This window comes from Streptomyces sp. NPDC126497 (assembly GCF_040302425.1).
GTDB lineage: Bacteria > Actinomycetota > Actinomycetes > Streptomycetales > Streptomycetaceae > Streptomyces.
This window is the reverse complement of the sequence record NZ_JBEORT010000013.1, coordinates 1-101172: the sequence shown is the minus strand read 5'-3', so window position 1 is coordinate 101172 and position 101172 is coordinate 1. Positions and strand designations below refer to the sequence as shown.

Genomic DNA, 101172 nt, shown 5'->3' with positions numbered 1-101172 from the left:
GGGCGCCAACGCGGAGCGTCGGCAACTGACGACAACGCGGCAGATGCGCGTGCCAAGCCCCGCGACGCCGACATGATCCAAACGAGAGGCCCTAGCAGGGCGGCCCGCTGGAACGGGCAGGCGATCGCGTCGATGGCAGGCATCAGCCGGTCGAGTTCCTGCTCGGGGATGAACCGCGGCACCTTCTGCGGGTACTTCGGTGCGTCGCCGGCGCCGATGAGGGTGTGGCCGGGCACGTCGTCGTACTGCCAGAGCGCGGTGTCCCGGAAGAGCTGCGACAGCCCTGAGATCCGTTGAATCCGCGACATGACGCCCAGTGGTTTGCCCGTGGTCGAAGTCGGTGCCTCGGCGATGTGGCCGATCCAGTCCAGGCAGTGCTGGCGTGTGACGTCGGCGAAGGTCGTGATGCCAGGATGGTGTTCGCCGAGCCACTGTCCGAAGACCCGCACCGCGAGTTCCAGCTTCTGCACCGTCGAGGGCGCGTCGGTCAGTCTGCGGGCCGCGAGCCACTTCTGCGCGACGGTCTGCATCCGGGGTGGCAGGGTCAGGGGCGGTTTCCACGACGGCATCAGCTTGCGCGGCTGGGCGGCGACCTGGCCGTGGTGGAAGAGCACCACCTCCAGCTGGTGCAGGTGCGTGATCCAGCACTTCGCGGGGCCCTCGTAGAACCGCTGGGCCGAGGAGTAGAAGGCCGTGAACTCGGGGTCTTCGGGGAAGAGCCGGATCGCTTCCAGGACCTCGGCGACGTGCTCGCCGGTGATGTCGGCGACGTCGGTCAGGCCGTTGCGGAGCACGATCCGGGCCACCGACCAGTGCATCGCCTGCTTCGCCGTCGGGCTGCTGTAGCCGAGGGCGATCGCCTCCTTGACCAGCGTCGTGGTGCCCAGGTCGATCCCGGCGAGTGCGGCCTGGTCGTGGACGCGCAGCTGGCCGACGGCGAACATCCACCGGTAGTCGAACGTCGCGTATCCGCGCAGGCCGAGGTAGGTCAGGTAGGGCCGGGCCCTGCGCGCGGCGGGGAAGGAGGGGCGGTGGAAGGACTCGCCGGGCAATCGCCCCACCCGCTCGACCAGCGGCTCGGCGAACCACGCGGCAAGGTTTGGCCACCGTTCGCGAAAGGCCCGGCAGTAGCGCAGTTTGGCGTTGAGGTAGTGGTGGTTGAAGCCGTCCTGGCCGCGGATGAACCTCACGTACTTCTGCTCGGGGCAGTGCCTGGGACGCCGCCGGCGGATGGGGTCTTGGCTGGCGGCCATGGCCGCGGTGGAGGTGGGGCCGCCCCTCATGAGGTGGCCTTGCGCGGCTTGCCCAGGGCGTCCAGGGCCTGGTGGTAGTCGGCGACGACGGCAGGGTCGGAGACCCGGGTGTAAAGACGCGTCGACTCCGGCGAGGCGTGACCGAGTCGCTTCTGCAGCGTCAGCTCCCGCATCCCGCCCTCCCACATGCGGGTCGCGTGAGTGTGGCGCAGGGCGTGCGGGGTCACCCAGGGCTCACGGATGCCGGCCCGGGCGCAGGCCCGGGAGAACATCCGCACCAGCCCGTCGTAGCCGAGCGGCTCCAACCGACGGGTGCCACGGCCGCCGATGAGGAACACCAGGCGGTTGTCGGCGTCCTGCGGCCGCTCGTTCATCACGTAGGCGCTGACCGTGGCCAGGGTGTCCGCCTCGTGCAGGTCCACGACCCGCTCCTGGCGGGACTTCGACCGGGCGCCCTTGGGGTGGTCGACACGATGCCGGACCACCACGCGCCGCCGCCCGTAGGCCAGATCGTCGAGGTGCAGGCCGAGGACCTCGCCGGGCCGCAGCCCGCCGTGGAGCATCAGCAGCATGATCGCCCGGTCGCGCAGCCCTCGAAGCTGCGCGAGCAGCAGCCGGATCTGCTCGTCGTCCAGGGGACGGGGCACCCGTTGAACGGTCTTGACGCGTACGGCCCGGCGGACGGGGCGCTGTCGGCTGGCCCGGCCCATGAACGGGCGGTGCCTCTCGGAGACGCGCTGCAACGCGGGGTCCGGGCGCTTCTCGATCGGGTTGGCCCGCTCCAGCAGCCCGGCCAGGATCGCGTACTCGTAGAACGAGGACACCGCCGCCAGGATCCGGTTCACCGTGCTCGCCGCGAGCTTGGTTGCCGGACCGTCGGCATCCATCGTCACCACCGACAGCGTCATCCGGCGGCGCGGACGACGGGACGGCACCGACCGCAGGTACTCCAGCAGCGCGATCGCGTCCGGCGGAGCGAACCGCTCCCAGCTCAGGCCCCGGCTCTCGAAGAACCGCCACAGATGCCGGAGGTCGTAGGCGTACGAGACGAGCGTGTTCGGCGAACAGTCCCGGGCACCGAGGAACCGCAGGAACCCCGCAACGACCTCGACCGGTACCCCGTCCTCGTCGAGCAGCTCGACAACGGTCGAGCCGTCTTCCAGACACCGCTGCTGCACTCGCACGGACACCCCCGCAGCCATCGCACCTGACGGCCGTGACGGCCGCCCCCAACCCTCAACGGAGGGCGAGGTGTCCAGGTGACTAAATAGCTGGCGGTGTCGGTGTCGGTCGTCTCCGGGCGGCGGCCGCCGTCGCGGTCGTAGAGAACGTCCAGCACGTACAGCGAGTCGCACGGGGTACCGGCCACGGCCTTCCCGCCGAGCCCCGGGCCACCTTCGAGCACTCCTCGGGCAGGATCTGCGTCGAATGGGAGATCCGTTCCTGAAGGCCTCCCCTTTCTCCGCAAGTCCGGGAAGGGGATCCCCGCCCACCGGAGCAGGCTCACGCCGTACTGGGCGCCGGGCGCTCAGGAACGGGCGAACAGCCTTCCGAGATCGTCGAAGGCGTCGCCGACGAACTGTCCCAGGGTGTGCTGCGGGTCGGCGGTCGCGATCCAGCTTTCGAAGGCGGTTTTGAACACGGCCAGACCGGCCTCCGCAGCGAGGCGTGCCTCCGGCTGCGCCGTTCCGCGCCGCATCAGGGCATCGGTGAGCGTCTGCGACCAGGACGCGAGCTTGGCCAGTTCGCGTTCCTGCAGTTCCGGGTGGGCGGCGATGACGGTCTGACGCCGCCGTGCCAGCTCCCTGCGGTCCTCCATCAGACCGGAGAGTTCGAGCAGGGCCGCCGTCACGGCCTCGGCCGGGGTGAGCGCCGCGGAGCTCCGGGTCACGGCTTGTTCCAGGACCTCCTGGAGCTGCCGATTCCCGGGGAAGAGCACCTCACGCTTGTCCGCGAAGTGGCGGAAGAACGTCCGTTCGGTCAGTCCGGCGCGCTGTGCGATCTCCTTCACCGTGGTCCGCTCGAAGCCCGCTTCCGTGTAGAGCTCCAAGGCCGCGTACTCCAGTCGGCCGCGCGCGTCCGGCGCCCATCTTCCCATGACGCCACCCTACTCGATGACAGCGACTGTCATCGATGAGGTACCGTAGTGATGTCAGTCAATGACATCGCTTTGATCACAGGCATCCCCCGACTCATGCGAAGGATCACTCGTGCGCGTATTCGTCACCGGAGCGTCCGGCTGGATCGGCTCCGCAGTCGTCCCCGAGCTCATCTCCCACGATCACCAGGTCGCCGCCCTCGCCAGGTCGGACGCCGCCGCCCGGGCTCTGCGCAAGGCCGGGGCCGAGGTGGTCCGAGGGTCCCTGGACGACCTCGACACCCTGCGCGGCGCGGCCGCCGACTCCGAGGGCGTCATCCATCTGGCCTTCAAGCACGATGCCGCCTTCTCCGGCGACTTCAAGAGCGCCATCGCCGCCGACCGCGGCGTCGTCACCGCGATCGGTGCCGCCCTCGCGGGCACACATCGGCCCTTCATCGCCACCGGCGGCACCCCCGCCGTCCCCGGCCGCACCGCCACCGAGCACGACGGGCGTCCCACCGCCACGGACGTCGTCGACGACAACAGCCCGGCCGCCCGCGCCGGAACCGACGAGATGGTGCTGGCGCTGTCCTCTCGCGGGATCCGTTCCGCAGTGCTGCGCCTGCCGCGTGCCGTCCACGGGGAGAACGACCCCGGCTTCATCACCTCGCTCATCGCCACCGCCCGCGACAAGGGCGTGTCCGGATACGTCGGCGACGGCTCCCAACGCTGGCCCGTCACCCACCGTCTGGACACCGCGCGCGCTTTCCGCCTCGCCTTGGAAAAGGCGCCTGCCGGCTCCCTCCTGAACGTCGTCGGGCAGGAAGGCGTCACCGTCCGGAGCATCGCCGAGTCCATCGCCCGCCACCTGGGCGTGCCGAACCTCTCCGTCCCCGCCGAGAACGCGCTCGAGCACTTCGGCTGGCTGGGCGCTCTCGTGTCGCTGGACCAGCCGGCATCCAGCGCAATCACGCGTGAGCTGCTCGGATGGCAACCGACGTATCCCACGCTCCTGGAAGACCTCGACCAGGGGCACTACTTCCGCTGAGCGGGTCGCGCCCGCCCAGGGGGTGCCCGTACGGCGCGGCCGGGGTCACACCGTGCGTTGCCCGGCGCCGCTCCTGTCGCCGCGGGCTTCTCACCCGCTGCCGGCCGCTCGACAGCGGCCATGGCGCCCCGGCGGTCCCCGCCCAGCGCAAGGCCCGCCCGGCTGCGGAAACCGGGTCAGCACCCTCGCGTCGACCGGACCATGATCAATCTCCGCGCCAACCGCGATTCGATTGATCCCTGGGGGGCCGGGACAGGCGCAGGACGTGCGGGCCGGCCCACTCCAGTCCCCGCACGCCGCCACAGGCCCGTCGAAGAGGGCGGGGTCGCCCCGGGCTGAACCGTTCCGGGTCCGGCAGGGACTCCGGAGTGTCCTGGGTGTGGCGGAGTCGTGGCACGTCCTTCCCCGTACCCGCTTGAGTTGCGCCGTCGTGCGGTGCGGATGGTCGCCGAGGTACGGCCCGACTACCACACCGAGTGGGCCGCGATGAAAGCCGTCGCGGCCCACTCGGGATCGGCACGACCGAGACGCTGCGCAAGTGGGTCCGGCAGGACCAGACCGACACCGGTACCCGTCCGGACACCGCCACCAGGGAGTCGGCCGAACGGAAGAGCCGGCCCGACACCGCGCGCAGTGAGCGCCATCCCGTTGCGCTGCCGCACGATCCGTTCACGGCGGATCCCTCCTCGGGAAGACGGGTCCGCCTCGCGGAACGGATCCGAGCCCGCCCGGACGTGTCAGGACCACCAGGTCCAGCCGAGCGCCCCGTCCGCGGTGTCGGCGAAGACCTCGGCTTGCCCCGGCAGACGGCTTGTGACGGCCACCTGGCCGCCCACCCCGCGGATCCCGGCCCTCTCGGAGGGGCCCGGAGCGGAACCGACCCGGCGCCAGACGCCGTCGTCGGCCGATGCCGAACGGACGGTCCCGTCCACGCCGGGGGCCAGCGCCCACGCCGTGCCTCCCTCCGACACCACGCAGGCCACGTCCGCATCAGGGCGGGGCCGCCAGTCGTCCTCGGCCGCGGTCGGCACCCACTCCACCGGGCCGCCGCCGCGCAGCCGTCCCAGACTCACCCGGCCCGTGGCCCCGGTCGCCGCGAGGAACAGTTCGTCCCCGCCGCCGGCCACGGCGAAGCGTCTCACCGCGTACCCCGGCCCGCCCAGCTCCCTCCAGCCACCGGACCCCGACAGCCCTGGCACCGTGCCCCGTTCGCGCCGCCACAGCGCGCCGAGCGTCGAGCGCACCACGACGTGGCTCCCGGCGACCCCCGCCGGCGATTCGGGGGCCGCGTCGAACCCCTCGGTGGCGAGCCGCTCCCACAGGCCCTCGGTTCCGGGTTCCCAGCCGGACCGGAGGTAGAGGTCTCCGTCGGCGCCGGTCACGTACAGATCGGCGCTTCCGGAGAACGGATCGTCCCGTGGTACCAGCGCCGGCACGCTGCCCGGTCCCAGCAGCACCGGCCTCGGCATGATCACACCGGCCGTCATCGGAGCCAGGTCGGCCCATGGGCCGGCCCAGCGACCGTCTTGGTCGCTCACCCGGGCCAGCAGTCGGCCTTCGCTCACCACCGTCAGGATCGCCCGTCCGGAGAAGTCGGACGCAGCCGCCCAGGAGAACGGCCGGGCCCAGGCAGGCTCCAGCGCGGACGGTTCCACCCGCACCCACGCCCCGGTGGTCATGCCGCAGTTCGTCCGCCGGTGCCACAGGGCCCCGCCGTCGTCAAGGACCAGGAGGTCGTGATGGTCGAGCCATACCGCCGGGTGGCGGGCCAGCGTCCAGCGCCGGGCCCGGATCTCCCCCGGCACCCGCTTCCACTCGGCCCAGGCCGCCAGCCGGACCGTGAACGGCTGCGGCCCGGTGCCGCGCCGGTCCCCCCTCACGTCCACCGCACCGAACGGCACGGAGCACTCACGCAGCCGCCAGTCCCCCATCAGTGCCCTGAGCGTGTACGAGGCCTTCCACTCGGGGTCGCCCACCGCGCCGAGCGCGGCCAGGGGGCCCAGTAGCGACGCCGGGTCGAGGGCGGGCAGTGCGAACGGGGCGGAGAGGTCCGGCCGGACGGGCGGGCCCTGCGGCCGCAAGCCGAACAGTCGTGCCGGATCGACCGGTTCGCCTCCCGACGCCGGGTGGGTGAGGGAGACGGCCATGTCGGGTGAGCGACGCACCGGCCGGTCCAGGAAGATCCACTCGGCGTCGTGGTGGGTGTCCTCCGCCACCGGCCCGGCCGCCACCACCTGATCGGTGGCGAGGCGCTCGCAGCCGACGTCGACCGTCGCGGTCGCCACGGTGAACGTCTCCATCGCCTGGTCACCGGTGTGCAGGTGGATCACCAGCGCGACGATCGTCTCGGCGTCCCCCGGGGCGGTCACCGGCTGCTCCGTCCGGACCGGGCGCCGGAAGTCGGTGAAGTCGTGCAGCAGGGACCGCTGGTTCCACTCCAGGCAGTACGCACGCTGCCCCCACTCCACCAGTCCGCCCCGCACGAAGGGGTTCTCGAAGCGCGGGAACAGGTCGGTCCGCAGTGGCCCGCCGTTGAGCTCGAACTCCCCGCCTCCGCCGCTTGCCAGGCGCAGCCGGTCCGATCCGCCGCCGGGTCGCGGCGCGTCGTACGTGCACTCCAGGTCACCGGCGTCGTCCAGATGGATCCGGGCCGACGACACGCGGTCCGTGAACGCCTCGAAGCTGCCGAACTCGCTCCTGCTGCCGACCTGCACGATCCACACGTTCTTCCCGCCGGTGTACCAGTCCCGCCCGGCGAAGAAGTCCTGGAAGGCCTCCTGCGCCTCCTCGTCGTAGCCCTTCTCCTCCAACCGTTTCGGGTAGGGGTCGGTTTCCTTGGTCAACCACTCGGGCCGCCTGTTGGAGAAGACCCCAACGTATCCCTCCTCGGGTGACGATCCCCCGGGCGCGGGGTGGACCACCTTCCCGAACAGCCAGAAGCCCTTGGCGCCGATGTGCCCGATGTCCAGAAGCGGGAAGTTCGCATCGTCGTAGGCCGACGTCCGCCGCTCCACCACCTGGTCGAAGGCGTGCTTGGGGAACCAGGCGTGCGAGCCCGTCTCGGCGAGGAATTCCTGGACCTCGTGGAAGTCCGAGGCCATGATCGCCGCTCCGCCGTACTGGACGACGCGCGGCAGGGCCCAGTAGCCCGTCCACCAGTCGGGTCCGTCGGCACGTGGCAGCGGGTTGGTGCCCTCGATGAGTTCGTTGTTGGCGATGACCGCGCCGATGCCACCGAGCGGTGCGCCCAGCGGGCCGAGCACCAGGCCGCCGGCCAGTGCCCCGGCGCCGAACGCGGCGATGTCGGAGATGTCGAGGCCCGCGAAGCCGGCGGTGACGAAGACGTTGAGCGCGCCGTTGAGAGTGGCCTGCTGGACGCTGCTCTGGAAGTTCAGCTGGCCGTACCGGAAGTTCTGGACGGTGGAGAGCATCGCCCCCGGTGAGCGGTGGGTGACGATGTTGGCCCGGGTCCGGGTGGACCCCTCCAGCACGAGGGACAGGTCGTCGGCGGACTCCTCCGTCAGTTCCCGCTCGTCCCGCTCGCCGTCGAGTCCGAGATCCGGCAGGAGCCGTCCCGGCAGCTTGAGGATCGGCAGGACGATCTCGATCAGCTTCTGCAGGAGGCTGAAGGCCTCGCTGTCCTCCAGGCCGAAGCGGTGGACCACATGCAGGGAGTTCCGCACCACCTGCTTGTTGAAGAACGCCGACATGCCCCAGAAGAAGACGGTGTCGTCCTCGACCCAGCCGTACCCGTCGTGGGTACGGGCGATCTCCCGGTTCACCTCCGCCAGGTGCGGAAAGTGGCGCTCCCGTTTGGACGCATAGCCGACCAGCAGGGAGTCCTTGACCGCGGACCGCTGTGACCAGAGGATGCCGTGTTTCGCGGCCTCGTCGAAGGTGACCGACACCCGGGAACGGTCGGTGAAGGGATACTCCGGCGGATGCGTGCCGATCTCGAGCAGCACCTCCGGCACGGTGTACGTGGACGACGCGAAGCTGGCTCCGATCTGCGAACTCCCCTCGACGAAAACGCCCTTGGCGCCGCAGAGGATCTCCACCACGTCGGACAGCCCGTTGTCGAAGCCGTGGCTCCTGGACTTGAACTGGCTGCGTCCACCGGCCGCGCCCATCGTCCCGCGGTGCAGGAACCGGACGACGTCGAAGAGCATCAGGTCCACGGCCATCGTGGCCTTGATCCGTACCTCCTCGTCGAGGGCGAAGTCGACGAGGTTGAGCAGAGCCCACAGGTGCTCGCGGTAGTAGCCCGACGAGTGGAACTCCATCCAGCCGAACATCAGCCGGCTGTTGAGCCACTTGAGCACCCGCGCGCGCCCGCGGTCGCGTCGTTGTGCCCCGGTACGGACCCCGGTGCGGTCCTCGGGGTCGGCGAACAGCCGGCACGGTTGGAAGGTCTCATCCTCCCAGAGCTGACCCAGCAGATACTCGGAGGCCGCGAACATGATGTAGTGGTTCTCCGACCAGAACTCCATTTCGCGGTCGGCCTCGTCACCGAAGCCCAGCCCGGCCTTGACCTTGTTCAACCGGACGTTGCCTCTCGCCCGGGGCCTCTCGTCCATCCAGAACTTGTAGGACAACAGGCCCTGTTTGAGGATCTCCCCGGCCAGCGGTGACCAGTTCGGATCCGGCGCCAGGTGATTGGTTGAGGTTTCCTCCAGGACGATCCGCAGCCGGGCAGTGGCGTTGCGGAGCCGTTCGGTGAGCCTGGAGTCGTTGGTGACTGCCTTTCCAGCGGTCCGGGCCTCGACGAAGCGGGCGAACCGGTCGTCCGGCGCCGTACGGGTGCGCCAGCGTGAGGCGGCGGTGCCGAACCGGGCGGGCAGCGGACCGTACCGGTAGAGCAGCCGCACCAGTTGGCACAGCCCCATGTCGGAGTTGGGTTTGAGTCCCACGCACTCGCGCAGGGAGGAATGGACGACACCGCTCCAGTACGCCACACGCCGCGACAGCGGGTACGCGGTGACAGGGCCCGTCGGTGCCCCGTCGGTGCCCACCGAGAGCCGATAGGCGTACGTGGTCCCTTCGCCCTCGGGGTCGTCGCCGGACCGTTCGATCAGCCGGACCCGCACCGTATCGCCGGCCCGCCGCTCGGTGGCGGCCTTCAGCAGCGCGGCCAGTACCGTGCGGTACCCGGACGGCGCCTTGGGGTCGAAGGGCAGCCCCGCCCCGGCGAGTCCCCCGGTGGCGAGCCCGAGCTCGGTCTCGAACTCCGTGACGTGGCGCTCCAGGGCCGCCACCCACTGGTAGGGGTCGGCGGGATTCTCGTCGGCGGTGCGGTAGAGCTCGGGGATCAGCCAGGGCATCTGTCCCGCCAGTTCGGCGCGAGCGATCGCCGGGCCCATCTGCTCGCCGGGCAGCCGCTCGTCGGGAGGCATCGCGGGATGCTCCCGCGGGAAGCCGGCGAGCGGATCCTCGGGGCCGGTGGAGGAAGCGAACGGGGTCGCCTCGTACTTCTCCCGGAGCGCCTTCAGACGCTCGGCCAGCCTGTGGGGCTCGCGGTCGCCGAGCCAGTCCCCGATGCGGCCGAGGAGCGTGTCGCCGAACGCCTGGTGCCGCGCGGCCTCCTCGTCCGTCCACACCGGCCGGCCGCTGTCCAGGTAGACCCGGCCGGTCTCCCGCAGCACGCCGCTCGGGGCCTGGCCGAAGACGGCCGTCAGCTGCGGTTCGGAGATCAGGTCCAGCAGTGGTCCCTCTTGCCCGGGCCGGACCCCGCGGAAGGCGTCGCAGTTCAAGCGGCGCAACTGTGTCTCGTAGAACCATCGGACGCGTCGCCGCAGCTCCTCACGCAGGTCGTCCGCCATGCCGTCAGATCGCCGGACCGCAGGGCGTGGCGGGCCAGCTCGGCAGGGTGTCGTCGTCCTTGAGCAGGACCAAGGTGGTCGGTACCGTGACCTCCCACCGTTCGACGCACACCTCCTGGCCGGGGGCCCGGTTGGCGGCCTTGATCTCCGCGATGACCGACAGGTAGTGGTCGCCGTACATGTCGGGGATCTCCTCGCCCATCCACACGTCCCCGGTCTCCTGGTAGTGGGCGAGGGCCGCTTCGAACCCCGGCCGGACGGGGACCACCACGCGCGCCGCGCCGGCCTTGAGGAAGGCCTCGAACCGCGGATCGGCATCCTGCGCGAGCAACAGTTCCTGCCACCGCTGAGGTCGGCCCCAGTAGTAGGGGTAGCAGGTGTACATCAGGTTCTCCCACTCGAAGGCGCGCTCGAAGAACGCCACCACGGCTCCCCAGTCCCGTACCACGCCCGGATCGGGCAGCGCCGGGTTCGGCGGTGCGGGCGCCGGCGTGGGGGTGGGCAGCCAGGTCGTCGGGTGCTCGCCCAGCAGCAGGAACACGAAGGCCCGCTTCAGCTCCTGGAGCGTCACGGACGGGTCGTGTGCCAGGCCGCCCGCCGCGGCGAGCTGCGCCCGGGCGGCGGCGACGTACCGGGCCAATTTGTCCTCGTACTCCGCGAGCTGACGCTGATAGCCGCTCATGATCGTGGCATGTGTCTTCAACTGCCACTGGGAGTAGGCCTCGTCGGTGCGCTGGCAGACCAGCGCGACGGCGTAGGCCATGCCGACCACCTTCGGGAAGGTACGCGCGCTGACCGGCACCTCGCCGGTCTCCCCGGCCATCTGGAAGGAGGCGTTGAGGACGGGACGGGCCGATTCGTTGATCCGTTCGTATACGTTTTCCCCGACGAAGACCTCAAGCGTCCGTCCAGGCGACGCGTCCGTCACATGGTCGTCGTTGACCGTGTGCACATAACCACTGACCGCCTTGTAGCCCTCCGGGACGGTGAGCGTGAAGGCGGTCATGTGCGGCAGGTCGAAGTCGGAGCCGTACGCCGACACCTTCTTGGTGCCTTCGATCACCTGGGTCCGCGACACCGTCCTCGCGAAGACGGCGGGCGGCGGGGTGACCGACCCGGTGACGCCGTACCGGTTGGCGTACCAGGTGTAGGTGGAGGCGGTGATCCCTTCGGGTGCCAGATCGGGCGGGAGGGGTTTGACCAGCTGGAACTGCTCCGGCTGGGCGGCGTCCTTGAGCGCCTGGGTAAGGACCGCGGCCGGCTCGGGCACCACCACGTCGTACATCAGGCGCTTGCCGTAGTTCAGCAGCCGCATGCTGTACACCTTGTCGACCCACTGGTAGACGCCGCGCAGCTTGTTGGCGCCCTGGTTCTCGATGGTGTGGCCGACGTGCTCGGTGAAGCTGCGCCTTTCGCGCCGCACCCGTTCGGTGCGCGCCTGCTGGGTGCGGCTTTCCACCGACTTGGCCACCACGGTCTGGGCGTAGTTGGTCTTGTTGTTCTCCACCAGCCGGCCGTAGTCGGAGGACGTCATCCGTTCGCTCGCGGCCGTGGTCTGCTGCCCTGCCTCCCGTTGGATCTCGCCGGCCAGTTCGTCGCGGGTGGTGGACTGGTGGTCGCGCTCCTCCGTCCGGGAGGTCGAGGTCTCCTCGGTCTCGGTGATCTCCGACTCCTCGGTGCGCCGGGTCCGGCGGCGGAGGAGCTCATGCTCCATCACGTTCTCGATGTGGGAGATCTCGCCCGCCCGGTAGCCGGTCACCTCCTGGCGCACCACCAGCAGATCACCGAAACCGACCGGCCTCGTCACCGCCTTGCTGAAGTCCGGCTCGCGCGCCGGCGCGTCCTCGACCGGTGCCTCTTCGGAGGGTGGCATGACATCCGTGGTCTCGGCGAAGAGATGGGCACCGACCCGGAAGACTCTGGCCGAGGTGGGAACCTCCTGAGGCAGCAGCCGCCGGCCGAGCGCAGTGAGCCGCTGCTCGATCCGGTCCAGCGCGACCGGTACGGCGGTCTCCTCCAGCCGGACCCCCAGCCGAGCCATCGCGGCGGCCTCCTCCCGGCTGAAACGTGCCTGGGCGGCGTCCGTCAGGAGCAGCAGGGCCGGTTCGGCGGGCGCAGCGGCTTCGACGGCGACGCCGAGGTCCGGCCGCTCCGCCTCGTCAGCGGCCTGCTCCACCGCCGTGCCGGACGATGGCTGCCCGGGGGCCGTGAGGTGCAATTCGTCCGGGCGTGCCGCGAGCAGCCGGTCGTACGCGGTCCGCAGCCAGTCGCGTTCCTGCCGCAGCTGGTCGAGGTGGTCCCGCTCCTTCTGCCCGGCGCGGTGGTCGGTCATCGTACGCGAGGTGAGCCCCGCCGGGGGCGGCGGTGTGACCGCGGACAGTAGGCGCGGAGGGACGCGCAACGGGCGGTCGAACAGCCGCCGGGCCCCGGTACGGTCCAGGGCCGTCGGATTGGTCGCCATGTGGACCACGAAGGCCGCGGCACGCAGCTGACGTACCACGCGCGCCGCGTCGATCCGGTCGAAGCCGGTCACCAGCTTGACCGCCACCACCGCGTTCTGCAGCAGCTCCCGGTCGTTCTTGAAGCCCTGCTGTGTCACCAACTGGTCGGGGAGGGACCCGAAGGTGTCCTTGATCAGGTTCTTGACCGTCGCGGGAGTGACCGTGGCCAGCTTCCCGATCCCGGCGTCCAGCCCGTCCAACGGCTTGCCCAGGGTGGCCGGGTCCGCCGTCGGGGAGGTGAAGGCGGTCGTCAGGAACTGCCGGGAGAGCGTCCGTACCTGCTCGGACACCTCGGGCGGCGGCAGGGCCGGCGCCCCGGTGTCAGAAGCCCCGAGGTCTGCCTCTTCCCCAGCGGTGACGATGTCGTTCAGCTGCTTTTGGAACTGGGAATTGTTGGTGGCATCGATCGAGTCGGTCGGCGCGGGGACCGCGAAGGCGTGCTCGATGTAGCGGAAGAGGTCGGCCATCAGTCAACTTTCCTGAGCTCTGGTACAAGGAGGCCGATCGGTGCAGCACCGGCCCGGCACGCTGATCCCTGACGAACGTACGGTCGCGTGGAGCGCCGGGCCATCTGTGCTGAGCCCGCCGGGTGAACCGGGATTCGGCCCGCCCGACGGCCTCTCAGCCCTCGGCACGGAAACCGCGCGGGCGCAGGCTGTTGCTGGCGGCGAAGACCGAGGGGGCCCTCGGTCCCGTGGGCCGGGACCGAGCGAGAAGCGGACGTCGGACATGACCCCGCCCCACGCGGAGCCGGCCGTGCTCACGCCGGGGCCCGGGGCCGGCCGGCCCTGGCTCGTCCGTGTGTCGCCCTCGGCCCGGGGCTCACTCCACTTCCGCCAGCACGCCGTGCGCGCACTGGCGGTGGCACTGCCGGTGCGGGCAGCCGGGCTGATCGTCACAGCGGTGCTGGGTGTGATCGCCGTAGTACTGGCCATGAGTGGAAGGAAGCAGGTCGAGCAGGCCTCGCCGCCCACGCCCGAGCAGGCGGTCGAGAACGTGAAGGCCGACATGGCCGAGATCAAGGAGAGTACGCACCGATGACACAGCCGCCCCACGACGAGCCCACCGCCTCCAGCCCTCAGGAACTGCGCGAGCAGGTCGAGCAGACACGCACCGAGCTCGGGAAGACCGTCGAAGCGCTCGCGGCGCGGACCGACGTCAAGGCTCGCGCCCAGGAGAAGGCTGCCGAGGTCAAGGAGCAGGCCGCAGCGAAGGCCGGCGAGCTGAAGGGGCAAGCCGCGCTCAGGAGCGGGGAGCTGAAGGAGAAGGCCGCCGGCCTGGCCCGCCAGGCGCAGGACAGGCTGCCCGACCCGGTCAAGGACAAGGCCGTCCGGGCTGCCGAACAGGCCCGGGCCAAGGCGGCCCAGGCCGGTCGGATGTGGCAGGACAAGGCACCCGAACCGGTGCGGCAGAAGACCGCCCAAGGAGCGCAACTGGCGCGTGACAACCGCAAGGTACTGCTGGCGGCAGCGGGCGTGACGGTCATGATGTGGCTGGCTTGCCGCCGCCGGAAAGCATGAGCCGGGGGAAGGCTCCGAAGACCGCCCGCAAGCCGGCCGGTCCGGTGATCGGTGCCGTCGGCGGCAACGGCCTCAGGAGCCCTGTCCGAACAGACGTGGAAGACGCCCGGCCGCGGTGAGGGCATCCCGAGCACCGGTGGCGGAGAACTCTCCTGGTACGAGGTCCTCCTCGCCGCCGCGCTCCGCTGCGCAACCCTCACCGGAGTCGAAGCGGCCGCCGACCGCGTCGGCTCCGCCGCCTGATCCGAGCCTGCCCGGCTGACGGGCACGAGGAGGCGGAAGGGCCGGTCGAACGGGTAGGAACACCGGCCGGCCCTGCCGCCTTCGAACCAGTACTCCTACGAAGGACCCTTCACAGTCATGTCCGATCAGCATGTGGCTGCCGCGCTGACCGCCGCAGCAGTCATCGCCGCGATCCTGGTCGCCCGGACAGTCGTCCTCCACCAGGGCGATCGAAGGCGTGTCGCCCGCGAGGCGAACCCGGTGCGCGGTCGCGCCGCACCGTACGCCGACACGGTCACATCATCCGCGGCCGCCCTCCCTGACGCCGCCTCCTGCGCCGTACGGGAGGCCGAACAGCACGTCCACCACTGCTGGCAGCAGTTCCGGACGCGGGTCGATCCGCCCGAGTGACCTGCGGGGGGGGCGCATGTGCCCACTGTCGTGCTGGTTCGCCCATCACCCGTTGCCGCACAGCCTCGAGGCTGAGGGCGATGCCTTCCGGGAGGGAAGCGGTGCCGTCCCGGAATCCTCAAGATCGCCTCGAACCGGAAGGACCGGGAGCGGCGACAGCGGCACGATCGCGCACGGCCGGGCTCCCTTCACCGGTCCCGATGTCGTGGTGAGTACAGGGAAGCCGGGGCGGGCGGGGTGCCAGGTTCTTCCTGCAGATCCAACGCGTCCTGCAGCGCCTGACGCAGGCTTCTGACCGCGCGTTCCAGGCGGGCGGCCGTGGTCCTCACCGTCGCGCTCGGTGCCTGTGCCTGGAGCTGTCCGATCAGGTCGTGTGGCTGCGTCTCGACGTCGGACAGCAGGGTGGATAGCTGCGCCAGCAGATCGGTCGCGGCCCTGGCGCGCAGTGTCCAGGGATCGTACGGCCGCGACACACGGTCCACGGCACCGGCCGCATACCTTCGGAAGGTGGCGTGGGGACCCATTTCGTAAGCGCTGACGAAGATGATCGGGGTGTCGCGAGCCCGCACACGGCGCTTGATGTGTGCGGCGGTCTCGTAGCCGTCCCTTCCCGACATCTGGGAGGAAGACGCCCGCGATGTGGAGCCCGGCCAGGTGGACGGTGGCGGTCTTCTCGTAGCGGGTGGCGAGGCCGCGCCGCTGCTTGAGGCGGTTGATGCACCGCTCGACGGTGTTGCGCTGCTTGCCGGTCTCGCGGTCGAAGGGCGGTGGCCTGCCGCCGCGACTGCCCCGACGTAGCCGGTGTCCGCGCCGGTCGAGCCGGACGAGCGCGGGGATCCGATGTCGCCGCTGCGGTGGACGACCAGGTCGTCCCGCACGCCGGCGGCCGAACTGCCCCGCCAAGGGCACCGGGCCGGTGCCGGCACGATCGCCGGCCTGCTGCGCCTACGGGACGCGAACAAGCAGTGAGTCCGGGAGTCCGGCTGCTGGTCGCTGCTCGGCGGCGGCAGAAAGCCGCAGGGCCGCGCCCTCCTCGACACGGTCCGTCGGGAGTTGCGCGAAGAGGGCGGTCCGACCCTCGCGGTCCTGGAACCGTACGCGGCGGAACACGTCACCTGCACCGACGGAACCCGCATGCCGATCCAGCTGTTCCCCAGCCGTTGGAACGGCGACCCGACACGGCTCTCCCTCACATAAGGCGGTGAACAGTATCCTCGCAAAAGCCCAGGCCAGCACTTCGCCGGCCTGGGCTTGTCGCTGCCCCGCTGTACCCGCACCGCGTTCGAGCCGATTTCGGCGGCTCGCCCTGTTCCGGGCCGCTCGCCATCACCGCGGGTCAGGCAGCGAACTCCTGCAGAGACGCTAGTTGGTGACGCGGTAGGCGCTGACCCAGGGGCCGATGTTGCCGTAGCCGCTGCTGTCGATGGTGATCGAAGTTCCGGTGCAGTTGGCGTGCTCCCACAGCTCCACCCTGAGGCTGCTCTCGGTGCGGGCGGATCGGACGCTGTCGTTCCAGCCGGCGCCGACGTAAGTGCACGCCCCCGTGCTTCCGTAGAACCACGCGTTGGGGCCCGAGAAGCCCGTCGAGGCGTAGGCGTGCCAGCTGCCGGCCGCCGCACCGGCGGTGCCGGTGGTGGAGGTCGACGGCGTGGCCGACGCGCCCGTCGGTGCGGTGACCAGCAGCAGACCAGCGAGGCCGGTCGCCGTGCCGATCAGGCCGAGAACACCCTTCTTCTGAAGCATTCTGTTCACTTTTCCCCTTACGGATCGCGCCCGCAGCGGCGTACTGCTGTGACCTGTGCCGTGCGGCCCGTGGTGTGTGGTGCATGACGGACGGCGTTCGGTCGCCACGCGTACGGACCGGGCCGTCTGTTCCAGATGTAGCGCGTTGGGGGTTGTTCGCGTTCGGGGCCTGGTACCGAACAAACAGGTCCTGAAAAATACGATGCCGCGACTGCAGGGCACGGCACGGGAAACGGGGAGGTACGGCCATGCCGCGCAGAGAGCGACCGCTGAACACTGAGGACGGTCCGTTGGCCGAATTCGCCGCGGACTTGCGGAGGTTGAGGCGGAAGGCGGGGAACCCGCCGTACCGGACACTGGCGGAACTCGCGCACTATTCGATTTCGACCCTGTCCTCCGCCGCCTCCGGGCAACGGCTGCCGACGCTGGCGGTGACGCTGGCGTACGTACGCGCCTGCGACGGGAACGTCGAGGAGTGGCGGAAGCGTTGGCGGAAGGCCGCGGAGCTTCTGGGCGACGCGTATCCGGAGTCCGGGCCGAAGACCGAGGACGGCCCGGTCCCGCCGTACGCGGGACTGCGGGCCTTCCGGGAGCAGGACGCCGACTGGTTCTTCGGGCGGGAACGGCTGCTGGAGGAGCTGGTCGAGCGGCTGGAGCGGCAGCGGTTCGTGGTGGTGATCGGGGCCTCGGGCTCGGGCAAGTCGTCGCTGTTGCGGGCCGGGCTGGTGCCACGCCTCAAGGCCGCTGCGGCCACGACGGCGGTCGTCCTGACTCCGGGGGCGCGGCCGTTGGAGGAGTGCGCCGTGTGGTTGGGGGCGATGGCAGGCCTCACCCCGGGGGCCCTGTACGGAGAGCTGAGGGAGGACCCCAAGAACCTGGGGCGCGTGGTGCGGCAGATCATCGCCCGGTCCGGTTCGGCACACGGCAACAGCGACGGGGAACTGGTCCTGGTCGTCGACCAGTTCGAGGAAGCCTTCACACTCTGCCAGGACACCGCCGAGCGGGACCTCTTCATCGAGGCCCTCATCTCCGCCACCTCGGACGCCGACGGCAGATGCCGCGTCGCCCTGGGAATACGCGCCGACTTCTATGCGCACTGCACCCGCCACGCGCCCCTGGTGGAGGCGATGCGCGACGCACAGGTTCCCGTGGGGCCGATGAGCTTGGACGAGTTGCGCCGTGCCGTGGTGCGGCCCGCTCAGCGGGCCGGGCTGACCGTCGAGGGTGCGCTGCTGGCGACGCTCATCGCGCAGGCGCACGGCCAGGCAGGCGTGCTGCCGCTGCTGTCGCACGCGCTGCTGCAGACCTGGCGGCGACGGCGGGGCACCGCGCTGACACTGCACGCTTTCGAGGCGGCGGGTGGTCTGGAGGGCGCCCTCGCCCGTACCGCCGAGGAGTTCTATCAGGAGCTGGACCCGGGACGGCGGAAGCTGGCCCGTCAGGTGTTCGTACGGCTGACCGCGCTCGGGGACGGCACGGAGGACACCCGACGCCCGGCCCGCCTGGAGGAGCTGGTCGGGCTGGCCGGGCACGGCGAAGGCAACGGTGACGGCGGCGAGGTCCGTGCCGTACTGGATCTGGCGGCGGGCGCACGACTGCTGACTCTGGACCGCGAGCGGGTGGAGCTGGCCCACGAGGCTCTGATCCGGTGCTGGCCCCGCCTGCACGGCTGGTTGACCGAGGACCGCGAGGCCACCCGGACGGCGCGCCGCCTCACCGATGCCGCTCAGACCTGGGAGGCGCTGGGGCGGGAACCCGGCGCACTCTACCGCGGCACCCGCCTCGCCTTGGCCGCCGGGCTCGACCGCATGGCGATGTCCGTGCCGGAACGGGAGTTCCTCGACGCCGGTCTGGCCGCCCAGGCGGCGGAGCACGCGGCGGTGCGGCGCCGGACCCGGTTCAGGCGCCTGGGCCTGGGATTATTGAGTCTCCTGCTCGTGTTGACCACCACGACCGCTGCTCTCGCCATACGGGCGCAGCAGGCGGCGGACCAGCAGCGCGACGTCGCCGGTTCTCAGCGGGTCGCCGAACGGGCCGCGGCGCTGCGGACGGTCAATCCGGCGCTGGCCGCCCAGTTGAGCCTGGCCGCCTACCGTCTGTCGCCCACCCCCGAGGCACGCGGCAGCGTGCTCAGCTCCTTCGCCACTCCGTACGCCACCCAGCTGACCGACGAACGGAGCGCCGTCACCGCGGTGGTGTTCAGCGCCGACGGCCGTGTCCTGGTCACCGGCGATGCCGACCGGACCGTGCGACTACGGTGGGTGACCGATCCGCACCGGCCGAGCGGGCCGGTCACGCTGGGGCGCATCGGCGGCACCGTACGCACGGTCGCCGTCAGCCCCGACGGACGGCTTCTGGCTGCCGGGGGTGAGGACGGGGCGGTGGCGGTGTGGGACATCGGGGACGTACGGCGGCCCCGGCTCACGACGCGGCTGCCGGGCGACGCCGGTCCGGTGGTGGGGGCCGGGTTCGGGGTCGGCTCCGGAGGGCGCACCCTCGCGGTCGCCGCCCGTGACGGGATCCGGGTGTGGCAGCTGTCGGATCCGCGCCGGCCGCGCGGCCTCGACACCCTGGACACGGGCGTCGACGTCACGGCGGTGGCGTTCCACCGGGACGGGCGGACGGTGGCCACGGGGCATGGTGACGGGACGATGCGACTGTGGGAGGTGGCGCTGTCGGGTGAGCGACTGCGTCGGCTGTCGACCGTCCCCGGCCGGACGGGCGAGGCCGGCGGAACCAGTGAGGCCGTTCGGAACGGCGAGACCGACGGTACTGGCGAGGCCGGCCGAACGGGAGACGATGGCCGCTTCAGTCACGTCGGCCACACCGGCCGGGTGAACGCGATGGCTTTCTCCCCCGACGGGCGTCGACTCGCTACCGGTGGCGCCGATTTCACCGTACGACTGTGGGACGTGAGCCGACCGGGCCTGCCCCGCCGGACGCAGACGCTCACCTCGCACACCGACTCGGTCAACGCCGTCGCCTTCAGTCCTGACGGGAGCCAACTGGCCACCGCGGGCACCGACGCGACCGTACGCCGGTGGCAAGTGAGCCGTTCCGGTGCCGTGCGCCGAGCGGCGGTGCTCTCGGGACACACCGGCGGCATCGGTTCCCTGTCCTTCGGCCCTGGGGGCCGCACGCTGGCCAGCGGCAGCGAGGACCAGAGCACCCGCCTGTGGGACCTGCCCGGTCCGGCTCTGACCGGCCACACCAGTTCGCTCTGCTCCCTCGCCTTCAGCCCCGATGGCCGACTTCTCGCCAGCGCCAGTTACGACCGCACCGTGCGCCTGTGGAACCTCGCGGACAAGCGCCACCCGGGCGAACTGCCCCCGCTCACCGGTCATACCGGGCCCGTCCAATCAGTCGCCTTCAGTCCCGACGGCCGCACCCTGGCCAGCGCCGGCGCCGACGGCACTCTGCGACTGTGGGCCCTGGGGACGGCGGACGGCCGTCGTCCCCGTCCACTGGACGCCATCCCCGCCCGGATCGGCACCGTCAACACGCTCGCGTTCAGCCCCGACGGCCGCACCCTGGCCGCCGGCGGCGAGCAGGGCACCGTACGCTTCTGGGACACGGCGGACGTACGCCGCCCCCGCCCGCTGTCCACCCTGCGCGGAACCGGTGCGGTGGACTCCGTGGCGTTCGCCCCCGACGGCCGCACCCTGGCCGTGGCCGACCGGGACCGCACGGCCGTCCTCTGGGACGTCACCAGCCGACGGCGCCCCTCCCGCCTGACGGTTCTCACCGGCCACACCGGCGCGGTGAGGTCAGTCGCCTTCGCCCCCGACGGCCGCACCCTGGCCACCGGCAGTGAAGACCGCACCGTCCGCGTCTGGGACCTCACCGACCTCCACCACCCGCTTTCCCGCGCCCGCCTCACCGGCTACACCGACGGCGTCATGGCCGTCGCCTTCACCCCGGACGGTCGAACGCTGGCCGCCGCGAGCTCCGACAAGAAGGTGCGGCTGTACGGTCTGACGGCCCGCGGCGAGGTCCGGGAACCGGCACTGCTGACGGCCCACTCCAAACCGGTGGACACCCTCGCCTTCAGTCCTGACGGCCGCACCCTGGCCACCGGCAGCCAGGACTGGACCGTTCTGCTCTGGGATCCCGACACCGAACGCGCCGCCTTCCGGATCTGCGCCACGGCCTTCCCGGCGATCACCCGCGCCGAATGGCGCCAGTACTTCCCGCAGTGGAAGTACCGTCCTCCGTGCAGGATCTGACCATCAGGACCAGGGAATCGGCCGTACGGCGCCGACGGTGAAGCTTCGTCGGCGCACAGGACGCCGACCGGCTGACGCTCGCTTCGATCGCGTTCCTCACTCCGCCGGGTCCGCCCGCGGCGGTTCCGCCACCGGGACGGCCGCTCGGCCGCACCGCGCCCACCGCGGCGAGCGTCGTCGACGGCCTCGGGCGGTTCGCCGAGGCAGGGCTCACGGTCTGCACCCTGTGGTTGAACCGCTCCGGGTTCGATGGAGGCTCCATGTGATGAACGAGCCCGGGACCTGCGGAGGCACCGGCCAGGTCGCGGCGCCACAAGGCCATGTCGAGGGCGTCGAGGACGAGCTTGGACCGCTTGCTGGTGGCGGCCGACCAGCCGACGATCGCCCGGGAGAACACGTCCACGACGAAAGCGACGTAGCCGATGCCGGACCAGGGTGCGACATAGGTGAAGTCGGCAACCCACCGCTCGTTCGGACGGGATGCGGTGAAGTCGCGCCTGAACAGGTCAGAGGCCCGGTCATGGCCGTCGTCACGGATCGTGGCACGGATTCCCTTCCCTAGCCGGGCGCCCTCGAGGCCGAGGTCGCGCGTCAGCCGGGCGACCGTGCAGCGGGCCACGGACATGCCCTCGTGGTGCAGCTGCCGCCAGACCTTCCGCACTCCGCAGACGCCGAAGTTGTCGGCATGGGCGTGGCTGATCCGCGTCTTCAGCTCCGCGTCGCGGACCGACCGTGCACGGGGAGTGCGGCTCCCGGCGGCGCAGTAGGTGCTCGTCGCGATCCTCGCCTCCATCGGACCCGGAGCGATTCACTGCGGCGTCCCCCGGGGAGGCCGGGGCCGGCTTCTCCTGTGCGCGGTCCCGTCAGAGGTGAGCTTCCTCCTCCCGCCTGTCGAAGTCTTCGCGTGCGCGGTCGATTGCGGGCATGTTCTGCGAGGCCCATGCCAGCAGCACGTCGACGGGGTGCCGGAGGGTCTTGCCGAGGGGCGTGATCCGGTACACGACTGCCACAGGGCGGGTGGAGACGACCTCACGCTCGATCACGCCGTTGCGTTCGAGTCGCCGGAGTGTCGCGGTCAGCGATTTCTGCGTGACGTGGGGGATGGCCCGGCGCAGTTCGTTGAAGCGGCACGGGCGTTCGCAGAGTTCGTTGAGAACGCTGAGCGACCACTTGTCGAGGATCTGGTCGAGCAGTTCGCGGTGCGGGGCGTCGATGCGGAGTTCGTCGTCGGTATCCATGGCGAAACCTGGTCTCGTTGAAGTGTCCTTCTTCCACTAGGTAGCTTACGGATACTTGTTTTGGAGGAGGGAAGACCATGACTGTTCAGTACTTCACCCCGGAAGGCATGCTGCAGCCGGTCCCGTACCACCACGTCGCCGTGGGCACCGGGACGAAGCACGTCCACGTCAGCGGGCAGATCGCGCGCCAGGCCGACGGGACGCCGGTCGCGCCCGGCGATCTGGCCGGGCAGGTCGCCCAGGCGCTGCGCAACACCTCCGTCGGGCTGGCAGGCGCGGGCGCATCGTTCGCAGACGTGCTGCGCCTGACGTTCTACGTGACCCAGTGGAGCCCGGAGAAGATCGGCGACTTCATGAGCGGCGTGGAGACCGTCGCCGACGAGATCGGGCTCCGGCTTCCCCTGCCGCCGGCCTCCCTCATCGGTGTGGAGTACCTCTTCGAACCGGATGTTCTCGTCGAGGTCGAAGCAACCGCACTCCTCGACTGATCTCTGAAGGGTTGCCGCCCGGCCGTGCCTTGACGTGGCCGTCGTAGAAGGGCGGCAGTGGTCGGCCCACTGCCGGCCGGCGGATGGTGGCAGTGGGTGGACCCCGCGCACCAGCGGCACAGGCCATGCCCGGACGACGAAGTGTTCCTCGACGCGGTGGCGCAGGCGCAGCCGGCCGCCTGGTGCCGGGCATCGGCGTCGTTCACGGATCGACCCGAGGCGCCGGCCCGGTACGGCGGGGGCGGGCAGGCTGGGCCGGGCGCGGTGGGAATGGGAGCGGCCCAGTGAGGGCCGGTGGTGTTCGGGCGCCGGCTGTGCGCCGCCCGCCGCGGGGACGCAGCAGGTACGGCGGGTGCGTGGGGGTACCCGGCCGCGGTGGCAGCGGGTGCGCATCGGCCATGGCCGGTGGCTGCTCGACATCGGCGGTGGGCACCCGCTGGAGTCCCTCGTGGCAGGGCCGCCGGCGGGAGAGCCGGGGCGGGCGCAGCATGGGAACCTCACTCCCTCCACGCGAGTGAACCCTGTCGGCATCCGGTCAGTCGGCCGTCAGGAATCGCTGTCTCCCAGACGTGACCAGGACCTTGCTGCGGTCCGTGGCGGTCTCCGCCCCGGCCCTGCCGCCACTGACTGTTCCTGTCTCGGCCGCCGGCGAGCCCGGCGCGGCACGCGTCGGCATCGACTGCCCGTCCGGCTACGTGTGCGTCCACCCCGGGATCGACTTCGGCGGGCAGCCCTGGGTGAGGCGCGCGGTGGACGGCAGTGTGAAGGATCTGCCCTCCACGATGCCGACCGCCGGGCCCACGTCACCGAACGGCACCCGCGCGCCTGGTACCGCGAGCGCGACCTCCTGCCCGGCAACCGGGTTTCCAGGGCGGGTGCGCGCTGCCGGCGCCCCGCGAGGGGGCGGGTGCTACGCCAGGGGGGCGAGGGGGATGTCGATGTAGGACTCGTTGTCCCTGGGGGAGGTGATCTCGAGGGCGGAGGGGATGGTGTTGTCGTCCGCGAAGAACGGGTCGTAGCTGTCGATGATGAGCTGCAGCTGGCGGCCCTTGGCGAGGACGTAGTGGGCGGGCTGCAGGCGGAAGGTCACTGTGGCGGCCTGCTGGTCGGTGAGGGTGTAGGGGGCGTGGGTGATGATGGCGGCCCGGCCGGTGGCGGGGTCGCAGTCCAGCAGGTAGGCGACGAAGGTGGCGTTGTTCGTCTGCGGCTTTACGGTGACCTTGGCCTCCACGTCGCCCTGGATGCGCATGGGCTGCTCCAGCGGCACGGTCGTCCAGACCGCGGCGACATCGCGTTTGATGTCGGCGGTCTTGTAGACGTGGGGCAGTCCGACTCGCTCCATCAGACCGGTCTGGACGAGTTTGGGGGCGACAACGACCCCTGTGTCCGGGCCGGCTGCCTGAACGGAGCGGGTCCAGCCCGCCTGCGGCCGGTCCTGCGTCATGGGTGCGTCCTGCTGCCCGGCCGGCACGGCGTCGAGGTGGAAGCGCTGCACCGGCAGGGCGTAGCCCGCCCAGTCGGGGTGGGTGAGGTCGGACAGGAGGTTGTGCATGTACTCCGAGCGGATGCCGAACTGCGGCTTCGCGCCGTCGCCCGCGCTGCCGCCGAGGTGGTGGTCCATCCAGCGGTAGGTCATCTCGGTGGGCTTGGAGATGGTGCCGAACAGGCCGGGCAGTTCGCCGTTGCCGTGGTCGCCGATCTGCACCAGCAGTGATTTGGGGCCCTGCAGCTTGGTGAAGAGGTCGATGACGGCGGGCACGGAGAAGATCGTCTCGTGCCAGTAGGTGGTCATCAGGACCGGCAGCTTGCGGTCGTTGTAGGTCTTCAGGTGCTGGATCGGCGAGCGGAGGGAGGCGAACTCCTTGACCTCGTCGTCGATGACGTTGTCGCGGACCTTCTTGATGATGTTCTGGAACTCCGCCGAGCAGCGCTCTTCGTGGAACAGGGCCACGAGTGCCTCGAACGCCTTGATGTGCCGGGTGCCGTTTTCGAAGAGCGAGGCGAACAGGTCGCCCCAGGCGCTGGTGCCGGCGACGACCTTGACGCGGGGGTCCTGTGCGGCCAGCAGCAGGCTGGTCCCGGCGCCGTAGGAGGCGCCGAAGCACCCGATCCGGTCCGCGTCGACGCCTTCCAGACCGGTGAGCCAGTTGAGGATCTCGACGCCGTCGGCGACGTCCTGGGGTCCGGCGACCTGGATCTCGCCCTCGGAGCGAGCCAGACCCCGCTGGCTGTAGGTCAGGACGGCGTAGCCGCCGAGCGTCCAGCGTGGGATCGTGCCGAAGTAGGCCAGTCGGCCAAGGTCGTTCAGCGGGGCGGGCATGACGATGGCAGGGCAGGTCCGCCCCGGAGCGAGTCCGCGCGGCATGCTCAGCCCGGCGTCGATCCGGGTCCCGTCCGACATGACGATCGGGAACTCCCGGTACTGCGCGGTCTCCGCCTGCACCTCGAAGACGTCGGCAAGACCCCACTGGTCGAGCATGCCGATCCGGCGCGGCGACGGGTCGAGCAGCGCCACACGGATCGCCTCCAGCATGGCGACGTCGTCGGGGCTGAGAGCGAACGGGTTCTCGGGGGAACCGTTGACCGGCATGGATGTCCCGCCTTCCTCGACAGTTTCTCTGACGATGTGTCATAAACATGGTCGTATCGAAATGATCACTCCTGAAAGGTGAAACGCGCCCGCCACTCGAACGAGTGACAGGCATCTGCTGACACACGAATCGACCGGCGTCGGATTCCTTGCCCAGCTGGACAGACGATCTCCTGCTCGGACCGCTGCCAATGACCGAAGCGAGGAACCCGAGCGCCGGTCACACCAGCCTCCCGAACCGTGCATTCAAGCCGGCGGAAGCTCACACGACATCACCTTCCGGCGCCGGATCCCTCCCCGTCCCTCGTCGGGACGGTGGTGCCGGGGCGTCGTCCCTTCTTTCGGGACCCGCGGCCGGGTCTTGCGGGTGCCGGTCGCATGCCGATGGGCTCGGCGCGATGCCGAGTCGGCACCAAGCCGGACAGGTGTCCCGCTGGCCGGTGCCGGCGGGGCGAGGAGGGCCGTCCAGTCGGTGCGGCAGTCGCGCCATCCGTCGTCGAGCTGAGTGACGGCCGGAGCCGCGAATGCGTCGGCGCGACGCCCGCCCAGGACGCGGTGGCGGATGCCGGCCGGCCTGGCGTCGTCGGTGCCGGCTCGGCGGACGAAGATCCCGATGGCGAGTGATGGACACACGCCGGGGAAGCTCCGGGCTGGTATGTCCGAAGTCTGGCCTTCCGGGTGCAGTCGATGATCCACCCCTCGGAGGCGTAGGGCATGTCCGGCAACCCCCGACAGCGGGGTTTCGGCGTGCCCTTCGGCAGGCGTCGTTCGGGAGCCGGGCCGGTGAGGACGACCACCGTGACGGGCCGCGATCACCGACGGCGCCAGGAACGTCAGCAGGGCGTGTGGCCATGAACTGGAGGGTGGGATGACGCCGGTCACCGCCAGCGGCACGGTGAGCCGAGGGAGCCTCCGGGCCGGCGAGGGGGACGACCGTGTCCGTTCCGATCCCGATGTCGTCGGAGCCCGGACCGGAGCGCTCACCGTTGGGTGGCCCGCCCTCACGCAAGGGCTGCGCCGATGGCGTCGCCGATCTCGTTCAGCACGTCGCGCGAGACCCGGACGTCGCGGGTGAAGGACAGGAATGCGTGGGGCACTCCCCCGACCGGTCGGTGCGTCACCGGTACTCCGGCCTCGCGGAGGGCGTCCGCGTATCGGACGCCCTGGTCGCGCAGTGGGTCGAACTCGGCAGTGACGATGAACGTGGCCGGGAGCCCGGTGAGGTCTTCCGCGCGCAGCGGAGAGACGCGGGGGTCGGCGCCCTCGTCGGGGGTGTTCAGGTAGGCGCCCCAGAACCACTCGAGCCAAGGGCGCGTCAGCAGGGGGCCGGCAGCGTTGTCGTACAGCGATGCGCTGTCGTCGAAACGGTCGGTTGCGGGATAGGCGAGGGCCTGGAAGGTGACGGTCGGTCCGCCGCGTCGCTTCGCTTCCTGCGCGGTGACGGCGGCGAGGTTGCCTCCCGCGCTCTCTCCGAACAGGGCGATGCGCTTCGGATCGGCGCCGAAGGTGCCGGCGTTCCGCTCGACCCACCGCAGCGCCGCGTAGGCGTCTTCGACGGCTCCCGGGAACCGGTGCTCCGGCGCCAGCCGGTAGCCGACGGAGACGACGACGGTCTTCGACCGCGTCGCGACCACCCTGGCGAAGTGGTCCTGGCTGTCGAGGTCCCCGAACACCCAGCCGCCGCCGTGGAAGAACACCGTCACCGGGGCGGGCGAGCCCGTCGGGACCGTCTCGGGTGTGTAGACGCGGATCGGGACGTCATGGCCACCGTTGCGGAAGGTCGTGTCGCGAACGTCGCGAACCGGGACGGCGTCACCGGCGAACGAGGCGAACGCACGGCCGATGGCGCGGTTCTCCGCCACGGTGAGGGTGTTGGCTGCGGGCGCGGGGTTCGCGGCCAAGTCATCGAGCAGGGCCTGGATCTGCGGGTCGAGAGTCATGAGCTGCGCCTTTCACGGCTGCTGGAACGATCTTGGAATGATCACTCCAACCGTAGGTATCGCAAGATTGGAAAGTCAATTCCAATCTTTGGTAGGCTGGCTCTCATGCAGACGCGCAGTGGCGAGACCCGGGTCAAGGCAGCGAGTACCGAGGGGGGTCGTCGTACGCGGGACCGCATCCTGCGCGCCGCTGCCGAGCTGATGTTCAAGCAGGGCGTCGCCGGCACGAGCATCCCCGACGTGCAACGCCGAGCTCAGGTGAGTGCCTCGCAGATCTACCACTACTTCGGGGACAAGAAGGGCCTCACGGCGGCGGTGATCGAGTACCAGAGCACCGTGAAGCTCGAACAGCAGCGGCCCCTGCTCGACCACCTCGACAGCATCGACGCGTTGCGTGAGTGGTGCGAACGCGCCGCCGTCCGCCTGGACGCGGTGCACTGCGCCGGAGGGTGCGAGATCGGCTCGCTCGCGAGCGAGCTGTCGGACATCGACCCCTCAGCCCGTCTCGGCCTGGCCACGGGATTCGCTGCGTGGCAGGCGGCGATCGAATCCGGGCTTGCTCGCATGCGTGAGCGCGGCGACCTCGGAGCCGACGAGGACATTTCGGCGCTTGCGGTCACGCTGCTGGCCGCGATACAAGGCGGCATGCTCCTGGCACAGGTGAGCCAGGACGCCACCCCGTACCGCCGGGCGGTCAACGTGGTCATCGACCACATCGCAGACCGCGTCGCGGCGGCTCAAGCTTCGCGGTCGACCGGTCGCTGAACACGGGCGGTTCCCCGGCGGCTGCTCCTGCGCCGAGCGCCGACGGGGCTCTCCATGCCACCCGGCCAACGAATCCCGCCTTGACGGCGGTGCCGCCTCGGGTCAGCACCCTGTGGGTGTCACGGGTTCCAGGTCATGGTGGCGCAGACCCGGTCGAAGCGCCGTGCTGCCAGGTCCTGCCGGGAGATCGACCAGGAGGAGAGGGCCCTCTCCCGGCCATCGGGCCCGTGTTGCCACTGTTCGACAGGGGGATCGCGCCGGGTGAGGAGCGGATCGTGGACGCTCAGCGGTGCAGCGTGACGGTCACGCCGCGTGCCCTGAGTTCGGTCACCACGGAACCGGGGATGCTCGACAGCAAGGTTGCGCCCACCGGTGAGGGCCTGTTGAACGCCGAAATCGCCCACCGAACCGGTCATCGGCCACGAGGCCGTGAAGACCTACGTCTTCCGCATTCTCACCGAACTGCATCTCCGCGACCGCGTTCAGGTGGTGGCCCTGGTCTATCGGGCGGAATTGGCTGGGGACGGCAACCGAGCCTGACGGCCCTGTGATGCCGTGCGGCGCGGTAAGCCGGCAGCAGCGGCTCGTTCCCGCCCACAGCTCATCCGATACGCCCCACGGCGGCCGCTCCGTTCTCAGGGGCGGCCCAGGATCCCCCGAGCGAGCTACCTGTTTTGTCCTCTCTGGGGTGACGCGCGCCACCGGTGGTCTCTTGTTGACTCGGATCGTCAACACAACGGCCGGACAAGGCCGACCAGCCCACTAGCCAAGGACAACAGCATGACCACGACACGCAGTTCCGCGCAGCACGGTTTCCCCAGAGGCCGCCGAATCGCCGCAGCTCTGCTGGTTTCCACGCTGGCAGGAACCGCATTGGCCGCGTGTGGCGCCGACGCCAAGGGCTCGCAACCGGCCGAGGGCTCCGGCAAGAGCGTCGGCGAGACCACGGGCGACACCAAGATCGCCTGGGGCAAGTGCCCGGCCCTGCCCGGAGGACAAACACGTGACCCCCACCTGGCCTGTGGAACGTTAAAGGTGCCACTCGACTACCAGAACCCGGGCGGCACGAAGATCGACGTGGCGGTCTCCCGGCTGTCCACCGCACAGCCCGGGAAGCGACATGGCGTTCTGCTGCTGAACCCCGGCGGGCCAGCCCTGGGCGGTCTCGACATGCCCGAAACCATGGCGTCCGCACTGCCGAAGTCCGTGCTGGACCGCTATGACCTGATCGGTTTCGACCCGCGCGGTGTCGAACACAGCACCCCGCAGAGTTGCGGTCTGCAGGACCCCAGCGTGTCCGGGCGCTTCCCCTATCCTGCCGCAGACGGCTCGATCACCAAGAACGTGGCCCTCGCCGAAGCCGACGCCAGGAAGTGCGCCGACACGGTGGGCAAGAACCTGCGGTACTACAACACCGCCAACACCGCCCGCGACATGGACCGCATCCGTCAGGCGCTCGGTGAGAAGAAGATTTCCTACTGGGGCCAGTCCTACGGCACCTACCTCGGCGCCGTCTACCGCTCCTTCTTCCAAGACCACACAGACCGGATGGTCCTGGAGGGCAACGTCGACCCCACCAAGGTATGGGCCAACCAGGTGGCGGAAACCTGGGGCAGGGGCACGGCCGACCGGTTCCCCGATGCCGCCCGCGTCGCCGCGGCGCAGGCCGGCACCCTCAAGCTGGGCACAAACATCGCGCAGGTGACCCGCACCTACCTCGCCCTCGCCGACCGGCTCGACCGCATGCCCGCAGCGATTCCCGGCACATCGGTGTCGCTGGACGGGGCGCTGCTGCGGAACATGACCTATGCCCTGCTTCTGCACAACGACACACTTCCCGTGCTCGTCAAGTTCTGGAAGGCCGCCGACGACCTGGCCCACGGCAGCGCCACGGCCGCCGACACCGCTGTTCTCAAGGAGGTGTTCGCCGACACACCGACGTCCCCGGGCATCCCCGCGGACAACCAGGCCACCATGTTCATGGCTCTCACCTGCGGCGACGCCGAATGGCCGCACGACATCGACGGCTACGCCGCCCGCACCACCGCCGACCGCGAGAAGTGGCCGCTCACCGCGGGCATGCCCGCCAACATCTGGGCATGCGCCTACTGGGACAAGCCGGCTGAGGCGGCTGCCAAGGTCGTGAAGGGCGGCCCGCGCAACACCCTGATCCTGCAGAACCGCCGCGACAATGCCACCCCGTGGGAAAGCGGCGTCGGGCTGCACAAGTCCCTCGGCGACGGCTCTGCCTTCGTCGGCGTCGACAACGGCGGGCACTACGTCTACGGCGAAGGCTCCGCCTGCGCCGACAAGGCCACCGTCGGCTTCCTGATCACCGGCCACCTGCCGGACAAGAACGTCTACTGCACCGACGTCACCCGGAAGTAACCCGCCAGAACGCGGTGCTTCCCTGTCCGGCCCGCTGTCCGGCTGGAGTCGCCTCGATGGGGTCGATGGAAGTCGCCCCCAGCCATCACGGCGATGGCCGAGAACCGCTGCATCGATACTCGAAACAGCCCCGCGGAGCATGTCCACCCGTCATCCTGCCACAGCGGGGGGCTCCGAGACCCGTCAGAGAGGGGCTCAGGCTCGGTCAGGGGACGGTCACGGGCGTTGCGACCGTTGCATTTTCGGCCATCGACGGGATGAGGCCGACGGGCCGTGGGTCCCATGCTCTGGAGTGCGTTGGCGGCGAGACCGACTGTCGAGGGGGCGCAGCGGAGGCGGCCCGCGATGTCCCGCATCGTTGGCGGTTCGGTAAATGGCTGACAGTCGCGGCGGGACGGTGCTTGTCACGGGCGGAACGGTTTACCCAGCCAGCCGGGTGATAGCGGCCCTGCTCCAGCACCGCTACCGGCCGCGCACCACCGTGCGCAACCTCGGCGAGGCGGCACAGGTGCGTGACGCCGTCGGCGAGCGAACCGGCGAGGACGCGGCCGGGACCATTGGCCTCGCGGCCGCTGACCTCCTCAGTGAACGCCTGGGTCTGCCGCACTCGGCACCTTCCACGAGTACACCCGTGCGGCCCGACCAGCATGGGTCAGGCATTCGGCACCTGCGGGGTGGGGAGGTTGTCGACGCGAGAGCGGCTGTGTGGCTCCGAGTCCTTCAGTCAGAGGCGTTGACAAGGCCGAGCAACACGGTGGTGATGGTCGACCGGGCGAGTTCCGGGCTGATCGTTCCACGGGCGGCCGCATGGCCGAGCGCGTCCGCGGCGCCCACGAATGCGATGGCTGCTTCCTCACCGAGGTCCGCAGCGCCGTCGGCGCTTCGTATGGCTTGCCGACAGATGTCCACGTAGCGGCGCTCGGATTCTCGCCTGGCTTCCTCGAGGGCCGGTGTGCCGGCCAGCGCGGCCACCACTCCACTGAGTTCGACGCCCTGGGAGACGATGCACGCGACGTGAGCCGTCGCGATCGCTTCGACCCGCTGCCGCACATCCGGCGGGGTGTGCGCTATCGCAGCATGCAGGTCGGCGAGGTGTCGCTGGTCGAAGTCCTGGTACAGCGAGAGGAGAAGCGCCGAGCGCGAGGAGAAGTGGTCGTAGACGACGGGCTTGGAGATCCCTGCTCTGCTCGCCAGGTACGCGAGCGTGAGCGCGTCCGCACCTTCGGTGGCGATCACGTCGCGGGCAATACCGACGAGCTGGGCCCGCCGCTCGGCACTGGAGAGTCGTCGCTCGGCCATACCCGGCAGTCTCTCACCCACCAGTAACCTACTACTAGTAACCTACTAGTAGTAGGTTGTCCCTGAGGGAGAGAAGCTGTCATGCACACCCTGCTGGTCGCCGCGAACCCGGACCCCCAGTCCCTGACGCATCACGTGCTGGAAAAACTCGAGGCGGCACTCCACCCCGTGTCGGTCGAGGTCGCCGACCTGGCCAAGGAGCGGTTCGACCCCGCGTTCACCCTGGCGGATCGCCGGGCGTACCGCGAGGGCGGCAACTATCCGGCCGACGTCGTCGGTGAGCACCGTCGTCTCGAGCGCGCCACCGATCTCGTATTGGTCTTCCCCGTGTACTGGTGGTCGATGCCCGCGCTGCTGAAGGGGTGGATAGACCGCGTCTTCGTCAACGGCTGGGCCTTCGAGCACTCCCCGGCTTCGGGCCTGCGACCGAAACTTCAGGCACTCACCACGCATCTTCTGCCCATCGCCGGCGACGACTCCGGCGCATACGAGCGCCACGGGTACGAGGAAGCACTGCGAACGCAGATCGAGCACGGAATCGTCGACTACTGCGGCAGCCGACGCGGTGCCACAGCGTTCATCCACGAGTCCGAGCAGGCTTCCTCCGAGGCCACGGCGCGGAGTGTCGACCGCGCGGTGCGGATCATCAGTGGAGCCGTCCACGCCCGCTCGCGGACACTGTCCTGATACTCCAGCCGGACTTCTGCAGGTGTCCTGGTCAACGGCCTGGCGGTGGGGAGCGCAGCGGGGGTTCGGCATGTGCGGGACGGTCCTGGGCCGGCTGACCCGCCAACGGGCGCCCGCGCCGCATGTAGTGACGGCGGCGGGCACGTGCTTGGTGACGGCGTCGCCGTCGGAACCGGTTCATCGCGTGGTCGCGGCGTGCAGGAGGGCGGCGGGGTCCAACTGCCGACAGACGACGGTTTTCGGTCGGTGTGAGGGCCATGAGGCCGGGTGTGTCGGCCTCGTGGCCCCTTTTCCGCGCTCCTGCACGGCCGTGCGGGCTGTTCGGCAGCCTTCCCCGGTCCTCCGTAAGGCGGCAGGCCACCGGCCTTCGACCGGGAGGCGTGCAAGCAGCGCACCTGGCCGGACTCCGCATCACCGGTATCTTCCTCCGGTCCGCCCGATGGCCCCCAGGAAATCGATCAGCCCCAGGTGAGCGGATCGAGATGGAGGTAGAAGCGCAGGCGGTCGTGGTCGAGGGCGATGCCGTACCTCTCGGCGAAGGCCACGTCCGCAACCCGAGCCTGCTCCTCGTCCGTCCATGTCTCTCGCGCGTTGGCGAGCAGCAGTGCCAGGTCGGCGTAGCGGTCGGCCAGTCCGAGGCGGCCCAGGTCGATGAAGCCCGACACGTCCAGGGTCTGCGGATCGAGGATGATGTTGGGCAGGCACAGGTCCCCGTGGCAAACGACCGTGTCGGCGGCTTCCTGCTCCCGTCGCCGTGAGACCTGCCGGGTGAGGCGGTCCAGCAGCTCCACGGTGGGCGTCTGCTGCTGGTCGACGGGGAGGAACTCGGGGTTGACGGCGTCACGGGTCACCACGTCACGCGCCACGGCGACCATAGCGTCCAGATCCCGGCGGAAAGGGCACTGAGGCACGGGCACCTCGTGCAGGCGGCGGACTGTGTCCGCGATGCGTTCCCAGGCGACTCGCAGTTCCTCAGCGGGCACTTGATCAGCAGGTATGCCGGAGACAGCACTCGTCACCAGACAGGCGCCGGCGTCACCGGACTGCCAGTCGAGCACTCGGGGACCGGGTACACCCTGACCGCTCAGCCATGCGACCCGGTCGCGCTCGGCTTTCAGGTCGGCTGCATCCGCAGCGGGCACGCACTTGGCATATCGAGTGGCGTCTGCGCTGCGAAAGACAGTCGCTCCCGACTCGCCTGCGGTGACAGGCAACCAGCCGCCGTCATCCACACCGAGCAGCACCGGCGACACGGTCTGAGTTCCGCGGCGATCGCTCATGACGGCCACTCTAGCCAGCCCGGCATTAGGGGATCAGGACCGCAGGATCTCTGCCCTGACACCGCGCCCGACGTGCAGCAAGGCGTGATCCGAACGAAGCAGCCCGGTCGCCGCCTCCGCCGACGCCACGCGGACCGGCCCATCAGGTCACCGAGGTGATCTCCGGCTACGAAAATCTTGCCAGGGCCACTTCAGCGAGCACGGCGGCGTCTCGCCCCACCTCCGGCCTCGCCGCCGCCTGATGACAGCCTCCGCCCACCGAGCCGAGAGGATCACCCGCTTCGGCATCCGGGGTCGGATCACCAGCGTCGCCGGCTCGCCCGCCACGGCCTGAAGGCCCGTCCGTCAGGACGTCGTCCGCGGTGCTCCGGGCGCCGAAGCCCGATCCGATCGTGTGCTGAGGTGTCGTCATGACGGAGACGCCGGATGCTGGACCGCACTCCAGGGCAAGGGCATCACGCCGCCCGCTGAAGGCCCCGACGGCGGTGCAGCCGTGCTACGGCTGCACCCGGCCGTCCCCCGCCCCTCGGGCGCCGGTTTGCCGGAGCGGCAACACAAGTGGCGTGGCCGGGCTTCGATGGGCGACGGTGGGCCCATGAGTGAAGACATCACGGCGGGATCGCCCGCGTCCGACACCCCCTTGCCCGGCGACGGATACCTCGGAGACCCCGCGGTACGGGCGGAGTGGGACAATCGGTATGCCGAGCGACGACAGCTGTGGAGCGGCCGGCCCAACGGCGCGCTCGTGGCCGAGGTCGCCGGTCTCACACCCGGACGGGTGCTCGACGTCGGCTGCGGCGAGGGCGCGGACGCCGTCTGGCTCGCGCGCGGCGGCTGGGACGTGACTGCGCTCGAGGTCTCGGGCGTGGCGCTGGAGCGGGCGGCCGGGCACGCCCGGGACGCGGGCGTCGCCATTCACTGGGTGCACGCTGCACTGACGGAAGCGGCGCTCCCGCCGGCCTCCTTCGACCTGGTCTCCGCGCAGTACCCGGCCCTGCTGCGCACCCCCGACGCCGCAGCCGAGCGAGCGCTGCTCGCGGCCGTCGCACCCGGCGGCGTGCTGCTGCTTGTACACCATGCGGGGATGGAGACCCAGCAGACACACGACAGTGGCTTCGACCCGGCCGACTACGTCTGGCCCTCGATGGTCACCGCCCTGCTCGACGACGACTGGAAGGTCGAGGTGAACGAACAACGGCCACGCGTGGCGCCCGACGGCGGCGCCGGCGCGCACCATACCGACGACCTTGTGCTGCGTGCGCGACGGCTGCGCTGAACCCTCCGCCCGCAGCAGGCCTGGCAACCGATCAGCACGGGTGACTGAGCCACGGCTGCCGCTTCCCGGCCTTCCTCCTGCGATCCGGTCGATCCGGTGGCGGCCGCGCAGATCGCTTCCGGCTCGCAGGCTCTTCGTTGCACCTGCACCACCGCCGAGGGATACGAGGCCGTCGGCTTCGTGAACGACCCCGCCGGCGGTGAGTGCATCAGCCTTCCCCCGCCCGGCTCTGCTCCCGGGACGGCCTCGGGGTCGCCACAGAACCGCACGGACGCCACCGCGACCTTCTTCCTCGATGCCGACTGTGAAGGTGACACCTACTACACCCTGCTTCCGGGCGCGGGCGCATCCGAGCGCCTGCTCCTGCGTTCCGTCGTCTTCTCCTGAAGCAGTCACCGCAGGGCGCTGTCGCTGCCGGCAGGGCATCAGCAGCGGTCCGCACCCGGAGCCGGCGGCGAGGTCAAGGGCAAGACCTCCCGGAGCAGGACGCGGCGCGGGGCGGAGGCTTCGCCGGGTTCCAGCTGCGCTTGAAGGTGCCGTCGGCCTGCTGCGCACCGAGCAGGTGCAGCGGGGCGCGCCACCGGTAGTGGCGCGTTATTCCCTCACAGCGTTCGGGACGGCCGCGCGGTGCCGCGCGCCCCGGGAGGCGATCGCAGCCGCGACGTCTCCCAGGACTCGGGCCCTCGTCGACGATGTGCTCCGCTGCGCCGTGCGCGAGGAGCCGTTCGACGGCAGCGTTCAGCCCGGAGCGGTGAGCCGTTCCACGGTCGGCGGTCCGCGGCGCTGCCGCTGTGGCCAGCAGGTCACCCGCGGGTCATGTCCAGCAGCTTCTGCAGCTTCATGGCCTGCATCGGGTCACCGGTGACTTGCATCTTGCCGGCGAAGTAGAGCGGCATCGCGGCGTTGGGGTCGTCGTGGAACGTCTGGAAGTCCTGTGCGGTCATCGTGATGCCTGCCTGCTCCCCGCCAGGGCTTCCCTGGATGACCTTGGGTCCGGTCGGCGAGGCGTCGACCTGCCATTGGCCACCGCCGTCGCCGGTGATGTTCATCTGGTAGATCACGTCGAACGATTTCACCTGATCCGGGTTCCGGGTGAACGCCTCCGGAAGTGTGGTGTCGAACAGTTGCTGGACGTCGACGGGCACTGCTCCTCCATCGGAATCCTCGGTGCTGCGGGTTCGCAAGGCCGGCATACCTGCCTTGACAGGCAGAGAACCACCCGAAGGACGGCGGACGAGCGGCACCCGTCGGCGGTGTGAGAAGCAGGGCGGAAGTCGGCAGTGAGGCTCGTCGCCGAGCACGGTCATGCGCCTGGAGACCGTCTTCGCTCGGGTCGTCGGGTCGTCGGCCGGGCCGGATGCCACCTCGCAGGCGCCGTCGACGCCATATCAGACGGAATGATCAACTCCGACCGCGCACGCCAAGCTGGTGATCATTTTCGGACATGACGGTCACCCGAGCCGCCGAGTGCGCACCGGCCGGTACCGCAACCCGCCGGACCGGAGTCGTCCACACACCGTGAACTCGGCACGCCATCGGTAGTTCATCCGACAGACATCGCGATCCGCTGAAAATTTTTCTGGTGCAGCGCGAGAACGCTGGAAGAAATGACCAAAAGCGCCCATCCCGTTTTGACTCTTGATCGACTGCTCACCGAAGGTCGTTCACATGTCCGTCACACCCCGTGCCGCAGCCGAAGGCCTCCTGCGCATGCGCGACTTCAGGTTGCTGCTCGCCGGAGCGGCGGCCGCGCAGTTCGGCGCCCACGTCGCTCTGGTCGCCCTGCCGCTCGTGGCCGTGCTCGAACTCGACGCGTCCGCTTTCCAGGTCGGGCTGCTCACAGCCGCCGAAACCGCCGCGTTCCTGGTGATCGGGCTGCCTGCCGGGGCCTGGGTCGACCGTATGCGCAAGGTGCCGTTGATGATCCGGACGGATGTCGTACGGGCCGCGGCCATGGCGAGCGTTCCCGCGGCGGGCGTGGCCGGCGTCCTGACGATGACCCAGCTGTACGCCGTCGCTCTCGTCGTCGGTGTCGCCACCGTCTTCTTCGACGTCGCCCACCAGAGTTTCCTGCCCCGTCTCCTGCCGCAGAACCAACTGGTGAAGGGCAATGGGGCGCTGGAGACCGTACGGTCGTCCGCGCAGGTGACGGGTCCGGGACTCGGTGGCGGCCTGGTCCAGCTCCTCGGCGCCCACCTGGCCGTCGCCGCCGACGCCATCGGTTACGCCCTCTCCGCACTCTGCCTGTGGCGGATCAAGCAACCGGAGCCCCGTCCCGAAGCCGTCCCCGGCGCGTCGCTGCGCGCGGACATCGGCGAAGGGCTGCACTTCGTGCTGGGCCAGCCGCTGCTGCGGGTGATCGCCGTCGCCACCGGACTCGGCAACTTCTTCACCGCACTGCTGATGGCCACCCAGACAGTGTTCCTGGTCCGCGTCCTGGGTCTCGAGCCCGGGGCGGTCGGTCTCGTGCTGTCCGCCGCGGCCATCGGCGGACTGGCGGGCGCGCTGGCCGCGGGCGCGCTCGCCGCCCGATGGGGGCAGGCCCGGGTCATCTGGTTCTCCCCACTGGTCACGGGGCCGTTCGCGCTGCTGTGGCCTCTGTCGGAGCGAACGGGGGGTGCCGCGCTGTTCGCGCTCGGTTCGGGCGTCGTCTTCTTCGGCGCCGTGGTCTACAACGTCGCCCAGGTGAGCTTCCGCCAGGTCCTGTGTCCGCCGCACCTGCTGGGCCGGATGAACGCCACTTTGCGCTTCCTGATGTGGGGCACGCTGCCGCTCGGGGCGCTGGCCGGCGGGGCGCTCGCCGACGGCTTCGGTGCCCGTGCCGCCCTGCTGTGCTGCGCGGCCGGTTTCCTCACCGTACCGCTGCCGCTGCTGCTCTCCGAACTGCGCAGGATGCGCGACCTGCCCACCGGCCCCGATGCCGTGCGCCCCGCCACCCCGGGCACCGAAACAGCCGGGGCCACCGTCAACGGGGCCGAGGCCGGACCCGACGGGCGGGACAGGACGACGCCGCTCGGCTGACCGGGCCTGCCGAAACGCCGTGCGCAACGACGACACCGTGGACGACGACGGAGAGAATCACGTGCTCAGCATCACGGGCCAGTACCTGGCTCGCTACCGGGAACTCACCACGGGCGCCGGGGCCCCTGCCCTGCTGCCCGTAACCGGAGCCCAGCGTCGCTTCGCACTGGTGCGTGCGCTGGATCCCACCGGGCGACCGGACCTCGTTCCGATGTTCTTCGCCTTCCCGCGCGGCACGGTGGATCCGCCGCGCCTCGCCGCCGCGGCGAGACGTCTCGCCTCGCTGCACCCCGTGCTCCGCAGCCGTCCCACCGTGGTGCGCGGCACTCCCGTGCTCCGCATGGCGGAGCCGGAGGTTCCGCTCATCCGCGTGCCCCGGGCGTCCGGTGAGGGCGCCGACACGGCTCTGCGCCGGGCGCTGGGCGCGTGGGCGCCCGACGGCCCCCCCATACGGTTGTTCCTCACCGGCGACACGACGGACGGTGACCGGGACCGCGTGCCCTCCCCGTGCGGCGACGAGCCGTCGGAGGTGCTCGCGGTCGTCCTCGACCACGCGGCGTGCGACGGGCGGACACTGGCCCGTATCGTCGAGGAACTCGGCGCCGCCTACGCCGAGGGACAACAAGCGCACATGCCGGCGCCCAGCGAGGTCGCCGCCGAACTGACCGCCTACCACGAGGCCGTCCTGCTCCAGTTGGGCGTCGAGGAGCGTGCGGAGGCACCCGAGGCGCTGGCGTACTGGGGTGAACGGCTGCGGGCCGTCCGCGACCGCGCTCCCGCCGCGCGGCCCGGCCTCCCGGCGGCCGGGGAACCGCCGAGTGGTTCGGCTTCGGTGTCGCTGCCCACGTCCGCCGCGGGTGTGCCCTTCTCCGACCTGCTGAACGCCTGCCGACCCGCCGTCCGCGCACTGTACGGTCCGGGCCACACGGTACCGCTCGGCTATCCGTGGGGCGGCCGTCCGCCCGGCGCGGAGGGGGTGCTCGGCTGCTTCCTCAACACGGTGGTCTTCCCGGCCGTGGCGGGGGCGGCCCCCTCCGGCACCGGGGCCACCGCCGATGCCTGGTGGGAGGACCTGGACCGGGCCGACGTGCCCTTCGACGCGGTCGTGCGCGCGGCCCGGGAGGCCGGGTCCGGCTGGTCCGGCCGCCTCGACGGACTGCTGACCGTCGACGACGTCGCGCAACGCCCCTCGCTCCGCCTGGCCGGCGTCGAAGGCCGGGAGACCCACATCGACGGCAGACCCGTACGCGGACCGTTCGCCGTCTCCGTCACCCACGGTCGCGAACTGCACCTGCGCATGGTGTGGGACCGCGCCGTGACGGCCGATCGCACCGCCCTCGACGCCTTCGACGCGCTCACCGAAGCACTCCGCGCAAGAACTCCGACGGCGCCAGCCGTCAGTTGACCACCACTCGCACCACCCTCGCACCACCTCCCGCCCCTCCCCCGACGGAACCCGTCCGCGCGATCCGCGGCCGGCTCCCGCACCACCACCGGGCACGACCGTGCCCGGTCGGCCCTCACCCGACCCGACAACCCCAGGGATCGCCATGCTTCCGCTCTCCTCCTCGCAGGAGATCGTCTGGCTGCACGAACAGGTGCAACCGGGCAGCCGTGCCTACAACTTCACCGCCGCACTCGACCTGTGGGGGCCGCTCCACGCCGACGCCCTCCGCCGCGGTCTCGCCGCCACACTCGACCGGCACGCGGGCCTTCGCCTGGAACTGGTCGCCGTCCCCGGCGCCGTACCCGGTCAGCGGGTCGCCCAGGCGTGCGCGCCCCGGCTGCGGACGGTCGACCTGAGCGCGCACACCGACCCGGAGGCCGCGTTCCAGGAACTGCTGCGCACCGAGGCGGAGACCCCGCTCGACACCTACGAGGCGCCGCTGCTGCGCTGGACACTGGTGCGGCTCGGGGACGAGCACCACCGGCTCATCCACGTCGAGCACCACCTGATCCACGACGGCCACTCGTTCGCGATCCTGCTCGACGACGTGTTCACCGTTTACCGGGGTCACGTCCTGGGTGAGCCGGCCGTACTGCCGCCCGCGCCCTCCTACGCCGACCACGTCGAGGCGCAGACCCGCGGCCGGGAGGCCGGGGCGCGCCGCGCCGGGCTGGACTTCTGGACCGCCGAACTGCGCGGGTTCCCCTACGACATGCCGCTGCCGGGTCTCTCCCGTCCCGGTGCCCGGCGCCGCCACCACGGGGGTCAGCTGCGGCAGTCGATCGGCGCGGACCTGGCGGAGGGTCTGCGCGGCCACGCGCGGCTGCGCGGCCTGACCCCGTTCTCCACCCTGCTCGGCCTCTTCGCCGAACTGCTGCGGCGCCACAGCGGCCGTTCGCAGCTGGTCGTCGGTACCGCGGTGGGCAACCGGCCCCGCGGGCACGAGGAGACCGTCGGCATGTTCGTCAACACCGTCCCCCTGCCGCTGCGGCTGGACCCGGCCGCCCCGGCCGAGGAGACGATGGACGAGGTGACCGACGTCCTCATCCGCGCGCTGCCGCACCAGGACGTACCGGTCCAGGAACTGACCCACGCGCTCGGCCTGCACACCTCGGGCGCGGACAATCCACTGTTCGACGTGATGTTCAGCGCCCACGACGCCGAGCTGCCCGAGGTCGACGTGCCCGGTCTGGACATCACGCTGTTCGAGGGGTTCAACACGGGCACCACCAGGTTCGACCTGGACGTGGTGCTGCTGCCGGACGACCGGCGCGGGGTCGGTCCCCGGCACGGCGGCGCCGGAATGACCCTGGTCTGGGACTACGACGCCGACATGTTCGGCGAGGAGGTGGTCGAGCTGCTCGCCGGCCGGTTCCTGGACCTGCTGCGGGCCTACCTCGACGCCCCGGGCACCGCCCTGGCGGACCTGGCGCCGCCCGGGCACCCTGACGGGCCGGCCCCCGTCGCGGACATCGACGGGCAGGCGGCGCCCCAGGACGCCGCCCCGGCCCTGGGTGCGGACCCGCTCGACCCCGTCGCCCGCCACGACGCGTCCGCGCCCGCCCTGCTCATCGGCCCCCGCCACCTGACCTACGGCGACCTCGATGCCCGGGTCACCGCCCTCGCGGAGCGCCTGCTGGCCGCCGGGGTGAGGGCCGGCCAGCCGGTGGCGTCCGTCCTGCCGCGCGGCGCCGACGCGGTCGTGGTGCTGCTCGCCTGCCTGCGCACCGGAGCGGTCCACTGCCCGCTGTCGCCGTCGGACCCACCCGCCCGTCTGGAACTGCTGCTGAACCGTCTGGCCCCGGCTCTCGTCCTCACCTCGACCGACCACCCCGTCACGGTGCCCGACGGTCTGCCGACCGCCGCCGTGGACGCGCCACAGATGCCGAAGGCGCACGCGGCGCCCGTGGTGCCGGGTGCCGCGTACATCATCCACACCTCCGGGTCGACCGGTGTCCCCAAGGCCGTCGCCGTCGGGCGCGCGGCACTCGAGAACCATCTGACCGGGGTGGCCGGACGGTTCGGGCTGCGGCGCGACGACCGGGTCCTGCTGTTCGCCCAGCCGATGTTCGACGTGGCCCTGGAGGAGACGCTGCCCTCCCTGTACGCGGGGGCGTGCCTCGTCGTCCCCGGGCCCGAGGTGCCGACCGGCGCCGAACTGGCCGCGCTGCTGACCGACGCGCGCGTCACCGTGGCCAATCTGCCCACCAGCTACTTCCTCGCCGTGCGAGAGGAGTTGCGGCCCGCGCTGCGCGACGGCCGCTGGACGCCGCGCCTGCTCGTGCTCGGCGGTGAACGCCTCCCGGCCGACGCGCTGCGCCCCTTCCTGGCGGACACCGACGCGACGGTGCTCAACGCCTACGGCGTCACCGAGGCGGCCGTCACCACCACCGTCCACCACATCGCGCCGAAAGCTTTGGCCGACGGAGCGGAGGTCCCGCTCGGGACCGAGCTGCCCGGCGAACGCGTCCACGTCCTGGACGAGCACCACCGCCCCCTGCCGGACGGCGCGGTGGGTGAGCTGGCGATCGCCGGGGCCGGGCTCGCCGAGGGCTACGTGGGCGACCCGCAGACCACGGCCGCCCGGTTCACGCGTCCCGACGCACTCGGCGGTGAGCGGGTCTACCTGACGGGTGACCTGGGCTACCGGGGCCTGGACGGGGCGCTCCACTTCCTCGGCCGCCGGGACAACCAGGTCAAGCTGCGCGGGTACCGGATCGAACTGGAGGAGATCGAGGCGGCCGCTTCGGCCGCGCTGGGCGGCCGGTCCTGTGCCGTCGTACTGGACCGCGAGGCCGTCGGCGGACCCCGGTTGGTCGGCTTCGTGGAGCACCCCGGCGAGGGCGGCGCGTGGGACGAGGCGGCGCTGCACGCGCGGCTCGGGCTGCGGCTGCCGGCCGCCCTGGTACCGGGGCGGTGGGTAGGCCTCGACACGATGCCCACACTGGCCGGCGGCAAGCCGGACCGTACGGCACTCGCCCGGAAGGCCGCAGAGCTCGGCACGGCCGGCGACGCGGGCCCGGACGGTGCGGCGCGGACGACGGACGCCCCCGTTCCGAGCGGTGACGCGCGCTCTTCGGACGAAGTCGCGCGGGACGGCGAGGGCCACGCCGAGGCGGTTCCGGCCGGCTCGATGGCCGCGCTGCTCGCCGACGGCTGGCGCACGGTGCTGGGTCACGGCGACTTCGACGGGCGCACCGACTTCTTCCGGGCCGGGGGCCACTCGCTGCGCGCCGCGCAGTTGGCGGCCTGGCTGGAGCCCCGACTCGGCCACCGTCCTTCGATGCGGCTGTTCTTCCGCCACCCGGTGCTCACCGACCAAGCCGACGCGCTCGCCGCCACCGCTCCCGCCGCCACCGTCTTCTCCACGGAGTCCTGATGTCCCGTCCCGCCACCTCCCCCGGCACCCGGCCGACGGCCCCGTCGACGGTCTCCCCCGCCCCCGCCTCCCCGGGCAGCGGCGCGCTCAGCGTCGCGCACGGCCCCGCGTCCCGCGAGAACGCCACGACCGGGGTGCTCACCCTGTTCGAGGACTGGGCGCGCCGCACCCCGAACGCCCTCGCCGTGATCGACGGCGACCGCACCTGGACGTACCGGCAGATCGACACCGCCGCCGACGAGGCCGTGGCCGTGCTGCGCGGCCGGGTCGGGGCGGGTGACCTCATCGGTGTCTGCCTGGACCGCTCCGCCGCACTCGTCGTGACGGCCGTGGCGATCGCCAGGCTCGGCGCGGTGTATCTGCCGTTGGGACCGCGCCCCGGTGAGCGGCGCATCGAGGCCGTCACCGAGGACCTGGACGTCACCTGTCTGATCGGTGCCCCCGCCGTGCTCCCCTCCCGGCACCGGGCGGCCGAGCACATCGCTCTGGCCCTGCCGGACGGCGGGGCCAACGCGGCCGGCCCGGTGGTGGCGGCGTTCGCCCCGTCCCCTCCCGGTGCGCTGCGCGCGCCCCGCGAGGCGTTCTACGCGGTGCTGACGTCGGGCTCCACCGGCCGTCCCAAGGCCGTCGTCGTCGCCGAGCCGGCCCTTGGCACACTGCTCGACTGGTACCGCGCCGAGACCGGTCTCGCACCCGGCGACCGGCAGTCCCTGCTCATCGGCGTCGCGTTCGACCCGCACCTGCTGGAGCTGTGGGCGGGGCTGACGTCGGGTGCGGCGCTCGTGCCCGCGCCCGACGACGTCCGCTGGGACACCGGGGCGCTCACCTCCTGGTGGCGCGAGGCCGCCGTGTCCGTGGCGGTGGCCGCCACGCCCATGGTCGAGCCGCTGCTGGAGCAGCCCTGGCCGCACGGCCTGGTGCTGCGCCACCTCGTCGTCGGCGGTGACCGGATGCGCCGACGCCCAGGCGCCGACGTGACCGCGACCGTCCACAACGCCTACGGTCCCGCGGAAGCCACCGTCGTCACCACCACGTACGCCATGCGCGCCGCGGACGCCGGGGCGGAGGGCCCCGGAGCGCCGCCGATCGGCGCTCCCGTACCGGGCGTGACGGTCGTCGTCACCGGCTCCGACGGCCGCCCCGTGCCGCGGGGCGAGGAGGGTGAACTCCGCATCGGCGGCAGCGGCCTGGCGCTCGGGTACGTGGATCCCGAGCTGACCGCGCGCCGCTTCACCGCCCCCGGTGGGGATCTCCCGGGAGTGGACCGGCTCTACCGCACCGGCGACCGGGTGCGGATGCGGCCGGACGGGACGCTGGAGTTCCTCGGTCGTCTCGACAACCAGGTGAAGATCAGCGGCGTGCGGATCGAGCCCGCCGAGGTCGAGGCCGCGCTGGAGAGGGACCCGGCCGTGCTCGGCGCCGTGGTCACCGCGCCCCGGGGCCCCGACGGCGCCGTCCGCCTGATGGCGCACGTCCGCCTCTCCCCCGGTTCCTCCGCCTCCGGGCAGGCGCTGCTGACGGCGGTGCGGGCGTGGCTTCCCGAACAGGCCGTGCCCTCGGCCGTGCGGATCGTCGACGCCTTCCCGCTGGACGCCAACGGCAAGGTCGACCGGGGCGAACTGACACGCGAGGCGGCCGCGCCGGACACCGGCGACCGCGCCGAGGTGCAGGACGGCGCCACACCGGGCGAGCGGATCGTTCTGGACGCCGTGCGCGATCTCCTCGCCAGGCCCGCGACGGTGCTGACCGACGACTTCAGGATGATCGGCGGCACATCGATCGTCGCCGCCCGCCTGCTGACCGTCATCGAGCAGCGGAGCGGCGTGCGCCTGCGTGCGCCGGAGTTCCTGCGCCAGCCGGACCTGCGCGCCGTCGCCGCTCTCGTCGACCGCCGCCGCGAGTCCGCGCGAGGGCAGGGAGCCTGAGATGACCACCTCCACCGACCGTACCGACGCCGCCCTCGGAGAAGGACCCATGCCCTCCCGACATGTGAGGACCGCCTCCGGTGGCTCCAGGCCCGCACCCGCCTCCGGGCTGCCCGCCCTCGTGGCATGGCACGCCGGACGAACGCCGGACGCCCTCGCCGTGGTCGACGGTGACACCACCCTCACCTACGCCCGGCTGGTCTCCTCGGCCCGGGCCCTCGCCGCCCACCTGCACGCGCACGGTGTCCGGCCGGGCGACCGCGTGGCGCTGCTGATGCCTCGCTCGGCGCGCACGGTCGTCGCGCAGCTCGCCCTGTGGTGGGCGGGCGCCACCTGCGTACCGCTCGACCCGGCGCATCCGCGCCCTCGTTCCGAGGCGATGGCCGCCGACGCGGGAGTCACGCTGACCGTCGGCGAGGGCAAGCTCCTCGATGCGGCGGCCCTCACCGGTCCCGTCCTCGCGCTGCCGGAGGAGGCGTCGCTGTCGGACTCCTTTGCGCCCGTGCCCGGGCTCGGCTCCGACGCCGCGGCGTTCATCATGTTCACCTCCGGCTCGACCGGACGTCCCAAGGGCGTATCGGTACCGCACCGGGCCGTGGCCGAGCTGGTGTCCGAGCCCGCCTACGTCACCCTCACCTCCCGGGACCGGGTGCTCTTCCACTCCCCCATGACCTTCGACGCGTCGACGTTCGAGGTGTGGGGGGCCCTCGCCAACGGGGCCGCCGTGGTGGTCTGCGCCGTCGACCGGCCCTCGCTCGAGGACCTGGCCCGGCACGTGGAGCGTCACGGTGTCACCGTCGCGTTCCTCACGACGGCGCTCTTCCACCGGCTCGCCGCCCGGCGGTCCCGGATGTTCTCGGTGCTCCGCGCGGTCGTGGTGGGCGGGGAGGCGCTGTCCGCGCAGCACGCCGGGCAGGTGCTGGAGGCGTTCCCATGGCTGGAGCTGGTCAACGGGTACGGGCCCACGGAGACCACCACGTTCGCCACGGCGCACCGGGTCACCGGCACGGACCGCGAGGGCCCGGTGCCCATCGGCCGGCCCATCGCGGGTGCGACCGTACACGTCCTGGACGACAGCGGCAGGCCCGTCGCGGACGGTGCGCGGGGTGAGCTGTGGGTCGGCGGCAGCCGGTTGGCGCACGGGTACGCCGGGCGTCCCGACCTGACCGCCGAACGCTTCGTCGACCATCCGGAGCTGGGACGCCTGTACCGTACCGGCGACCTCGTCTCCGTCCGCCCGGACGGCGTCCTGGACTTCCACGGGCGGACCGACGACCAGGTGAAGGTGCGCGGCTTCCGCATCGAGCCGGGAGAGGTCGAGCACGTCCTGCGCCGGCAGCCCGACGTGGACGACGCGGCCGTCACCGTGCACCGGCCCGGCCCGGACGACGCCCGCCTCGTCGCGTTCGTCGTGGCGGCGCCCGGCCCTGTGCCCCGGCCGGGCGCGCTGCGCGACCGTCTCGCCGCGGTGCTGCCCGCCCACCTCGTCCCCGACGAGGTGACGATCGTCGGCAGCCTTCCGCTGACCCCGTCCGGAAAGGTCGACCGCCGCGCCCTCGCCGGCCTCGGCGGAGGGGAGGGAACGGCCGTTCCGGCCGCGCCTCTGACACCCCTGGAGCAGGCGGTCGCCGGGATATGGAGCCGCGCCCTGGGCCGCGAGATCATCCGGCCCGACGCCGACTTCCTCGACCAGGGCGGGCACTCGCTGCTCGCCCTGGTCGTCACCGACGACCTGCGTGAGGAACTCGGTGTCGACATGGCGCTCGCCGACTTCTTCGCCACCCCCACGGTGGCCGCCCAGGCTGCCCTGGTCGAGCAGGCCCTGCTCGCCGCCCACGACGATCTGCGCCCCGGCACCGAGGAGCACCGCGATGGCCGCTGAGACCCCAGGGACCACGGCCGTGGCCCTTCAGGAGGAACTGCTGCGCCGGGCACGCGAACGTGCCGCGAGCCGTCCCGGTGAGGCCTTCGCAGCCGCCGGTGCCGCCGGAGGCGTCCACCGGGGTCCCGCACCGCTGTCCCACGCCCAGCGCCGTATGTGGCTCATGGACCGGCTCGGCCACGGCGGGGCCTCCTACAGCGTGCCCTTCGCCTCCCGGCTGCGCGGTCCTCTGGACCTCGACGCGCTGCGGACCGCGCTGACGGCCGTCGTGCACCGTCACGAGATCCTGCGCACGCGGTACGGGCAACGGGACGGCGAGCCCTTCCAGGAGGTTCTCCCGGCGCCGCGGGCGCTCGACGTGCGCGTCGTGGAGACGGTCCCGGAGCATGCCCACGACCTGCTGGTCGAGGAGGCCCGCCGTCCGTTCGACCTGTCCGCCGGTCCCCTGCCGCGGGTCCTGGTGCTGCGGCACGGCACGGAGGACCACACGGTCCTGCTGACGTTCCACCACATCGCGGTCGACGGCGCCTCACTGGAGATCATCGCCCGGGAGGTGACCGAACTCTACGCGACCGCCACCGACCGTCCCACGGACGCCACCGTCGCCGCGCATCCGCAGCCGGTCGCGCGGCCGCTCCGCTACGCGGACTTCGCGTGCCGTGAACACGCGGCGGCGGAACGGTTCGAGGAGGGGCTGCGTCACTGGGCCGACCGTCTCGACGGGGCCGCGCCACCTCCACTGCCCCGCCCCGTACGCCCGTCCGCCGACTTCGGCGCCCGGCCTGCCGGCGTCCGTACCGTGCCGCTCCGGTCCCGGGTGCCCGAGGGCCTGCGGGCGCTCGGCGCGTCGTGCCGGGCCACCCTGTTCACCACGGTCCTCGCCGCGGCGTTCGCCGCCCTGCACCGCTTCACCGGTGAGGACGACCTGATCATCGGTGTGGCGAGCACCCACCGCAGGGGGGCGGACATGCGCGGTCTGGTCGGCCTGTGCGTCAACACCCTCCCGGTGCGCGTCGACGCATCCGGCGACCCGGCCTTCACCGTCCTGGTGGAGCGGGTGCGGGACGCGCTGCTGGAGGCCCAGCGCCACCGTGACGTGCCGTTCGACCTCGTCGTGGAGCGCCTCGGCGCCGCCGCCCGTGCCGCCGACGGAACGGCACTGGTCCGGGTGACCAGCGATGTCATGGCGGAGCCCACGGTGCTACGGCTGCCCGGCACCCGGGGCGAACACGTCGACGTCGGCGTCGGCGAGGCCAAGTTCGACCTGTCGTTCGGCCTGCTCGACACGGACGCTCCCGCCGCACTCGTCCAGTACGGCCGCGCCCTGCTGGACGAGGCTACGGCCTCCTCGCTGGCCGACGGCTTCGCCGAGCTGCTCACCACGGTCGTCTCCGACCCCGGGACGCGGCTGTCCCGGCTGCCCGTCCGGCCCCACGCCCCGGCCCCCGCCCCGGCGCGGGGCGCGGGCCGGCCGGCCGGGGGCGAGCATCCGGCGGAGACGCTGCTGCTCGCGCACCCGCAGGTGGCGGAGGCCGTCGTCGTCGAACCGGACGGCGGGCCGCCGCTGGCGTACGCCGTACTGCGCGGTGTCTCGGGCCCCTCGCGCGCCGACCTGCGGGCGGCCCTGCGGGTGTCGCTCCCCCCGGAGTCGGTGCCCGTGGCCGTGACCCTGCTGGACGCCATGCCGCGTACGGCCCAGGGCGCGGCCGACACGTCGCGGCTGCCGGGCCTGCCGTCCGTCCCCGCCCCGGCGGGTCCGCTCGGGAAGGCCGTGACGGAGGCGTTCGCGGCGTCGCTGAACTGCCCGGCGCCGGGGCCCGAGGACGACTTCTTCGACCTCGGCGGTCACTCACTGATCGCGGTCCGGCTCGCCGAACGGCTGCGGGCCGCGCTGAAGCTTCCGTTGACGGGTCTGGACATCCTCCAGGCCCGTACGCCCCGGGCTCTGTCCGCCCTGCTGGAGGAACGGGCCGCGCAGCGGGCCACCGCCGCGGCCTCGCCCACCCGCCCGGCACGTTCCCGGGGCGCTCGCCAGGGGACGGTCCTGGTCACCGGCGCGACCGGTGGCGTCGGTACCTTCGTCCTGCGGGAACTGGCCGCGCAGGGACGTCCCGTCCTCGCCCTGGCCCGGCCCGAATCCGCGCACCTGATCGACGTGGAGGGGGTGGACGTCGTCGAGGGCGACCTCGCCGACCCGGACGATCTGCGCGCGGCGGTGGCGAGCGCCGACGCAGTGATCCACGCCGCGTGCACCTTCGTCCGCCCCGAGGTGGACGTGGCGGCCATGAGGGCGATGGTGGAGGCCTGGCAGCGCGGTCCGTTCGTCTTCGTCAGCAGCGTCGACGCCTACGGGCATCCCGCCGAGGACCTCGTGGCGGAGGGAGCGTCGTCACGACAGCCGCTGAGCCCGTACGGCCAGGCCAAGCTGGACTGCGAGCGGATGCTGCTGGACGCGGCCGGCGCCGGGGGCCGGGGCGGCGCGAGCGCCGTGCGCTCCCCCCTGGTGTGGGGCTCGCACGAGCGGCTGCGCGACCAGCTGCGCTGGGGTGCCACCGGTGTGCTCTACCAAGCCGTGAGGCAGGGGCGGCCGGTCGGTCTGCCGAGGCCGGGGGCCCACGGCCACGCCTGGTACGGAGCGCCCTGGGTGCACGCGGCCGCCTTGGCGCGGGCTGTGACGTCATGCCTCGACGCGCCCGTGCACGGGGTGGCGAACGCCGTCAGCGGCCATGTCTCCTGGCATGACCTCACGGCGCAGTTGGCCGAACTGCTGCACCCCGACAGCGCGGGAACCGGGGACAGCGCCGGCCGGGCGATCCGTGAGACGGACGAGGTGCATCCGGACCTCGACCACCACTGGCAGTACCGGTCCGACCGGCTGGCTCCGTCCCTGCGGGAGCGGCCGGGCGAGGACTGGCGCACCGTACTGGCGGAGATGGCCGGCACACCCGGCACCTGACGTCACGTGCACGGTCCGAGCGCCCCGCGGGACGCTCGGACCGTGCGGCGGGCCGCCCATCGCGGTGACGCGTCGGCGGGCACGGGCAGTCCAAGCACAGAGCGTGGAGAACTCCGTGGACGTCAGCAACCGGGCGTCAGCCGACTGCGTCGAAGTCCTGACCGAGGAGGGCGCGGTGGTACGCGACTTCCGGTTCGCGCTCCATCCGGGTGTTGCCGGTGGGGGTCTCCGTCGTTGCGTTGTCGGACCATCCGGTTGGGTTCCGCTGCGCTCCTCGAGATGCGCGACGAATGGATCGCCCTACCTCACCGCCACCTCCCCGAAGGGATATGGGCGATATCTACCGTAAACTTTGTTTTGGTTCCTCCGTGCCACCCAACGCACCGAAATGCAATCGCCAGTTGATCTTCAACACCATGACGAGGGATACTGCCCGGCGGATGCGCGTTCCCGACCGAGTGGCACTCGCTTCAATATCCTCCCGCGCGGGCCGTCGGGGGCCATTCACCCAAAGACTACTGGGCAGTTGACCTCAGGGTTTCGTGGTAGCGTCCTCGCCCGGAGGGACAGTGCAACCTGAAAGGGAAATCGTGAACACGGAGAAGATCGCCGCTCGCCGCCTCTCGCTGGAAGAGGTGACGAAGCTCGGCGTGAAGGACAGGATCTTCGTTTCCGCCGACACGGCGGGGCTCAAACTTCCCGACTGCTATGTCCCTGCTTTCCTGACCAAGCCCGGTGAGGATTTCGAGGGCGGCTCGATCACGGCGAGAACCGTATTCGAGGAAGAAGTCTCCTGCCTTCCCGACGACGAGAACGAAGCCGGAATCTACTTGGCCGACGAGAACGGCTCGGCGACCATCGAGGTCCTCCAGTCCGCCGGTGTCGTGCTGGACCTGGCACTTTTCGTTCCCGGTGGGGACAAGGGGGCCCTCACGGCCCTTTACGCCGCGGCCCGGCAGGCGTTCGGCGCCGACGTCGTGCAGATCTGGCGCCAGGGCCTCAAGGAGGTTCCCGACGTGAAGGTCGACATCTTCGAGGAGCAGATTCCCCGGGGGCGCAAGGGGAGCGACAACCCCAAGCGTGACCGTCGCGCGATCGACACCTACCCCACCCGTGCGGACTTCATCGAGTTCTCCGCGGGATGGAAGCCGGTCGTTGAGATTCACAAGCCGGTCGTTGACGACACCCCGACCATCTGAGGTGGCATCACCTCTCATCCCGGCCTGAAAGAGCGGTTCGTCCCGGCAGGGTTGTTCGGTTCGAGGTTCAGGTGTCGCGCCGGTTCGGGGTGGATTCCCGGGTGAGGCGTCGGCTCATGAGGTCGATCATGGCGGTGTGGATCATGACTTCGGAGCGGTGGGGCTCACCTTCAAGCCCTTGATGCCGGGTTCGCGTTGGACGACTTCCACGTCGATGCCGGGGCGGGCGCCGTGTTCGATGGCTTGGGTGCGGTGGTCGGTGCCGGCCCGGGCTTTGGTCACGTGAAGGTGGGTGGCGGCGGTGCGGCACATCAGGGGCGTGCCGCCGACGTCGTCGCAAACGCTCGCCGCGACGACCCGGGCGGCCGGGAGCAGGCCGAGGGTGTCCACCCCGATGTGGCGCTCGCGGCCTGCGATTTCCTTGCCGGCGTCGATGCCCTGGGCGGCCGCCGGCGCACTGCTGGAGGTCTCCGCGCTCTGCGCGTCCAGCACGCGGGCGGTCGGCTCGCCGTCGCGGCCTTCACCCTGACGGGCCAGGCGGCGAAGTGGCCGTAGGCGGTTTCCCGGGGGGCGAGCCGTGCGGCAGGCAGTGAGCCCCCCGCCCCTGCGCTCGGCACGGGTATCCGGGCGCGCGCCGATCTTGTTCCGGACGGCCTGTGGGGGCGGATGGCGCCGCTGCCACCACCCGCCCCCGAACGACGCCATCGCCATCCCTCTTCCCGGACCGAACACTCCCGGCTGTCCGCCCTCCCTCTCGGACCACCGCGGACCACCAGCCGGCACCGCGACCTCATTTCGCAACGATCAGTCATTCCGATCGGGCGGTGAGGGCGGGTGCGGGATGTCGCCGCGGGTCGGCACGATCGGTGCAGCGCCCCGGGAGGTGCGCAGGGCGCAGACGCCGCAGCAGGCGGCCGGGAGGCTCAGGGACCCGGCGAGGTCGGAGCGGCGATGTCGAGCGGCACCACGGCGTTGAGGCCGGGGTTGACCTTCGCCAGGTGCGCGAGCGTCCGGTCGAGCAGTGAGCGGGCAGTGTCCTGCCGGCGGCGCAGCGCATGGAGCTGGGCGCGCGCGGAGGAGCGGTACGGGGCGGTGGTGCTCATGACGTCCTCTGCACGGGTCACGGCGGCAGCGTGCGTCATGTCCGGCAAGGAGGTCGCGGCTGCGCCGGTCACGGCGGCGGCAAGCAGGGTACGGCGATTCAGGTAGGGGTTCCTGTGACATCCTGCGGCTTCGATCCGCGTGCGGCTGGTGGGGTGAAGTGTGCCGCCGCGTGGACGAGGTGGCGAAACCCTTTTCCGGTGGTGGAGGTGTCCAAGGTCGCGTCAGCGCGGGGAGCAGGTCTTTCCACCGTCCCGTACTGCTTCTGGACGAGTGCAGCGTGGCTCTGGTCCGCGGTGACCGCCGCAGCACCTCGCGCGGGCGGGCCGGGGCCCGGACGAAGGCCCCGGCTTTGCTGCTGACCGTCACGGTCGTGCCGGGCGGGCGGGCCCCGTGCCTGACATGTGCCGCCTGGAGCCGGCTCAGCGGCAGGGCATGCTCATATAGAGCGCCTGCTCACCCTTGGAGGAGGTGCCTTCGTAGAGGGTGGTGTCGAGTCCGCAGAAGGCGAAGCCCATGCGTCGGTATGCGTGGATCGCCGGCGCGTTGAGGTTGGTGACCTCCAGCCAGAGGTGGTCGGCACCCCGCTCGCGGGCGAACTCCTTCGCCAGTCCCATCAGCGCGCGGCCCACTCCCCTGCCCCGGTGCGGCGGGGCGACTGCGATGTCCTCGACGGTCAGTCGGCGGTTCCAGCCGGAGTACGAGACGGCGACGAACCCGGCCAGGTCGCCGGCGGTGTCGTGGGCGACGAAAGTCCGGGAGTCCGCGTCGTCCTCGTCCTCGTCGTCGCCGTCCGGCTCGTCCTCGGGGAACACCTTGGTCAGGGGCGGCTCCACCGGGATCTCCCGCAGCGCGAACCCGTCCTTGGTGATCGTCACCTGGAAGACGGTGTCGGTGGTGAAGGAGTCGTCGAGGGCCCTGACGGGCTCGGTGTCCCCGGTGGCGGCGATGCGGTAGCGGTAAGCCGTGTCGCCCACAGTGGTCATGGCACGACACTACGGCCACTCCCACCACGGCAGCACGGGTTCCGGCCGGTCGCACTCGCGTCTGCCGGATCCAGAGCTCCAGGTCGCCGGACAGATCCCTCCGCGCCCGCGGCGGTCCCCGCCCCGGCCCTGCTCCTCCCCCGACCACCCCTGTCCCGGGCCGCCGGCGGACCGATCGCCGGCGAGCAGGCCCGGTGGACGGTGATCGTGCGGTACGTGTGCAGGGCTGGGATCCGGTGCCTGGGTTCCGTCATCGGATCAGGGGGATCACATGTCGTCATGCGCGCCATCGGAATCACCGCGGCGGGAGGCCACCGAGTCCGCGGTGGCGGATGAAGGCGCGGGTGACGCTCGTGAGGGCGGTGCACCCGGCCGTGCACCGATCGGCACGGATCGAAGTGCCCCCCCGATCCGATACCCGTCCGCAAGGACGGGTGCCCTCGCCGCAGCCTCACTCAGCCGGCAGGGGCTGCGCCGCCTGTCGCGTCTTCAGGGCGTGGCCCGGTCTGCTGTTTCCCGGGTGACATCGGCGTGGAGGCGGAAGAGGACCGGGCGGGCCTCGCCCTGGTCGCGTTCGTACAGGGCCGCCCAGCACCGGGCGATGAGCTTCCGGGCCCGGGTACCGGGCCAGGGGTGGGGCAGGAGCTGAGGCGGCAGCAGCGGGTCGGGCTCCATGGCGCGGGTGAGTTCGGCGGCCAGCTCGACAGCGATGGTGAGAAGTGCGGCCGGGGAGAGTTCGTCGGGGCCGGTGAGCCGGGCGAGGCGGGGCCGGGTGATGCGGCTGAGGCGGTCGTAGCGGTCGGCGATCTCCTGCAGAGGCCACAGTCGGCGGGCGAGTTCGGCAGGCTCTCGGATGTCGCCCCTGCGCAGGTCCGTCGTGGTGAGGAGGGTGAGCGCGTCGTGGGCGCCGAGGCGGTGGGCCGTTTCCTCGACGTACGGTTCCCAGGTGTTGGCGCAGACGTAGAGTCCGCCTTGGAGCGGGGCGCCGCCGAGGTGGACGAGCGTCTCGCGCAGGGCGTCCCGGGCGGTGCGCGCCGATTCGGGCACCGCGAAGGCGGCCAGGTGCCAGACACCGTCCCAGGGCGCGAGCCCGGCGTCCTGCTGGAATGCGTGCCGCAGGAAGTCCGCGTTGGGGGCGAGGGCACGCATGGTGTCCGTGGTCGCGTGCAGCTCCGCCTTGCGGCCTCGGCCTTCGTGGGTGAACCGGCCTTCGGTCACGAGGCGTTTGACGCACAGCCGTACCTGCTGGTCGCTCATGCCCAGGGTGTTGGCGACGGCGTACAGCTCGTCCGCGCCGACGGTGCCGTCCTCGCGGATCAGCGCGTGGACGAGCATGCGGGTGGGGACCTCGACGTGGTCGGTGTCGGCGCTCACGGTTCCCTCACCTCCCCTGTTCCGACCGGACGACGCATGGTGGTCACCGCGCCGAATCCGAACAGCCCGCGCAGGTAGGGCGTGTGCTCGGTCCGCACGGCCGTGAAGCCGCGCCGCTCGTACAGGGCCCGGGCGCGCGGGTTGGTGTCGATCACGTCCAGTCTGATCTCCCGGCAGTCCTGCTCCGCCGCGACGGCGGCCACTTCCTCGAGGAGCAGGCTCCCGACGCCCCGGCCGCGCATGTCCGGGTCCACGGCGATGCCGTCCATGACGAGCTGTCCGGGGACCGGGTGACGTTCGAACAGGGCGAGGAGCAGGAGCCGGTGCAGTCCTCGCAGGTGCCCGTAGGCGCGCAGCACGGCGCAGGCCGATCCCCCGGTGAGGGCTCGCCCGCCGTGTTGGTAGCCGGCGAGGCCGACGAGCTGCCCGTCGAGGAGTGCGCAGACCGCTCGATCGGCGTTCAGGTGGGCGGCGATGAAGGGCACCGCCTTGTCCGCCGGATTCAGCGCGGGACCGAGTTTGCGGCCGAAGGCGTCCCAGTACAGCTCGGCCACCCGCCGCTCGGCCCCGGGCGGGACGCCCCTTCGCACCGTCACCGGTCCAGCCCCGGGGCCTGTCGTGTCCAGTCCCATGCCGTGCCTCCTCTTCCCTGAAGCCGAGACCTGAATCTATCAGAATCACTACGGTCGTTTTCGTGATGATAGCTTCAGTGTCCGTTCCAGACCCGAACAGAGGCGGTCCTCCCATGTGTCCGAACACCCGGCCCCGACGGCGCGGGCTCCGCATCGCCGTGTGGTCACTCGTCACGGTCCTGGTCGTGACCGCCGGTCTCGGCGGTGTGGTGCTGTGGCAACACTCCTACGACATGGACGAGCGGCGGGTCACGATCCGCCACGGCGGCCACACCCTCAACGGCGTACTGGCCGTCCCCGAGGACGGCCGCGAGCATCACGGCCTGGTCGTGTACGTCCACGGTGACGGCCCCGTGGACGCCACCCACGACGACGGTTACAAACCCCTGTGGGAAGCGAACGCCGAGGCCGGGTACGCCTCCCTGTCCTGGGACAAGCCCGGCGTCGCGGGCGCGCCCGGAAACTGGCTCGACCAGTCCATGGACGACCGGGCCGAGGAGGCGGCCGCCGCCATCGCCTGGGCCCGCGCCCGCCCGGACATCGACGGCGACCGGATCGGACTCTGGGGCGCCAGCCAGGCGGGCTGGGTCCTGCCGAAGATCGCCGCCAAGACGCCCGTGAGCTTCGTCATCGCCGTCTCGCCCGCGGTCAACTGGCTCCAGCAGGGCCGCTACAACCTCCTGGCCGAACTGCGCGCCGACGGCGCATCGGCAGCCCGCACCAAGGCGGAGATCGCCAAGAGCGACACCACCCGCCGGTTGCTGGAACGCCGTGCGACCTTCGCGGAGTACGTCAAGGCCACGCGCGGTGACACCGACGGCATGACCGCCGACCGCTGGGGCTTCATCTCCAGGAACTACACCGCGGACGCCACGCAGGACCTCCGCGCCCTGCGCGGCATACCGGTGCTACTGGCCCTCGCGGGCCGCGACACCAACGTGGACACCGCCGACACGGAGCGTACGTACCACAAGGTGCTGGACACAGCCGGTGCATTGACGGTCAGGCATTACCCGGACGCGACCCATTCACTGCTCAAGCGGTCCATCGAGCAGTCGGACCTCACGATCACGCTCACCGCGCTCTTCTCCCCCCACTCGCTCTTCGCGAACGGGTTCCTGGACGACCAAGGACAGTTCCTCGAGGAACTCGGCCGAGGCAGTCACGCCACGGCGGGGTCGGCGAAGAAACCGCGGGAGAAGACCTCGAAGGCGAGGTGGTGGGCGCTCGCCGGGAAGCGGACCTGTTCCAGGAAGGACCGGGCGTCGAGGTGATCGAGCCTGTGGTAGACGTCCGGTACGCCCACGTCGAACAGTTCGAGGGCGGCGTCTTCGGCAGACCGGCGAAGGTGTCCGTGTGCCCGGCGCCGTGGAGCAGCGGACAGTCCGGAACGGGCGTCAGGAGGTCGAGGCCCGGGTCGATGCGTCGCAGCAGCGCGCGAAGGCTGTAGTACTGCCGGAAGAAGGCGTGGAAGCCGCGGGACATGGTCACGGTCGAACCGTCACGCAGTGCGGTCGGCCAGCCGGCCAGACGCCCACCGAGGTGGGGATGCTGTTCGAACAGGTCGGCCGTCATGCCCCGCTCGGCCAGGGCGACGGCGGCCGTGACCCCCGCGACGCCGCCGCCGACGACCGCGATACGGAGCGGCGGCCCCGTCCGCCAGGCCGGCGGGAGGTCGTTCGTGGAGGCACTGATCCGTACCGCGCACCGGTCCCGTCCGGGCCTGTCCACCGCGCGGCAGTGGTTTCCGTACCGTCTGTGGGACATCCCTGGACCGCTTCCTCACTGCTGTCACCGACCGGACGAGGTGGTGCGGCGCGGCCCGCCCGGTCTCGGGCCCGTACCGGAGGCGCTCGCGGGCGCCGCGCCGCCGTGTGGTCCGTAGCGGTGAAGCTTCCGGTGCCGTTCCCGCCGCCTCGGTGGGGGGAACGGGTTGTCTTCCTATGCTCACGGCATGGTTCAGGTACAGGAACGGCCGAGGCTGCACCGCGGGCCCGGGGGCGGTCGGCGGGCGGTCTGGTTACTGGCTGCGGCCGCCGTACTGTGCCAGATTCCTTATCCGCTCGTGTCGGGTCCGCGACGCGATGTCCTCACCGTCGTCGGCGTGGTGGTCTTCTGCCTGGCGTCCCTCGCGGCCGCCGCGCTGCGGCACGGCGTGCGGGGTCCACTGGCGCTGTTCGTGGTGGCGGGGCTGGGGGGCCTGGTGGTGGAGGCCGTGGGGGTGCGTACGGGTTTCCCGTTCGGCGCCTACCACTACACGGGCTCCTTGGGGCCGAGCGCGGCGGGGGTGCCGGTGGTGGTGCCTCTCGCCTGGGTCATGATGGCCTGGCCCGCGCTGGAGGCCGGGCGCGTACTGGCCGGGGGCCGGGACCGCCCCCGGACGCGTCCGGCCAGGGTGCGGACGGCGGTGATCGGCGGGTGGGCACTGGCGTCCTGGGACGTCTTCCTCGACCCGCAGATGGTTGACGCCGGTCACTGGGTCTGGTCGGCCCCCCGCCCGGCGCTTCCCGGTGTGGAGGGCGTGCCGCTGACCAACTTCGCCGGGTGGGTGGCCGTGTCCGTGGTCATGGTCGCCGTCGTGGACGCCGTCTCCGGACGCTCGGTGCGGCGATCCGCCGGGAGCGGCGGGCACGACGGCCCGGCCCTCGCGCTGTACCTGTGGACCTACGCCTCCTCGGTGACGGCCTGCCTGGTGTTCTTCGACCGCCCGCAGGTGGCGCTGGTGGGCGGAACGCTGATGGGCCTGGTCGCCGTGCCGCTGGCCGTGCGGGTGGCGGGTGCCGTCGGGAGACGGGGGTGAGCCGGTTGCGTCCCGTGCGGACGATGGTCGCGGCGGGAACGGTGCTGGCGGCCGCCGGTACCGCGCACAGCGCCTGGAACAGCACCGCCCTGCGGATTCCGCCGGCGGATCCGCCGCCGGTGACCGAGCTCGTGTCCCTTCTGATGCCGGTGCGCAACGAGGCCGGACGGGTCGGTCCCGCACTGCGGTCGCTGCTGGCGCAGGAACACCTGCCCCGGGCAGAGGTCATCGTGCTCGACGACCAGTCCACCGATGACACCGGTGACGTGGTCCGCCGCCTGTGCGGACCGTACCGGCACGCCCGGGTCGTGCGCGGTACGGCGCCGGAGCCGGGTTCTCCGGGCAAGGCCCATGCCTGCCACCAGCTCGCGTCGCTCGCCCGGGGCAGCGTGCTGGTCTTCGTGGACGCGGACGTGGTGCTCGCGCCGCATGCGGTGGCGTCGTCGGTGGCGCTGTTGCGCTCGACCGGGCTCGACCTGGTCTCCCCCTTTCCCCGCCAGGCCGCCGAGGGACCCGCCAACCGGCTCGTCCAGCCACTGCTGCAGTGGTCATGGCTCACGGCGCTGCCGTTGCGGCGGGCGGAGACCTCGCCTCGGCCGGCGCTGTCCGCGGCGAACGGCCAGTTCCTCGTCGTGGACGCCACCGCCCTGTACGGATGCGGCGGCTTCGCCGCGGTCACGGACGAGGTCCTCGAGGACATGGCGCTCGTCCGGGCGCTGAAGCGGGCCGGCGGTCGGGGCGGGATCGTGGACGGCAGCCGGATCGCGAGGTGCCGGATGTACGACGGCTGGCGCGATCTGCGCGAGGGGTACGGCAAGTCCTTGTGGACGGCGTTCGGGTCCGGCGGTGGCGCGGCGGCGGTGTGCGTCCTCCTCGTCTGGGCCTACGTGGTGCCCCCGTTGGCAGCGCTGGGGGGATCGTGCTGGGGGGCGGCCGGATACGTCGCGGCCGTGACGGGGCGGACGCTGACCGCGCGGCGCACGGGTGGGCGGTGCTGGCCGGACGCGCTGGCTCACCCGGTGTCCGTGGGACTGCTGGTGGTGCTGACGGCGCGGTCCTGGCTCGGTCACCGCCGTTCCACGTTGACGTGGAAGGGCAGGCCGCTGCGGGGGTGGCGCTGAGGTGGCCCGCGTCGCCGTGATCGGTGCCGGCATGGGCGGGCTGGCGGCCGCCGCCCGGCTCGCCCGTCGAGGACACCACGTCACCGTCTACGAGCGGGCGGCCGTGTGCGGGGGCAAGCTCGGCACCGTGCGCCGAGACGGTTTCGTCTTCGACACCGGGCCGTCACTGCTGACCCTGCCCGAGGTCTATCACCGGCTGTTCGCGGACACCGGCGCTCCCCTGGAGCGCTCCGTACCGCTGAGACCGGTGGAGCCGGCCTGCAGCTACCGGTTCGCCGACGGGACCCGGCTGGCGATGCCCGGTGACCCGTGCCTGGTGCCCGGTGCCCTGGACGAGGCTCTGGGCGAGGGGGCCGGAGCGCAGTGGGCCCGGCTGCACGCGGCCTCCGGGAAGCTGTGGGGATTGGTGGGCGAGAACGTGCTGCGGCGTCCGCTCGGCGGTCCGGCGGGACTGCTGCGCCGCTCGGTCCGTCCCCGCGACCTGGCGGCCGTCGCTCCCTGGCGCACCCTGCGGGGCACCGGCCGACGGTACCTGCGTGATCCCCGGCTGCGCATGTGGCTGGAGCGCTACGCCACTTACAGCGGCTCCGATCCGCGGCGCACACCCGGTGTCATGACGGTGGTCCCGTACGTGGAACAGCGCTACGGCACCTGGTACGTGCCCGGAGGCCTTCGCCTGCTGGCCGAGGCCGTGGAGCGGCGTTGCGTCGATCTGGGGGTGCTGTTCCGCTACGGCTGCGGGGTCACCGCGGTGGACACCTCGGGCCGGGGCGTCACCGGCGTCCGTCTGGAGGACGGCGGCACGGCGGCGGCGGACGTCGTCGTCTCCGGCGTCGACGCCGCGGTCCTCTACGGACGCCTGGCAGCGGACCGACGCGGGCACCGGCCGCTGGCCGCCCTCGCACGCGCCCAGTCCTCGTCGGCCGGGTTCGTTCTCCTGCTCGCGCTGCGTGGGCGGGATGGCCGGGCACCGCATCACCGGGTTCTGTTCCCGGCGGACTACGACGCGGAGTTCGACGCCGTCTTCGGTGCTCAGGCCCGTCCCGCCGCCGACCCCACGGTGTACATCAGCTCTCCGGACGACGCCGCGCTGCGTCCCGACGACGCGCACGAGGCGTGGTTCGTCCTGGTCAATGCCCCCCGGCACTCACCGTGGAGGGCGCCCGGCACCGTCGACTGGACCGTCCCGGGGCTCAAGGAGTCCTACGCCGAGCGGATCCTGGACGTCATGGCCGACCGCGGCACGGACGTGCGCCGACGCCTGCTGTGGTACGAGGCCCGCACCCCCTTCGATCTGGAACACGCCACCGCGAGTCCGGGCGGAGCCATCTACGGCACCTCGTCCAACGGCATCCGCGCCGCTTTCCTCCGACCTGCCAATCGCTCCCCCGTTCCCGGGCTCTTCCTCGTCGGCGGATCCGCCCACCCCGGCGGCGGTCTTCCGCTGGTGGCGCTGTCGGCGGAGATCGTCGCAGCGCAGATCGGCGACGCCTGATCGCGCGGAGCCCTTACTTCAACGTCCGCGTCACCCCGGCCGCCAACTGCAGGAGGCCGACGGTTCCGGCCACCGTCCAGCACACCGCGCACACCGTCGCCCAGTCCCACCCCGTCCCCGGCGTGCCTTCGGACGCCAGACCGCTCCCCAGGCACGCGACCGCGCACAGCACCACCCGCAGCGGCCGTTCGGCGACGCTCAGCGCCCCGATCCCACGCATTCCCGCCGCATTGGCCCGGGCCCGCACGTACTCGTGCAGCTGAGCCAGGGAAGCGGCCGCCAGGCACCAGGGGGCCGGCGCCCCCAGGGCGTACAGGATCACGACGAGCAGGAGGTCCGCCACCCGGTCGGCCAGGGCGTCCACCACAGCGCCCAGGGGGCGGGCCCGGCCGGTGACCGCGGCGACCGCGCCGTCCAGTCCGTCGAGCAGACCGGACAGGACGACGAGCGCGCAGGAGACCAGTGGCCACGGGCCGCCCGCGGCCGCCGGCCCCACGGCGGCGGCGACCGTGAGGGGTCCGGCCAGCGAGAGGAGATCGGGCGGCACGGCGCGAAGCGGACGTGTGCGGGCGCAGCGCTGGACCAGCACCACCCACGCCGGGACCAGAACGCCGCCGGGGGGTCCGTACCCTCCGTGGAGCTCGGCCCACCGCGTCAGGGCGTCGGCGCGGCCGTGCGCCCCGGGTCCGGTGAGCACCCGCCTGCGACCGTGGGAGGGCGCTTGTGCGGCCCCGGTCGCTCCGGACCACGGCCGGGCGGCGGGCTCACCGGCCGGGTGATCGCCCGGAGCACGGCTCCTCCGGAAAGGGCGGGGCATCGTGAGAAGGGGGCCTGCGTGGCCGTCCAGGCAGAGCATCAGCCGGTAGCCGACGAGCAGGACCGCGTGCAGCAGGTACAGCCACAGGCCCAGCGCCACGGTGACACCGGGGACGACGAGTCCGCCGAACGGCACGCTCCAGTCGACCGGGATGGCCAGGAACACCACGAAGCCGCAGAGGAAACCGCACAGGAACGCCCCCGTCACGAACGCGGCCAGGACCGTCGCCCGAAAGCCGGCGACACCGACGCCGACGAACCGGAAGACCAGGAGCACCTCCGTGGAGAGCAGGAGCCACAGCAGGTGGAAGGCGAGGAAGGCGGACACCGCGGGACGCCAGCCGCCGGTGTCGGCCAGTCGGGCCAGCGCCGGACCGGCGTACAGGGCGGTGCCCATGAGAAGCGGGGCCGCCATCAGTGCGGGCACCAGTCCCAGCCTGCCCCGCCAGCCGGTGAACGTGTCGTCCTCCGCCGCCACCGGGGACACGTGCAGGAAGCCTCGTCGCAGCCCTTCCCCGTACAGGGTGGCGGGCACCAGCGCGATGGCGAGAGCAGGCCAGGACGACTGGACCACGGCCTCGGCCAGGGTCCGCAGTCCCGCCTGCGTTCCGTGCCCGTACGGAAGCGCGTCCGCGATCCGCGCCACGGCCCACCGGGTGTCGTCCCCACCGAGCGCGGCCGCGCACAGCCGGAGCAGCACCAGGGCCAGGGGAACGACGGAGACCATCCCGAAGAAGGAGACGCCCGCCGCCGCCAAGGCCACCTGCCTGCCGCGCAGACCGTCCCGCACCTCGCGGATGAGAAAGCGCAGCGCGTACCGCCGTGTGTAGGTGGCACCAGTCGGCACCGGTTGCTCCTCTGCGCGTTCCCTGACCGATATAGCGCTTTATGGTGACAATACACAGCACGTCCCCCGGCAGCTGTCCTCTCATGGGCACACGCCTCCGTCCTCACCTCGGCGCCGGTCCCGCTCCGCCCCGTGGACGCGCCGCCGGCGCGGAAGCCGGGGCATGGTGCCGGCCTCGGCACCGAGCGGCGCGGCTCGGACCGAGCGCGAGCCGGTGCACGCGGGTGGGCCGCCGGACACAGCGCGGCGAACTGCCGGAGGACACCGCCGAGCCGCCGCCCGCACGCCACCGCGGCGCAGGCCGCGGCCGGTGGCGCTGGAGGCGTCCGGCCGGGTGGCCGGGTGGCCGGGGCGTGGCCGCACCACTACGACAGCTTCACCCTGTTCTCCCCCGCCCGGCACGGCCCCCTGCCCGGGATACCGTTCCCCGGCGCCGCCCTCGACCGCCACCCGCACCGCGACGGGGTCGGCGCCTGCCTCACCTCGTACGCCGGTCGTCCGGACCGGCTCGAGCAAGGGCGGAACTTCCGCCGGGTGCGCCGCAGTCCCGCCGTCTCACGTCGATGGTTCAAGCCGTCCCCGCCCTGGAGCCACACCGTTGAGAAAGCTCAGTAGACGCTCAGGCCGTACGCCGACAGCCACTCGGTCACCGGCCGGTAGTAGGTGAAGCCTCCCGCGCTGCAGTTCCCACTGCTGCCGACGATGATGCCGAGAGCCGTGCCGCCCGAGAAAGCCGGGCCGCCGGTGTCTCCGGGCTCGGAGCAGAGGGTCGACCGGAACAGTCCGTACACGGTTCCCTCTCCGTAGTCGATGGTGACGTTCACGGCCTGGACGGTCCCGCAGCGGTACCCCGTGGTCCGCCCGACGTGGCAGACGGACTGCCCGACGACGGGACGCGCCGCGTTGGTGATGTCGCGGGTACCGGCGCCGGCGCCCAGCGAGACCTCCCCCGGGTAGACGACCGCCGTATTGGTGTACCGGACGCTCGAGTGGTCGTCGCCCGGGAAACCCACTCCCGCGGTGACGCCGACAGCGACGGTCAGGGCGGGGTCGGCGTACCAGGTGCGGGCGCCCTGGGCGCACCGGCCCGAAACGAGCGCGTGCTGCGTGGAGCCGGAGCGGGCGTTGAAGCCCACGGTGCAGCGGGTACCGGCGCTGTAGAGGGTGTCGCCCCCGCGCACCGCGACGGCCGCCTGTTGCCCCGCTCGCTGGCCGGCCTGCGCGGCCGATCCGGCGGCGGACCAGCCCAGGAGCAACACCACTGCGATGACGGCTCGGAGGGCGGTTCGGAGGGGCCTTTCACGACGCATGGGACTCACAGCGGCCTCCTACGGCATGTACCTGCCATTGTGGGTCCTCCCGGTCCGGACGGTCAGACCGAAAGCCGCCAACCGCACGGCGCTCCGAGACGCCCCGCCCCGCGCCTCGTCAACAGCGGATCACCCGGTCGAGCACGCACCCACGACCAGCAGAGCGACCGGCCCGCGGAAGAAGACCTCACCGACTGATCAGCGAACCCGGTGCATGACAGGTCCACGGCTCACACCACCACCAGAACCGGCAACCCGGCCGGTCCGCCGGGCGAACCGTCGACGGCGGTGCCGACCACGGTGGGGCGAGGCGGTGGAGCAGGCACACCCGGCGCTTCTCCGGCTCCCCGGAGGCCGTCGGCGGACCGGGGCGCGGCGGGTCGTCGACCGGCGGAGGACGGGCCGCCCGGTCGTCGGGGAACGCGGCCGTCCGGTCCTCGGAGTACCGCCGGACCCGTCGCTTCGCCCGCCCCGCGTGTTCGTGGTGCGATGGAACCGGGGCGGAAAGGAGAGCGATCATGTCCGCAGTGAAGCGAGCGGGTGCCGCCGCCCCGGTGTCGGTCCGCCCGTTGGTCGAGCCGGACCTGGACCGGGCCGACGAGATCTTCAGGGTCGCCTTCGGTACCTTCCTCGGGGCGCCCGAGCCGAAGACGTTCTTCGGGACCGCCGACTACGTCCGCACCCGCTGGGCGGCAGATCCACGCGCGGCCTTCGCGGCGACCGTCGAGGGCGAGGTCGTCGGATCGAACTTCGCCGCCGACTGGGGCAGCGTCGGTTTCTTCGGCCCGCTGACCGTACGTCCGGACCTGTGGGACCAGGGCATCGGCAGGCGCCTCATGGAACCGGTCATGGCCTGCTTCGACACCTGGGAGAGCCGTCACCTCGGCCTGTTCACCTTCTCGCACAGCCCCAAGCACCTGGAGCTCTACCGCCGGTACGGTTTCTGGCCCCGGTTCCTCACCGCCATCATGAAGAAACAGGTCACCGCCGGTGCCGCGGTCCCCGGCCGAGTGCTGTACGGCGAGCTGACCGCCGACGAGCGGCCCGGCGCGCTGAGCCTCAGTGACGCACTGACGGGGGCCGTGTACGAGGGCCTGAGCCTGGAGCGCGAGATCACGGCCACACAGGCGCAAGGGCTCGGGGACACCATCCTCCTCGAGGGCGCCGGCTCCGGCCTCGACGGACTGGCCGTCTGCCACTGCGGAGCGGGGTCGGAGGCCGGTGAGGACGTGTGCTTCGTCAAATTCGGCGCCGTACGCCCCGGCCCGGACGCCGCGGACCGGTTCGAGCGACTGCTGAACGCGTGCGAGCAACTGGCCGCCGAGCAGGGACTGGGGCACCTGGACGCCGGAACGAACCTGGCCCGCCAGGATGCCTACCGGCGCATGGCCGACCGCGGGTTCCGTACCTGGCTGCAAGGCGTGGCCATGCACAAGCCCAACGAACCCGGCTACAGCCACCCGGACGCCTACGTGATCGACGACTGGCGCTGAGACCACCGCCGTGCCCGGTTTCGGGAAGACCCGATGCCGCCAGGAGACGTCCGGCCCCAGGACTGCACTCCGTCGCACGACCGGCTGCGCGAGACCGTCCGCACGGCCGACACCCTCGGACTCCTGCCGGCGGTGCGGGTCGCACCGGCGTCCACGACCGACCGGGACGCCGCCCGCAGCCTGTTGCCCGCAGCGAAGAACCACGTCCGGCAGCCGGCCCGCATCCGGGCCGACGACGGCCACACGGCGCCTGGTCCCGAGGGGGCTCGGGCGGCAAGGTCGGAGGCCTGCTCGGTGACGTGGTCGGGCAGTTCGGTGTCGACCGTGCCGGGCTCGACGACGGATCAGTACCCGGTGGTTGGACAAGCACGTGAAGCTCCTGGTGGCCCGTCCGATCGGCCCGAGCCGTGGCAGGTGGCGTAAGCGCGCACCGGACCTCAGGCCGCGGGCAGCGGAAGCGTCACCCGTCGTCCCAGGCCGAACTCCTCGGCCTCGTCGTCACTGACGACCGCGAAGGTGCCCGTTGGGACTCCGGGCAGTGCGGCCACGCGGGAAGCCACCGCCAGCAGACGCGCTTCACCGGCTCCTGTGACGAAGAAGACGTGGGCGTCCCCGTACTCCTCTCCCTCGTCGAGGACCTCCACGTCGCCTTGGTCCTCGAGACCGGTGAGGAAGTCCTCGACCGCCTCGATCCATGGGAACGGGTAGGCGCCGTCGGACAGGTTCGGCGTCGGCAGCAGCGGCACGTGGATCTCGACAACCATGGTGGGCACGGGTCCATTCTCCCCCGAGCGCCCTTGTCCGGCTCAGCCAGGGACGATCTCCACGTCAGTAACCCTTGCGAGGTTGAGGAGGGTCACTGCAGACGACGCGGCCCCCGTCCCTGGACCCATCGGAAATCAGCACGGACGCCGTCGCATTGCAGGGATGTGACTCTGTCTGCGAGTGGGTATTCACCCGGTGGTGTTCCCGTGTTCCGCGTCTCGCGTCCCGGGGGAGCTTCGGTGTGGTCGCTCGGTCTGCGCGCGCTGGTTCTCGCAGCCGCGGTCTGGGTCCTGGTGTGCTGCTGGTCCCCGGTGGAGGAGCAGCAGCGGGCCACCGCGGCGTACCGCAATGCTCCCGTGTGCGCGGCCGGGCAGGCGTCGGGCGGCCCGTCCCATCCCTGTGTCGAGCGGAGCGCGGCACGGATCGTCGGCAAGTCCTCCCACCGGACCTGCAACGGGGACGGGAACAACGGGGTCTGGTGCGTGAACCAGTACGTCGTCACGGTCCGCCACGCGCGCGGCACGGGAGTGGTGTCGGTGAAGTCTCCCCTGTACCAGGCCGTGCACGAGGGGGATCCGGTCACCGTGCGCCTCTGGGGCGACGCCGTGGTGCGCATGGGGGCCCACGGCCGTACTGAGACGTACGACAGTCCTGCGGAGCTGTCGTTGCTCCGCGAACTGTCCGTGGCCTGCATCGCCCTGGGGTGGCGATGGTTGTGCTGGCGCCCCGGCTCCTGCCGCCGTTCCTGAGGGGAGCGGCGCCGCTGCTGGCTGTACCGGCCGTCGGGATGACCAACGGCCTGCTGGTCGGATCACTGGCCGTCTGGCAGTGGATCCTGTTCGTTGCGATGGGTGTGGCGGGACTGGTCGTGCTGGTCGCCCTGTTCGGTGAGGACTGACCTCCCCGTGGTGGCAGAACCTGAGCCGCGCTCTTCCCCCAGAGCCCAGTGGAAGCGTCGGCCGGTCCTGAACGGCTCGCCACGGCAGGAGAACTCACCACGGCTCAGGCCAGGGGACTCGACCGGGCGCTGGACCGCCTCCGGGCGTGGCGCATCGCATCAGCGCTGGACATGGCAGGCGGCCCCGACGTGCTCGTCGGCTACTCCATCATGCTCGAAATGTGGCTGCTGACGAACCCGACGAGCCGCGTCAACGGATACCTCTGCGAGGAGGTGTTCCGCGGCGTCGCGCTCGGGCGGAACCGCTTCGGCCTGCTCGGACTGAAGGACCGTGCTCCGGCCATCTGCACGGCTCGGCCGGCCACCGGCCGAGGCTCGCCAGCGGCGAGGAGTGCCCCGTGGCGGTGAGACGGACGCCCTGCCGACCATCGCCACGTTCGGGGAAGAGGACGACGAAGGGCGCAGCCGGTTCCCCGGACGGGGGGCGTGCGGGTGCGCGGTGGGGCCGACGGGTTCGGCAGGTGGCCCGGTCAGCCGTACATCGCCACGCGGTACAGAGCCGCGAGCGCGCCGTCGATGGAATGGGGCTGCGGCCTGCCGGAGGAGTCGAGCCTGTTCCACCTCTGCAGGTTCACCGCGACTGCCATCCGCCGCTTGCCGTCGGCGCGGATCATGGCCAGCGCTCCCCCGCCCCAGACCGTGCCGCCGTGGCCCCAGAAGGTGCCCTGCCCGGGGCCCTCCATCGGGTGCAGCCCGAGGCCGTAGTCGATCGTCCTCCCCTCCTGGGAGACGACCGGGACGGTGCGCTGCATCTGCGCCAGCGACGACGGGCTGACGATCTCCCCGGCCAGCAGTCCGCCGAAGAAGCGGTTGAGGTCCGAGACGGTCGACACCAGAGAGGCCGACGGCCCCACCCAGGACATGTCGTAGACGCTGTAGTCGCGCGGTGGGTCGATCATGCCGAACCACGCCTCGTAGAGCCTCGAGTGCGGTCCGTCGACGTACGGTCCGGTGGGCAGTTCGGTGTCCTGGAGCCCGGCGCGCTCGATGACGTTCCGGGTGATGTAGCGCTCGGCGGTGGTGCCGGTCACCCGTTCCAGGAGCTGGACCAGGAGCAGGTAGTTGGTGTTCGAGTACACCCCCGGGGTACCGCCCGGGGTGCCGACGGCGGGTGCGGTGATCCCCATCTCGATGAGTTCGGTGGGGTCGAACCGCGTGAACCGGTGGTCGTCCAGGCTCTGGGGTCCGGTTTCCGCGAGGACGGGGTACGCCTTGAGGGAGGGATAGGCGTACGGGAGGTACTCGGCGAGGCCGCTGGTGTGGTTGATCAGCATCCGGACCGTGATCGCGTCACCGCGTGCGCCGGGGACCAGTGCCGGAAGGTACCGGCCGATCGGTGTGTCGAGCCCGATCCGACCGCTCTCGACCTGCTGCAGCACCGCGGCAGCGGTGAAGGTCTTGGTGATGCTGCCGACACGGTGCCGCATGTCGGCGGTGACGGGGCGGCCGGTGGCGACGTCGGCCACCCCGGCGGCGCCGCGCCAGACCCGGTCACCGTCGCGCACCTCGGCGAACAGACCCGGCATCCCGGCGCGGTGGACGTCTTCGATGGCGGCGTCCAGCGCCGCGAAATCCAGTGGGTTCTTCACGTCATGCGTCCTTCCGTGTCCCCCGGGGGTGAGCTCTCCATCGGCCACCTGACCCGGGCGACGGGGCACAAGTGGCGTGCCGACCCGTCCGGCACACCCATGCCCTCATTATGCACGCAGTGCGTGCATCACCAAGTGCACGGATAGGCTGAGGTCCGGTGAGAGGAGCAAGATGGCAGGGCGAAGGCGTTGGACGACCGAAGAGATCCTGGATGCGGCGGCGGAGTTGCTGCGCACGAGCGACGCGGATTCGTTCAGTGTGCGCAAGCTGGCCGCGGTCCTCGGGACGGATTCCTCCAGCCTCTACCGGCACTTCCGCAGCAAGACCGAACTGCTGCGCGCGGTCGCCGACCGGATCCTCCTGGCCGCGGTGGACGGCTACCGTCCGGAGGGCGACTGGAAGCAGCGCATCACCGCCCTGGCCCTGCGCGTGAGGGAGGCCTTCGGCCGGCAGCCCCAGCTCGCCGCGGTCTGGGGGCGCTACGCCTCGTCCGGCACCGGCTCCCGGCTGGTCATGGAAGAGGTGCTGCAGGCTCTGCGCGCGTCGGGGCTGCCCGACGAGGAGATCCCGGCGCACTACCACCGGATGGCGGTCCTCATCGCCGCGCTGATCGCCTCCGAGGCCGGGGTCAGCGCCGTCACCCCCGGAGAGCACGAGCAGGCCATGGAGCTGTTCCGCGTCGCGGTCCTGGGCGCCGACCCCGAACGCTTCCCGGCCCTGGCCCACTTCGCCCGCGACGTCCGCCCCCTCGGGGCGGATCGCCGTGCCGCGTTCGAGGAGATCCTCGCCGCCCAACTCGCCCACGTCGAGGCTGCCGTCCGCCTGGACTAGAGGACCATCGGCGGGATGGGGCAACACGCCTTCGCCCCGGACGATCCGCCGCGGGCCGGCCGGACCAGTCCGTGTCCCGTCCGCGCGCAGGACGGGAACCACCGCCCGGGCCCGCCCGCCGGGGGCGGGGTGGAAGGCGGTGCCGACGTGCGGCACGCCCGCACCGGCCCCCTCCTCCGTCCCTCCTGCCGCACGGCGGCGGTGACGATGTCCCGGCCGCCGTCCGGCGCGAAGGCCGGGCGCAGCGCCCCGTCGCGCGCCCGCCGGCGGAAGGCCGGGGTGGAGCCTTCCGGGAAGCACGGGCTCGTCGCGAGTGGGAACGGGCCCCGGGCGGCAGGGACGACGGCCTTCACGGTCAGTCTCCGTGCACGGTGAGCCGGTAGCCCTCGGGGCCGGTGAAGGAGAACGTCGGTCCGAAGGGGCTGTCCTGCAGCGGGGTGACGTCCTGCGTGCCGGCGGCGAGGAGCTGTTCGCGCAGTGCCGGGGCGTCGGTGGTGCGCAGCCACAGCGCTACGCCCAGCCCGGGACGTGCGGCATCGTCCAGGTCGACGCCGGGCAGCGGCTCGCGGACGGCGAACGGGATCGGGGTGGTGGCGAAGACGACTGCGTGGGCCGGCCCACCGGGGGCCCGCCGCAGCCCGAGTTCCTCCTCGAAGAACGCGGCCGCAGCCGGTACGTCCCTCACCTGCAGGGCGACGAAATCGGGGCCTTCGACGGTGGCGGTCATGATGCCTCCAAGGGTGGTTTCCGGAACTTGCATGTCAGAACTTTGACATGACCGAACGTAGACGCCGACCGGGAGGGATGTCAAAATACTGACATGGAAGACCGCGCACCCGTCCCACTGCCGCATCCAGCCGAGGGCGTCACCGAGCACGTGGGATACCGCCTCAAGAAGGCCTCGGCCGCCTTGCGCAGCGCCATGGACAAGGCCCTGCGCGAACACGACCTCACCGTCCCCCAGTACTCCTGCCTGGAACTCCTCGACGAACACCCCGGCTTGTCCAACGCCGACCTCGCCCGAGGTACCTTCGTCACCCGGCAGTCCGCCAACGTCGTCCTGCGCGGCCTCAAGGACGCCGGCCTGATCACCCAAGCGGCCAGCACCGATCACGGCCGCGCCCTGCCCATCCACCTCACCGCGGCCGGGCAGCGGCGCTTGCACGCCGCCCGCAGTGCCGTCTACGCCATCGAGGAACGCATGGTCAAAAGCATTCCCGCACATCGACTGACCGCCCTCCTGGCCGACCTCGACGCCATGGCCGAAGCCTTCGACACATGACCGTCGGCCTCTCTGCGGACGGAACGGGCCGGCGTCCGGGAGCCGGTGCGCGCAGAGGGGTGGCGCCTGCCGCCCGATCCGTCCGTGACGGGGTGTACGGGGAGGTGAGGGCCCCGGATCCTCGGTCCGGGCCGGCCCCGCGTCCGTGGTTGGGACGACGCTTGTTCCGGCCTGGGGTGGCTTCGGATCGCGGTCCCCGTGGGGCCGGTCAGGGTAGTTGTGGGGCTGTCGGGAGGGGCTGGTGCGCCATGAGGGAGAATGCCGCGCATGACGACTTGAAGAGCACCGGCCGGGCGGCGGCACTGGGTCAAGGTCGCGACCTGGGACACGGTCGGAGACGGTGATCGTCGAATCTGCGCCGCCTGCGGGACAGCAGTCCGCTCCTACCAGTTCCGTCTCCATCCGCCCGAGTCCTCCATGTTCGAGCAGTGCGTCGGCTTGGCCTGGTGCTCCGGGTGCCGGATCTACTCCGGTGCGATGGTCCACGTCCCCCGGACGCGTGTCCTCGTCGACGCACTGGGGTCCCTGTCCGAGGACGAGGCCGTTCGACTGCGTCGCAGCGAGGTGAAACTGGTCGCCCATCTCGATCACCAGGACCGCCGGTAGTCGTGATGCGCGTCCAGGGGGTGACCGGCCTCCCGTGAGGGCCGCTTCTTCGCCTCCTGCTTGGCCTCGGCCAGGGCGAGGCGGCAGGACGCGGGAGGGGCCCGCCCGGTGGAGGAGCCGATCGGGACCCGCAAGGAGCCCGATGAGCCACGACAGCATGACTTGCCACACGTCATCGGGGGCGTGCGTGACTCATGCATGCCGAATCCACCACAGCGAATCTTTTGGGGGCGGCCGCACTTGCCCTCAGTGACGTGGTGGTCGCCGAGGCGACGCGGGCGGCCAACACCGGTTCGAGTGGAGCTGCCGCGCTGGTGGTGTTGTCCACGGACCCCGGTCTGAGCGTCACCGAGCTGGGTCGGCGGGTGGGACTGAGCCAGTCCGCGGCGGCCCGCATGGTCGGCAGCCTGGAAGAACAGGGGCTGGTACGCAAAGAAGCCGGCTGGGGGGGGCGTGGGTCCGCCTTCGGCTCAGTGATCGGGGCGCGCAGGCAGCACGTACCCTCCTCGCCCGCCGCGGCGACGTACTGCGGCAGGCGCTGAGCCGTCTCGACGACGGCGAGCGTGAGCGGCTCGGCCGGTTGCTGGGCAAGGTCCTGACAGGTGTGTACCGGCAGCCCGGTGACGCCGAACGCATCTGCAGGCTGTGCGACCGGTGTGCCTGCGTCCGGGACGGTGCGACCTGCCCGGTGGGTCAGGCGGACCGGGATCACCGGGCACGCCACGAGCACGACCATGGGTGAACTGCTCGCTCTGCTGTCCGCCCTGTGCTTCGGCATCACGCACTTCGTCAACGGCCTGGTCTCGCGCCGGCACAACGGGCTGACCGTCGCACTCCACGCCCAGCTGGGCGGCACCGTACTCGGACTGTTCCTGGCCCTGGTCCCGAACGGTGGAGCCGCCTCGCTCGCCGACTACGGCTGGGGCGCGCTGTCGGGGGTGGGGACGGGAATCGGGGTCGCCTTCCTGTACCGGGCGATCTCCCAGGGAGCGATGAGCGTGGTCGTTCCGGTCAGCGATGTCGGAGCCGTGGCCCTTCCGGTCCTGGTCGGGGTGTGTTTCCTCGGAGAGCACCCGGCCCTGCCCGCATGGGTGGGGATCGCCGCCGTCCTGCCGGCGCTGTGGCTGGTCTCGCAGAACTCTGCGGATCCCGGCGACAAGCAGCGTCGGGCGATATCCGCAGGAGTCCCCAGTGCCTTGGTCGCCAGCGTGGGATTCGGCGTGCAGTTCCTCGCCATGGCACAGGTGGGCACGGACAGCGGCTTGTGGCCGGTGGTGCTGAGCCGGGGGGTCTCCGTCCTGGCCATCGCCGCGGTCCTGGGTTCCTGCGGTGCCCGTTGGAGGCTGACGGGCAAGCCGTGGGCGGCAACGCTGACGGCCGGCGCCCTGGGCACACTGGCGATCGTGCTGTACCTGGAAGCCGCCCCCCGGCGCGCTGCGGCCGGTTTCACCCGGTGCGAGTTGGTTCGCCCCGGTATGTACGGCGCACTGTACGTGGGCGCGAGCGCCCTATGGGAACTCTGCGCGCTCTGCCGGTTCCTCAGGGTGACAGAGATGATGAGCACACCGCACATGAGCCAGGTGATCCGCGGTCCCCCGCCCTTCGGCCGGGCGGACCGGCGGCGAAGGAGGTCAGGGTGTTGCTTCTCATCTCCCCGGACGGTGTCGAGGAGGCCCTCGATTGCGCGAAGGCGGCTGAGCATCTCGACATCGTCGACGTCAAGAAGCCCGACGAGGGCTCTCTCGGCGCGAACTTCCCCTGGGTCATCAGGGAGATCCGCGACGCGGTCCCGGCGGACAAGCCGGTGTCCGCGACCGTGGGGGATGTCCCGTACAAGCCCGGCACGGTGGCCCAGGCTGCGCTCGGCGCGGTCGTCTCCGGGGCCACGTACATCAAGATCGGCCTCTATGGGTGCACGACGCCTGATCAGGGCATCGAGGTCATGCGCGCGGTCGTCCGGGCGGTGAAGGACCACCGCCCGGACGCGCTCGTCGTCGCCTCGGGCTATGCCGACGCCCACCGGATCGGCTGTGTCAACCCGCTCGCCGTGCCCGACATCGCCGCCCGCTCCGGCGCCGACGCGGCCATGCTCGACACCGCTGTCAAGGACGGGACGCGGTTGTTCGACCACCTTCCGCCGGACGTCTGCGCCGAGTTCGTCCGGCTGGCCCACGCGTCCGGTCGGCTCGCGGCTCTCGCGGGCAGTGTCACGCAGGCCGACCTCGGTCCGCTGACCCGCATCGGTACGGACATCGTGGGCGTACGGGGAGCGGTCTGTGAGGGCGGTGACCGCACTACCGGAAGGATCCAGCCGCATCTGGTGGCCGCCTTCCGGGCGGAGATGGACCGGCACGCCCGGGAGCACACCGTCGGCGTCCCCTCCGTGCGCTGACCGCCGTCATGCCGACCTCCGAGGCCGATCGCGTCCCCGGACACCGGGCCGCACGTCTCGCCGTCGTCGACCCGGCCACCGGGGAGATCTTCGACGAGGTTCCCGATCAGCAACCGGACGAGTTGGACGGCGTGGTCGACCGGGCCCACCGTGCCTGGCACGGCTGGCGGGCCGACCCCGTCGTACGCACCACTGCGTTGCGCGTGGCGGCCGACGCGGTGGAGGCGGCCGGCGATGACCTCGCCCGGTTGCTCACCCGGGAACAGGGCAAGCCCCTGACCGAGTCGTATGCGGAGGTCGCCCGTACGGCGGCCCGTCTGCGCTACTTCGCCGACCTGGCCCCCAGAACCCGGCGGATCGTCGACGGCCGGCCGGTGCGCAGCGAGATCCGCTGGCGACCGCTCGGGCCCGTCGCGGCGGTCGTGCCGTGGAACTTTCCCCTCCAGCTCGCGGCGGCGAAGTTCGCGCCCGCGCTCGCGGCGGGCAACACCGTGGTCCTCAAACCGTCCCCGTTCACCCCCCTCGCCACCCGACTGCTCGGCTCCGTCCTCGCCACCGCCCTGCCCGAGAACGTCCTGACCGTCGTCACCGGCCGCGAGCCCCTCGGCGCCCGCCTCGTCGCCCACCCGGGCATCCGCCACGTCACCTTCACCGGCTCGGTTCCCACCGGGCGGGCCGTCGCCGAAGCGGCGGCGGCCTCGCTCGCCCGGGTCACCCTGGAACTGGGCGGCAACGACGCCGCCATCCTGCTGGACGATGCCGACGTGGACCGGATCGCGGACCGGCTGTTCTGGGCCGCCTTCCGCAACTGCGGACAGGTCTGCATGGCGGTCAAACGCGTCTACGCCCCGGCCCGGCTCCACGCCGAGGTCGTCGAAGCCCTCGCCCGGCGCGCGAAGACCGTCGCCGTCGGGCCCGGCCTGAACCCTGAGACCCGGCTGGGTCCGATCAACAACGCCCCCCAGCTGGCCAGGGTCGAGCAGGTCGTGAAGCAGGCCCTGGCGGACGGAGCCCGGGCGGCGGCCGGCGGCCACCGGCTGGACGGGCCGGGCCACTTCTTCGCTCCCACGATCCTCACCGACGTCCCGCCCGACAGTCCCGTGGTGACCGAGGAACAGTTCGGTCCCGTCCTGCCGGTGCTGCCCTACCGGAGCCTCGACGAGGCCGTCGACGCGGCCAACGGCACCGGCTTCGGACTGGGCGGCTCCGTATGGGGCACCGATCCGGACCGGGCCGAGGCCGTGGCCGACCGGCTCGAATGCGGCACGGCCTGGATCAACCACCATGCCGAACTGTCCCTCGCCCAGCCCTTTGCGGGCGTCAAGAACAGCGGTGTCGGCGTCGCCGGTGGACCGTGGGGGCTCTACGGCAACCTCCGGCCGTTCGTCATCCACCGTCCGCAGGAGGCATGACGATGAGGTTCCAGGCGGCCGTACTGCGCTCGTACGAGGACCCGTTCACGGTCGAGGAGGTGACCCTGCGCACAGAACCCGCCGTCGGCGAGATCTTGGTCAGGATCGCGGGCTGCGGGATGTGCCGGACCGATCTCGCGGTCCGGCGATCGGCCGGCCGCAGTCCGCTGCCGGCGGTGCTCGGCCACGAGGGGGCCGGAGTCGTGGTGCGGACGGGCGGTGGCCCGGACGCCGTGATCGACGTCGGTGACCACGTCGTGCTGAGCTTCGACTCCTGCGGGCACTGCCGGGCCTGCCGCGGCGCGGCCCCCGCCTACTGCGACTCCTTCGCCTCCCTCAACCTCTTCGGAGGACGCAAGGAGGACGCGCCGCGGCTCACCGACGCGACCGGGGAAGCACTGGCCCCCCGCTGGTTCGGCCAGTCCTCGTTCGCCGAGTACGCGCTCGTCCCTGCCCGCAACGCCGTCCGGGCCGACCCCGCCCTGCCCCTCGAACTGCTCGGACCGCTCGGCTGCGGCTTCCTCACCGGCGCCGGGGCCGTACTGAACACCTTCGGCGTCGGCCCCGGCGACACCCTCGCGGTCTTCGGCGCGGGAGCGGTGGGTCTGGCCGCCGTGATGGCGGCCACCGCCGCCGGCGCGTTGACCGTGGCCGTCGACCAACACCCCCGACGGCTGGCCCTGGCCGAACGGTTCGGCGCGATCCCACTGCCCGCGGCGACGGCCGGACTGCCCGAGCGGATCCGGAGCCTGACCGATGGCGGCGTGCAGTACGCGCTGGACACCACGGCCTCGTCCCCGCTCGTCAACGACGCGCTCCGGGCACTGCGTCCCACCGGCATCCTCGGCCTGGTGGCGCGGCTCCACACCGCGCTGCCGCTCGAACCGGGCACTCTGGACCGGGGCCGCAGTATCCGCCACATCTGCGAAGGGGACGCCGTGCCCGGACTGCTGATACCCCGGCTGACCGGGCTGTGGCAGGCCGGGCGCTTCCCCTTCGACCAGCTGATCCGCACCTACCCACTGGCCGACATCAACGAGGCCGAACGCGACTGCGACGCGGGCCGCGTGGTCAAACCCGTCCTGCTCCCGGAGCGAGGAAGCCGATGAGCGAGGCGTACAGCACCGCGGACTCACCGCATCCGACAAGCAGACACCTCGCAGTCCCCGCTCCCGCCAACGGAGGAAACATGGCCGACACTGCGCCGCAGCACACGGACGCGGAAAGCGTGAACGCAGGAGTGGGCCTGACCGCCCTGCTGGTCGCCGCGGCCCGAGCGATCGAAACCCACCGCCACGACAGCCTGGCCCAGGACATCTACGCGGAACACTTCGTGCGCGCCGCCCCGGCATGCGCGGACTGGCCGGTACGCATCGAGCAGGTTCCGGACGGGGACGACAACCCGCTGTGGGGGCGGTTCGCCCGCTACTTCGGCCTGAGGACCCGGGTCCTCGACGACTTCCTCCTCCGGTCGGTCCGTACGGGTGCCCGTCAGGTCGTCCTGCTGGGGGCCGGGTTGGACACCCGCGCCTTCCGACTGGACTGGCCCTCCGACTGCGTCGTCTTCGAGATCGACCGGGCGGGCGTGCTGGCGTTCAAACACCAGGTGCTCACGGACCTGCCGGCCACCCCGAAGGCGAAGCGCGTCCCCGTGCCGGTCGACCTGCGGGCCGACTGGGTCACCGCGCTGACCACCGCCGGCTTCGACCCGGCCGCACCGAGCGTCTGGCTGGCCGAGGGACTGCTCTTCTACCTGCCGAGCCCCGCCGAGACGTACCTCATCGACACGGTGGACCGGCTGACCACCGAAGGCAGCACGCTGGCCTTCGAGGCCAAGCTGGAAGAGGACCTCCAGGCATACCGTGACAGCCCGATCTACACGGCGACGCGAGAACAGATCGGCATCGACCTGCTCCACCTCTTCGACAAGGGACCCCGGCCCGACTCCGCGGGCGACCTGATGGCCAAGGGCTGGTCCACCTCGGTCCACACGCCCTTCCACTTCAGCCGCCGGCACCGGCGTGGTCCCCTGCCGGAGCCCAACGATGCGCTGGAAGGAAACCGGTGGGTGTTCGCGCACAAGTCCTCGCCCTGACACCCGCACCGCTCGCGACGCCTCCCGCACAGAGCACGAGGCCACCACGGCGACGAGCGTCCATGACATCGCCCGCGATCCCACCATCCGGACAGCCGCCCGGGACTTCCCCGGACGGCCGACCAGGCGGGTCACCGACTTCCGAAGCACGGCCCAGCAGCTCCGCCCACGGCCGGGAGAGCTGCTGGTGCCGTCTCAGACGGCCCGGGCCGCCACCAGCCGGTCGCCCGGGATCCCGGCCATGTCCGGCGCGTAGTAGTCCTTGATGCCGACGGCCCACGTAGCCACGGTGATGCGGTCCTCGGCGTCCGGACCGAAGGCGTCGAAGAGGGCGTGGACGTTCGCCTCCTCGAAGCCGATCGCCGTCATCAGCGATACGAAGAGGGGGCGCTCGATCAGGCCGTCCCCGTCGGGGTCGCCGAGTGCGGAGAGGGCCTCGGCGAACTCGGCGATCGTGGGACCGAAACGCTTGGGGTCGAGCACGAACGGACGGAACTCGTCCACGGTGATCACACCGTCGCCGTTGGCGTCCAGTTCAGTGGCCAGCGTGGTCCAGTAGCGGCGGAACGCGGCCCGGGCGGCGGCCTTGGCGCCGTCGTCCGAGGCGGCCGCCGCCTCCAGAACACGGTCCGTCATCAGTTCGAAGTCGTCGGAGTCGATGACTCCGTTGCCGTTGGCGTCGAAGAGGGAGAAGACCAGCTCGACCCGCTTGGCGGCCTCGTCTCGCATTTTCCATCACCTGTCTTCCGGGACCCGACGATTGCGGGCCTGGGCCAATGGGTGCCTCCACCCGACCGTGTCGGAACACACGGAAGCCTTTTGCCAACTGCACCGATGCAGCCGACCAGACCCCGATGCCGGCGACTTCGACCGCCCTTCCCGACCCGGCGCGCGTAGCGGCCATGACCCATGGAACCGCCATGACGGGCCGCAGGCTCTCGATCTTCGCTTCTGGTGACAGAAGGACTGCTGAACGAGCATATGTGACACGTCGGATGCCTCGTCTGCGACAACCGGACCGCTTCGGCCTCTCCCCTTCCCCGGCTCATCCGATCCCGCTGGTGACGACTCCTGCGCTTCGCTCGGGCGCGCTCGTGTATCCGCGGGGCGTCGGATGTTCAGCCCGGTGGACGGACTTGTCCACGAGGGCTCCGACGCCGTGATCACGCCGGCCACGGCGGGATCATCCCACCGCTGACCGGCAGTTGCGGGGCAACCCCTGACACGGAGATCGGGCAGGCGCGGGACCGGGCGCTCCGTGCCGCCTCACTCCTTCTCCCCGGCGGCCCGGCCGGCGAATTCGCACAGAGCGGAGCGTTCCGGGCTGCCGGTCTTCGCCAGCAGACTGGCCACGTGCTTCTCCGCCGTGCGCGGTGAGATGAACAGACACCGCGCGATCTCGTTGTTGCCGTACCGCCGGGCCAGCAGGCCCAGGACCTCGTACTCCCGTGCCGTGACCCCGAGCCGGCGCAGTGCCTCCGGGACATGTGCGTGGCCGGAGCGGCGCTGGGTGGCGGGCATGCCCGCCTGCCGCAGGAGTGCGCGGCAGGCGCTGGCCACCATGGTCATTCCCTCGTCATGGAAGTACTCCTCGGCCGTGCGCAGCCACACTCCCGGAGTGCCCCAGCCGTCCCGCAGGGCGGCCTCAGCGGCCAGACGCAGCCCGAGGTGGCGTGCGAGCGGAAAGGGAGCAGACGCCTCCAAGGCGGTCCGGATCGCCGCGACCGCTTCTTCGTGACGCGACGCTCGCCCCAGCAACACGGCCGAGGAGAACCGGGTGAACTGGAGGTTCCAGCGCAGGCGCGCGGACGCCTCTCGCCCGACGATCTCCCATCGGTCCCGGTCCGTGTCCGCGTCGACCGCCGCCACCAGGAGTTCCAGGCCGTAACGGCCGTAGAGGGAGTAGGCGGAGGGATGTCCCAGGTCCCACTCCCTGGCCTGTGCGAGAGCGGCGCGGGCCGCTGCCCTGTCCTCGTCGAGCAGGGCGGACACCGCATGGCACAGACCGAGCACCACCGGTGTGTACTCCGACCCCTCCCCACCGTGGTCGCGGTAGTCGGCCAGATGCTTCTCCATCTCGCGGCGCTTGCCTCGGTGCGCGGCCGACACCGCCTGGATGACGTACGTGTACTGCAGGTCTCCGGTGTGGCCGAGCCTGCCGAAGGCGGGCGCGCAGTGTGACAGGGCGAGCGCGGCCTTCTGGTGTTCCCCTCTCAGTACCGCGAGCATGGCCAGGCTCGCTTCGGTCTGGTAGGCGGAGGTGATGGCGCCGGATCGTAGAAACACCCGGTGTGCCTGCTCCAGTTGGTCCGTGCTGCCGTTGAGCAGCCCTTGGTTTCCCGCCAGCCGTCCCAGGGCGCGTGCCCGCCACAGGCCCAAGCCGTGCCGGTCCGCGACGGTGAGGATGCGGCGCAGGTGGGAGTTCGCCTCGTCGAAGCTCCGGGAACGGGCGAGCAGGGCGAGCAGCTGCAGGCCCTGGCAGACCACGACCGGGCGGCCGATGCGTTCGGCGGTTTCGATGGCTCTGCGCACCAGTGTCTCCACCCGTGCGGTGTCGACGCCGGATACCGGTCGGCCTCCACGCACCCGGACGTAGCCGTCGACGATGTCGACCGAAGCCCACTCCTGCGACGTACGGTCGTCACCGAGCAGCAGGCGTGCGGTCCGAACCTGTCCGGCGGCCTCTTCCCAGCGACCGACCATGGATGCGGCCCAGGCCAGCCGGGCGTGCAGACGGACCCGGCGGGTGTCGTCGAGGTACACGACTGCTTTCTCGGCGAACGCCTCGGCGAACGCGAACGCCCGCTCGACCGCGCCGGATTCCGTCAACGCGTCGAACAGTGAGTCCGCGGCGTCGGCCCAGGCGTCCTTGTGCCGGCGCGGGGAGAGCAGTTCCAGGGATCTCCCCAGCAGGGCCGCCGCCTTGGTGGCGAACCCCTCCTGGAGCGCCTGCTTCCCGGCCTCCACGAGCAGCAGGCCCGCCTGGTGACGGTCCCCGCAAGCGCATCTCAGGTCGACGACCAGCTCCCGCCACTCCTCGGGAAGTTCGGCACGGTCGGCCCTTGCCTTCTCCAGGGCGTCCGCCGCTTGCCGGGCGATCGCCGCCCGCTGCCCCGGCAGGAGGCTGGACAGCAGGGCCTGGGCGGTCAGTGCGTGGCGGAAGACGTACATGTCGCCGTCGGCGCCGTCCGGCAGGATCAACCGGACGTCGACGGCGGTCCTCAGGTGGATGTGCAGACTGCGGTCGTCGAGCCCCGTGACCAGTTGGAGGAGTCCGGCGGAGAACCTGCGTCCCAGCACCGCCGCGGTGTCGAGGGCGGCCCTGCCCTGTGGGTCCAGACGATCGGCGCGGGCCGCGATGCTACGCGTCAGCGTGGCGGGCACGGTGGTGTCGAGGTCACGGGTGAGGTGCCACTCCCCCACCGCGGTTCGTTGCAGGGCTCTCGCGGTGATCATGCCGTTGAGCAGTTCCTCGACGGTCAGTGGTATGCCGTCGGCATCGCGCTGGATCCTCTGGACCACCGGGGAGGGCACCGCGCTCACCGGCGTGCCCAAACAGGCCGCGGTCAGTTCCGCCACGTCCTGTGCCGCGAGTGGCTGGAGCTCGATGATCCGCCCCACGTTGCGGTTCCGGCCCTGGTACGCGAGGTCGAGCGCCGGCCCGTCGTCCGGGCGCAGCGTGGCGAAGAGGGTGACGGGCAGCCCTGCGAGGTTGTCCATGAGGTATTCGGTGACGGCGATCGACTCGGCATCGGCGTCGTGCAGGTCCTCCAGGACGAGGAGGCAGCCCTGTTCCCTGCCGATGCTGGCGAGCAGCCGCAAGGTGGCCTCGGCCAGAACGATCAGGGATTCCGGTTGATGGGGCCCGGAGTGCTCCCGCCACTGCGGCACGAGCGTGGACAATGCCACGCGGTAGGGACGCAGCTCGGGATCCCGAGGGGTCGCTCCGGTGCGATCCAGCGACAGCAGCGCCTCGGCCAGGGGGCGGAGCGCTATCGTGGCGCCGGTGCCGCTGCACCGCCCGCGCAGTACCGTGGTGCTGTTCCGGGCCCGGCCCGCGACGTGGTCGACCAGCCGGGTCTTGCCGATTCCCGGTTCGCCGACCACGAAGACCGTGGTTCCCCGGTGTTCACGGCCTCGTTGTACGGCTTTCTCCAGGTCCTGCATTTCACCGGCTCGACCGATCACGGTGGGTGAGGTGGCATGCACCTGAACAAACTATTCGTGGGGGATCAACGTTCGATAAACGAGCGGGCGGCGCGTCCGGCCCGGCCCGCCGGCCCCGGACAGCGGGGCCGGCGGACCGGGCGGGTCATCGGAGCGCCGTCAGAGCAGGGCGGTGGAGATCGTCTCCGAGCCGCCGTGCGCGGCCATTCCCATGACCATTCCCGCGATCAGTACCGGCTGCAGTCCCATCGCGGCCTTCAGCCGGTCGGCCAGCCGGCCGGTCGGGTCCGGTGAGTCCCGCTGGTCGAGGGCAGTGGTTTCCTCCGTCTCCGGTCCGGCAGGTGTGTGTTCGTTCTCGTACAAGATTCCCCCTGTGTCGGTGAAGCCGTTCTTGCTGTCGATGATGCGGAGGCACCATCGTTCACCGCTTTCGCGGCGGCCGCAGCGCCAGGACGGACGGAATCCGTTCGGCGGCGGCCAGTCTCAGGAGGCCGTATCCGATACCGGACAGGCCGTTCATCAGGTCGGGTGAGTCCGTGCCGGCGGGGACGGCGCACCGGGGACCGTTGCGCGTGAGGTCCTCCAGGAACACTCCGGCGCGGTGGGGAAGGGACTTCAGTGCGGCACCGTGACCCGACTCGGCGGCGATGCTGAGCATTTCGAGCCTGCCCAGTTCGCCGCTCGCGAGGCTGTGATCGGGCAGCGGCTCGCTTCGTGCCGCGTCGCTCACCGTGCGGTCGAGGGTCGGTCCGATGCTGCGGTGGGCGGCGTTCAGGGAGTCCGCCAGCGCGAATCCGACGCCACTCAGTCCGCCGCACCAGGAGTGGTCGGTCCTCTCGATCGACCGGGTGAGCAGGGCCTCGACGGCGTCCTTGGGCAGGTGCGCCCCTCTGGCCCTCGCATGGCGGATCAGCGCCCACCCCATGCCGTGGAGTCCGTCGGCGAAACCGGGGGGCAGTCGCGAGGGCTCGTCCGCCGACGGGCACACGCGTGACGACAGCCGTTCCGCGCAGAGCGTCGCGCACTGTGCGGCCGCGGGCGAGCCGGTGTGTCCGTGCACGGCGAGCATGGTGGCCAGTCCCCCGGCCAAGCCGTCGGTGATGGTCAGGGACGTCGTGCGTTCGGCGGCCTCGGCCGTCAGCGCCACGGCGGGTTCGACCCACGCGGCCACCTCGTCGTCCCGCAGGAGGGCGGCCAGGTGGGTCAGGGCGTACGCGAGTCCCCCCAGGCCGTCGAATGCTCCGCATCCCACCGTGGCCAGGTGCGCGGGCTGCCCGGACAGTTCTTCCAGCAGCCGCGGCACCGGTGACACGGCGCGGCGGGCGGCCTCCGCGTACCGCGGGACCGAGCCGAGTTCGGCGAGTTGCGCCAGGAACAGGGCGATTCCGGTGTAGCCGTGGGCGAATCCGGCTCCGAGCGGCATCACCGTCCAGTGTCGGCCGTCCGCCCGGTGGAGGCCGAGCCAGTTGATCCGCCGTTCGTTCCGGAAGCCTCCGGCGAGGATGCGGTCGGCGATGTGCCGGGCCGCGGCGAGGCACTGCTCCGAGTCCACCGGATCGGTCCTGGACGGGCCGGCGCCCCGCGTGGTGGCGGACCCGGAACCCTCGGGTGTGCGAGCACCGGTCCCGGTACCGACGGCCAGTGCTGCCCGGATGATCCATTCCTGGTCGTAGCGGTCGACGGTCCCCATGGCCTCCACCTTGGCGAGGACCCGGTCGAGGGCGGACACGGCGAACGCCCGGGGAATCAGGTGGTGAGCGGCCGCCACGTCACGGTCCCCGATGCGGTGGGTGAACAGAGGGATGTCACCGGACCACAGGTCGGCCACCTCGTGGCGGATGATGCGGTGGTCGAGCCCCCCGCGCACCGGAAGCGTCCGCAGCAGGGCGAACCCGCGGTCCCTGCTGAGCGCGTCGCCGAGGACGTCGGGATGGGTGAGCTCGTCGAGCAGCGTGGTGTACAGGCGGGTGGGCCGTGCGACCACCCTCGCCTCGTCTCGCGCGAACGCGTGCACGGGACCGTCCGGCGCCGTGAACTCCGCCCGGTGGAGGGTGATCGTGTCGTATCCGGCGCGGAACCCCTCGAGCAGCGCCTCCGCGAAAGGGGCCGGGTCGACCTCTGCCTTCCCGAGGCTGGGCCGGTTGTCCGCCCCGGGGTAGTGGGCCGGACGGTAGGTCAGGTGCATCCGGTCCGTGCCGGGAGCGGCCCAGTGAGGTGCGTCGAGTGGGAGGTCGCCCTCGTGTCCACCGCCGAGCGCGGACACGTCCCACCCCCCGCTCCGTCCGAAGACCAGGGTGGGCAGCAGCGCTGTGCGCAGGACGGAGGTGACCAGCGCGTGCTGGGCGGGATCGTCGTCGGCTCCGTCCGTGTCCGACGGGTGGAAGAGGGTCTCAAGGTCGATGAGGAGCGGCTGGTCGGCACAGGCTATGAGGTTCTCGCAGTGCACGTCGGTGGTGTCGAGCGCGTGCAGCACCGCCATCAGCGTGCCCAGGCGCCGGTAGAACCGGTCGACTTGTGCCGTGCTCCGGCAGGGGGCCGCCTCCACGTACTCCACCCAGCCGTGCGTGGCCCGGTCCAACAGGCGCAGTGTGCGCGGTCCGGGTCCGGGGAGGCGGGCGTCGAGCCACTCGAGCACCTGGTTGAAGTGCCGGTGCGTGGCGAGGGACCGGGGTTTGTACACGATTCGGTTTCCGTCGGCGAAAGTCAGGACGGCCACGGCGCGCCCGCGGCGGTGCACGTCCCCGCGCACCATCACCTCCAGCAGCGGTCCCGGATCCGTACCACCCAGCAGCGTCCGGACGACGGCCTCGCGATCGGCCGCCAGCCGACGGACGATCTCCGTCCACGCCTCCAGCGCGTGCTGGGCGGTCCGTGCGAGCAGTCGGGCGAGGACCGGATAGCGGGTGAGCAGTTCCCACAGCCCGCCCCTGCGGGCAGTCTGCCGGACGAACGAGGTGAAGCGTTCCCGCGCCGAGCCGCCGTCGAGCCGGCCCTGTTCCCTCGCCGTCCGGAGCCGTGCGACCAGACAACGGGCGGCCGTCCTGACGAGCCGTCCGGTGAGGTGTTCGGTGAACGCCGCCCGAAGCGCGGTGATGTCGGCGGGCAGCCCGCTCTCCACGGCGGAACGGACGAAGCGTTCCGCCGCCCGTTCGGCGAACGGCGCGCAGATCAGGCCGAAGCCCGCCTCCCAGCCCACTTCCCCGGGCACCGTCGGCCCGTGTTCGGGGGCGGCGGCCAGGGCTCCTTCCGTCCAGACCACCCAGTCGGGGCGGTCGGTACGGGCAGCCGGGCCCGGGGCGCTTTCGGCGGGCAGGTCCGACAGCTCCGCCTCGGCGGGGCCGGGCCTGTCCGGCGCGGTGTCGTCCCGGTCGTCGACGGCCGGGCTCTCCGGGCGCCGCCCGGCCCGCGCCGGGGTGTCACCGCCGGCCTGTGACGCGGGACGGCCCGGCTGCCTTCGCCGTTCCTCCGGACGGAGCCCGCAGACCCACCAGGAGCCGTCCGGCGGCATGGCCGTCGTGTCGGTCGCTCGCTCGTTGTCCACGCCCGCAGGGTTTCACGGCTCCACGGCGCGGACATGGGGGATCCGCCCCCATAATCCTTCCACCGCCACAGTGCCGAATGGGGGGCCGTCCGTCCACCGAGGCGCCCTGAGGGGGTTCCTGCCCGCTCCCCGGAGAGACATGTGGGGGCGCACGGTCCTGTGCGGGGCTCCGCCGCATTCGCTCGGTCGTCGAGGGCGGTCCGCTGCCTCCCGGGCGTGCGCCTGGGCGGGGCCGGGAGCTGCGCCGTTTCCCGCCGGCGCGCGCCGCCCTCACACGGAGCACGCACCGACGGAGAATTCCGGGGGCTCGCCCCCCAGGCGCGTCCGCCCGTTCACCGGCAGATTTCCGGTGTCGGCATTCCCGCCGGCCCGAACGAAAGGTGAACACCATGCAGAACGTCCTGGACCTCGTGGAGCTGGTCATCGCGGACGACACCGAGCGGGGTCTGTTCGGCGTCGAGGCGCACAGCTGCGGCCAGACGAGCAGCATCAGCGACCACTGCTGACCCGATGACCCAGGGCCCGGGCCGGTCGTGCTCCGACCGGCCCGGGCCCTGCCCATGACAGCCGGAAGGACGAGCAATGCGCAGGTTCAACGACTACTTCGCCGCGAGCATGGCCGACCGCCGCTTCTACGAGTCAGTGGGGCGCACCGTCACCGACGACGACCTGGCGGGGGAACTGCGGGCACTGCTGCCCGCCGAACACGCCGTCGAGCGCGACGGGATCTGGGCGCGGGTGCGGCCGAGCGGACTCGGTCCGTTGCCCGAGCACGGGTGGAAGATCCACCTGTCGGCGATTCCCGCGGACGCTCACGCGGCTCTGCGCGCGGTGTGCGAGGAGTTCGGCCGAGGGGCGTTCGCCTTCAAGTGCCTGCGGTCCACACGGTTCGTGAGGATGAGCACGGCACGGTGGTGGGCACCCGGTCAGATCGGCAAGTTCCTTGCCATCTACCCGTACTCCGCCCAGGAGTGCCGGGAGCTGCTGGCCCGCCTGGCGCCGGTGACCGCCGGGATCCGTGGTCCGTACGTACTGACCGACAAACGGTACGGGCGGAGCTCGCTGTACTACCGGTACGGCGAGTTCAAGGCGCTGGGTTCCCGGGACATCGACGGCACGCGGATCCCCCTTCTGTCCGGTCCCGACGGTCTGGCCTGGGAGGACGAGCGGGTGCCGGCCTACCGCCGGCCGCCCTGGGTGCCGGAGCTGTTCGAGGACGACCGGGCGGGGACCGGAGGCGGGGGCGGACCGATCCGGGACTACAAGGTGCTCAGACCCCTGCACTACGCGGGCACCGGTGGCACGTACCTGGCCGAGCGGATCAGCGACGGCCTCCCGGTGGTGCTCAAGGAAGCACGTCCGCACACCGGTTTCGCCGACGACGGTTCGGACGCCCAGGAGCGACTGCACCGGGAGTTCGACGCGTTGAGCAGGCTCAAGGGAACCGGCGTCGCCCCTGAGCCGATCGAGTTGTTCGAGGAGTGGGAGCACCTCTTCCTGGCGGAGGAGTACATCGACGCCATGGCGCTCATCAGCTTCATCGGCTCACGCCACCCCATGACCCTGAACGACCGCCGTCCTGAGGCGATCGAGGAGTACCGGGAGGCCGTGGAGGACGTGGTGGCGGGGGTGCGTCACGCGGTGACCGTCTGCCACGAGGCCGGCCTCACCTACGGGGACCTGTCCATCACCAACGTCACGGTGGATCCCGAAACGCGCCGGGTGCGGCTGATCGACTTCGAGTCGGTGCGCCGGGTCGACGGACCGCAGAACCTCTACCCGTTCACCTCCGGTTTCGCTCCGGCGCGGGACACCTTCACCGGGAACGGCCGGGACTTCGACCTGTTCGGGGTCGACTGCGTCAGACTCGCCATGATCATGCCCCGGAACACGTTGCGCGACCTCGACAGCGCGGCGCTCGCCCGCTCGACCCGGCATGCGGCCGGCCTGCTCGGCGAACCGGTCGACGACCTGCTCGCCCGCCTCGGTCTGCCGGACGACCGGCCGCTCACGGACCTCTCGGACCTGGACGCCGTCGTCCGGGGCTGTGCCCGGTTCATCGAAGCGGTGATGAGTCCCGACCGGGACGACCGCCTCTTTCCCGCCGATCCGCGGGTGTTCACCACCAACCCGTGGTCCGTCGCCCACGGTGCAGCCGGAGTGCTGCGCGCGCTGCACCGCATCACCGGAAGGATCCCACAAGCCGCTCTCGAGTGGACGCACCGCACCGCGGACAGCCTGGAGCAGGCGCCTTCCGGTCTGTACACGGGCCGGGCAGGCGTGGCCTGGACCCTGTGCGACGCCGGGGAACCCGACCGGGGTCTGGAGATCATGAACCGGGTGATCCGGCTGATCGAACGGGACGCGCTGCCGGCCGCCGACGTCATGGCGGGACGAGCCGGCGTGGGCATGGCCTGCCTGGCCGTGTGGGACGCCACGGGCGACACCGCACTGCTCGCGGCGGCGGACCGGATCGGCCGATCGCTCCTCGCGGACGCCCGCGACACCGGCACGGGGCTGTACTGGCCGGACCCGCGCGGCGGCAGGCAGCCCGTCGGCTACGACTACGGGTCGTCGGGAGTGGCGCTGTTCCTGCTGTATCTGTACCGCTCCACCGGCGACGAGGCGTTCCTGCGCGTCGGTCGGCGGGCGCTGGCCCACGACCTGGCCCAGGCGATCGAGCACGACGAGGGCATGCTGTCCTTCCCGCAGCGCGTCGGTGGCGGAGCGGCCACACCGTACTGGTCGCGGGGCGCTTCCGGTATCGGCACGACGCTCGTCCGTTACTGCCGGGTGACCGGCGAGGAACGGTTGCGCTCCGTGCTGGAACGCCTGCTGCGCTCGCGGGCCGGCGGGCTCAGCGTCAGCCCCGGCCTGTTCACCGGCATGGCCGGCATGGCCAACTTCGGCCAGGACTGCGCGGACTTGCTGGGTCTGTCGGAGGGCAGGGCCATCGCCGTGAAGGCGTCCGCGGCGATCGCGAGCCTGGCCTGCGATCAGCCGGAGGGCATCGCCTTCCCCGGTGAGGGCTTCGTGCGGTTCAGCACGGACTACGCCACCGGCAGCGCGGGGATCGCCTTGACCCTCCACCGGGTCCACGGAGGCGGCGGGAACTTCAACTTCACCCTGGACCACCTGCTGGCCGGAGGCACCGATGCGTGACGACGACGCCCTGGGCGTGATCGTGTGCGGGGCGAGTGCCGCGGTTTCCCTGCCCGCCTACCTCTCCAGGCTGCGGCGGGTCCTGCCGCGCACCGCGATCCGGGTGCTGCTCACCGCCTCCGCCGAACGCTTCGTACGGCCCGAGGTGGTGGGTTGGTATGCCGACGAGTGCCTGACCGGTGACACCGACGGGCTCAATCCGACCGAGTTCGCGGCGCGGTCGCGGGGAATCACCGTCCTGCCGGCGAGCGCCAACACGCTGGCCTGCGCGGCTCTCGGCCTGGCCGGTACCCCGGCTCAGACGGCGCTGCTGGTCGCCACACCGCCGGTCCTGTTCTTCCCGAGCATGAACCGCGTCATGTGGGCCCGGTCGTCGGTGGGCCGTCATGTCACCGAGCTCCGCGCCGAAGGGCACACGGTCGTGGATCCGTCACCGGGTGAGGCGTACGAGATCTGGCAGCGACGGATCGTCCCCAGTGTGATCATGCCGGGACCGGATCTCGCGGTGGAAGTGATCACCACCTGGTGGGAGGAGCTCACGACTCATGACGAGGGAACCGCATGAGTGACCGCGGCTGGGGGGCTGTGCTGCGGCTCGCCGACTTCCGGCTCCTGTGGATCGGTTCCACCCTCTCCGCACTCGGTTCGCAGCTCACCGGTCTGGCCCTGCCGTTGTTCGTGCTCCAGCAGACGGGGTCACCGACGGCTGCCGGGCTCGTGGCCACCGCCCGCATGCTGGTGTCCTACGTGGTGCAGTTGCCAGGTGGCGTCATGGCCGACCGGTTCGACCGCCGGGCGATCCTGCTGGCCGCGGACACGGGACGGGCGGCCTCGCTGGCCGGCGTGGGCGTCGTGGCCCTGGCCCGTCCCGACGGAACGGTCTGGCTGATCGTCGCCCTCATGTCGCTGGAGGGGATGCTCACCACGCTGGCCAACCTGGCCTCGACCGCAGCCGTGCCGCAACTCGTCCCCGAAAGGCAGCGGCCCGCAGCGCTCGCGCTGGGGCACGCCCAGCACAACGCGGTGCTGTTGGTCGGTCCCCTGATCGGCGCTGTCCTCTACCGGTTGCATCCGGCCGTGCCGTTCGTCCTGGACGCCCTGTCGTACCTCGTGGCGCTGGGTCTTCTGCTGCGCGTGAGGACACCGCTGGGCGGTGGTCGGAGGGTCGCCGCATCGGTGCGGGGCGACATCGCTCTCGGTCTGCGGTTCGTCGTCCGCTCCCGCTACCTCCTGCTGATGATCGGCTGGTCCGCGTTGATGAACTTCGCGACGGCCGGCGTCAGTTTTGTTCTGGTCCTCGTGGTGGGCAGCCGGAACGGCGGTCTGAGCCTGGGCGTCTCGCTGACGGTCATGGCGGCCGCGGGACTGGCGGGGGCAGTGCTGGCACCACGTTTCCGCGACGTCGACGAGGACCGCCTGATCCGCACGGCAACGGCTCTGATCGTGGTGCTCGGCGTGACCGGCGCACTGTCTCCCGGCCCGACGGCGCTGACGGTGTGCACGGCCGGGGTCGCGTTCCTCTCGCCCCTCATCGTCGTGCCGAAGAACGCCCGGGTGTACGCGCTGGTCCCGGACGAGTTGATGGGCCGCGTGCAGAGCTCCCTGTTCCTCATCGGCGGATCGCTGTATCCCTTCGCCACGTTCGTCACCGGTCGGCTCGTCGAGACGGGATCCGCGCGCAGCGCCATGTGGGTTTATGCGGGGGTGTTCGCGATGGTGCTGGTCATCAGCGTCATCCCGCAGTTCCGACGTTCGGCGGCCCTCGCAGCGGTTGCCGACCGGCGGTGAGGGGGTCCGCGGGCCGGCCACCGGACGGGACGTCACCGCGGGCGGCGTCGTCGTATGGACCGGCCGACCCGGGATGATCTCGGGGTCGATGACGCCGGGGAGGGGTTCGCTCGTGTCGTCCGCGCCCCTGTCGCACGAGAACCACCGGCACCCGGTGGGGGCGATCGCGCACGCGGTGCGGCCGGCGGACGAGGGCCGGCCCCTCCGAGGGCACGGGTGAGGGCGGACCAGCGGTCACGTCGGCCGGCGGGCCGGTGATCCTCCGGTCGCTGGTGATCGCCGCACGAGACGCCCTCCCCGCCGCACGACCGTGATCGACGACCAGGAGTCCGACGCCTCACCGCCCACCGTGCACGAGCCCGTCGGTGTCACCCCTGTGCAAGGCCCGGGTCCGGCACGACTGTGCCGTCCGTCCGGACTCTGGGGCCCCGTGGCCCTCCGGCGACGGGAAACAGCAGGCCGGGACGCGCGGGGAGGCCCCGGTCCGGGGACCGGGGCCGCCTTCCGCCCGGCGGGTCAGCCGCTCACGCCCGCTGCCACAGCGCCGGCGTGTTCGGGGGCTCCCAGCCGGGCTGGGCCTGGTGGGTCTGCAGGCAGCGGTAGGTGGCGCCGCCGTACGTCACCGTCGCGCCCGCCTGGTAGACGGTGCCCACCGCCCAGGTGCCGCCCGGGTCACCGGGGCCGCCCGGGTCACCGGGCCCGGAGGCGGTGGTCTTCAGGGTGAGGCCGTAGCTCTGGAGGATGGGGTTGATCGGCTGGAAGTAGGTCGTGCCGCCGCTCGTGCAGTTGCCCGAGCCGCCCGAGGTGACGCCCTGCGCCTGGCTGCCGGAGACGAACGAGCCGCCCGAGTCGCCCGGTTCGGCGCACACCGAGGTGCGGGTGACGCCGGCGACGGTGCCCTCCTGGTACGTCACGCTGGAGTTGAGCTGCTGCACCGTGCCGCAGTGCCAGCCGGTCGTGGAGCCGGAGCGGCACACGGAGGAGCCGACCGCGGCCTGCGTGGACCCCGTGACCTGCGCGCTGGAGCCGTTGACGTACGGCGTCGCCGTCCAGTTGGCGTTCGTGGCCACCCACGCCATGTCGTTGCCGGGGAAGACCGACGCCTGGAACGTGCCCTGCGCGACCCGGTTGGAGCCGGTGGTGCTGCTGCCGGCGCGTCCGCAGTGGCCGGCCGTGGCGAACCCCTGCTGGGTGCCGCGGGTCACCGGGAAGCCGATCGAGCAGCGGCTGCTGTTGCCGATGTAATAGGCGTCGCCGCCGCGCAGGTCGTAGAGCGGGCGCGGCCGCTCGGTGGACCGCACGATCCGGGTGAGGGAGGCGTCGACGTCCGCCGCATCGAGCAGGGAGCGGGCGGCCTGCGCCCGTACCGCCTCCACCGTCAGCGTGTTGGTGCGTACGTCCACGTACCAGACCGGCGTGTCGGTGGTGCCGTGATACGCGGCGGCACGGTCGACGCGCGCCTTGGCGGCGTCCAACGCGGCCAGCGAGTGGTCCACGACCACCGCGTCGGCGCCCTGGGCCCGTATCGCGCGCACGTCGGCCGGGTCGGTCGTGGCCACGGTCAGGGTGTCCGACAGCGTGCCGCTCACCCAGGCCCCCGCGTAGTGCGCGCCCACGGCGGTGCGCAGCCGGCCGGTGGTGGCGCCCGCCCCGGCCTCGTTGGCCAGCCGGCGGTCCGCCTGCTGCCGGTCCAGGCCGAGGTCCCGCTGGAGCGCGGCGAGGAGGCCGGGCGGGGCCGCGTCGGTGCGCAGGGTCTCGGCCGCCGTGGGGGCGGCGGACGAGGGGGGCGGCAGGGCGCTCGCGGAGCCGCTGAGCCCGGCCACGAGCAGGGCACCCGCCGCCGCGACGGCGGCGCACGCGGCTCTGAACTGTCGTTGGAGCATGGGAGGTCTCCTCGGATTCGGTGGGGTGGCGACACCGTAGGGAGGCTCCGTCTCGCTCCGTAAGACGTCAGCCGGCCCCCTGCCCCCGCGTTATGGAAGCCGCTTGGGACACCGTCGGCGGCGCCGGACGGGGCGCGGCGTCCGGTGCCGGACGGTGCTGCGCGAGCCAGTGCGCGTAGCTGTCGCTGCGGGCCGCCGCGCCCGCGTGCGCCTCGCGGACCTGGGTCAGCACGGTGTCCGCGGTGTCCTGCCGCTGTCCGGCGGGGTGACGGCCGAGCAGGTGACGCCAGACCAGGGGCGTTCCGGCGAGCGGACGGATGGCGAGACCGGGTGTCGGCGGGAACGTGGCCCGGCACAGGCCCACCGCCCGCCCCACCTGCACCAGGTGCACGCAGGACGCGGTGTCCGTCTCGTACATGCGCCGCGGGGTGAAGCCGGCGCGGGCGCAGGCCGCGGTGAAGCAGTCCGCGAAACAGCCGTCGCCGGGGACGCAGGCCCATTCCTCGTCGGCGAGCGCGGCCAGGTCGACCTCCCGCTCCCGGGCCAGCCGATGACCGTCGGCGAGCATGACGAAGACGGGGTCGACGGCTATCTCCTCCCAGATGAGGTGCGGCGGGTCGGGCGGCGGGGCGGACCCGCAGGTGCCGGTGAGCGCGAAGTCCAGGCGTCCCTCGGCCAGCAGTTCCGCCAGTTCTCGCTCCGACCAGGAGGCGCGGGTGGTCACGGTGGTGCCGGGTGCGGTGTCGGCCAGTCGGTCCACCAGCGCCCCCAGCAGCGGTCCGTGGGTGCCACCGAGGCGCAGTCGCTGCCCGCCCCGCCGGCTTCGGGCGAACCGGGCTGCCTCCAGCTGGAGTTCGCTCACCGCGGGCAGCACGATTCGGGCGCGTTCCAGGACCAGCTCACCGAGGGCGGTGGTGCGCACGCCGTGCCGGCCGCGTTCGAACAAGGTTCCGCCCAGGGCCCGTTCGATGCGTCTCAGCTGCGCGCTGAGGGCGGGCTGGGCGAGGCCGAGGACCGTGGCCGCCCTGGTCAGGCTGCCCGCGTCGGCGATGGCCCGGATGGTTTTGAGATGCCGCAACTCCAGCTCCATGCAGGGAGCTTGCGACGTCGGAAGGCGAGGGGCAAGGGATTGGTGCAGACCAGGGCGGGAACGGATGTGCGCGACCCGGCCGGTGTCCGAGGAAGGAGTGCGTCCGATGCGCAGCACCACGGTCTTGCCAGGAGTTCCGAGCCTGCCCCCCGGCTCGGGGGACGTGGCACTGCACCGGCTGGAGGTGGCCGGACCGGACGCCCCTCCGTTCGCCGCGGGCTCCTTCGAGGAGGTGGGGCCGCTCTCCCGGTGGGACCGGCCGCACCGGCACACCTTCTACGAGATGGTGCACGTCACCGCCGGTTCGGGTACCCATGTCGTCGATCTCGCCCGGTGGCCGGTGTGCCCTCCGCAGCTGGCCGTGATCCTGCCCGGTCAGGTGCACCACTGGGAGGGCGGCCTGGGCCCGGAGGGATCGCTCGTGCTGTTCACCGACGACTTCCTGGTGGACCACCCCGGCGACCGGGAGGTGCTGCGGGAGCTCGGGACGCGGTGCTCGTTCGCACTGGACCCGGAGCACGACCGGGCGATCGGGTGCCTGTTCGCCGAACTGGTCGCGGAACACCGGCAGCGCGCGGCGGGACACGGGAGCGCGCTGCGGTCCCTGCTGCACGTGCTCGTCCTGCGCGCGGCCCGGCTCCCCCGGCCCGCCGGACACGGCGCCGGGCCGCGCGCCCAGGGCCGTGCGGCCGTCGTGGCCGAGGCGTTCACGGAACTGGTCGCCCGCTCCGAGGCGGCGGGGTGGAGCGTGCAGCAGTGCGCCGGCCGGCTGGGGGTCACGCCCGGGTACCTCACCCAGGCGGTGCGGGCCGCCATCGGCCGCCCGCCCGGCAGGCTTCTGATCGAGGCACGCGTGTACCGGGCGCAACAGCTCCTGGCCCATACCGGGTTGTCGGTCCGGCAGGTCGCCGCGCGCACCGGGTTCAGCGACCCCGCCTACTTCGGCCGCTTCTTCCGGCGCGAGACCGGAAGCAGTCCGGGCGCCTTCCGAAAACACCACAGCCGCCACCATCAGTCCCTCGAAGGCCCGCCCGGGCGCGCCTAGTTTCGTTGCCCACCGCCCCCACGAGGAGGAGACATGGACGGAGCAGGCAGGCACGGCGCGGGCCCGGACGACCCCGGTGCCGCCCGCGAGGCGGAATCCCCCCGGCTCGTGCCCCGCAAGACGGTGCTGCGCGCGGCGCTCGCCGCCACCGCCGCGATCCCCGTCGCCCTGGCCGGCGGCCCGGCCCTCGCCCGCACCGCGGCGGCGAGCGGTGCGGCTCCGGAACTCACGCCGTCCTGCGACGACGGCGACCACCCGACCCCGGAGCAGATGGAGGGTCCCTACTTCAAGCCGAACTCGCCTCAGCGCACCGGTCTGCTGGAGCCCGGCATGCCCGGCATCCCGCTCACCGTGAGCGGCTACGTCTTCGGCCGCGCCTGCCTTCCGCTGGCCGGCGTCCTGCTGGACTTCTGGCAGGCCGACGCGAACGGCGCCTACGACAACACGGGCTTCCGGCTGCGCGGGCACCAGTTCACCGACTCCCGCGGCTCCTTCACGCTGACCACCATCGTGCCGGGCCTCTATCCCGGCCGCACGCGCCACCTGCACGTCAAGCTGCAGGCGCCCGGCCGTTCGGTGCTGACCACGCAGCTCTACTTCCCGAACGAGCCGCGCAACAACACCGACACGATCTTCGACCCGCGGCTGCTGATGACCGTACGGGGCGGGGGCGGCGGCCGGGAGGCAGCGTTCGACTTCGTCCTGGACGTCGCGCAGGACCCCGGGCCCGGCCCCACCCCGCCGCCGGGGGGAACCTGGGCCGTGGGCGCCGCCTACCGGGCGGGTGACCGGGCCACGTACGCCGGCCGTGCCTATGTCTGCCTCCAGCCGCACACGGCTCAGCCGGGCTGGGAGCCGCCGGCCGTGCCGGCCCTGTGGCGGGCGGCCTGAGGAAACCGCCGGGCATCGGCCACCGCTTGCGCACCGAAGACTGCCGCGCCGGGGGCCTGGGAGGCGGGCGGGCCACCGTTCGTCCCCACGGGTCTCGCGCGTCTCCAAGGGTCCCGCTCGTGTTCCTGGGTGCTGCAACGGTCTCGGCGTGAGTGCCGGCCAGGCCGGTCGTCGGTGTGGTCATGGGCGGGGGCCTTGCCGATCGCCAGGTTGGTGCGGGTTCTCCGGTCAATTCGCGGGACATTCTGTCAGCCATCGCCCAGTGGGTCATTGCCCTTGATCGCTGTGGCAGGGCTTCGTGGTCCCGTGCCGGGCGGCGGTGCCGCACCAGCCGGCCGAAGGTCCGCTCGATCACCCACCGCTTCGGCAGCGGCTCGAACCCTTTCGTTCGCTGCCGTTGCCCGACCTCCACGTCGATGCCCAGCCGGGCGCCGTGGTTGAAGATGCTGCTCTGGTAGCCGCCGTCGGCCCGGACCTTGGTGACGCAGGGATGGGCCGCGGCCAGGTCGTCGAGGCTGCAACCTTAAAGACGCTTCAGTCGCGAGAGAAAGCCGGCCCGCGGGGCGGCGGCCGTCCACTTTTCAGCCGCCGTTCGAACTTCGCGAACGAAGGGAGCATCAGCCCCCACCGCCGCCTCCAGGTCGACCTGCACCTCACGCATGAGGTCACGGGCCTTCGCTGCGTCTCCGAACTCACCCGTCAACTCCGCAAACGTGACCCTCAAGACAAGCGTAACCAGCGAAGTCACGCCTAGCCGCGCAGAGCCTTGAGAAATGACAGACGCCAGTTTCCTCAGAGCGGGGATCCGGCCCTCGAGGGGAGCAACGGAGACTGCGACGAGAGCCTGCGTCATTACCGTCATCGCCCCATCCTCGCCATAGGTATTGATGACGTCCGGCAACAGCAGTTCCAGCTCGTACTTCAAACGGGCCGGCGCCATTTCCTCGACATCACCCATAATCGCAAAAAGCCAGAGAAGTCGCCCATTGAGAACGATAGGCGCAGTTTCGCCGAGATGAGAGGAGGCGGCGGAGAGCGCTGGAGCGTAGAATACTTTCGCCGCGGTCAATCCGCCCGCATTGGCCACACACAATGCGTACTGGATGCTCGCGGACAGCGACAGAATATGATCCGACCCGAGTGCCCGCTGGCAGTCATACCTTAATTGGTCGCTCAGGACCAGGGCTGCGGCATGATCCTTTACCGCACCCGTAGCTTCTGCGTGCCAATAGCGTGCTTCGAGGGTTTCAACAGCCTCCGCCCCAAGGTGCGCAGAGCAGTCATCGATGACGGAGGCAAGAAGTTCTCGTGCCCGGTCAGGGCGTAGAGCTTCATCGGTCAGATGCCCATGCAAAGACCGGCATTGCAGCGTAAGAGAGTGCGTCGACCCCAGCGCCTGCTCACAATCGGCTACAAGACCGTGGGCAAGGTTCAACGTTTGCAGATCTCCGTCGTAGGCCTCCAGAACCAGCCACTCCCGTCGGGCCGAAAGTGTGCATGGATGGTTGCCGCCCAGCAATTGCCTACTTTCCAGAGCAATGTCCTGCAGAAGGCGCTTGGCTCGGATCACTTCGCCGACATTTCCAGCCTGCACCGCCCGTTGAACCCGCTGACGCAGACCCGCCTCGACACCATTCAAGGGATGGCTCACCTCGATGGGACCACTGCCCGATCGCCTGATTGATCCTTCATCCGCCAGGCGCTCACGCACCTCTGCGGCGGTCGAAGGACGGACAGCAGGGTCCTTTGCGAGGAGCTGGAGAATCAGTCTGTCCAAATTCTGGGGAACTTCTTCTCTGCTAGCGCTGGGCGGAACAGGAATCTGCTGCATGTGATTGTGGATTACCGCGGCCGGCGTCGCAGATGTGCTGTAAAAGGGAGGAAAGCCAGTCAAGAGCTCATACAAGAGACACCCTAGCGAGTAGAGGTCCGAGCGTTCATCGACAGTCGTGTGCAGTTGTGCGCGCTCCGGGGCCATGTACATCACAGAACCGATGATCGCGCCTGTCTCGGTCAAACTCAGAGGAAGAGCAGAGTTCTTCGCGATCCCGAAGTCCACCACCTTCAATCGGGATGTTTCTTCATTCACGATGATGTTCTGCGGCTTGAGGTCCCGGTGGATCACTCCAGCCCGATGCGCTGCATCAAGCGCCACGCAGATCTGGCTCGCCCACGAAAGAACTTGGCCGACCGGCACTACACCTGCAGAGACGATTTGCGACAAGGGTCGCCCGTGGAGCATCTCCATCACCAAGAAGTCGTGTGGTGTCCCGGAGTGCAGCACTCGACCAAAGTCATGGACGACGACTATGTGCTCGTTCGACAAGCCGCCCACAGTGATTGCTTCCTGCCAGAACCGCACCGCGGCCTTGCCCGACCCTGCCCCCGCAGCAGAGCGGAAAAGAACTTTGATCGCGACCTGACGTTGGAGTCGCTCATCGAGTGCCTTCCAGACCTCCCCGAAACCGCCCCGTCCCAGCTCATCGAGTAGCCGGTAGCGGCCGTCCAACACTTCACCCGGCTTCATAGGCCCCCGATCAGAGGTGGTCACCTGACGTCTCCAAGTGGTGACATCCAGCCAGGGACACTCCCCACCCCCTTGGACGCTGAACCGCCGTATAACGGTTTCACCGGAGTACTCGAGAGCGCGGACAGCCCGGCGGGGCGTGATGGCTGCGGTGGAGGCGTGCACGACGCCTTGGCGGGTGGCCAGCGGCACGCGCATTGCCTCGCGTTCTCCGCGGCTGGATGACGTGCTCGACGGCCAGGGCCTCGCGGGCTGCGCGGACGGCGTCGAGCGTGTCGGACATCTCCCGCCAACGGACGGGGTCCACGCTGTGGCCCGCGGCCGTCGCACGATCCTCGGGAGTCCGCACAGCCCTCGATCATCACGCGATGGCCGTCCCCGTTCTCAGCCGGGTCCGCAGCACGATCGCGAAGCCGGAGTGGAGTACCGGCTCGACTCGTAGCGGGCGCGCCGTGCGGTGGAGGTGAACCCCAGGCTCCGGAAGAGCGCGGCCGAGGCGGGATTGTTCACGTTGACGTCGAGGAAGACGTCGGTCCCGCCGCCGGATCGCATGCGTGTCAGTGCTGCGACGGCGAGGCTGCGGCCCAGACCGCGACGACGGCCTCGCGGAGCGACTCCGACCTGAATGAGGAAGTCCTGCGCGCAGGTGACGAATCCGACGGGAGCCCCGGCCGATGAGCGGGCCAGCAGCGAGTACTGCGGACGGAAGTCGTCTCCGGCCGTCCAGTCGGTCCATTGCTCCCGGGTCCAGCCCGGGAAGCCGGGGCGGTCGGCGAAGGACGAGCGGTATGCGTCGAAGAAATCACCCTGGTTCGCGTCACCCCACTCCTCGGTCTCGACCCCCGCTGGGAGAAGGACTTCGGGAAGTGGGTCTTCCAGGCCGCGGTGCATGACGTCCTCCGCGAATGCCTGGCGAAGGCCTCGTGACCGGAAGAGGTCGTCGGCATCGGCGGTCAGGGACTCCGTTTCCACTCGGAGAGCGCCCGGTCGCCGGCGGGCCGTCTCCAGCAGCTGATCGAGCAGCGCGGAACCCAGTCCTCGGCGGCGATGAGCCGGATCGACCTGGCCTGTCACCACGGTGAATCCGCGCACGTCGCGGACGGAGCCCGCCGCGATCAGCGTGTCGTCGTAAAAGCCGCCGACAGCCGATACTCCTTCACCGGTATACCGCTTCTCGAGGAAGCCGCGTGAAGCGGTGACCGACAGCCCTCTGTCCACAGCCAGGCAACGCCTGGAAAGACCGACGACGGCCTGCAGGTCCTCGGCCGGGAGTGCGGCCCATTCCACGCTCACTCGTTCTCCTTGGACGGGTTCGATTTCCTCGGTGATCCTTCCCGTGACCTGCATACCGCGGAAAGGCCCCCTCGGCCGGGGAGGGCTCGGGTCCGCCGTCGGTCTACCGGGTGAAGCGCACGGGCAGAGCGAGCGGACCATGGATCATCATTCCGGGCCGCCAGGTGATCGCCGCCGGATGAATGTCCAGGGTCAGGTCGGCACAGCGGTCCAGCAGGGCCCTGAAGGCGATGCGCGCCTCCAGGCGGGCCAGTGGCGCACCCAGGCAGTGATGGATGCCATGGCCGAAGGCGACGTGGCCGCGGGCCTCGCGGGTGATGTCGAAATCGTCGGGAGCGGGGAAACGCGCAGGGTCGCGGTTGGCGTCGGCCAGGGCGACGAGGACGAGTTCGCCTCCTCCCGGGATGACCGTGCCGTCGATGCTCACGGGTTCGGTGGTGAAGCGGAACGTGGGGGTCTCCAGGGGTCCCTCGTAGCGCAGCATCTCCTCGACCGCGTTGTCCAGGAGGGAGGGGTCCGCTCGCAGGGCGGCCAGTTGCTCCGGGTGGGTCAGCAGGGCGAGGGCGCCGTTGGAGATGAGGTTCACGGTGGTTTCGTGACCGGCCACGAGCAACAACCACGCCATTCCCAGGAGTTCCTCGCGGGACAGTCGGTCGCCGTCCTGGTCCGAGCTGTGGATCAGCGCGCTCATGAGGTCGTCGCCGGGCCGTCGGCGCTTGTCCTCCACCAGGGTCTCCATGTAGCGCGCCATCGAGGCGGCCGCGGCCTTGCGGACTTCGGGGTCGGCGGCCCCCAGGGCCTCGTTCGACCAGGTTCTGAAGGACTTCCGATCCAGATCCGGTACGCCGAGGAGTTCGCAGATCACGGAGATCGGCAACGGGAAGGACAGCGCCTCGACGAGGTCGGCGCGCCCGTCGGGGGCGGCGAGCATCCTGTCCAGCAATGCGTCGGTGGTCTTCCGGATGCGCGGGGCGAGTTCCTCCACCCGGCGTGAGGTGAACTCCCGGGCGACCAGTCTGCGCAGCCGTGTGTGGTCCGGCGGATCGGCCCTCAGCATGTGCGGGCCGGAGGAGATGGCGCCCAGCGGCAGGTCGGGAGAGGCCTTGCTCCAGTCCTTCGAGAGCCTGGGGTCCGCGAGGGCGGCACGCCCGGCCTCGTATCCGACGACGAGCCAGGCTTCTGCGCCCCCTTCCGGCATGCGGATGCGGTGTACCGACCCCTGGGCCCGTAACCGGGCGTACACGGGGTAGGGGTCGCGGGTGAACGACTCGCCGAGCGCGGCGAGGTCGACCATGTCCATGGGGGTGGTCACCTCATTGACGGGGACGGATGTCCGGTCGGGAGAGAACATCGTGTGCGGCGCTGCCTGTTGAGGCTCGCCCCGCCGGACCCCGTGGGGACCGGTCCGGGGCCGGCCGAGGCGGCGCCGGGCGTCGCGAACGACGCGGGGCGGTTCGCGTCCGTCCCCAGGAGGGCCACCTGGCCGCTCGCCGGGGGCGGTGTGCGGCGTCACCGGGCGGGGTCCGCCTCGGGACCAGTGGTCGGCGCGCCCGCGGGGCGGCGGACTTTCAGGTCGAAGGCGAAGGCGGGGTCGCACGCCAGGTCGGCACGCTGTCCCAGGACGCTCACCGTGACGGCAGCCGACATGGGCGTCCTCCACCCCTTCGACACGACCTGACCGAACGGCTCGTCGTACACCTCGTGAACCCGCTCGCGCGGACCGGCGAGGGCGTAGGTGCCGTCGATGTCCACCGTCTGCGAGGGCCCCGCTCCCTCCGGTTGCGGTGGGACGACCAGGCGGCGGGAGATCGTGCCGTTGTCGAACAGGCCGCCGTCCGTCTCCCCGCCGCGTACGTACTCGGCCTCCGCCGTCCGCACGGACACCTGCACGTGGGTGCCGAAAGCGGAGTTCTCGTAGAGCTCGACGTCCACGCGCAGCTCGCCCTTCTCCCCGGCGCAGGCGAGGACGTGTCCCTTCTCCACGGTACGGGTGTACGGCCCCGCCGCGTCGGGTGTGGACGCCGCGGCGGGCGTCGCCGCGAACAGCGCCGCGACCAGGACGCCGGTCAGGGCCGGACGGGTGTGAAAGATCATGGCTTCCCCCCACGACGAGTCAGATCGTGTGAGAACTATGCCGGGAAAAGGCGTCTGCCGCGATCGATAATTCGCGCTCTGCCGCCGGGGCGGTGTGCAGGGCCTTGCCGCCCCGGCGGTGCCCGGGCGGCCATCCGATGGACGGCCGGGGGCGGGCGGAAGACAGCCGGACGGTCGGAGCGCGGGGGCAGTACGACTCTTCAGGACGAAAGAGGTTCACCGAACCGTTTCCATCCTGTCCTGCGGGGGCGATGCGCAGGTCGGCCACCGGCTCGCCCGACGCCGCTTCGCCCCGTCGAGCAGATCCCGCACCGGTCGGCCCGGCACCGACGACGCCCACCCCCAGGCTTGCGCCCGCCCCTACGAACGACCAGGCCACAGCCCGTAGGCATCGTTGTGGTACCGGCGGTTCCGATGACCGACCTGCTCCGGCACGGCCCCAGCGCCCACGGACATCAGTTGGCCACTCCGGCGGGTGGCTGCCCGCCATCCGCCGGGGGCCCGTTCCGGTGGGTCACTCCTCGCCCGCTTGCCGCCTCTCCGCCAGGTCTCGTACCGCTCGCTCCAGCCGCGCTCGCCGAATCCCCGGCGTCGCGGCCTGGAGCAGCGGGAGCATCACGAGGTAGCGGGTGGTCCGGTCGAGCGCGTCGAACGTCGCGCGCGCCGCCGGGTCCGCGGCGAGCGCCGCGGCGAGGTCGTCCGGGAGCACGGCCGTCGCCTGCGAGGCGTACGCGCGGTCCCAGCGGCCGTCCTCCTGGGCCCGTCGGACCTCGGCGAGGCCGGGCTCTTGCATCCGGCCCGCCGCCGCCAGCGCCGCGACCTTCTCGACGTTCACCCGCGACCACAGGCTCCGCGGCCGCCGCGGCCCGTACTTTTGCAGGTAGTACCGGTCGTCCAGGCCCCGGCGCTGCCCGGAGATCCAGCCCCAGCACAGCCCCGCGTCGACCAGTTCGTCATCCGTGACCGACGCGATCCCCGACGCCTTCTTCGCCACCTTGACCCACACGCCCTCACGGCGGGTGTGGTGCTCGGCCAGCCACTCCTCGAAGGCCGCCGCGTCCGGGAACGCGACGACCTCCACCCCGTTGAACTCCTCCATGCGGACCAGGCTAGGGCCTCTCGTTTGGATCAGGTCGGCCGCGACCGACGGTGCGTCGTGGCCGACCCGAGCGGGGCTTGGTGCGTGCAGATGCAAGGCGGAG

General features: G+C 71.5%; 78 protein-coding genes and 5 pseudogenes. 43 read left to right on the top strand and 40 right to left on the bottom strand.

The window, feature by feature from the left end; translation table 11 throughout:
* The 3 genes from ABTY20_RS09735 to ABTY20_RS09725 form a co-directional block, all read right to left on the bottom strand.
* Window positions 1-1253 (bottom strand): site-specific integrase (locus tag ABTY20_RS09735; RefSeq protein ID WP_351996434.1); only part of this gene is annotated, 1253 nt, incomplete at its 3' end.
* A 26-nt stretch (window positions 1254-1279) separates the two neighbouring features.
* Window positions 1280-2443: a tyrosine-type recombinase/integrase gene (locus ABTY20_RS09730; protein ID WP_351996433.1), complete on the bottom strand. Its 1164-nt coding sequence runs from the start codon at window positions 2441-2443 to the stop codon at window positions 1280-1282.
* A 338-nt stretch (window positions 2444-2781) separates the two neighbouring features.
* Window positions 2782-3351: a TetR/AcrR family transcriptional regulator gene (locus ABTY20_RS09725; protein ID WP_351996432.1), complete on the bottom strand. Its 570-nt coding sequence runs from the start codon at window positions 3349-3351 to the stop codon at window positions 2782-2784.
* Between the two features lie 112 nt (window positions 3352-3463).
* Between ABTY20_RS09725 and ABTY20_RS09720 the strand changes: the two genes are divergently transcribed.
* Window positions 3464-4381 (top strand): SDR family oxidoreductase, encoded by a 918-nt coding sequence (locus ABTY20_RS09720; protein ID WP_351996431.1) that lies wholly within the window; start codon window positions 3464-3466, stop codon window positions 4379-4381.
* Between the two features lie 737 nt (window positions 4382-5118).
* Here the strand turns inward: ABTY20_RS09720 and ABTY20_RS09715 are convergent.
* Both ABTY20_RS09715 and ABTY20_RS09710 read right to left on the bottom strand, forming a co-directional pair.
* A complete protein-coding gene (locus tag ABTY20_RS09715) occupies window positions 5119-10200 on the bottom strand; it encodes a PLL family lectin (protein ID WP_351996430.1) in 5082 nt (1693 codons plus the stop codon).
* A 4-nt stretch (window positions 10201-10204) separates the two neighbouring features.
* Window positions 10205-13168, bottom strand: a complete 2964-nt coding sequence (locus tag ABTY20_RS09710) for a hypothetical protein (protein WP_351996429.1) — start codon at window positions 13166-13168, stop codon at window positions 10205-10207.
* A 262-nt stretch (window positions 13169-13430) separates the two neighbouring features.
* On the opposite strand from ABTY20_RS09710, the gene ABTY20_RS09705 reads away from it, so the two are divergent.
* From ABTY20_RS09705 to ABTY20_RS09690, 4 genes are all read left to right on the top strand, one after another.
* A complete protein-coding gene (locus ABTY20_RS09705) occupies window positions 13431-13742 on the top strand; it encodes a phage holin family protein (RefSeq protein WP_351996428.1) in 312 nt (103 codons plus the stop codon).
* Window positions 13739-14221 (top strand): DUF3618 domain-containing protein, encoded by a 483-nt coding sequence (locus tag ABTY20_RS09700; RefSeq protein ID WP_351996427.1) that lies wholly within the window; start codon window positions 13739-13741, stop codon window positions 14219-14221. The genes ABTY20_RS09705 and ABTY20_RS09700 overlap by 4 nt, the downstream gene beginning before the upstream one ends.
* A 51-nt stretch (window positions 14222-14272) precedes the next feature.
* Window positions 14273-14464 (top strand): hypothetical protein, encoded by a 192-nt coding sequence (locus ABTY20_RS09695; RefSeq protein ID WP_351996426.1) that lies wholly within the window; start codon window positions 14273-14275, stop codon window positions 14462-14464.
* 117 nt (window positions 14465-14581) lie between these two features.
* Window positions 14582-14854, top strand: coding sequence for a hypothetical protein (locus ABTY20_RS09690; RefSeq protein WP_351996425.1), 273 nt, complete (start codon window positions 14582-14584; stop codon window positions 14852-14854).
* A 188-nt stretch (window positions 14855-15042) separates the two neighbouring features.
* Here the strand turns inward: ABTY20_RS09690 and ABTY20_RS09685 are convergent, their stop codons facing one another.
* The gene (locus ABTY20_RS09685; RefSeq protein WP_351996438.1) at window positions 15043-15471 is read right to left on the bottom strand and encodes a PleD family two-component system response regulator; all 429 of its coding nucleotides are present in this window, start codon (window positions 15469-15471) and stop codon (window positions 15043-15045) included.
* 190 nt (window positions 15472-15661) lie between these two features.
* Between ABTY20_RS09685 and ABTY20_RS35360 the strand changes: the two are divergent.
* A pseudogene (locus ABTY20_RS35360) lies at window positions 15662-15799 on the top strand (ISAzo13-like element transposase-related protein); the annotation flags it as partial.
* 417 nt (window positions 15800-16216) lie between these two features.
* On the opposite strand, the gene ABTY20_RS09670 reads toward ABTY20_RS35360, so the two are convergent.
* Complete coding sequence (locus tag ABTY20_RS09670) at window positions 16217-16597, bottom strand: peptidase inhibitor family I36 protein (protein WP_351996424.1); 381 nt, start codon at window positions 16595-16597, stop codon at window positions 16217-16219.
* A 320-nt stretch (window positions 16598-16917) separates the two neighbouring features.
* Between ABTY20_RS09670 and ABTY20_RS09665 the strand changes: the two genes are divergently transcribed.
* A complete protein-coding gene (locus ABTY20_RS09665) occupies window positions 16918-20823 on the top strand; it encodes an nSTAND1 domain-containing NTPase (protein WP_351996423.1) in 3906 nt (1301 codons plus the stop codon).
* Here ABTY20_RS09665 and ABTY20_RS09660 read toward each other — a convergent pair.
* Together ABTY20_RS09660 and ABTY20_RS09655 are read right to left on the bottom strand one after the other, a co-directional pair.
* A complete protein-coding gene (locus ABTY20_RS09660) occupies window positions 20759-21616 on the bottom strand; it encodes a DDE-type integrase/transposase/recombinase (RefSeq protein WP_351996422.1) in 858 nt (285 codons plus the stop codon). The two genes, ABTY20_RS09665 and ABTY20_RS09660, sit on opposite strands and share 65 nt — an antisense overlap.
* Window positions 21617-21686: 70 nt before the next feature.
* Window positions 21687-22061: a winged helix-turn-helix transcriptional regulator gene (locus tag ABTY20_RS09655; RefSeq protein ID WP_351996421.1), complete on the bottom strand. Its 375-nt coding sequence runs from the start codon at window positions 22059-22061 to the stop codon at window positions 21687-21689.
* A gap of 77 nt (window positions 22062-22138) precedes the next feature.
* Between ABTY20_RS09655 and ABTY20_RS09650 the strand changes: the two genes are divergently transcribed.
* Window positions 22139-22549 (top strand): RidA family protein, encoded by a 411-nt coding sequence (locus ABTY20_RS09650; protein ID WP_351996420.1) that lies wholly within the window; start codon window positions 22139-22141, stop codon window positions 22547-22549.
* Between the two features lie 910 nt (window positions 22550-23459).
* Here ABTY20_RS09650 and ABTY20_RS09645 read toward each other — a convergent pair.
* From ABTY20_RS09645 to lipP1, 3 genes and pseudogenes are all read right to left on the bottom strand, one after another.
* Complete coding sequence (locus ABTY20_RS09645; RefSeq protein ID WP_351996419.1) at window positions 23460-25139, bottom strand: CocE/NonD family hydrolase; 1680 nt, start codon at window positions 25137-25139, stop codon at window positions 23460-23462.
* A gap of 258 nt (window positions 25140-25397) precedes the next feature.
* Window positions 25398-25556, bottom strand: a pseudogene (locus ABTY20_RS09640) (IS5/IS1182 family transposase); the annotation flags it as partial.
* A 584-nt stretch (window positions 25557-26140) separates the two neighbouring features.
* Window positions 26141-27079: a LipP1 family hormone-sensitive lipase gene (gene lipP1 / locus ABTY20_RS09635; RefSeq protein ID WP_351996418.1), complete on the bottom strand. Its 939-nt coding sequence runs from the start codon at window positions 27077-27079 to the stop codon at window positions 26141-26143.
* A 105-nt stretch (window positions 27080-27184) separates the two neighbouring features.
* On the opposite strand from lipP1, the gene ABTY20_RS09630 reads away from it, so the two are divergent.
* Window positions 27185-27844, top strand: coding sequence for a TetR/AcrR family transcriptional regulator (locus ABTY20_RS09630; protein WP_351996417.1), 660 nt, complete (start codon window positions 27185-27187; stop codon window positions 27842-27844).
* Between the two features lie 119 nt (window positions 27845-27963).
* Here ABTY20_RS09630 and ABTY20_RS35355 read toward each other — a convergent pair whose 3' ends face one another.
* Window positions 27964-28260: a hypothetical protein gene (locus ABTY20_RS35355; protein WP_502991779.1), complete on the bottom strand. Its 297-nt coding sequence runs from the start codon at window positions 28258-28260 to the stop codon at window positions 27964-27966.
* A 364-nt stretch (window positions 28261-28624) separates the two neighbouring features.
* On the opposite strand from ABTY20_RS35355, the gene ABTY20_RS09620 reads away from it, so the two are divergent.
* Window positions 28625-30232 carry an alpha/beta hydrolase gene (locus tag ABTY20_RS09620; RefSeq protein WP_351996416.1) on the top strand — a complete coding sequence of 536 codons (1608 nt, stop codon included), beginning with the start codon at window positions 28625-28627 and terminating at the stop codon, window positions 30230-30232.
* Window positions 30233-30952: 720 nt separating this feature from the next.
* Here the strand turns inward: ABTY20_RS09620 and ABTY20_RS09615 are convergent.
* Window positions 30953-31531 (bottom strand): TetR/AcrR family transcriptional regulator, encoded by a 579-nt coding sequence (locus tag ABTY20_RS09615; RefSeq protein ID WP_351996415.1) that lies wholly within the window; start codon window positions 31529-31531, stop codon window positions 30953-30955.
* 81 nt (window positions 31532-31612) lie between these two features.
* On the opposite strand from ABTY20_RS09615, the gene ABTY20_RS09610 reads away from it, so the two are divergent.
* Window positions 31613-32218: an NAD(P)H-dependent oxidoreductase gene (locus tag ABTY20_RS09610; protein WP_351996414.1), complete on the top strand. Its 606-nt coding sequence runs from the start codon at window positions 31613-31615 to the stop codon at window positions 32216-32218.
* Window positions 32219-32676: 458 nt separating this feature from the next.
* On the opposite strand, the gene ABTY20_RS09605 is transcribed toward ABTY20_RS09610, so the two are convergent.
* Window positions 32677-33498: an APH(3'') family aminoglycoside O-phosphotransferase gene (locus tag ABTY20_RS09605; RefSeq protein ID WP_351996413.1), complete on the bottom strand. Its 822-nt coding sequence runs from the start codon at window positions 33496-33498 to the stop codon at window positions 32677-32679.
* 595 nt (window positions 33499-34093) lie between these two features.
* On the opposite strand from ABTY20_RS09605, the gene ABTY20_RS09600 reads away from it, so the two are divergent.
* Together ABTY20_RS09600 and ABTY20_RS09595 are read left to right on the top strand one after the other, a co-directional pair.
* Window positions 34094-34774, top strand: coding sequence for a class I SAM-dependent methyltransferase (locus ABTY20_RS09600; protein ID WP_351996412.1), 681 nt, complete (start codon window positions 34094-34096; stop codon window positions 34772-34774).
* Window positions 34775-34870: 96 nt separating this feature from the next.
* Entirely contained in the window at window positions 34871-35161 is a 291-nt protein-coding gene (locus tag ABTY20_RS09595) for a hypothetical protein (protein WP_351996411.1), read from the top strand.
* Window positions 35162-35577: 416 nt separating this feature from the next.
* On the opposite strand, the gene ABTY20_RS09590 is transcribed toward ABTY20_RS09595, so the two are convergent.
* Window positions 35578-35919: an SCP2 sterol-binding domain-containing protein gene (locus ABTY20_RS09590; protein ID WP_351996410.1), complete on the bottom strand. Its 342-nt coding sequence runs from the start codon at window positions 35917-35919 to the stop codon at window positions 35578-35580.
* Window positions 35920-36442: 523 nt separating this feature from the next.
* On the opposite strand from ABTY20_RS09590, the gene ABTY20_RS09585 reads away from it, so the two are divergent.
* From ABTY20_RS09585 to ABTY20_RS09555, 7 genes are all read left to right on the top strand, one after another.
* On the top strand, window positions 36443-37795 hold the full coding sequence (locus ABTY20_RS09585) for an MFS transporter (protein WP_351996409.1): 1353 nt from the start codon (window positions 36443-36445) through the stop codon (window positions 37793-37795).
* A 61-nt stretch (window positions 37796-37856) separates the two neighbouring features.
* Window positions 37857-39200, top strand: coding sequence for a condensation domain-containing protein (locus ABTY20_RS09580; RefSeq protein WP_351996408.1), 1344 nt, complete (start codon window positions 37857-37859; stop codon window positions 39198-39200).
* 145 nt (window positions 39201-39345) lie between these two features.
* Window positions 39346-42621, top strand: coding sequence for a non-ribosomal peptide synthetase (locus ABTY20_RS09575; protein ID WP_351996407.1), 3276 nt, complete (start codon window positions 39346-39348; stop codon window positions 42619-42621).
* Complete coding sequence (locus ABTY20_RS09570) at window positions 42621-44546, top strand: non-ribosomal peptide synthetase (protein WP_351996406.1); 1926 nt, start codon at window positions 42621-42623, stop codon at window positions 44544-44546. Before ABTY20_RS09575 ends, ABTY20_RS09570 begins: the two co-directional genes overlap by 1 nt.
* 1 nt (window position 44547) lies before the next feature.
* Window positions 44548-46428 carry an amino acid adenylation domain-containing protein gene (locus ABTY20_RS09565; protein ID WP_351996405.1) on the top strand — a complete coding sequence of 627 codons (1881 nt, stop codon included), beginning with the start codon at window positions 44548-44550 and terminating at the stop codon, window positions 46426-46428.
* A complete protein-coding gene (locus ABTY20_RS09560) occupies window positions 46418-49384 on the top strand; it encodes a condensation domain-containing protein (protein WP_351996404.1) in 2967 nt (988 codons plus the stop codon). Before ABTY20_RS09565 ends, ABTY20_RS09560 begins: the two co-directional genes overlap by 11 nt.
* Window positions 49385-49974: 590 nt before the next feature.
* The gene (locus tag ABTY20_RS09555) at window positions 49975-50583 is read left to right on the top strand and encodes a hypothetical protein (protein ID WP_351996403.1); all 609 of its coding nucleotides are present in this window, start codon (window positions 49975-49977) and stop codon (window positions 50581-50583) included.
* A gap of 141 nt (window positions 50584-50724) precedes the next feature.
* On the opposite strand, the gene ABTY20_RS09550 is transcribed toward ABTY20_RS09555, so the two are convergent.
* The 5 genes from ABTY20_RS09550 to ABTY20_RS09525 all read right to left on the bottom strand — a co-directional run bounded on the left by ABTY20_RS09550 (window position 50725) and on the right by ABTY20_RS09525 (window position 54676).
* Entirely contained in the window at window positions 50725-51075 is a 351-nt protein-coding gene (locus tag ABTY20_RS09550) for a hypothetical protein (RefSeq protein ID WP_351996402.1), read from the bottom strand.
* A 431-nt stretch (window positions 51076-51506) separates the two neighbouring features.
* Window positions 51507-51707 carry a hypothetical protein gene (locus ABTY20_RS09540; protein ID WP_351996401.1) on the bottom strand — a complete coding sequence of 67 codons (201 nt, stop codon included), beginning with the start codon at window positions 51705-51707 and terminating at the stop codon, window positions 51507-51509.
* 399 nt (window positions 51708-52106) lie between these two features.
* Window positions 52107-52670 carry a GNAT family N-acetyltransferase gene (locus ABTY20_RS09535; protein ID WP_351996400.1) on the bottom strand — a complete coding sequence of 188 codons (564 nt, stop codon included), beginning with the start codon at window positions 52668-52670 and terminating at the stop codon, window positions 52107-52109.
* A gap of 489 nt (window positions 52671-53159) precedes the next feature.
* Entirely contained in the window at window positions 53160-54005 is an 846-nt protein-coding gene (locus tag ABTY20_RS09530) for a PaaX family transcriptional regulator C-terminal domain-containing protein (RefSeq protein ID WP_351996437.1), read from the bottom strand.
* Between the two features lie 35 nt (window positions 54006-54040).
* Entirely contained in the window at window positions 54041-54676 is a 636-nt protein-coding gene (locus tag ABTY20_RS09525; RefSeq protein ID WP_351996399.1) for a GNAT family N-acetyltransferase, read from the bottom strand.
* A gap of 185 nt (window positions 54677-54861) precedes the next feature.
* Here ABTY20_RS09525 and ABTY20_RS09520 point away from each other — a divergent pair, with 185 nt between their 5' ends.
* Entirely contained in the window at window positions 54862-55950 is a 1089-nt protein-coding gene (locus ABTY20_RS09520; RefSeq protein ID WP_351996398.1) for an alpha/beta hydrolase family protein, read from the top strand.
* On the opposite strand, the pseudogene ABTY20_RS09515 reads toward ABTY20_RS09520, so the two are convergent.
* A pseudogene (locus ABTY20_RS09515) lies at window positions 55851-56443 on the bottom strand (FAD-dependent oxidoreductase); the annotation flags it as partial. The gene ABTY20_RS09520 and the pseudogene ABTY20_RS09515 sit on opposite strands and share 100 nt — an antisense overlap.
* A gap of 298 nt (window positions 56444-56741) precedes the next feature.
* On the opposite strand from ABTY20_RS09515, the gene ABTY20_RS09510 reads away from it, so the two are divergent.
* From ABTY20_RS09510 to ABTY20_RS09500, 3 genes are read left to right on the top strand one after another with little or no spacing between them, the layout of a single operon-like run.
* Window positions 56742-57476, top strand: coding sequence for a carotenoid biosynthesis protein (locus tag ABTY20_RS09510; RefSeq protein WP_351996397.1), 735 nt, complete (start codon window positions 56742-56744; stop codon window positions 57474-57476).
* A complete protein-coding gene (locus ABTY20_RS09505; protein WP_351996396.1) occupies window positions 57473-58597 on the top strand; it encodes a glycosyltransferase family 2 protein in 1125 nt (374 codons plus the stop codon). The genes ABTY20_RS09510 and ABTY20_RS09505 overlap by 4 nt, the downstream gene beginning before the upstream one ends.
* A 1-nt stretch (window position 58598) precedes the next feature.
* Entirely contained in the window at window positions 58599-60092 is a 1494-nt protein-coding gene (locus ABTY20_RS09500) for a phytoene desaturase family protein (RefSeq protein WP_351996395.1), read from the top strand.
* Between the two features lie 13 nt (window positions 60093-60105).
* On the opposite strand, the gene ABTY20_RS09495 is transcribed toward ABTY20_RS09500, so the two are convergent.
* Window positions 60106-61755, bottom strand: a complete 1650-nt coding sequence (locus ABTY20_RS09495) for a YhjD/YihY/BrkB family envelope integrity protein (RefSeq protein WP_351996394.1) — start codon at window positions 61753-61755, stop codon at window positions 60106-60108.
* A 342-nt stretch (window positions 61756-62097) separates the two neighbouring features.
* On the opposite strand from ABTY20_RS09495, the gene ABTY20_RS09490 reads away from it, so the two are divergent.
* The gene (locus ABTY20_RS09490) at window positions 62098-62370 is read left to right on the top strand and encodes a hypothetical protein (protein ID WP_351996393.1); all 273 of its coding nucleotides are present in this window, start codon (window positions 62098-62100) and stop codon (window positions 62368-62370) included.
* Here the strand turns inward: ABTY20_RS09490 and ABTY20_RS09485 are convergent.
* Entirely contained in the window at window positions 62364-63017 is a 654-nt protein-coding gene (locus ABTY20_RS09485; protein ID WP_351996392.1) for a S1 family peptidase, read from the bottom strand. The genes ABTY20_RS09490 and ABTY20_RS09485 overlap by 7 nt on opposite strands.
* A gap of 566 nt (window positions 63018-63583) precedes the next feature.
* On the opposite strand from ABTY20_RS09485, the gene ABTY20_RS09480 reads away from it, so the two are divergent.
* Complete coding sequence (locus ABTY20_RS09480) at window positions 63584-64558, top strand: GNAT family N-acetyltransferase (protein WP_351996391.1); 975 nt, start codon at window positions 63584-63586, stop codon at window positions 64556-64558.
* A 437-nt stretch (window positions 64559-64995) separates the two neighbouring features.
* On the opposite strand, the gene ABTY20_RS09475 is transcribed toward ABTY20_RS09480, so the two are convergent.
* Window positions 64996-65322: a hypothetical protein gene (locus tag ABTY20_RS09475; RefSeq protein ID WP_351996436.1), complete on the bottom strand. Its 327-nt coding sequence runs from the start codon at window positions 65320-65322 to the stop codon at window positions 64996-64998.
* Between the two features lie 240 nt (window positions 65323-65562).
* On the opposite strand from ABTY20_RS09475, the gene ABTY20_RS09470 reads away from it, so the two are divergent.
* Genes ABTY20_RS09470 through ABTY20_RS09460 form a run of 3 tightly spaced genes read left to right on the top strand, consistent with a single transcriptional unit; the run spans window position 65563 to window position 66629 of the window.
* Window positions 65563-66072: a hypothetical protein gene (locus ABTY20_RS09470; RefSeq protein WP_351996390.1), complete on the top strand. Its 510-nt coding sequence runs from the start codon at window positions 65563-65565 to the stop codon at window positions 66070-66072.
* Window positions 66033-66221 (top strand): hypothetical protein, encoded by a 189-nt coding sequence (locus ABTY20_RS09465; RefSeq protein ID WP_351996389.1) that lies wholly within the window; start codon window positions 66033-66035, stop codon window positions 66219-66221. The genes ABTY20_RS09470 and ABTY20_RS09465 overlap by 40 nt, the downstream gene beginning before the upstream one ends.
* A gap of 48 nt (window positions 66222-66269) precedes the next feature.
* Complete coding sequence (locus tag ABTY20_RS09460) at window positions 66270-66629, top strand: hypothetical protein (protein WP_351996388.1); 360 nt, start codon at window positions 66270-66272, stop codon at window positions 66627-66629.
* Between the two features lie 122 nt (window positions 66630-66751).
* Here ABTY20_RS09460 and ABTY20_RS09455 read toward each other — a convergent pair whose 3' ends face one another.
* Window positions 66752-67870, bottom strand: a complete 1119-nt coding sequence (locus ABTY20_RS09455; RefSeq protein ID WP_351996387.1) for a serine hydrolase domain-containing protein — start codon at window positions 67868-67870, stop codon at window positions 66752-66754.
* A gap of 172 nt (window positions 67871-68042) precedes the next feature.
* On the opposite strand from ABTY20_RS09455, the gene ABTY20_RS09450 reads away from it, so the two are divergent.
* A complete protein-coding gene (locus ABTY20_RS09450; RefSeq protein WP_351996386.1) occupies window positions 68043-68702 on the top strand; it encodes a TetR/AcrR family transcriptional regulator in 660 nt (219 codons plus the stop codon).
* Between the two features lie 355 nt (window positions 68703-69057).
* On the opposite strand, the gene ABTY20_RS09445 is transcribed toward ABTY20_RS09450, so the two are convergent.
* Window positions 69058-69429: a VOC family protein gene (locus ABTY20_RS09445; protein WP_351996385.1), complete on the bottom strand. Its 372-nt coding sequence runs from the start codon at window positions 69427-69429 to the stop codon at window positions 69058-69060.
* Between the two features lie 93 nt (window positions 69430-69522).
* Here ABTY20_RS09445 and ABTY20_RS09440 point away from each other — a divergent pair, with 93 nt between their 5' ends.
* Entirely contained in the window at window positions 69523-69984 is a 462-nt protein-coding gene (locus ABTY20_RS09440; RefSeq protein ID WP_351996384.1) for a MarR family winged helix-turn-helix transcriptional regulator, read from the top strand.
* 417 nt (window positions 69985-70401) lie between these two features.
* Window positions 70402-70590, top strand: a complete 189-nt coding sequence (locus tag ABTY20_RS09435; protein WP_351996383.1) for a hypothetical protein — start codon at window positions 70402-70404, stop codon at window positions 70588-70590.
* On the opposite strand, the gene ABTY20_RS09430 is transcribed toward ABTY20_RS09435, so the two are convergent.
* Window positions 70572-70724: a hypothetical protein gene (locus tag ABTY20_RS09430; protein ID WP_351996382.1), complete on the bottom strand. Its 153-nt coding sequence runs from the start codon at window positions 70722-70724 to the stop codon at window positions 70572-70574. The genes ABTY20_RS09435 and ABTY20_RS09430 overlap by 19 nt on opposite strands.
* A 60-nt stretch (window positions 70725-70784) precedes the next feature.
* Between ABTY20_RS09430 and ABTY20_RS09425 the strand changes: the two genes are divergently transcribed.
* The 6 genes and pseudogenes from ABTY20_RS09425 (at window position 70785) to ABTY20_RS09400 (ending at window position 76489) form a co-directional block, all read left to right on the top strand.
* Window positions 70785-71132, top strand: a complete 348-nt coding sequence (locus tag ABTY20_RS09425; RefSeq protein ID WP_351996381.1) for a MarR family transcriptional regulator — start codon at window positions 70785-70787, stop codon at window positions 71130-71132.
* A gap of 192 nt (window positions 71133-71324) precedes the next feature.
* Window positions 71325-71711, top strand: a pseudogene (locus ABTY20_RS09420) (EamA family transporter); the annotation flags it as partial.
* 515 nt (window positions 71712-72226) lie between these two features.
* Complete coding sequence (locus ABTY20_RS09415) at window positions 72227-72982, top strand: (5-formylfuran-3-yl)methyl phosphate synthase (protein WP_351996380.1); 756 nt, start codon at window positions 72227-72229, stop codon at window positions 72980-72982.
* Window positions 72983-72990: 8 nt separating this feature from the next.
* The gene (locus ABTY20_RS09410; protein ID WP_351996379.1) at window positions 72991-74394 is read left to right on the top strand and encodes an aldehyde dehydrogenase family protein; all 1404 of its coding nucleotides are present in this window, start codon (window positions 72991-72993) and stop codon (window positions 74392-74394) included.
* Window positions 74395-74396: 2 nt separating this feature from the next.
* The gene (locus ABTY20_RS09405) at window positions 74397-75503 is read left to right on the top strand and encodes an NAD(P)-dependent alcohol dehydrogenase (RefSeq protein ID WP_351996435.1); all 1107 of its coding nucleotides are present in this window, start codon (window positions 74397-74399) and stop codon (window positions 75501-75503) included.
* Between the two features lie 80 nt (window positions 75504-75583).
* On the top strand, window positions 75584-76489 hold the full coding sequence (locus tag ABTY20_RS09400) for a class I SAM-dependent methyltransferase (RefSeq protein WP_351996378.1): 906 nt from the start codon (window positions 75584-75586) through the stop codon (window positions 76487-76489).
* 195 nt (window positions 76490-76684) lie between these two features.
* Here the strand turns inward: ABTY20_RS09400 and ABTY20_RS09395 are convergent, their stop codons facing one another.
* The 4 genes from ABTY20_RS09395 to ABTY20_RS09380 form a co-directional block, all read right to left on the bottom strand.
* On the bottom strand, window positions 76685-77218 hold the full coding sequence (locus ABTY20_RS09395; protein WP_351996377.1) for an EF-hand domain-containing protein: 534 nt from the start codon (window positions 77216-77218) through the stop codon (window positions 76685-76687).
* A 537-nt stretch (window positions 77219-77755) separates the two neighbouring features.
* Entirely contained in the window at window positions 77756-80698 is a 2943-nt protein-coding gene (locus ABTY20_RS09390) for a helix-turn-helix transcriptional regulator (protein WP_351996376.1), read from the bottom strand.
* A gap of 117 nt (window positions 80699-80815) precedes the next feature.
* Entirely contained in the window at window positions 80816-81019 is a 204-nt protein-coding gene (locus ABTY20_RS09385; protein WP_351996375.1) for a hypothetical protein, read from the bottom strand.
* Window positions 81020-81077: 58 nt separating this feature from the next.
* A complete protein-coding gene (locus tag ABTY20_RS09380) occupies window positions 81078-84197 on the bottom strand; it encodes a type 2 lanthipeptide synthetase LanM family protein (protein ID WP_351996374.1) in 3120 nt (1039 codons plus the stop codon).
* A 582-nt stretch (window positions 84198-84779) separates the two neighbouring features.
* Between ABTY20_RS09380 and lanKC the strand changes: the two genes are divergently transcribed.
* The 3 genes from lanKC to ABTY20_RS09365 are packed head-to-tail and all read left to right on the top strand — an operon-like array spanning window position 84780 to window position 89147.
* On the top strand, window positions 84780-87359 hold the full coding sequence (gene lanKC / locus ABTY20_RS09375) for a class III lanthionine synthetase LanKC (protein WP_351996373.1): 2580 nt from the start codon (window positions 84780-84782) through the stop codon (window positions 87357-87359).
* Entirely contained in the window at window positions 87352-87924 is a 573-nt protein-coding gene (locus tag ABTY20_RS09370) for a flavoprotein (protein WP_351996372.1), read from the top strand. Before lanKC ends, ABTY20_RS09370 begins: the two co-directional genes overlap by 8 nt.
* Window positions 87921-89147 carry an MFS transporter gene (locus ABTY20_RS09365; protein WP_351996371.1) on the top strand — a complete coding sequence of 409 codons (1227 nt, stop codon included), beginning with the start codon at window positions 87921-87923 and terminating at the stop codon, window positions 89145-89147. Before ABTY20_RS09370 ends, ABTY20_RS09365 begins: the two co-directional genes overlap by 4 nt.
* Before the next feature lie 524 nt (window positions 89148-89671).
* On the opposite strand, the gene ABTY20_RS09360 is transcribed toward ABTY20_RS09365, so the two are convergent.
* Together ABTY20_RS09360 and ABTY20_RS09355 are read right to left on the bottom strand one after the other, a co-directional pair.
* The gene (locus ABTY20_RS09360; protein ID WP_351996370.1) at window positions 89672-91030 is read right to left on the bottom strand and encodes a carbohydrate-binding protein; all 1359 of its coding nucleotides are present in this window, start codon (window positions 91028-91030) and stop codon (window positions 89672-89674) included.
* 67 nt (window positions 91031-91097) lie between these two features.
* The gene (locus ABTY20_RS09355) at window positions 91098-92120 is read right to left on the bottom strand and encodes a LysR family transcriptional regulator (protein WP_351996369.1); all 1023 of its coding nucleotides are present in this window, start codon (window positions 92118-92120) and stop codon (window positions 91098-91100) included.
* A gap of 106 nt (window positions 92121-92226) precedes the next feature.
* On the opposite strand from ABTY20_RS09355, the gene ABTY20_RS09350 reads away from it, so the two are divergent.
* Together ABTY20_RS09350 and ABTY20_RS09345 are read left to right on the top strand one after the other, a co-directional pair.
* Window positions 92227-93165, top strand: a complete 939-nt coding sequence (locus ABTY20_RS09350; protein ID WP_351996368.1) for a helix-turn-helix domain-containing protein — start codon at window positions 92227-92229, stop codon at window positions 93163-93165.
* A 33-nt stretch (window positions 93166-93198) separates the two neighbouring features.
* Window positions 93199-94056 (top strand): dioxygenase family protein, encoded by an 858-nt coding sequence (locus ABTY20_RS09345; protein WP_351996367.1) that lies wholly within the window; start codon window positions 93199-93201, stop codon window positions 94054-94056.
* 288 nt (window positions 94057-94344) lie between these two features.
* Here ABTY20_RS09345 and ABTY20_RS09340 read toward each other — a convergent pair.
* The 6 genes and pseudogenes from ABTY20_RS09340 to ABTY20_RS09315 all read right to left on the bottom strand — a co-directional run.
* Window positions 94345-94444, bottom strand: a pseudogene (locus ABTY20_RS09340) (IS5/IS1182 family transposase); the annotation flags it as partial.
* 135 nt (window positions 94445-94579) lie between these two features.
* Window positions 94580-96607 carry a serine/threonine-protein kinase gene (locus ABTY20_RS09335; protein ID WP_351996366.1) on the bottom strand — a complete coding sequence of 676 codons (2028 nt, stop codon included), beginning with the start codon at window positions 96605-96607 and terminating at the stop codon, window positions 94580-94582.
* Window positions 96608-96967: 360 nt separating this feature from the next.
* The gene (locus ABTY20_RS09330; protein ID WP_351996365.1) at window positions 96968-97876 is read right to left on the bottom strand and encodes a GNAT family N-acetyltransferase; all 909 of its coding nucleotides are present in this window, start codon (window positions 97874-97876) and stop codon (window positions 96968-96970) included.
* Between the two features lie 103 nt (window positions 97877-97979).
* Window positions 97980-99176: a cytochrome P450 family protein gene (locus tag ABTY20_RS09325; RefSeq protein WP_351996364.1), complete on the bottom strand. Its 1197-nt coding sequence runs from the start codon at window positions 99174-99176 to the stop codon at window positions 97980-97982.
* 209 nt (window positions 99177-99385) lie between these two features.
* Entirely contained in the window at window positions 99386-99970 is a 585-nt protein-coding gene (locus ABTY20_RS09320) for a hypothetical protein (RefSeq protein ID WP_351996363.1), read from the bottom strand.
* A gap of 514 nt (window positions 99971-100484) precedes the next feature.
* Entirely contained in the window at window positions 100485-101069 is a 585-nt protein-coding gene (locus ABTY20_RS09315) for a YdeI/OmpD-associated family protein (RefSeq protein WP_351996362.1), read from the bottom strand.
* Window positions 101070-101172 lie beyond the last annotated feature (103 nt).

Bases quoted from the DNA above. Each gene is read 5' to 3' on its own strand.
- ABTY20_RS09345 (WP_351996367.1), top strand. From the start codon at position 93,199: ATGGACGGAGCAGGCAGGCACGGCGCGGGCCCGGACGACCCCGGTGCC.
- lipP1 (WP_351996418.1), bottom strand. From the start codon at position 27,079: ATGACTCTCGACCCGCAGATCCAGGCCCTGCTCGATGACTTGGCCGCG.
- ABTY20_RS09620 (WP_351996416.1), top strand. From the start codon at position 28,625: ATGACCACGACACGCAGTTCCGCGCAGCACGGTTTCCCCAGAGGCCGC.
- ABTY20_RS09600 (WP_351996412.1), top strand. From the start codon at position 34,094: ATGAGTGAAGACATCACGGCGGGATCGCCCGCGTCCGACACCCCCTTG.
- ABTY20_RS09435 (WP_351996383.1), top strand. From the start codon at position 70,402: ATGTTCGAGCAGTGCGTCGGCTTGGCCTGGTGCTCCGGGTGCCGGATC.
- ABTY20_RS09605 (WP_351996413.1), bottom strand. From the start codon at position 33,498: ATGAGCGATCGCCGCGGAACTCAGACCGTGTCGCCGGTGCTGCTCGGT.
- ABTY20_RS09360 (WP_351996370.1), bottom strand. From the start codon at position 91,030: ATGCTCCAACGACAGTTCAGAGCCGCGTGCGCCGCCGTCGCGGCGGCG.
- ABTY20_RS09395 (WP_351996377.1), bottom strand. From the start codon at position 77,218: ATGCGAGACGAGGCCGCCAAGCGGGTCGAGCTGGTCTTCTCCCTCTTC.
- ABTY20_RS09410 (WP_351996379.1), top strand. From the start codon at position 72,991: ATGCCGACCTCCGAGGCCGATCGCGTCCCCGGACACCGGGCCGCACGT.
- ABTY20_RS09615 (WP_351996415.1), bottom strand. From the start codon at position 31,531: ATGGCCGAGCGACGACTCTCCAGTGCCGAGCGGCGGGCCCAGCTCGTC.
- ABTY20_RS09365 (WP_351996371.1), top strand. From the start codon at position 87,921: ATGAGTGACCGCGGCTGGGGGGCTGTGCTGCGGCTCGCCGACTTCCGG.
- ABTY20_RS09700 (WP_351996427.1), top strand. From the start codon at position 13,739: ATGACACAGCCGCCCCACGACGAGCCCACCGCCTCCAGCCCTCAGGAA.
- ABTY20_RS09670 (WP_351996424.1), bottom strand. From the start codon at position 16,597: ATGCTTCAGAAGAAGGGTGTTCTCGGCCTGATCGGCACGGCGACCGGC.
- ABTY20_RS09320 (WP_351996363.1), bottom strand. From the start codon at position 99,970: ATGATCTTTCACACCCGTCCGGCCCTGACCGGCGTCCTGGTCGCGGCG.
- ABTY20_RS09650 (WP_351996420.1), top strand. From the start codon at position 22,139: ATGACTGTTCAGTACTTCACCCCGGAAGGCATGCTGCAGCCGGTCCCG.
- ABTY20_RS09315 (WP_351996362.1), bottom strand. From the start codon at position 101,069: ATGGAGGAGTTCAACGGGGTGGAGGTCGTCGCGTTCCCGGACGCGGCG.
- ABTY20_RS09525 (WP_351996399.1), bottom strand. From the start codon at position 54,676: ATGGGACTGGACACGACAGGCCCCGGGGCTGGACCGGTGACGGTGCGA.
- ABTY20_RS09445 (WP_351996385.1), bottom strand. From the start codon at position 69,429: ATGACCGCCACCGTCGAAGGCCCCGATTTCGTCGCCCTGCAGGTGAGG.
- ABTY20_RS09585 (WP_351996409.1), top strand. From the start codon at position 36,443: ATGTCCGTCACACCCCGTGCCGCAGCCGAAGGCCTCCTGCGCATGCGC.
- ABTY20_RS09710 (WP_351996429.1), bottom strand. From the start codon at position 13,168: ATGGCCGACCTCTTCCGCTACATCGAGCACGCCTTCGCGGTCCCCGCG.
- ABTY20_RS09325 (WP_351996364.1), bottom strand. From the start codon at position 99,176: ATGGACATGGTCGACCTCGCCGCGCTCGGCGAGTCGTTCACCCGCGAC.
- ABTY20_RS09475 (WP_351996436.1), bottom strand. From the start codon at position 65,322: ATGGTTGTCGAGATCCACGTGCCGCTGCTGCCGACGCCGAACCTGTCC.
- ABTY20_RS09560 (WP_351996404.1), top strand. From the start codon at position 46,418: ATGGCCGCTGAGACCCCAGGGACCACGGCCGTGGCCCTTCAGGAGGAA.
- ABTY20_RS09425 (WP_351996381.1), top strand. From the start codon at position 70,785: ATGCATGCCGAATCCACCACAGCGAATCTTTTGGGGGCGGCCGCACTT.
- ABTY20_RS09725 (WP_351996432.1), bottom strand. From the start codon at position 3,351: ATGGGAAGATGGGCGCCGGACGCGCGCGGCCGACTGGAGTACGCGGCC.
- ABTY20_RS09570 (WP_351996406.1), top strand. From the start codon at position 42,621: ATGTCCCGTCCCGCCACCTCCCCCGGCACCCGGCCGACGGCCCCGTCG.
- ABTY20_RS09370 (WP_351996372.1), top strand. From the start codon at position 87,352: ATGCGTGACGACGACGCCCTGGGCGTGATCGTGTGCGGGGCGAGTGCC.
- ABTY20_RS09685 (WP_351996438.1), bottom strand. From the start codon at position 15,471: ATGTCGGGAAGGGACGGCTACGAGACCGCCGCACACATCAAGCGCCGT.
- ABTY20_RS09350 (WP_351996368.1), top strand. From the start codon at position 92,227: ATGCGCAGCACCACGGTCTTGCCAGGAGTTCCGAGCCTGCCCCCCGGC.
- ABTY20_RS09655 (WP_351996421.1), bottom strand. From the start codon at position 22,061: ATGGATACCGACGACGAACTCCGCATCGACGCCCCGCACCGCGAACTG.
- ABTY20_RS09565 (WP_351996405.1), top strand. From the start codon at position 44,548: ATGACCACCTCCACCGACCGTACCGACGCCGCCCTCGGAGAAGGACCC.
- ABTY20_RS09705 (WP_351996428.1), top strand. From the start codon at position 13,431: ATGACCCCGCCCCACGCGGAGCCGGCCGTGCTCACGCCGGGGCCCGGG.
- ABTY20_RS09465 (WP_351996389.1), top strand. From the start codon at position 66,033: ATGGTTGTGCTGGCGCCCCGGCTCCTGCCGCCGTTCCTGAGGGGAGCG.
- ABTY20_RS09660 (WP_351996422.1), bottom strand. From the start codon at position 21,616: ATGGAGGCGAGGATCGCGACGAGCACCTACTGCGCCGCCGGGAGCCGC.
- ABTY20_RS09405 (WP_351996435.1), top strand. From the start codon at position 74,397: ATGAGGTTCCAGGCGGCCGTACTGCGCTCGTACGAGGACCCGTTCACG.
- ABTY20_RS09400 (WP_351996378.1), top strand. From the start codon at position 75,584: ATGGCCGACACTGCGCCGCAGCACACGGACGCGGAAAGCGTGAACGCA.
- ABTY20_RS09480 (WP_351996391.1), top strand. From the start codon at position 63,584: ATGTCCGCAGTGAAGCGAGCGGGTGCCGCCGCCCCGGTGTCGGTCCGC.
- ABTY20_RS09440 (WP_351996384.1), top strand. From the start codon at position 69,523: ATGGAAGACCGCGCACCCGTCCCACTGCCGCATCCAGCCGAGGGCGTC.
- ABTY20_RS09535 (WP_351996400.1), bottom strand. From the start codon at position 52,670: ATGACCACTGTGGGCGACACGGCTTACCGCTACCGCATCGCCGCCACC.
- ABTY20_RS09610 (WP_351996414.1), top strand. From the start codon at position 31,613: ATGCACACCCTGCTGGTCGCCGCGAACCCGGACCCCCAGTCCCTGACG.
- ABTY20_RS09630 (WP_351996417.1), top strand. From the start codon at position 27,185: ATGCAGACGCGCAGTGGCGAGACCCGGGTCAAGGCAGCGAGTACCGAG.
- lanKC (WP_351996373.1), top strand. From the start codon at position 84,780: ATGCGCAGGTTCAACGACTACTTCGCCGCGAGCATGGCCGACCGCCGC.
- ABTY20_RS09645 (WP_351996419.1), bottom strand. From the start codon at position 25,139: ATGCCGGTCAACGGTTCCCCCGAGAACCCGTTCGCTCTCAGCCCCGAC.
- ABTY20_RS09450 (WP_351996386.1), top strand. From the start codon at position 68,043: ATGGCAGGGCGAAGGCGTTGGACGACCGAAGAGATCCTGGATGCGGCG.
- ABTY20_RS09355 (WP_351996369.1), bottom strand. From the start codon at position 92,120: ATGGAGCTGGAGTTGCGGCATCTCAAAACCATCCGGGCCATCGCCGAC.
- ABTY20_RS09530 (WP_351996437.1), bottom strand. From the start codon at position 54,005: ATGCTCGTCCACGCGCTGATCCGCGAGGACGGCACCGTCGGCGCGGAC.
- ABTY20_RS09690 (WP_351996425.1), top strand. From the start codon at position 14,582: ATGTCCGATCAGCATGTGGCTGCCGCGCTGACCGCCGCAGCAGTCATC.
- ABTY20_RS09575 (WP_351996407.1), top strand. From the start codon at position 39,346: ATGCTTCCGCTCTCCTCCTCGCAGGAGATCGTCTGGCTGCACGAACAG.
- ABTY20_RS09715 (WP_351996430.1), bottom strand. From the start codon at position 10,200: ATGGCGGACGACCTGCGTGAGGAGCTGCGGCGACGCGTCCGATGGTTC.
- ABTY20_RS35355 (WP_502991779.1), bottom strand. From the start codon at position 28,260: ATGACCGGTTCGGTGGGCGATTTCGGCGTTCAACAGGCCCTCACCGGT.